The organism is Streptomyces doebereineriae, from assembly GCF_031845645.1.
GTDB classification, from domain to species: Bacteria; Actinomycetota; Actinomycetes; order Streptomycetales; family Streptomycetaceae; genus Streptomyces; species Streptomyces canus.
Map to the genome: position 1 here is coordinate 456,395 of NZ_JAVREZ010000005.1, position 88,414 is coordinate 544,808.

General features: G+C 71.3%; 87 protein-coding genes and 1 pseudogene (1 of these 88 only partly in view). 41 read left to right on the forward strand and 47 right to left on the reverse strand.

Annotated features, from left to right (window positions below):
• Together RNB18_RS18315 and glgX are read left to right on the forward strand one after the other, a co-directional pair.
• Positions 1-171: the final stretch of a pep a2 gene (locus RNB18_RS18315; RefSeq protein ID WP_306986170.1), read on the forward strand. Its footprint begins 324 nt before the window's first position; 171 of the gene's 495 nt are visible here — the last part of the coding sequence; its start codon lies off the left edge, out of view; its stop codon occupies positions 169-171.
• A 44-nt stretch (positions 172-215) separates the two neighbouring features.
• Positions 216-2,312, forward strand: a complete 2,097-nt coding sequence (gene glgX / locus RNB18_RS18320; protein WP_311715231.1) for a glycogen debranching protein GlgX — start codon at positions 216-218, stop codon at positions 2,310-2,312.
• 91 nt (positions 2,313-2,403) lie between these two features.
• On the opposite strand, the gene RNB18_RS18325 is transcribed toward glgX, so the two are convergent.
• Positions 2,404-3,207: a VOC family protein gene (locus RNB18_RS18325; protein WP_311715137.1), complete on the reverse strand. Its 804-nt coding sequence runs from the start codon at positions 3,205-3,207 to the stop codon at positions 2,404-2,406.
• Positions 3,208-3,377: 170 nt separating this feature from the next.
• Between RNB18_RS18325 and RNB18_RS18330 the strand changes: the two genes are divergently transcribed.
• Positions 3,378-3,710, forward strand: a complete 333-nt coding sequence (locus RNB18_RS18330) for an ANTAR domain-containing protein (protein WP_311715138.1) — start codon at positions 3,378-3,380, stop codon at positions 3,708-3,710.
• Positions 3,711-3,725: 15 nt separating this feature from the next.
• Here RNB18_RS18330 and RNB18_RS18335 read toward each other — a convergent pair whose 3' ends face one another.
• On the reverse strand, positions 3,726-4,517 hold the full coding sequence (locus RNB18_RS18335) for an RNA polymerase sigma factor SigF (protein ID WP_311715139.1): 792 nt from the start codon (positions 4,515-4,517) through the stop codon (positions 3,726-3,728).
• Positions 4,518-4,755: 238 nt separating this feature from the next.
• Between RNB18_RS18335 and RNB18_RS18340 the strand changes: the two genes are divergently transcribed.
• The 4 genes from RNB18_RS18340 to RNB18_RS18355 all read left to right on the forward strand — a co-directional run bounded on the left by RNB18_RS18340 (position 4,756) and on the right by RNB18_RS18355 (position 7,548).
• Positions 4,756-5,211, forward strand: a complete 456-nt coding sequence (locus RNB18_RS18340; RefSeq protein WP_057612616.1) for a MarR family winged helix-turn-helix transcriptional regulator — start codon at positions 4,756-4,758, stop codon at positions 5,209-5,211.
• On the forward strand, positions 5,208-6,029 hold the full coding sequence (locus RNB18_RS18345; protein WP_311715140.1) for an ABC transporter ATP-binding protein: 822 nt from the start codon (positions 5,208-5,210) through the stop codon (positions 6,027-6,029). The genes RNB18_RS18340 and RNB18_RS18345 overlap by 4 nt, the downstream gene beginning before the upstream one ends.
• Complete coding sequence (locus RNB18_RS18350) at positions 5,989-6,840, forward strand: ABC transporter permease (protein ID WP_311715141.1); 852 nt, start codon at positions 5,989-5,991, stop codon at positions 6,838-6,840. The genes RNB18_RS18345 and RNB18_RS18350 overlap by 41 nt, the downstream gene beginning before the upstream one ends.
• 192 nt (positions 6,841-7,032) lie before the next feature.
• Positions 7,033-7,548 (forward strand): hypothetical protein, encoded by a 516-nt coding sequence (locus tag RNB18_RS18355; RefSeq protein WP_057612613.1) that lies wholly within the window; start codon positions 7,033-7,035, stop codon positions 7,546-7,548.
• A gap of 13 nt (positions 7,549-7,561) precedes the next feature.
• Here the strand turns inward: RNB18_RS18355 and hemC are convergent, their stop codons facing one another.
• Genes hemC through RNB18_RS18370 form a run of 3 tightly spaced genes read right to left on the reverse strand, consistent with a single transcriptional unit; the run spans position 7,562 to position 9,521 of the window.
• The gene (gene hemC / locus RNB18_RS18360; RefSeq protein WP_311715142.1) at positions 7,562-8,497 is read right to left on the reverse strand and encodes a hydroxymethylbilane synthase; all 936 of its coding nucleotides are present in this window, start codon (positions 8,495-8,497) and stop codon (positions 7,562-7,564) included.
• Between the two features lie 41 nt (positions 8,498-8,538).
• On the reverse strand, positions 8,539-9,006 hold the full coding sequence (locus tag RNB18_RS18365; protein ID WP_311715143.1) for a GNAT family N-acetyltransferase: 468 nt from the start codon (positions 9,004-9,006) through the stop codon (positions 8,539-8,541).
• A complete protein-coding gene (locus RNB18_RS18370) occupies positions 9,003-9,521 on the reverse strand; it encodes a hypothetical protein (protein WP_311715144.1) in 519 nt (172 codons plus the stop codon). Before RNB18_RS18370 ends, RNB18_RS18365 begins: the two co-directional genes overlap by 4 nt.
• Before the next feature lie 14 nt (positions 9,522-9,535).
• On the opposite strand from RNB18_RS18370, the gene RNB18_RS18375 reads away from it, so the two are divergent.
• Positions 9,536-9,871 (forward strand): hypothetical protein, encoded by a 336-nt coding sequence (locus tag RNB18_RS18375; protein ID WP_311715145.1) that lies wholly within the window; start codon positions 9,536-9,538, stop codon positions 9,869-9,871.
• A gap of 26 nt (positions 9,872-9,897) precedes the next feature.
• On the opposite strand, the gene RNB18_RS18380 is transcribed toward RNB18_RS18375, so the two are convergent.
• The 5 genes from RNB18_RS18380 to RNB18_RS18400 all read right to left on the reverse strand — a co-directional run bounded on the left by RNB18_RS18380 (position 9,898) and on the right by RNB18_RS18400 (position 14,192).
• A complete protein-coding gene (locus RNB18_RS18380; protein WP_311715146.1) occupies positions 9,898-10,923 on the reverse strand; it encodes a questin oxidase family protein in 1,026 nt (341 codons plus the stop codon).
• 100 nt (positions 10,924-11,023) lie between these two features.
• Entirely contained in the window at positions 11,024-11,800 is a 777-nt protein-coding gene (locus RNB18_RS18385; RefSeq protein WP_311715147.1) for an NPP1 family protein, read from the reverse strand.
• Between the two features lie 131 nt (positions 11,801-11,931).
• Entirely contained in the window at positions 11,932-12,912 is a 981-nt protein-coding gene (locus RNB18_RS18390; RefSeq protein WP_311715148.1) for an ATP-dependent DNA ligase, read from the reverse strand.
• A gap of 82 nt (positions 12,913-12,994) precedes the next feature.
• Positions 12,995-13,366: a VOC family protein gene (locus RNB18_RS18395; protein ID WP_311715149.1), complete on the reverse strand. Its 372-nt coding sequence runs from the start codon at positions 13,364-13,366 to the stop codon at positions 12,995-12,997.
• 76 nt (positions 13,367-13,442) lie between these two features.
• Positions 13,443-14,192, reverse strand: coding sequence for an SDR family oxidoreductase (locus RNB18_RS18400; RefSeq protein WP_311715150.1), 750 nt, complete (start codon positions 14,190-14,192; stop codon positions 13,443-13,445).
• 117 nt (positions 14,193-14,309) lie between these two features.
• On the opposite strand from RNB18_RS18400, the gene RNB18_RS18405 reads away from it, so the two are divergent.
• Positions 14,310-14,999, forward strand: coding sequence for a TetR/AcrR family transcriptional regulator (locus RNB18_RS18405; protein WP_311715151.1), 690 nt, complete (start codon positions 14,310-14,312; stop codon positions 14,997-14,999).
• 4 nt (positions 15,000-15,003) lie between these two features.
• Here the strand turns inward: RNB18_RS18405 and RNB18_RS18410 are convergent, their stop codons facing one another.
• On the reverse strand, positions 15,004-15,687 hold the full coding sequence (locus RNB18_RS18410; protein ID WP_311715152.1) for a response regulator transcription factor: 684 nt from the start codon (positions 15,685-15,687) through the stop codon (positions 15,004-15,006).
• Positions 15,688-15,985: 298 nt separating this feature from the next.
• A complete protein-coding gene (locus RNB18_RS18415) occupies positions 15,986-17,470 on the reverse strand; it encodes an MFS transporter (RefSeq protein ID WP_311715153.1) in 1,485 nt (494 codons plus the stop codon).
• A gap of 83 nt (positions 17,471-17,553) precedes the next feature.
• Between RNB18_RS18415 and RNB18_RS18420 the strand changes: the two genes are divergently transcribed.
• From RNB18_RS18420 to RNB18_RS18450, 7 genes are all read left to right on the forward strand, one after another.
• Positions 17,554-17,712, forward strand: coding sequence for a hypothetical protein (locus RNB18_RS18420; RefSeq protein ID WP_311715154.1), 159 nt, complete (start codon positions 17,554-17,556; stop codon positions 17,710-17,712).
• A gap of 2 nt (positions 17,713-17,714) precedes the next feature.
• Complete coding sequence (locus tag RNB18_RS18425) at positions 17,715-18,365, forward strand: TetR/AcrR family transcriptional regulator (protein WP_311715155.1); 651 nt, start codon at positions 17,715-17,717, stop codon at positions 18,363-18,365.
• 89 nt (positions 18,366-18,454) lie between these two features.
• Entirely contained in the window at positions 18,455-19,177 is a 723-nt protein-coding gene (locus RNB18_RS18430; RefSeq protein WP_311715156.1) for a response regulator transcription factor, read from the forward strand.
• A 242-nt stretch (positions 19,178-19,419) separates the two neighbouring features.
• Positions 19,420-20,652, forward strand: coding sequence for a cytochrome P450 (locus RNB18_RS18435; protein WP_311715157.1), 1,233 nt, complete (start codon positions 19,420-19,422; stop codon positions 20,650-20,652).
• A gap of 48 nt (positions 20,653-20,700) precedes the next feature.
• Positions 20,701-20,895 carry a ferredoxin gene (locus RNB18_RS18440; RefSeq protein WP_311715158.1) on the forward strand — a complete coding sequence of 65 codons (195 nt, stop codon included), beginning with the start codon at positions 20,701-20,703 and terminating at the stop codon, positions 20,893-20,895.
• Positions 20,892-22,070: an NAD(P)/FAD-dependent oxidoreductase gene (locus RNB18_RS18445; RefSeq protein ID WP_311715159.1), complete on the forward strand. Its 1,179-nt coding sequence runs from the start codon at positions 20,892-20,894 to the stop codon at positions 22,068-22,070. Before RNB18_RS18440 ends, RNB18_RS18445 begins: the two co-directional genes overlap by 4 nt.
• Positions 22,071-22,100: 30 nt before the next feature.
• Positions 22,101-22,616 carry a MarR family winged helix-turn-helix transcriptional regulator gene (locus tag RNB18_RS18450; RefSeq protein ID WP_311715160.1) on the forward strand — a complete coding sequence of 172 codons (516 nt, stop codon included), beginning with the start codon at positions 22,101-22,103 and terminating at the stop codon, positions 22,614-22,616.
• A gap of 3 nt (positions 22,617-22,619) precedes the next feature.
• Here RNB18_RS18450 and RNB18_RS18455 read toward each other — a convergent pair whose 3' ends face one another.
• Positions 22,620-23,759: an MFS transporter gene (locus RNB18_RS18455; RefSeq protein ID WP_311715232.1), complete on the reverse strand. Its 1,140-nt coding sequence runs from the start codon at positions 23,757-23,759 to the stop codon at positions 22,620-22,622.
• Positions 23,760-23,840: 81 nt separating this feature from the next.
• Here RNB18_RS18455 and RNB18_RS18460 point away from each other — a divergent pair, with 81 nt between their 5' ends.
• The 4 genes from RNB18_RS18460 to RNB18_RS18475 all read left to right on the forward strand — a co-directional run bounded on the left by RNB18_RS18460 (position 23,841) and on the right by RNB18_RS18475 (position 27,973).
• Positions 23,841-24,635, forward strand: coding sequence for an AraC family transcriptional regulator (locus RNB18_RS18460; protein ID WP_311715161.1), 795 nt, complete (start codon positions 23,841-23,843; stop codon positions 24,633-24,635).
• Between the two features lie 71 nt (positions 24,636-24,706).
• Entirely contained in the window at positions 24,707-25,087 is a 381-nt protein-coding gene (locus RNB18_RS18465) for a DoxX family protein (RefSeq protein WP_311715162.1), read from the forward strand.
• On the forward strand, positions 25,084-25,551 hold the full coding sequence (locus tag RNB18_RS18470; protein ID WP_311715163.1) for a peroxiredoxin: 468 nt from the start codon (positions 25,084-25,086) through the stop codon (positions 25,549-25,551). Before RNB18_RS18465 ends, RNB18_RS18470 begins: the two co-directional genes overlap by 4 nt.
• A 64-nt stretch (positions 25,552-25,615) precedes the next feature.
• Positions 25,616-27,973 (forward strand): SpoIIE family protein phosphatase, encoded by a 2,358-nt coding sequence (locus RNB18_RS18475; protein WP_311715164.1) that lies wholly within the window; start codon positions 25,616-25,618, stop codon positions 27,971-27,973.
• Positions 27,974-27,982: 9 nt separating this feature from the next.
• Here the strand turns inward: RNB18_RS18475 and RNB18_RS18480 are convergent, their stop codons facing one another.
• The 4 genes from RNB18_RS18480 to RNB18_RS18495 all read right to left on the reverse strand — a co-directional run bounded on the left by RNB18_RS18480 (position 27,983) and on the right by RNB18_RS18495 (position 30,695).
• Positions 27,983-28,417, reverse strand: a complete 435-nt coding sequence (locus RNB18_RS18480) for a cupin domain-containing protein (RefSeq protein WP_311715165.1) — start codon at positions 28,415-28,417, stop codon at positions 27,983-27,985.
• 111 nt (positions 28,418-28,528) lie between these two features.
• Positions 28,529-29,110 (reverse strand): DNA polymerase ligase N-terminal domain-containing protein, encoded by a 582-nt coding sequence (locus RNB18_RS18485; RefSeq protein WP_311715166.1) that lies wholly within the window; start codon positions 29,108-29,110, stop codon positions 28,529-28,531.
• Positions 29,111-29,135: 25 nt separating this feature from the next.
• Positions 29,136-29,966 (reverse strand): aldo/keto reductase, encoded by an 831-nt coding sequence (locus RNB18_RS18490; RefSeq protein ID WP_311715167.1) that lies wholly within the window; start codon positions 29,964-29,966, stop codon positions 29,136-29,138.
• Positions 29,967-30,071: 105 nt separating this feature from the next.
• Positions 30,072-30,695, reverse strand: a complete 624-nt coding sequence (locus RNB18_RS18495) for an HIT family protein (protein WP_311715168.1) — start codon at positions 30,693-30,695, stop codon at positions 30,072-30,074.
• A 76-nt stretch (positions 30,696-30,771) separates the two neighbouring features.
• Here RNB18_RS18495 and RNB18_RS18500 point away from each other — a divergent pair, with 76 nt between their 5' ends.
• Positions 30,772-31,737, forward strand: a complete 966-nt coding sequence (locus RNB18_RS18500; RefSeq protein ID WP_311715169.1) for a TauD/TfdA dioxygenase family protein — start codon at positions 30,772-30,774, stop codon at positions 31,735-31,737.
• A 56-nt stretch (positions 31,738-31,793) separates the two neighbouring features.
• Here the strand turns inward: RNB18_RS18500 and RNB18_RS18505 are convergent, their stop codons facing one another.
• From RNB18_RS18505 to RNB18_RS18515, 3 genes are all read right to left on the reverse strand, one after another.
• Positions 31,794-32,822, reverse strand: coding sequence for an LLM class flavin-dependent oxidoreductase (locus RNB18_RS18505; protein ID WP_311715170.1), 1,029 nt, complete (start codon positions 32,820-32,822; stop codon positions 31,794-31,796).
• Positions 32,823-32,913: 91 nt separating this feature from the next.
• A complete protein-coding gene (locus RNB18_RS18510) occupies positions 32,914-34,422 on the reverse strand; it encodes a metallophosphoesterase family protein (RefSeq protein ID WP_311715171.1) in 1,509 nt (502 codons plus the stop codon).
• Between the two features lie 110 nt (positions 34,423-34,532).
• The gene (locus tag RNB18_RS18515; protein ID WP_311715172.1) at positions 34,533-35,417 is read right to left on the reverse strand and encodes an MHYT domain-containing protein; all 885 of its coding nucleotides are present in this window, start codon (positions 35,415-35,417) and stop codon (positions 34,533-34,535) included.
• Positions 35,418-35,708: 291 nt separating this feature from the next.
• On the opposite strand from RNB18_RS18515, the gene RNB18_RS18520 reads away from it, so the two are divergent.
• Positions 35,709-36,482, forward strand: a complete 774-nt coding sequence (locus RNB18_RS18520; RefSeq protein ID WP_311715173.1) for an SDR family oxidoreductase — start codon at positions 35,709-35,711, stop codon at positions 36,480-36,482.
• Positions 36,483-36,529: 47 nt separating this feature from the next.
• Here the strand turns inward: RNB18_RS18520 and RNB18_RS18525 are convergent, their stop codons facing one another.
• The 4 genes from RNB18_RS18525 to RNB18_RS18540 form a co-directional block, all read right to left on the reverse strand.
• Positions 36,530-37,300 carry an alpha/beta fold hydrolase gene (locus RNB18_RS18525; protein WP_311715174.1) on the reverse strand — a complete coding sequence of 257 codons (771 nt, stop codon included), beginning with the start codon at positions 37,298-37,300 and terminating at the stop codon, positions 36,530-36,532.
• Between the two features lie 82 nt (positions 37,301-37,382).
• A complete protein-coding gene (locus RNB18_RS18530; protein ID WP_311715175.1) occupies positions 37,383-38,177 on the reverse strand; it encodes a DUF899 domain-containing protein in 795 nt (264 codons plus the stop codon).
• 98 nt (positions 38,178-38,275) lie between these two features.
• A complete protein-coding gene (locus RNB18_RS18535) occupies positions 38,276-39,040 on the reverse strand; it encodes an ABC transporter permease (RefSeq protein ID WP_311715176.1) in 765 nt (254 codons plus the stop codon).
• A complete protein-coding gene (locus RNB18_RS18540; protein ID WP_311715177.1) occupies positions 39,024-39,902 on the reverse strand; it encodes an ABC transporter ATP-binding protein in 879 nt (292 codons plus the stop codon). Before RNB18_RS18540 ends, RNB18_RS18535 begins: the two co-directional genes overlap by 17 nt.
• Before the next feature lie 45 nt (positions 39,903-39,947).
• Here RNB18_RS18540 and RNB18_RS18545 point away from each other — a divergent pair, with 45 nt between their 5' ends.
• The gene (locus RNB18_RS18545; protein WP_311715178.1) at positions 39,948-40,643 is read left to right on the forward strand and encodes a TetR/AcrR family transcriptional regulator; all 696 of its coding nucleotides are present in this window, start codon (positions 39,948-39,950) and stop codon (positions 40,641-40,643) included.
• A gap of 4 nt (positions 40,644-40,647) precedes the next feature.
• Here RNB18_RS18545 and RNB18_RS18550 read toward each other — a convergent pair whose 3' ends face one another.
• The gene (locus RNB18_RS18550) at positions 40,648-40,863 is read right to left on the reverse strand and encodes a 4-oxalocrotonate tautomerase family protein (protein ID WP_069758390.1); all 216 of its coding nucleotides are present in this window, start codon (positions 40,861-40,863) and stop codon (positions 40,648-40,650) included.
• A 171-nt stretch (positions 40,864-41,034) separates the two neighbouring features.
• On the opposite strand from RNB18_RS18550, the gene RNB18_RS18555 reads away from it, so the two are divergent.
• Positions 41,035-41,901, forward strand: coding sequence for a helix-turn-helix transcriptional regulator (locus RNB18_RS18555; RefSeq protein ID WP_311715179.1), 867 nt, complete (start codon positions 41,035-41,037; stop codon positions 41,899-41,901).
• A gap of 35 nt (positions 41,902-41,936) precedes the next feature.
• Here RNB18_RS18555 and RNB18_RS18560 read toward each other — a convergent pair whose 3' ends face one another.
• Together RNB18_RS18560 and RNB18_RS18565 are read right to left on the reverse strand one after the other, a co-directional pair.
• On the reverse strand, positions 41,937-42,281 hold the full coding sequence (locus tag RNB18_RS18560) for a hypothetical protein (protein WP_266519951.1): 345 nt from the start codon (positions 42,279-42,281) through the stop codon (positions 41,937-41,939).
• Positions 42,282-42,366: 85 nt separating this feature from the next.
• Positions 42,367-43,728: a DEAD/DEAH box helicase gene (locus RNB18_RS18565; RefSeq protein ID WP_311715180.1), complete on the reverse strand. Its 1,362-nt coding sequence runs from the start codon at positions 43,726-43,728 to the stop codon at positions 42,367-42,369.
• A 157-nt stretch (positions 43,729-43,885) separates the two neighbouring features.
• Between RNB18_RS18565 and RNB18_RS18570 the strand changes: the two genes are divergently transcribed.
• Positions 43,886-45,961 (forward strand): S9 family peptidase, encoded by a 2,076-nt coding sequence (locus RNB18_RS18570; protein WP_311715181.1) that lies wholly within the window; start codon positions 43,886-43,888, stop codon positions 45,959-45,961.
• Here RNB18_RS18570 and RNB18_RS18575 read toward each other — a convergent pair.
• Complete coding sequence (locus RNB18_RS18575; RefSeq protein WP_311715182.1) at positions 45,958-46,713, reverse strand: dienelactone hydrolase family protein; 756 nt, start codon at positions 46,711-46,713, stop codon at positions 45,958-45,960. The genes RNB18_RS18570 and RNB18_RS18575 overlap by 4 nt on opposite strands.
• A 122-nt stretch (positions 46,714-46,835) precedes the next feature.
• Positions 46,836-47,456: an L-threonylcarbamoyladenylate synthase gene (locus RNB18_RS18580; RefSeq protein WP_062046279.1), complete on the reverse strand. Its 621-nt coding sequence runs from the start codon at positions 47,454-47,456 to the stop codon at positions 46,836-46,838.
• A 425-nt stretch (positions 47,457-47,881) separates the two neighbouring features.
• Here RNB18_RS18580 and RNB18_RS18585 point away from each other — a divergent pair, with 425 nt between their 5' ends.
• From RNB18_RS18585 to RNB18_RS18595, 3 genes are all read left to right on the forward strand, one after another.
• Positions 47,882-49,414 carry a helix-turn-helix domain-containing protein gene (locus RNB18_RS18585; RefSeq protein ID WP_311715183.1) on the forward strand — a complete coding sequence of 511 codons (1,533 nt, stop codon included), beginning with the start codon at positions 47,882-47,884 and terminating at the stop codon, positions 49,412-49,414.
• A gap of 252 nt (positions 49,415-49,666) precedes the next feature.
• Entirely contained in the window at positions 49,667-49,903 is a 237-nt protein-coding gene (locus tag RNB18_RS18590) for a hypothetical protein (RefSeq protein ID WP_059209764.1), read from the forward strand.
• Between the two features lie 162 nt (positions 49,904-50,065).
• Positions 50,066-50,512: a hypothetical protein gene (locus tag RNB18_RS18595; protein WP_394817635.1), complete on the forward strand. Its 447-nt coding sequence runs from the start codon at positions 50,066-50,068 to the stop codon at positions 50,510-50,512.
• A 36-nt stretch (positions 50,513-50,548) separates the two neighbouring features.
• Here the strand turns inward: RNB18_RS18595 and RNB18_RS18600 are convergent, their stop codons facing one another.
• Both RNB18_RS18600 and RNB18_RS18605 read right to left on the reverse strand, forming a co-directional pair.
• Entirely contained in the window at positions 50,549-51,292 is a 744-nt protein-coding gene (locus RNB18_RS18600) for a CbtA family protein (protein ID WP_311715184.1), read from the reverse strand.
• A 16-nt stretch (positions 51,293-51,308) separates the two neighbouring features.
• Positions 51,309-51,527 carry a CbtB domain-containing protein gene (locus RNB18_RS18605; protein ID WP_037712826.1) on the reverse strand — a complete coding sequence of 73 codons (219 nt, stop codon included), beginning with the start codon at positions 51,525-51,527 and terminating at the stop codon, positions 51,309-51,311.
• Between the two features lie 251 nt (positions 51,528-51,778).
• On the opposite strand from RNB18_RS18605, the gene RNB18_RS18610 reads away from it, so the two are divergent.
• A complete protein-coding gene (locus RNB18_RS18610; RefSeq protein ID WP_311715185.1) occupies positions 51,779-52,360 on the forward strand; it encodes a histidine phosphatase family protein in 582 nt (193 codons plus the stop codon).
• Positions 52,361-52,617: 257 nt separating this feature from the next.
• On the opposite strand, the gene RNB18_RS18615 is transcribed toward RNB18_RS18610, so the two are convergent.
• A complete protein-coding gene (locus tag RNB18_RS18615) occupies positions 52,618-52,923 on the reverse strand; it encodes a hypothetical protein (RefSeq protein ID WP_311715186.1) in 306 nt (101 codons plus the stop codon).
• 4 nt (positions 52,924-52,927) lie between these two features.
• On the reverse strand, positions 52,928-53,812 hold the full coding sequence (locus RNB18_RS18620) for an alpha/beta fold hydrolase (protein ID WP_311715187.1): 885 nt from the start codon (positions 53,810-53,812) through the stop codon (positions 52,928-52,930).
• 94 nt (positions 53,813-53,906) lie between these two features.
• On the opposite strand from RNB18_RS18620, the gene RNB18_RS18625 reads away from it, so the two are divergent.
• Together RNB18_RS18625 and RNB18_RS18630 are read left to right on the forward strand one after the other, a co-directional pair.
• On the forward strand, positions 53,907-55,910 hold the full coding sequence (locus RNB18_RS18625) for an AfsR/SARP family transcriptional regulator (RefSeq protein ID WP_394817636.1): 2,004 nt from the start codon (positions 53,907-53,909) through the stop codon (positions 55,908-55,910).
• A 75-nt stretch (positions 55,911-55,985) separates the two neighbouring features.
• Positions 55,986-58,979, forward strand: a complete 2,994-nt coding sequence (locus RNB18_RS18630) for a glycosyl hydrolase (protein WP_311715189.1) — start codon at positions 55,986-55,988, stop codon at positions 58,977-58,979.
• Between the two features lie 41 nt (positions 58,980-59,020).
• Here the strand turns inward: RNB18_RS18630 and RNB18_RS18635 are convergent, their stop codons facing one another.
• Positions 59,021-59,653 carry a class I SAM-dependent methyltransferase gene (locus RNB18_RS18635; protein WP_311715190.1) on the reverse strand — a complete coding sequence of 211 codons (633 nt, stop codon included), beginning with the start codon at positions 59,651-59,653 and terminating at the stop codon, positions 59,021-59,023.
• Positions 59,654-59,751: 98 nt separating this feature from the next.
• On the opposite strand from RNB18_RS18635, the gene RNB18_RS18640 reads away from it, so the two are divergent.
• Positions 59,752-60,204 carry a flavodoxin family protein gene (locus RNB18_RS18640; RefSeq protein WP_311715191.1) on the forward strand — a complete coding sequence of 151 codons (453 nt, stop codon included), beginning with the start codon at positions 59,752-59,754 and terminating at the stop codon, positions 60,202-60,204.
• Here RNB18_RS18640 and RNB18_RS18645 read toward each other — a convergent pair.
• Together RNB18_RS18645 and RNB18_RS18650 are read right to left on the reverse strand one after the other, a co-directional pair.
• On the reverse strand, positions 60,201-60,917 hold the full coding sequence (locus RNB18_RS18645; protein WP_311715192.1) for a response regulator transcription factor: 717 nt from the start codon (positions 60,915-60,917) through the stop codon (positions 60,201-60,203). The genes RNB18_RS18640 and RNB18_RS18645 overlap by 4 nt on opposite strands.
• 163 nt (positions 60,918-61,080) lie before the next feature.
• Positions 61,081-62,379, reverse strand: coding sequence for a sensor histidine kinase (locus tag RNB18_RS18650; protein ID WP_311715193.1), 1,299 nt, complete (start codon positions 62,377-62,379; stop codon positions 61,081-61,083).
• A gap of 217 nt (positions 62,380-62,596) precedes the next feature.
• Between RNB18_RS18650 and RNB18_RS18655 the strand changes: the two genes are divergently transcribed.
• Together RNB18_RS18655 and RNB18_RS18660 are read left to right on the forward strand one after the other, a co-directional pair.
• Positions 62,597-63,289 (forward strand): ABC transporter ATP-binding protein, encoded by a 693-nt coding sequence (locus RNB18_RS18655; protein ID WP_311715194.1) that lies wholly within the window; start codon positions 62,597-62,599, stop codon positions 63,287-63,289.
• The gene (locus RNB18_RS18660; RefSeq protein WP_311715195.1) at positions 63,286-65,634 is read left to right on the forward strand and encodes an ABC transporter permease; all 2,349 of its coding nucleotides are present in this window, start codon (positions 63,286-63,288) and stop codon (positions 65,632-65,634) included. The genes RNB18_RS18655 and RNB18_RS18660 overlap by 4 nt, the downstream gene beginning before the upstream one ends.
• 3 nt (positions 65,635-65,637) lie before the next feature.
• On the opposite strand, the gene RNB18_RS18665 is transcribed toward RNB18_RS18660, so the two are convergent.
• Entirely contained in the window at positions 65,638-66,807 is a 1,170-nt protein-coding gene (locus RNB18_RS18665) for an alanine--tRNA ligase-related protein (protein WP_311715196.1), read from the reverse strand.
• A gap of 209 nt (positions 66,808-67,016) precedes the next feature.
• A complete protein-coding gene (locus RNB18_RS18670; protein ID WP_311715197.1) occupies positions 67,017-67,388 on the reverse strand; it encodes an ANTAR domain-containing protein in 372 nt (123 codons plus the stop codon).
• Between the two features lie 187 nt (positions 67,389-67,575).
• On the opposite strand from RNB18_RS18670, the gene RNB18_RS18675 reads away from it, so the two are divergent.
• Together RNB18_RS18675 and RNB18_RS18680 are read left to right on the forward strand one after the other, a co-directional pair.
• Positions 67,576-68,535 (forward strand): helix-turn-helix transcriptional regulator, encoded by a 960-nt coding sequence (locus RNB18_RS18675; protein WP_311715198.1) that lies wholly within the window; start codon positions 67,576-67,578, stop codon positions 68,533-68,535.
• Positions 68,536-68,631: 96 nt separating this feature from the next.
• The gene (locus RNB18_RS18680) at positions 68,632-70,344 is read left to right on the forward strand and encodes a hypothetical protein (RefSeq protein WP_311715199.1); all 1,713 of its coding nucleotides are present in this window, start codon (positions 68,632-68,634) and stop codon (positions 70,342-70,344) included.
• A 231-nt stretch (positions 70,345-70,575) separates the two neighbouring features.
• On the opposite strand, the gene RNB18_RS18685 is transcribed toward RNB18_RS18680, so the two are convergent.
• From RNB18_RS18685 to RNB18_RS18710, 6 genes are all read right to left on the reverse strand, one after another.
• A complete protein-coding gene (locus tag RNB18_RS18685) occupies positions 70,576-71,217 on the reverse strand; it encodes a cutinase family protein (protein ID WP_311715200.1) in 642 nt (213 codons plus the stop codon).
• An 80-nt stretch (positions 71,218-71,297) separates the two neighbouring features.
• A complete protein-coding gene (locus tag RNB18_RS18690) occupies positions 71,298-72,530 on the reverse strand; it encodes a PucR family transcriptional regulator (RefSeq protein WP_311715201.1) in 1,233 nt (410 codons plus the stop codon).
• Between the two features lie 122 nt (positions 72,531-72,652).
• The gene (locus tag RNB18_RS18695; RefSeq protein ID WP_311715202.1) at positions 72,653-73,576 is read right to left on the reverse strand and encodes an alpha/beta hydrolase; all 924 of its coding nucleotides are present in this window, start codon (positions 73,574-73,576) and stop codon (positions 72,653-72,655) included.
• 22 nt (positions 73,577-73,598) lie between these two features.
• Entirely contained in the window at positions 73,599-77,564 is a 3,966-nt protein-coding gene (locus tag RNB18_RS18700; protein ID WP_311715203.1) for a type I polyketide synthase, read from the reverse strand.
• On the reverse strand, positions 77,561-79,261 hold the full coding sequence (locus RNB18_RS18705) for a fatty acyl-AMP ligase (protein ID WP_311715204.1): 1,701 nt from the start codon (positions 79,259-79,261) through the stop codon (positions 77,561-77,563). Before RNB18_RS18705 ends, RNB18_RS18700 begins: the two co-directional genes overlap by 4 nt.
• Positions 79,262-79,286: 25 nt before the next feature.
• A complete protein-coding gene (locus RNB18_RS18710; protein ID WP_311715205.1) occupies positions 79,287-80,828 on the reverse strand; it encodes an acyl-CoA carboxylase subunit beta in 1,542 nt (513 codons plus the stop codon).
• Positions 80,829-81,337: 509 nt separating this feature from the next.
• On the opposite strand from RNB18_RS18710, the gene RNB18_RS18715 reads away from it, so the two are divergent.
• The 3 genes from RNB18_RS18715 to RNB18_RS18725 all read left to right on the forward strand — a co-directional run bounded on the left by RNB18_RS18715 (position 81,338) and on the right by RNB18_RS18725 (position 84,134).
• Positions 81,338-81,772, forward strand: coding sequence for a DUF485 domain-containing protein (locus RNB18_RS18715; RefSeq protein WP_311715206.1), 435 nt, complete (start codon positions 81,338-81,340; stop codon positions 81,770-81,772).
• Complete coding sequence (locus tag RNB18_RS18720) at positions 81,766-83,358, forward strand: solute symporter family protein (RefSeq protein ID WP_311715207.1); 1,593 nt, start codon at positions 81,766-81,768, stop codon at positions 83,356-83,358. The genes RNB18_RS18715 and RNB18_RS18720 overlap by 7 nt, the downstream gene beginning before the upstream one ends.
• Positions 83,359-83,465: 107 nt before the next feature.
• Complete coding sequence (locus RNB18_RS18725) at positions 83,466-84,134, forward strand: YceI family protein (RefSeq protein ID WP_311715208.1); 669 nt, start codon at positions 83,466-83,468, stop codon at positions 84,132-84,134.
• Between the two features lie 72 nt (positions 84,135-84,206).
• On the opposite strand, the gene RNB18_RS18730 is transcribed toward RNB18_RS18725, so the two are convergent.
• Positions 84,207-85,604, reverse strand: a complete 1,398-nt coding sequence (locus tag RNB18_RS18730; protein ID WP_311715209.1) for a cytochrome P450 family protein — start codon at positions 85,602-85,604, stop codon at positions 84,207-84,209.
• 158 nt (positions 85,605-85,762) lie between these two features.
• Positions 85,763-86,881 carry a glycoside hydrolase family 53 protein gene (locus RNB18_RS18735; RefSeq protein ID WP_311715210.1) on the reverse strand — a complete coding sequence of 373 codons (1,119 nt, stop codon included), beginning with the start codon at positions 86,879-86,881 and terminating at the stop codon, positions 85,763-85,765.
• A gap of 226 nt (positions 86,882-87,107) precedes the next feature.
• On the opposite strand from RNB18_RS18735, the gene RNB18_RS18740 reads away from it, so the two are divergent.
• Positions 87,108-87,413 carry a helix-turn-helix domain-containing protein gene (locus tag RNB18_RS18740; RefSeq protein WP_311715211.1) on the forward strand — a complete coding sequence of 102 codons (306 nt, stop codon included), beginning with the start codon at positions 87,108-87,110 and terminating at the stop codon, positions 87,411-87,413.
• Between the two features lie 112 nt (positions 87,414-87,525).
• Here the strand turns inward: RNB18_RS18740 and RNB18_RS18745 are convergent, their stop codons facing one another.
• Positions 87,526-87,816, reverse strand: coding sequence for a cupin domain-containing protein (locus RNB18_RS18745; RefSeq protein WP_311715212.1), 291 nt, complete (start codon positions 87,814-87,816; stop codon positions 87,526-87,528).
• 162 nt (positions 87,817-87,978) lie between these two features.
• Between RNB18_RS18745 and RNB18_RS18750 the strand changes: the two are divergent.
• Positions 87,979-88,414 (forward strand): annotated as a pseudogene (locus RNB18_RS18750) (RNA-guided endonuclease TnpB family protein); the annotation flags it as partial.

The window sequence follows — 88,414 nt, forward strand, 5'->3', positions numbered from 1 at the left end:
GCCACCGACACCGGCAGCAAGGTCATCTGGTTCTCGCAGCGGGCCCGCGCCGGCGAGCGCGTCCCGCTCGTGCCGACGGCCCCCGAGCCCACCCTGCGGGAGGTGCTCCAGGTGCCGCGCGAGATGCCGGTCGCGGTCCTGGCCGCCACCACTGCCGACGGCGGGTGCTGAGCGTGCCGTCGTCCAGGAAGAAGCCGTACAAGAACGGGAAGCGGGTGCCGGCCTGGAGCGGGCACCCCTACCCGCTGGGCGCCCAATTCGACGGCGAGGGAACCAACTTCGCGCTGTTCAGCGAGGTGGCCGAGCGCGTCGAACTCGTCCTGGTCGACGAGCGGGGCGCCCACACCGTCGTTGAGCTGACCGAGGTCGACGGCTTCGTGTGGCACGGCTTCCTGCCGGGCGTCGGGCCGGGGCAGCGTTACGGCTATCGGGTGCACGGACCCTGGCAGCCTTCACTCGGCCACCGGTGCGATCCGGCGAAGCTGCTCCTCGACCCGTACGCCAAGGCGGTGGACGGGGAGATGGACAACCACCCCTCGCTCCACACCCCCGAGGCCGACAGCGCCGGGCACACCATGCTCGGCGTGGTCACCGACCCGGCCTTCGACTGGGGCGACGACCAGCCGCCCAGACGCTTCTACGCCGACAGCGTGATCTACGAGGCCCACGTCCGCGGACTCACCCGCACCCACCCCGACGTCCCGCCGGAACTGCGCGGCACATACGCCGGTCTCGCACACCCGGCGGTGATCGACCATCTGACCTCGCTCGGTGTGACCGCCGTCGAGCTGATGCCGGTGCACCAGTTCGTGCAGGACGGGGTGCTCCAGGACCGCGGCCTCGCCAACTACTGGGGCTACAACACGATCGGCTTCTTCGCGCCCCACAACGCCTACGCCGCCCACGGCACCCGCGGCCAGCAGGTCACCGAGTTCAAGGCGATGGTGAAGGCGCTGCACGCAGCCGGCCTCGAAGTCATCCTCGACGTCGTCTACAACCACACGGCCGAGGGCAACGAGAAGGGCCCCACGCTCTCTTTCCGCGGCATCGACAACGCCTCGTACTACCGGCTGGTCGACGGTGACTGGGGGCACTACTACGACACCACCGGCACCGGGAACAGCCTGCTGATGCGGCACCCCTACGTGCTCCAGCTGATCATGGACTCGCTGCGGTACTGGGTGACCGAGATGCACGTCGACGGCTTCCGCTTCGACCTCGCTGCCACGCTGGCCCGGCAGTTCCACGAGGTGGACCGGCTGTCGGCGTTCTTCGACCTCATCCAGCAGGACCCGGTGATCAGCCGCGTCAAGCTGATCGCCGAGCCGTGGGACGTGGGGGAGGGCGGTTACCAGGTCGGCAACTTCCCGCCGCTGTGGTCGGAGTGGAACGGCAAGTACCGGGACGCCGTACGGGACTTCTGGCGGGGCGAGCCGCACACGCTCGGCGAGTTCGCCTCCCGGCTGACCGGCTCCTCCGACCTGTACCAGCACAGCCGGCGGCGCCCGCGAGCCAGCGTCAACTTCGTGACCGCGCACGACGGTTTCACCCTGCGCGACCTCGTCTCCTACAACGACAAACACAACGAGGCCAACGGGGAGGACGGTCAGGACGGCGAGGGCGACAACCGGTCATGGAACTGCGGGGCCGAGGGCGAGACCGACGACGCCGCCGTACTGGAGCTGCGGGCCCGCCAGCAGCGGAACTTCCTTGCCACCCTCCTGCTCTCGCAGGGCATTCCGATGCTCTGTCACGGCGACGAACTCGGCCGCACCCAGCTGGGCAACAACAACGCCTACTGCCAGGACAACGAAGTCTCCTGGGTCGACTGGGAGTTGAGCGAGGAGCAGCGCGAACTCGCGGGGTTCACGCGGCGCGTGATCGGCCTGCGCGCGGCCCATCCCGTCCTGCGCAGACGCCGGTTCTTCCGGGGCGAGACCGTCACGCACGCCGGGCAGCCGCTGCCCGACCTGGTCTGGCTGCTGCCGGACGCCCGCGAGATGGCCGAGGCGGACTGGCAGCGCTCCGACGCGCACGCGGTCGGGGTCTTCCTGAACGGCGACGCCATCGCGGAACCGGATCCGCGCGGACGCCCGGTGGTCGACGACTCGTTCCTGCTGCTGCTGAACGGCCACTGGGAGCCCGTCGACTTCCGGCTGCCGGGCCCCGCGTACGGCGAACGCTGGACGACCCTGCTCGACACGGCGGAGCCCCAGGGCGCCGACGAAGCAGAGCACAAGGCCGGCTCCGAGATGACGATCGAGGCGCGCAGCCTGGTGCTGCTGTCGAGGCCGTCCCGCGCGGGCGCCTGAAAGGCGGAGCCGGGGACCTCCGAGGCGCCCGCGGCGACCAGGTGCCCGATGCCGCCGCCCTCGTTGGCGATGGCGTTCTCGGCGCCCGCCCTCAGCGCTCGCGGCGCGAGGTCACCGTGAACTGGGCGCCGTCGGGGTCGCGCAGGACGGCCTCGTCGCCGGTGTGCGAGAGCACGCTGCCGCCGTGGACCTCCGCCGCCTTGGCGCAGGCCGCCACGTCCGCGACCGCGAAGTGGACCTGCCAGTGCGGCCGGATGGCGGGATCGGGGGCCGAGCCCAGCGCCCCCGACTCGATGCGCGCCACCACGTCGCCCCTGCTGCGCAGCACCACCTCGCCGCCCTCGTAGCGGACCTCGCAGCCGCCGGGACGCTCCGTCGCCCAGTCGAGGACCTCGCCGTAGAAGATCGCGGCGTCGAACGCGTCGCGGGTGTGCAGCCGTACGAACGCCGGCTGGGCGCGGCGCCACACCTCCCAGTTGGCGATGAGATCGCCCTCCCAGACGCCGAAGGCCGCGCCGTCGCGGTCCGAGAGCAGGGCCGCCCGTCCGGGCGGGAAGGACAGCGGGCCGACGGCCAGGGTGCCACCGCGTTCCTGTACGCGGGCCACTGCCTCGTCCGCGCTGGGCACCGCGAAGTACGCGGTCCAGGCCACCGCCATCTGCCACATCGACGCCACCGCCGCGATCCCGGCGACCGGCGTGCCGTCCACCAGCGCGACCCGGAAGCGCTCGCCGAGCTTCAGGGGCTTCCACTCCCACCCGAGCACGGCCCCGTAGAACTCCTCCGTGGTCTGCTGGTCGCGGCTGGTCAGGCTGACCCAGCAGGGGGCGCCGAACACATGGTGGGTGGAGACGACATCCGCGGTCGCGGTGGGATGCCTCGGATCGTGGTTCATGGCAGTCGCGTCCTGCTCTCGTCGGCCGGCGGCCACCGGGCGGTCTTCGACCAGTGTCCGTCCGGAACCGCCTCGGGCGCCTGCCGAGTACCCCGGAGGTGGCGCCGAAACGGTGGCCCGAACGCCTGCCGCCCGGTGGCGCGGGCCTGTCCGGGTGACACGATGGATGTGTGCCAGTCGTACCGAACGAACCCGCCGACGAGTCGGACCGGATCTTCGCCCTGCAGGAGGAGATCGGCCAGCTCAAGGAAGCGATGGTCTCCCACGCGGTCGTGGACCAGGCCATCGGCATGGTCGTCGCGCTCGGCAGGGTCACCCCGGACCAGGGCTGGGAAGTGCTGAAGGACGTCTCCCAGCACACGAACATCAAGCTGCGCAACGTCGCGGACCTGATCCTCATCTGGGGACGGTCCGGAGAGATCCCGCCGGAGATCCAGGCCGAGCTGGAGGACGCCCTCGACCGTTACGGCCCGACGCAGATTCCGGGGGCGCCACCCGAGTGACGGTGTCCTTCGGGTTCAGTCGGCGTCGGCCAGGACCTCCTCGCGCAGGTGCGCGAAGCACGTGCTGAGCAGCCGGGAGACATGCATCTGCGAGATGCCGAGTTCCTCTGCGATGCCGCTCTGTGTCATGCCCTGGAAGAAGCGCAGGTACAGGATGGTCCGCTCGCGCTCCGGCAGGGCCTCCAGGCAGGGCCTGACGGCCACCCGGTCGATCACCACGTCGAAGCCGGGGTCGGGGCCGCCGAGCGCGTCGCCCAGGGCGTAGCCGTCGGTACCGGGCATCTCCGCCTCCAGCGACAGCGCCGAGAAGCACTCCAGCGCCTCCGCACCGGTGCGTACCTCGTCCTCGGTCAACTGCGCCCGCTCGGCGATCTCGGCCACAGTGGGAGCCCGCCCGGGCGCCTGTGCGAGCTCCTTCGAGGCCTGCCGGACCCGGTTGCGCAGGTCCTGCACCCGGCGCGGCACATGCAGCGTCCACATGTGGTCGCGGAAGTGCCGCTTGATCTCACCGGTCACGGTCGGCACCGCGTACGCCTCGAAGGCGCTCCCGCGTGCCGGGTCGTAATGGTCGACCGCCTTGACGAGCCCGAGGGCGGCCACCTGGTAGAGGTCCTCGAGGGACTCCCCGCGGCCCCGGAACCGGACGGCGATCCGCTCGGCCATGGGCAGCCAGAGCTCGACCAGCTCGTCCCGCAGAGCCTTGCGTTCCGGACCGTCGGGCAGTCCCGCCAGGCGCACGAACGCCTTGTCGGTGTCGGGGGCGTCGTCGTGCGGATGAGGTTGTCTTCTGGTGGCGACGGACGACATGCCGCGCACCTCCCTGTGGTGCTGGATGGACAGACACCGTGGGAGGCGCGCAAGCGGACGTGAGGAAGACATCCGGGGCCCTATGGGCGGGCTCCCACGGAGACGTGCCTCCTGTCCGAAGCACTTATGTGCGGATTCCCGTTTTCGGATGAAATGAAACAAAGGAAACGAATCACAGGATATGTGTTTGACCGGCTCTTGGGCGAGTTACCTCTGTTACAGAGGTAACCTCGGCGATGTGGACGAGGAGACCTTCCCGGAAGAGCTGGCCGACGCACTCGTCGGCGTCCAGCGGCTGCTCAGGCGCAGGCTGCGCGCCGGACTGACGGTGCCGAGGCTGCGCGGCGCCGAGGTCGAACTGCTGCGCCTGGTCGAGTCACGGCCCGGCATCGGCGTCTCCGACGCCGCCAAGGAGCTGTACCTGGCCGGGAACTCCGTCTCGACCCTGGTCAACCAGCTGGTCAAGGAGGGACACCTGGTCCGTGAGACCGACCCCGCCGACCGGCGTGCCGCCCGTCTGCTGCTCACCGAGAAGGCCGAGGCGCGCCTCGGGGACTGGAAGCAGCGGCGGGTCGCGCTCGTGAGCCGGCACATCACCCGGCTGGACGCGGCCGATCAGGAGGCCCTGCGTGCCGCGCTCCCCGCGCTGCGCGCGCTCGCCGTCACTCTGCACGAGGAGGCCGAGGAGACATGACACCCGACGCTGTTTCCTGTACGGGGCTCACCTACGCCTTCGGTGACACGAAGGCCGTGGACGGGCTGGACCTGACCGTGGCGGAGGGTGAGGTCTTCGGACTGCTCGGCCCCAACGGCGCCGGCAAGACCACCGCCATCCGCTGCATCACCACCCTGCTCCCCGTCCCGGCCGGCATGATCCACGTCTTCGGCCGCGACACCGCCACCGACGCGATGGCCGTACGCCGGCTGCTCGGCTACGTCCCGCAGCAGCTGTCCGCCGACGCGAACCTGAGCGGCCGGGAGAACGTCACCCTGTTCGCCCGGGTCTTCGACGTCGCCCGCAAGGAACGCGCCGACCGCGTCGCCCAGGCCCTGGCCGCGGTCGACCTCACCGAAGCCGCCGACCGGCTCGCCGGCACCTACTCCGGCGGCATGGTCCGCCGACTGGAGCTCGCCCAGGCCCTGGTCAGCGCGCCCCGGCTGCTGATCCTCGACGAGCCGACCATCGGCCTCGACCCGATCGCCCGCACCGGCGTGTGGGAGCACATCAACGCCGTGCGTGAGGCGACCGGCATGACGGTCCTCGTGACCACCCACTACATGGACGAGGCCGACCAGTACTGCGACCGGGTCGGTCTCATGCACCGCGGCCGCATCCGCGCCCTCGGCACCCCGGTCGAACTCCGGCGGGGCCTTGCCGAGAGCCGGGGCACCGACACCCTGCCGACTCTGGAGGACGTCTTCCGTGACGTCGCCGGCAGCGGACTCGAAGACGAAGGAGGGGATTTCCGCGATGTCCGAAGCACCCGCCGCACCGCCAACCGTGTCGGCTGACCCGAGCTCCATCAGTCTGCTGCTTCGCCCGCCGGAGCCCCGCGCGGGCTGGCGAGTGCTGCCCGCCCGGGTCGTGGCGATGTGCGCCGTGGAACTGCAGAAGCTCAGCCACGACCGCACCGAGCTCTACACCCGCGCGGTCCAGCCCGCCCTGTGGCTGCTGATCTTCGGCCAGACCTTCACCCGCATCAAGGCGATCCCCACTCAGGGCATCCCCTACATCGACTATCTGGCGCCCGGCATCATCGCCCAGTCGGCGATGTTCATCGCGATCTTCTACGGCATCCAGATCATCTGGGAGCGGGACGCGGGCATCCTCAACAAGCTCCTGGTCACGCCCACCCCGCGCTCGGCACTCACCACCGGGAAGGCCTTCGCGGCCGGCGTGAAGTCGCTGATCCAGGCCGTCGTCGTCATCGTCATCGCCGCCCTCCTCGGGGTGTCCCTGACCTGGAACCCGCTCAAGCTCCTCGGCGTCGGGGCGATCGTGGTCCTCGGCTCGGCGTTCTTCTCCTGCCTGTCGATGACCATCGCCGGCATCGTGCTCAGCAGGGACCGCCTGATGGGCATCGGGCAGGCCATCACCATGCCGCTCTTCTTCGGCTCCAACGCCCTGTACCCGCTGTCCGTCATGCCGGGCTGGCTCCAGGCCGTGAGCAAGGTGAACCCGCTCAGCTACGAAGTCGACGCCCTGCGCGGCCTCCTCCTGGGCACCCACGCCCATCTGGCGCTCGACTTCGGGGTGCTGGCCGTGGCCGCCGCGCTCGGCATCGCCGCGGCCTCCTCGCTCCTCGGCCGGCTGGCCCGTTGATCATGCGCGCGGAACGTGATGTGCGGCACGCCCGTGAAAGGGTTTTTCCGGCCGCTCGGCGGATTCTTCCTGCGCACGGCTTGATCAGCGATCAAAGGGGGTGAATTCCCTGGCCACAGCGCATTCTGCTCATTTGACAGTGCATTGAGCACACAGATAGGAAGCAGCTCTCTGAGGTCGAAGAGGTGCACTGTGTACGAGCCGAACGTGGTCGGGGACTGGCAGGAGTACGACGAGCATGCCGGTCTGCGTGTCCGCGTCCACCGTCTGGAGGCGGCCGAGCCGCCGCGTGGACGCGACGACGCCGCCGAAGGGCTCACGTACTTCAGCGTCCGGGTGACCGTCGAGAACCGCGGCGACCTGCATCCGACCGTCCATCTCGAGGACGGTCAGATCGACGTGCGGATCGGCCCCGACGGCGAGAGCGCCTTCATCGACTGGCGCAACTCGCAGTTCATCGAGGGCTTCGACGTCTACCCGCTGCGCCGCGCCACGGCCGTGCTGTTCGCGGCGGGACCGGAGACGAGCCTCGGCCAGATCGACGTGCAGATCCAGCTGCGGGTCGACGACGAGTGGGCCGACCGCCGGCTGTGGGCGGGCGGCATCGGACTCGACGAGGGAGCCACGCACGCGGGCGTGGGCCGCGAGGGCCTGGCCTGCCAGGTGAGCAACTTCCTGCGGGACCAGGCCGAAGAGGGCACCGCCTGATCCGCCCTTTGGCTCAGTGGGGAATGCCGTCGATGATCTCGCGGGCGCCCTGACGCAGCAGCGCCACGGCGACCGAGGTGCCCAGCGTGGCCGGATCCAGCCGGCCAGCCCACTCGTGGGCGTTCAGCCGTGTCTTGCCGTCCGGGGTGAACACACAGGCGCGCAGGGAAAGTTCGTCGCTGTGGTCCACCCGCGCGTACCCCGCGATCGGGCTGTTGCAGTGGCCCTGCAGGACGTGCAGGAACATCCGCTCGGCGGTGGCCTCCCGGAACGTGTCCGGATCACCCAGCGCGCTCACCGTGTCGATCAGCTTGGTGTCGCCCTCCCGGCACTGGAGCGCGAGGATGCCCGCGCCGATCGGCGGCATCATCGTCTCGGGGGAGAGGATCTCGCTGATCACGTCCTCGCGGCCGATGCGTTCCAGGCCGGAGACCGCGAGCAGCAGCGCGTCCGCCTCGCCGGCCGCCAGCTTGGCCAGCCGACGGTTGGCGTTGCCGCGGAACGGCACACACTCCAGGTGCGGGTGGGTGGCGGCCAGCTGCGCCACGCGGCGCACCGAGGAGGTGCCGATCCGGGTCCCCTCCGGAAGCTCGTCCAGAGTGAGGCCGCCCGGGTGGATCAGGGCGTCGCGGATGTCGTCCCGCTTGAGGAAGGCCGCGAACGTGGTGCCCGCCGGGAGCGGCCGGTCGGCGGGCACGTCCTTCACGCAGTGCACCGCGAGATCGGCCTCACCGGCCAGCAGTGCGGCGTCGACCTCCTTGGTGAACGCGCCCTTGCCCTCGACCTTGGACAGGTCGCCCATCCACTTGTCACCGGTCGTCTTCACCGGTACGACCTCGGTGCGCACACCGGGGTACAGGGCCGTCAACTCGCTTCTGACACGCTCCACCTGAGCCAGCGCCATCGGCGAGTCACGGGAGACGATGCGGATCAGTTCCGGGAGGGACATGCGGGACACGATAGACCCTGCGGAGGCTCGATGTTTGATGCTCAGGGAGCAACGGGTAGGGAGTAGCGCACCTTTTGCCTGGCGCGGGCGCCGATCCGGTCGTAGAAGCGGATCGCCCCGTCGTTCCAGACCGGCGTCTGCCACTGCACCTCGTCGAGCCCCAGCGCGCGGGCCTCGGCGGCCACGGCGTCCATGAGCAGGACGCCGAGTCCGAGACCGCGGTGCCCGGGCAAGAGGAACAGGCAGTCCATGTGCAGGTACTCGCGGCCCTCCCAGGTGGAGAGTTCGGGCGAGCAGGTGGCGTAACCGACGAGTTCGCCGTCCGGAAGTTCGGCCACCAGGCAGCGCAGGCGGGGCGCGGGGGTGTCGAAGAGGAGCGCGGCCAGCCGGTCGGGCAGGTCGTGCCGGAGTGGAGCCGCCTTCTCGTACTGCGCGTGCCGGGCGGCGAGTTCGGCGACCGCGGGGAGGTCGGCGCGCCCGGCGTGCCGTACGTGGGGGGCCTCGCTCATCGGACGTCGCCCGCGATCGTGTCCGCGCCCCAGGCGGTGAGACGTTCGGCGAGCGACCCTGTGCCGTCCAGGACGTGCCGGGAGTACGCGTCCCGCTCGTGCCCGAGTACGGCGGCCTCCCACACGCAGGGCGCGAGGCCCGCCCGGCCGGGCCGCAGCGCGTCGGGCTTGCCCACCGGGCCGGCGAAGATCGCCAGATCCGCCATGTCGCCCTCGATCCAGCTGTGGACCAGGACGTAGTCGCCGTCGCCGCCGGCGTGCACGATCAGAACGGCCAGCCCCAGGGAACCCCGCAGCGACCCGAGTCCGAGGTGCCGCTCGGCGATCCGCAGCCCGGCCTCGGCGTCCTGATCGGAGACGGTGCGGCCGGGTGCCTCCAGCGCGTACACCTTCACCAGGTGACCGGCGGCCTCCCTGGTGCCCAACGGCCGTGCGGGGCGGGTGTGGTGGGACTCGGCGAGGACGAGCAGGGCCTCGGTGTCGACGGCGGCGGGCAGTTCCCCGTGAAGATCCATCCGGCCATCATCGGATGCCGGGCTCGGCGGCGTCCACCGTCGCCCGCGAGATGACCGGCTCCGGCCAGGACAGCACCACCAGCGCCACCGCCGTCAGCAGCCCGCCCGTCGGGAACGTGCCCGCGGATCCCGGTCAAGGGCAGCAGCGCGCCGCCGAGCAGGGCGCCGACGGCCCTGGCTTGTGCGTGGGGGCTGAGGTCGGCGGGCCGGGCCTGGTCGGGTGGTGGCGCGGGCCCAGGGACGCGGGCGGGGGCTGCCTGCACGGGAACGCTGTCCGCGGTGATGCCAACGCCCGCCGATCGCACGGAATCACCGCGTGCCGGAGCGTGGTCGGAGACCCCCACGTGTGACGTCGGCACGATCCGCCGGGCGGGGCTCACACGAGCGGCTCGCTGAGTTCGACCGAGCGCAGGGCGGCCGCGAGGGCCTGTTCGTCGCCGATGTCCAGGGCGGTGTCGGTGAGCTTGATGACGTGCTCGTCTCCGTGGGCGAGGGCTCGTTCCACGACCTCCTCGGGCGCCAGGTGCGCGGGAGGGACGTAGGCGACCGGTGTCACGGGCGCGTACATCGCCGTCACCGCCGCAGACGCCGTCCAGGCCGCGTGCAGGCTGGGTATCCACTGGTCGCGGGGAAGGGAATCCAGGGTCCGCAGCACGGCGTTGGGGGCCGTGGCCGCGTGGACGAGCATCGTCGGCTCGCCGTGACCGTGGGTGGCGTAGCGGTGGGTCGCGGCACGGACGAGTTCGGTGAGCCGCTCCTTCGCGGTGTCCGGGTCGGTCACCTCCTGCGCCCACACGGGCAGTCGGCGTACGGCGGCCAGACGGTTCCGGAACCCCACATGCCCCGACTCGATCGCGGGTACGGCGTCCAGGGCGTCCATGGCGGTCGCCGCACCCGGCAGTGTCACGAGACCCGTCATGGGCTGGTGCCGTGCCGCCCAGTAGCCCAGCGCGTGCGCGAGTTCGGTGAGCCGCGGACCGTTCTCCTCGGCCGCCACCGCCCGGACGGCGTGGCCGACCCGGATGACCGTGTGCGTGGCACCGCCGTACAGGCCCGGCAGCAGGCGCGGCCACCACTCGGCGAGCACGTCCCCCCAGGGGCGCTCGGCGAGCGTGCGGGAGAAATGATCGGTCCAGTCCGCGATCCGGCGCGGATCACCCAACGCGGAGGGCCAGTTGGCGTCCGTGACGGGGGCGGTGCGGTCGGGGAAGTCCTCCAGCTTGTCCCGGTAGAGGTCCAGCCACCGGTGCACCGAGCCGGCCTGGCCGTGCGCGGCGAGTGCCTCGACGACCATGGGGGCGTGGTTGCTCAGCCAGCCGTCTCGCTCCGGACCGGACGCGTGGACGCGGTCCAGGGCCTCCTCGAGGTGTCCGCTCGTATCGCTCGTATCGCTCGTGTCCATGAACGGGACGCTATGCCGGGTGCGGGCCGGCGGGGATCGGGCGTGGGACGGAACCCGCGGGTGCGGGGGACCTAGGTCCCGCGCCCGATCATGTCACCGGTCAGGCGTTGGGGTCGAAGGAGATCCCCGACGGCTTCGCCAATGACAGGTGGGCCGCGAAGTTGGCGTCCTTGAGCCCGAAGTTGGCGCTGCCGAAGTCGTACGCGCTCAGCTTGTCGCGCAGCCCCGACGGGTAGCCGTTCCAGCCGACCAGCGGCGGGTACTGCCAGGTGCCCTTGGCGTTCTCCGGCGGCTCGTCACCTGAGTTGGCCAGCCGGAAGCAGTGCGTGCTGACGCCGTCCTTGTGGTAGACGATCTTCGCGTGCGTGCCGTCGAAGCGGACTGCGGAGGCCGCGCTCACCGTGAACGAACCGTGGTTGGACGTCGACACGTACTGGATCGAGCCGTTCTGCACCCAGATCACGACGTGCTCCCAGTCGTTCCGGTGCCCGCCGATGCTGCTGTTCGCTATCGCCTGGTCCTTCTCGAAGTACAGGCCGTACATGTAGGCGCACCAGCCGTTGTTGCACTTGTAGCGCGAGTACGTGTTGGTGTTGTCGAGGTCCGAGGCGTCATGGCACTCGCCGCTGAGCGAACCCGTCGGATTCAGACCGCCGTTGATCGTGCCGTCGGGGCCGATGGCGGGCGTCGAGTAGCAACCGTCCGTGTCGTAGTCGAAGGCCGGCTGGTAGGTGTACTCGGCGCTCTCGGCGTTGGCGGGCAGCGCCTTGGGCGGGGCGGCGAACGCGGCGGAGGGAAAGGCGACGACGAGCGCGGCGGCGCCGGCCAGGCCGGTGAACCATCTCGTGCGGTGCTTCTTGAACGACGGTGACGCCACTGCGTCCTCCTCGTGGTCCGGGCGCAGCCCAACGGCTCTGGGTTACTGGGGAGTTCAGCTTCCCCGCTTTTCATGTCCGCGCCAAGAGGTCGAAGGCGTCACTCCGGTTACGGCCGGCCCAATAGTTCGGATCACGCAGGTGCGTCGGGGAGGTCGGCCGAGGACTCCTCCGGCGCGAGGTCCGGCCGCAGCCGCAGCCAGGACGGCTGACGCAGCAACCCCGCCCGGGTACGGGTGCTGTAGCGGACCTCACCGACCAGCCGAGGCAGCACCCAGCGCGCACCCGGGACCCGCGGCACGGGATCGAAGGGGCACACGTCCGTCGCCGCGGTGGCCAACAGCGAGGCGAGCTCTGTCCGTTCCGCCTCGCTCCAGCCGGTGCCCACATTGCCGACGTAGCGCAGCCGCCCGCCGCCCCGCTGTCCGACCAGCACCGCGCCCGGCAGACCCGTGAGCCTGCCTTTGCCGGGCAGCCAGCCGCCCACGACGACGTCCTCGCTGCGCATGTTGCGGATCTTGATCCAGGCGCGGGAGCGCACCCCGGGTTCGTACACCGAGTCGAGCCGCTTGCAGACCAGGCCTTCCAGGCCGTGCTCACGGGTGGCGCGCAGGGCCTGTTCGCCATGACCGACGAGGGCGGCGGGTGTCGACCAGTGCGGGCCGGCGAGCTCCAGTTCGTCCAGTCGGGCGCGCCGCTGTGCGTAGGGGAGGGCGAGGAGCGGGCGCCGCCCCAGGTGCATCAGGTCGAACAGCACGAGATGCACGGGCGCTTCGGCCGCCCGGCGCGCGGCTCGGCCGGGGGAGTGGGCCAACTGCATGCGCGGTTGCAGCAGCTGGAAGTCCGCGCGGCCCTGTTCGTCCAGCGCCAGGATCTCCCCGTCGAGCACGGCGGGTGTGGCGCCGAGCGCACCGCCCAGCGGCCGCAGTTCGGGATAGGCGCCGGTGATCTCCTCTCCGGACCGGGCGCGCAGCACCATGTCGCCGTTCCCGGCGAGGTAGACCACCACTCGCTGGCCGTCCTGCTTGGTCTCGTAGGCCCAGCGCGCGTCCTGTGAGGCTGGTGGCAGGGCGCCGGGGGTGGCGAGCATGGGTGGGATCAACGGGAGGGTCACGGGTGAGTTGTCGACGCGAGCGCCGGCGGTCACGCGCTCCGCGCACCGGTTTCCCCTGAACGGGCGCCGTCCCGGAGGCTGCTCAGACCTCCTGGTACAGGTTCACGATGTTGCCGTCCGGGTCCCGCAGCCACACCGACCGGCGGCCCCACGGCTGGGTGGTCGGCGGCTTGAGGATCTCGACACCCTGGGCCGCCAGTCGTTCGTGGCGTGCGTCCACGTCGGTGACCCGGAACTCCACGGTGAAGCTCCCGCTCGCGGCGGCGGCCGTCGAACCGGGCACCATCGACTCCATGCCCCGGGTGGAGAAGAAGGACAGGACGGCGCCGGGAACCGTCACCCGGGCGAAGGGCTCCTCGCCCTCCACCTCCGCGTCGAGGACTGTCGCGTAGAAGGCGGCGAGCGCCGGGACGTCGTCGGTGATCAGGGAGGTGCCGGTGAAGTGGGGGCGCATCCGCAGATCGTAGGCGGAGGGTCGGACAACGGGCGCGTGGAGCGGACTTGGCCTCGGCGTGGTCGGACGACGCGGGTCAGATGATGCCTCCGTTGGCTCGCAGTACCTGCCCGTTGACCCAGTGGCCGGCCGCGCTGACCAGGAACGACACCACGGAAGCCATGTCCTGGGGGGCCCCCAGCCGCTCCAGCGGGGGCTGTGCCGCCAGGCGGGCGACGGTCTCCTCGTCCTTGCCGTCGAGGAAGAGGTCGGTCGCCGTCGGTCCGGGGGCCACGGCGTTGACGGTGACGTCACGGCCGCGGAGCTCACGGGCGAGGATCAGGGTCACGGCCTCGACCGCGCCTTTGCTGGCCGCGTAGGCGCCGTAGCCGGGGAAGGCCAGGCCCACGACCGAGCTGGAGAGGTTGACGAGCGCGCCGCCCGGGCGCAGCCGGCGCGCGGCCTGCTGGTCGACGACGAAGGTGCCGCGGATGTTGGTGCGGTACAGGGCGTCGAGCTCGGCGAGGTCGAGGTCCGCGATAGGGGAGAGGGGCATCCGGCCCGCGGCGTGGACCACCGCGTCGACACCGCCGTAGGTGGCCTCCGCCTGGTCGAACAGGGCGGCGACCTCGGTCTCGTCGGCGACGTCAGCGCGGGCGGCGTACGCGGTGCCGCCCGCCTCCTCGATGGCGCGCACGGCCTCGTCGGCGGCGGCCTTGTTGCCCGCGTACCCGACGACGACCGCGAACCCGTCGGCGGCGAGTTGCCGGGCGATCTGCCGTCCGATGCCACGCGATCCGCCGGTCACGATCGCGACACGCTGTTCCGTCCGGGGCTGAGTGGTCATGACTGCATCCTCCTATGTTAGCGCTGCTACGTCTGACTCGTATCGACGATAACATGGAATCGTAGCGATGGTAACTCCGATCTCGTATCGATGCTACGAATGCCGTACCGTGGGGGCATGGATGCGAGGGAAAAGATCCTGGAAGCGGCCACCGAGCTGCTGGCCGGTGCGTCGGCCGCCGATGTCTCCACGCGTGCCGTGTGCGAGAAGGCCGGGGTGGGCGCGCCGATGCTCTACCGGCTCTTCGGCGACAAGGCCGGTCTGCTGGCCGCCGTGGTCGACCGGGGATTCGAGCGGTATCTCGCGTCCAAGCGGGAGGCGCGGCCGAGCGAGGATCCGGTCGAGGACCTGAAGAGCGGTTGGGACAACCACATGCGCTTCGCGCTGGAGCAGCCCAGCCACTACCGCCTGATGTACTCGCCCGAGCTGACCGCACCCCCGGCCGCCGCCCAGGAGGCGCACGACCTGCTGCACGGCATCCTCGAGCGCTGTGCGGCCGAGGGGCGGCTGACGGTGCCGCCCGCGCTGGCCACGCAGATGATCATGTCCGCCAATGTCGGGGCGGCCCTGTCGATGCTGACCAGACCCGAGCAGTACGCGGACACGAAGTTCTCGCAGCGGCTGCGCGACGCGGTGCTGGATTCGGTGATCCGGCCCGCCGACACCGACACGCCTCGGCAAGGGAGCCCGGTGCCCGTCGCGGCCGCCACACTGGCGGCCCGGCTGCGCGCCGACCTGCCGCCGACGCTCACCGCGGCGGAGTCGGCCCTGCTCCAGCAGTGGCTGGAGAAGCTCTCCGAGCGGTGAGGGTTCAGCGCTCCTCGGGCGGCAGCGCCTGCACCAGACCGGACTGGTAGGCCATGACGACGAGCTGGGCGCGGTCCCGGGCGCCCAGCTTCGTCATCGCGCGGTGGACGTGGGTGCGCACCGTCAGGGGGCTGACGAAGAGCTTCTGCGCGATCACGTCGTTGGAGTGCCCCTCGGCGACCCACGCCATCACCTCCCGTTCCCGGGTGGTGAGGCCGCTCAGGTCGTCGGCGGCGGCGAGCCGGGTGCCCAGGCCCGGAGCGGAGAGGAAGCGGGTGATCAGGGTGCGGGTGGCGCCGGGGGAGAGCAGGGAGTCGCCGGCCGCCACGGTGCGGATACCGGCGAGCAGGGCCTCGGCGGTGACGTCCTTGCCGAGGAAGCCGCTGGCGCCGGACCGCAGCGCCTGTGCGACGTACTCGTCGATCTCGAACGTGGTCAGGATCAGCACCCGCGTGTCGGACAGCTCGGAGTCCGCGCAGATCACGGACGTGGCGGCCAGGCCGTCGGTCCCCGGCATGCGGATGTCCATCAGGATCACGTCGGGGCGATGGACGCGCGCGAGGTCGACCGCCGCGGCGCCGTCGGTGGCCTCCCCGACCACCTCCATGTCGTCGCACGAGTCGATGAGGATCCGGAAGGTGGCCCGCAACAGGGCCTGGTCGTCGGCGAGCAGTACGCGGATGGTCATGGGGTCCGATCTTGACGTGCCGAGGCGATGGGGGGACGCGCCTCGCCGCCGGACAGGGACGCGGACAGTCGTAGCGCGGCCGTCATGGCGACGGCCATACGGACCTGTCGCCGCGACCCGTCCCGGCGACGCGTCCCCACATCCACGGTCCGGATCGCCAGTCTTACCCAACCTGGTCCGCTCGTCGTCGTACCACCGCCGACAATCGCGCGTACTGAGAACGCAGTACGCGCAAGTGGCGGGTCCTCCTCGGGCAGGACCTGGTGGCCGCCGGCCGGCGGCCACCAGACGGGGGCGTTCAGCGTCCCGAGGGCGTTCCGGCCGAGGTCTCCGTGGCGGCCGGTGCCGGGGGCGTCGCCGGAACCGCGGTGCGCGGGCGCGGGATGAAGGAGGCGATGGCGAAGGCGAGGAGTGCGGCACCCGCGCCGATCGCCATGACGGTCTTGAAGCCGTTCTCGGACGGCAGCGCGTAACCACCCAGGTCGATGGTCATCTGGGCCAGCACGACACCGGCGATGGCACTCGCGCAGGACGTGCCGATGGACCGCATCAGGGTGTTCAGGCTGTTCGCGGCCGCCGTCTCGGACGCGGGCACGGCGCCCATGATGAGGGCGGGCATGGAGCCGTACGTGAACCCGATGCCGGCGCCGATCACGGAGGAGACCAGCACCAGGTGCCAGACCTCGGACATCAGCACGATGTTCAGGCCGTACCCGCAGGCCACGATCAGCGCGCCGATCATCAGCGTCACCTTCGGACCCTTGGCCTTGGAGACCGCCGCCGAGACCGGGGCCAGGGCCATCATCACCAGGCCGGACGGGGCCATGACCAGACCGGCGGTCAGCAACGACCTGCCCAGTCCATAGCCCGTCTGAGTGGGCAGCTGGAGCAGCTGCGGAAGCACGAGCGACATCGCGAACATCGAGAAGCCGATCGCGATCGACGCGAGGTTGGTGAACAGCACCTGACGGCGGGCGGTGGTGCGCAGGTCGACCAGCGGCTGGGCGGTGCGCAGTTCGAACAGGCCCCAGGCCAGCAGGACGATCACGGCCGCGGCGAACAGGCCGAGCGTGGTGCCGCTGGCCCAGCCCCAGTCGGCGCCCTTGGAGATGGCCAGCAGGAGGGAGACCAGGCCGACCGCCATGCCCACCGCGCCGACCGCGTCGAAGCGGCCGCCGGTGCGCACCCGGGACTCCGGCACGAACGCCAGGACGAGGACGAGGGCCGCAGCGCCCATCGCGGCCGAGGCCCAGAACAGGACGTGCCAGTCGAAGTTGTCCGCGATCAGCGCGGCGGTCGGCAGGCCCAGGGCGCCGCCGACGCCGAGGGAGGCACTCATCAGCGCGGTGGCCCCGGCCAGGCGCTCGGCGGGCAGTTCGTCGCGCATGATGCTGATGCCGAGCGGGATGACACCGGAGGACAGGCCCTGCAGGGCACGGCCGACGATCATCGGGACCAGGGCGTCGCTGAGGCCGCAGACCACCGATCCGACCACCAGCATCACCACGCTGACCAGCAGCATCCGGCGCTTGCCGAACATGTCGCCGAGCCGCCCGACGACCGGGGTGGCCACGGCCGCCGCGAGCAGGGTCGCGGTGACCGCCCACGCGGTGTCCGAGGCCGGGGCGTCCAGCAGTCTGGGCAGCTCCGGCACGATCGGGATGACCAGGGTCTGCATCAGTGAGACGACGATTCCGGCGAAGGCCAGCACCGCCACCACGGCGTTCGGCCGCGGCGCGGCCACGGCGTCCGTGTCGGCGGATCTGGCGGGAGCGTCGGACATGAAAGTGCCTCCAGGGCAGGAGCGGGGTCGAGAGCTTGGCCAATGTTAAGTCAGGTGCTTGACTTAGCTTACTGGTGCTGGTGATGGAGGCCCCCGAGGGGGACCGTGCGGTCCCGCGCACCGTTCTCGACGTGCTGTTGCGTAGGCTTCCGGCACTGGAACTCGCCGCACCGCCGGCGGGCCTCGGGCGGTTCGAGGGACTGGCCGTCGGAGGGCTCAGCGAAGTCCCGGTGCGGTGGTGAGCATGGCGGGCAGGACGGTACGCGAGGAACAGGTCAGCGCGACCCGGGAGCTGATCCTGACCGCGGCCGAGCGGCTGTTCGCCGAGCGCGGTGTCCTCGCGGTGTCCAACCGCCAGGTCAGCGAGGCCGCGGGACAGGGCAACAACGCCGCGGTCGGCTATCACTTCGGCACCAAGGCCGACCTGGTCCGGGCGATCGCCCGCAAGCACCACACCCGTATCGAGGAGATCCGCGCCCGGCTGCTGGCCGGGGCCCGCGGCTCCACGGACGTACGCGACTGGGTGGACTGCCTGGTCCGGCCCGTACCCGAACATCTCGCCGCGCTGGGCAGCCCCACCTGGTTCGCACGGTTCTGCGCCCAGGTCATGACCGACCCGGTGCTCCAGCAGATCATGGTCGAGGAGTCCATGTCCTCGCCGTCGCTCCAGCAGATCGTCGAGGGCCTGAACCGCTGTCTGCCCGAACTGCCCGCCGACGTCCGCGCCGAGCGCGCCGAGATGGCCCGCCACCTGATCGTGCACATGGCCGCCGACCGGGAACGGGCCCTCGCCGAGAACACCCCGACGCCCCGCGCCAACTGGCACGACGCCGCCACCGGTCTCGGTGACGTCGTGGTCGCCATGTGGACGGCTCCGGTCACTCCGGCCCGGTAGAGGATCCGGACCGGGGGAGGCGTTACTTGAGTTAGGCAAGGAAGGCGCTAGGGTGGACGGGCGACCCCCTCCGACGAACGGTCTCGTCCATGCACGGCAGTTCCAGCGAGAGACCGGCACTCGCCCGTGGTGCCGGTCAGCGCCTCCTGATCGTCGCGGGCGACTCGGATGCCGCCGAACTGCTCTCCACCACACTGGAGTTGGCGGGCTACCGGATCGTCGCCGTCGCCGCTGCCGCCGACGGTCTGGCGCTGCTTGCCCGGGAGCGGTTCGATCTCGTGGTCGTCGACGCCAACCTGCCGGACGTCACCGAACTGGGCCACAACCGGCCGACGTTGGCCCGCCGCCCGCCGGTGCTCCTGCTGATCGACTACGAGTCCCTGGACCGGATCGTGCCCGAACTGGGCTTAGGGGAGCGGGACTACGTCACCAAGCCGCTCCGCGTGGCCGACCTCCTGGCCAGGGTGCAGGTCCTGCTGCGCGGCACAGGGGCGGGGCCCGCCCGGGGTGGCGCCCTGTGCTACCGCGACCTCGTGCTGGACGACACCCTGTGCGAGGCCCGTCGCGGACCGCGCGGCCTCGATCTCACCCCCGCCGAGTACCGGCTGCTGCGTCACCTCCTGGTCAACGCCCACCGGGTGCTGTCCAAGGAGCAGATCGGCCGGTACGTCTGGGGCGACCATCGCGGGGACAACGCGATCGAACAGCTCGTCTCCCGGCTGCGGCGCAAGGTGGACCAGGACGCTCCCGAGCTCATCCACACCCGGCGTGGCTTCGGCTACTGGCTGGGACGCGCCGACGCGGAGGCGTGAGGGCTCGGCTGCAAACGGTGGGTACCGGTGTCTCCGGAGCGACCGCTCTGTGCACAACTGGCTGACGAATAAGGCAAGTTGACGGCACGATGGGTGTGTGATCCAGGTCACGTCAGCTTCCCGTCAGGTCACTGGCGGGATGACGTCAGCCCGGTCTGTTTGCATGTGTTCATCGAGGCCTCGACCACTTCGCCCCGGCGCTCCGCCCCCTCGGGCAGAGCCCCCCACCACCGAGGAGAACCATGGCCGAAACCGTGGCCGGTCCCGCGCACGACGGCGCGGACACAGCCCCTGAGTTCCCCATGCCGCGTGCCTCCCGCTGTCCCTTCGACCCGCCGCCCGGCCTCAAGGAACTCCAGGAGCAGGGACCGCTCGCGAAGGTGCGCCTGTGGGACGGCAGCGAGCCCTGGCTCGTGACCCGCTACGCCGAGCAGCGGGCCGTACTGGGCGATCCCCGGGTCAGCGCCGACACCGATCAGCCCGGCTATCCGACCAAGGCCAGCGCCGAGGCCGGCGAGGGCAAGCTCAGCTTCATCATGATGGACGACCCCGAACACGCCCGGCTGCGACGGATGGTGACGGCACCGTTCGCCATCAGGAAGGTCGAGGCCCTCAGGCCCGCCGTACAGCGGATCGTGGACGGTCTGATCGACGACATGCTGGCAGGTCCCGGTCCCGTCGACCTCGTCGAGGCGTTCGCCCTGCCGATCCCGTCCCTGGTCATCTGCGAACTGCTCGGCGTGCCCTACGACGACCACGCGATGTTCCAGGAGAACACCAAGACGATGGTCCGCACGACCGCGACCCCCGAGGAACGCGGCGCCGCGACCCGGGAGATCGCCGGATATCTGGCCGGTCAGATCGCCCAGCGCCTCACCACCCCGAAGGACGACCTCCTGTCGGGCATCGCCGGGCGCGTCGCCGCGGGGGAGCTGACGCACGGGCAGGCCACGGAGATGGCCCTGCTCCTGCTGATCGCGGGCCACGAGACCACCGCGAACATGATCACGCTGGGTACCGCCGCCCTCCTCGAACACCCGGACCAGCTCGCCCTGTTGCGCGACACGGACGACCCCAAGCTCGTCGCCTCGGCGGTCGAGGAACTGCTGCGCTACCTCCACATCACGCACCTGGGGCGCCGGCGCGCGGTCACCGAGGACATCGAGATCGCCGGGCAGGTCATCAGGGCCGGCGAGGGCGTGATCATGGTCAATGAGATCGGCAACCGCGATCCCGAGGTGTTCGAGGACCCCGACCGCCTCGACATCACCCGCGACGCCCGCCGCCACGTCGCGTTCGGCTTCGGCGTCCACCAGTGCCTGGGCCAGCCGCTGGCCCGCATGGAGCTCCAGGTCGTCTACGGCACCCTCTACCGGCGCATCCCCACCCTCAGGCAGGCCTGCGCCCTGGAGGACGTGAAGTTCAAGCACGACGCGTTCATCTACGGCATCCACGAACTGCCGGTGGCCTGGTAACGGCTCCCGCCCACCGACGACAACCGCGAGAAAGACAAGGGGAATCCCATGAAGGTGGAACTGGAAGCCGACAAGTGCGTCGCCTCCGGACAGTGCGTGGTCGCCGCCATGGACGTGTTCGACCAGGACGACGACGGCATCGCGATCCTCCTGACGGAACAGATCGGTGACGACCAGGTCGACGACGTCAAGGAAGCCGTCGCGGTCTGTCCGGCCGCGGCGATCCGGCTGGTCCGGGCGTGAGGCGGATCGCCGTCGTCGGCGCCTCCGCCGCCGGGCTCTCGGCGGCCGAGACACTGCGCCGCGAGGGGTACGACGGCACGATCACCCTCGTCGGTGAGGAGCCCGACCCTCCCTACGACCGGCCGCCGTTGTCCAAGCAGGTCCTGGCAGCGGAGTGGGAGCGGGACCGGCTCGCCCTGCGCACCTCCGCCGACCTGGCCGCGCTCGACCTCGACCTGCGGCTCGGTGTCGCGGCGACGGGCCTCGAACTCGTCTCCCGCACAGTGGAGTTGGGCGACGGCTCCGAGGTGCCGTACGACGCACTGATCATCGCCACCGGGGTACGGCCGCGCCGCCTGCCCGGTGAGGGCGCGCACGTGCTGCGCACCCTGGACGACGCGCTCACGCTGCGGGAGCGGCTGAGCACAGGGCAGCGCCTGGTCGTGGTGGGCGCCGGTTTCCTCGGTGCGGAGGCGGCCGCGGTCGCCTGGCGCCTCGGTGCCGAGGTGACCGTCCTCGAACCGGCTGCGGTGCCGCTGGCGCACGCGGTCGGCGCGGAGGTCGGGCGGATGCTGGCCAAGGTCCATGTGGACCGGGGCATCAACCTGCGCTGCGGAGTCACCGTGACCGAGGTGACCGAGGACGGCGTCCGGCTCGCCGGTGGCGAGGAGATCGAGGCGGACGAGGTGCTCGTGGCCATCGGCTCGCTGCCCAACACCGAGTGGCTGGAGGGCAGCGGGCTCACGGTGGGCGACGGGCTGGTGTGCGACCAGTACTGCGAGGCCGCGAAGAACGTGTACGCGGCCGGCGACGTCGCCCGCTGGTACAACCCGCTGTTCGGCACCTCGATGCGGATCGAGCACCGCACCAACGCGGCCGAGCAGGGCATGGCGGCAGCCCGCAACCTGCTCGCCGCCGAGGAGGCGCGCGAGCCCTTCGCGCCCGTGCCGTACTTCTGGTCCGACCAGTACGACATGAAGATCCAGGCGTACGGCTTCCTGCGCGGGCACGACGAAGTCGCCGTCGTGGAGGGTGACTTGGCGCAGCGCCGGTTCGTCGCCGGGTACCGCACCGGCGACCGCGTCAGCGGTGCCCTCGCGGTGGGCATGCCGCCCAAGGCGATCCGGCGGTGGCGGCAGGCCATCGCGACCGGAGCGGCCTGGCACGAGACCGTGCGGACCGTGGAGGTTACTTGAGTTACGCAACAAGATGGTAAACTGGCGAGTATGTCCTCACAGCCGCTCCCCGACGTCCCCGCGTCCCCGGAAGTCATCGAGATCGAGCGGGCGCTCACCCGCATCACCTACCTGAGCACCCGGGCCCGGCAGCACGACCGGCTGATGGCCCTGGCCGAGGTGCCGCTGGACCGTGCCGCCGTGGCGCTGCTGCGGCAGGTCGCCGACACCGAACCGATGCGCCCGGGGGAGCTGGCCAACCGACTGGGGGTGGAGGCCTCCCACGTCACCCGCACCGTCCAGCAGCTGCAGAAGTCGGGTTATGTCACGCGCGTCCCCGACCCCGACGACCGGCGCGCCCAGCGCATCCAGCTCACCGAGACCGGTCAGCAGGCGATCGACCGCATCCGCGACGCCGGCGCCCGCGGTATGCAGCTGGCCCTGGCGGAGTGGTCGCCCGAGGAGCTCCGGCAGCTGGCCGGGCTCTTCCATCGCATGGTGGACGACTTCCTCTCCCACGCGATCGACGACGACAGCGAAGAGCCGACGCCGGCCGGTACCGCCTGAGGCTCATCGCACCGGAAGGCGCGGAGCGGACTGGCGCACCGGTGCGGGCTCGCGCAACCCCCGCAGCAGCAGACCGCCCAGCGCGGGCAGGACGATCAGCGGCACCAGCGCGGTCCGCAACGACGTCGTGTCGGCCAGCGCTCCGAGCGCCGGGGCGGCCAGCCCGCCGACGCTCACCGTCAGGCCCAGCGTGACCCCGCTCGCGGTACCCACCCGCCCCGGCAGACAGTCCTGGCCGAGGGTGACGTGCAGGGAGAACGGCACGTACAGGCCGGCCGAGGTCAGGGCGACGAACAGATACACCGCGGGGCCGGGGACGAGCACCACCCCGGCCACGGCGAGCACGGTCAGCGCATACGCCCGGCGCACCACCGCGACGCGCCCGTACCGGTCGGCGAGCCGGCCCCCGAGGACCGTGCCCACGGCGCCGCCCGCGTAGAGCACGCACAGCGCCGCCGTACCGGCCACGTCCCCGCCGCCGACGCGCTCACTGACGTACGGCGAGACGAAGACGCTGAGCCCGACGAACACGACCGACCGGCACACGACCGCGCCCGAGAGCCGCAGGAACGACGGCCAGTCGTCGCTTCCGGAGCTCTCGGTCGGCCGTCCGGCCGGCGCGCGGACCCGGGAGGCGCGTACCGCCGCCGCGCACAGGGCAGCACCCGCCACGGCCGGCACGGCCAGCAAGGGAGAGGCGTTCAGCCCGCCCGTGGCGATCACGGCGGCGACCAGCAGCGGGGCAAGGGCGAAGCCGACATTGCCGCCGAGCGAGAACCACCCCATCCCCGTGTTGTCGCCGGACGCGACGGCTCGCGCCGCCCTGGCCGCCTCCGGATGGTAGGCCGCGACCCCCATCCCGGACACGGCGACGGCCGCCAGGGTGAGCGGATAGGAGCCGAAGACCTCGCTCAGCGCGACCCCCGACCCCGCGGTCAGCGCGCTCAGTGGCAGCAGCCACGGCATCGCCCAGCGGTCGGTGAGCGCGCCGAACAGCGGCTGCACGACCGACGACAGCAGGGACGCGGCCAGGACGATGCCCGACGCGGCCGCATAGGAATAGGCGCGCTCGGCGACGAAGTAGGGCACCAGGGCGGCGACGGCCCCCTGGTACACGTCCACACAGGCGTGACCGAGCGACATCAGCATGAGGGAACGATTCTTGGACACCGGACGAGCTTCGCCGGAGCGGTGTCTGGCCCGCTTTCGATAATCTGCCCATTGATGTCGAACATCCGCCACCCGAACATCCGCCACCCGAACATCCGCCACCCGGCCATGCGCCACACGCCTTCGGCGCCCACGCGTGCCCAGCACCTCGCCGCAGGCGAACGCATCGACGCCCACCGGCACGACGACCACCAGATCGTCTACGCGGGCTCCGGCGTCCTCGCGGTCACCACCGACGCCGGCACCTGGTTCGCGCCCGGCACCCGCGCCATCTGGGTACCCGCGGGCACCGCCCACGCCCACCGCGCCCACGGCCGGCTCCACCTGCACCTGGTCGGCCTCCCCGCCGACGACAACCCACTCGGTCTGGACGCCCCGACCGTCCTCGCCGTCGGCCCACTGCTGCGCGAGCTGATCCTCGCCTACACCCGCGACCCCGCCGACGACAGCCCCGAACGCCACCGCCTCCTCGCCGTACTGCGCGACCAGTTGCGCGCCTCGCCCCAGCAGCCCCTGCTGCTGCCCACCCCCACCGATCCCCGACTGGCCGAGGTCTGCGCGCTCGTCCACGCCGACCCCGCCGACCCGCGCACCCTGGCCGCCCTCGGCGCCGCGACCGGGGCCTCGGAACGCACCCTCAGCCGTCTGTTCCGCGGCGAGTTCGGCATGACCTTCCCGCAGTGGCGCACCCAGTCGCGGCTCTACCACGCCCTGCGCCTGCTGGCCGACGACGTTCCCGTCACGACCGTCGCCCACCGCTGCGGCTGGTCCTCCGCGAGCGCATTCATCGACGTCTTCCACCGCTCCTTCGGCTACACCCCGGGCACCCACAACCGTCGCTCCCGGTAAGGGCGGAGGCCGCTGCACAAGGTGCTTGTACCGTCCAGTAGTGTGCGCGGCAGCCCCCAGGAGGAGGAACCGTGCCACGGTCCCCACGCTCACCCCTGCTGCTCGCCGGCCTGCTGGCCACCGCGGGCGTCACCCACTTCGCCGCACCGCGGCCGTACGACGCCACCATCCCGCGGGCCCTGCCCGGCAAGCCCCGGACCTGGACCTACGCGAGCGGTGCCGTGGAGCTCGCGCTCGCCGCCGGTCTGGTACTGCCCAAGACCCGGCGGACCGCCGCGCTCGCCACGGCCGCCTTCTTCGTCGGGGTCTTTCCCGCCAACGTCAAGATGGCCGCCGACTGGCGTGACCGTCCCGCCCCGCTGAAGGCGGCGGCCCTCGGACGGCTGCCGCTGCAACTGCCGCTCGTGCTGTGGGCACGCAGCATCGCGAAGAACGGGGAGGGCCAGGCATGAGCAAGGCGTTGGAAACCGGCGACACCGTCGAGGACTTCGAGCTCCCGGACGAGACCGGCACCAGCCGCAAGCTGTCCGAACTGCTCGCCGACGGCCCGGTCGTCCTCTTCTTCTACCCCGCCGCCCTGACCGCCGGCTGCACCGCGGAGGCCTGCCACTTCCGCGACCTCGCCGCCGAGTTCGCCGCGGCCGGCGCCCGGCCGGTGGGCATCAGCGGCGACACCGTCGAACGCCAGCAGGAGTTCGCCGGACGGCACACCCTCGGCATGCCCCTGCTGTCCGACGTCGACGGCAAGATACGCGCGCTCTTCGGCGTCAAGCGAGGCTTCTCCATGGCGCCCACCAAACGCGTCACCTTCGTCATCGCCCAGGACCGTACGGTGCTGGAGGTCGTCCGCAGCGAACTGCGTATGAACACCCACGCCGACCGCGCCCTCGAAGCCCTGCGCGCACACCGGCAGTGACGGGCGGGGCCCGGTTGCACCGTTTCGGTTGATGCGGTCCGGCAAAGGGACCATCCTGGACGATATGGAGCACGTCTCCGCTACGGCGACCACCGATGCCTCAGGCATGGTGACGGGGTGGAGCGAGGGTGCCCGGCGGCTGACGGGACGCACGGCCGAGGAGGTCGTGGGGCGGGCGGCACGGGAGCTGCTCGCCGAGGACCCGCCGGGACCCGCCGTGGCGGCGCTGAAGGGGACCGTCGTACTGCGGCACCGCGACGGCTCCTCTCTCACGCGCTTCGTGGAGGCGTGTCCCGTCCTGGGCGGGAACGGCACCCCCGCCGGATACGTGATCACCGCCCGGCCGCCCGGCTCCGCCGAGCCGACCCTGGCCGGACAGGCCTTCCAGCAGGCGGTCATGTCCATGTCGATCTTCGACACGCGTCAGCACTACCTGCGTCTCAACGACGTGGCCTGCCGGGTCATGGGAGTCCCGGAGGAAGCCCTGCTCGGCCGGTTCTTCTCGGACAGCGTCGAGGACGCCGAACACAGCCGCGGGTTCCTGGCCGGCCTGCGCCAGGTCGCCGAGACCGGCAGACCCGTCCGCTACGAGAGCTTCACCGGCGCGCCCGCCCTCAACCGGGATCACGCCTGGACCATCGAGATGTGGCCCGTGCGAGAGGAAGGCTCCGAGGAACTCACCGGGGTCGCCCTGGCCGCGTTCGACAACAGCGACCAGTACTGGGCCCGCCAACGGCTGGCCCTGCTCAACGAGGCGGCGGCAGCCATCGGCACCACCCTGGACGTGGTGCGCACCGCCGAGGAACTCGTCGAACTCCTCGTGCCCCAGTACGCCGACTTCGCCAGCGTGGACCTGCTCGACTGGGTGCTCGGCGCGGACGAGCCGCCGACCGCGCTGGAGGGCGACATCGTCCTGCGCCGAGTCGCCCACGGCTCCGGCCACGAGGGCACCCCCGAGGCCGCCGTCCGCCTCGGCGAGACGGACGTCTACCCTGCCTCCTCGCCGCCCGCGCGGGCCCTGCGGGAGGGGCGGGCGGCCCTCAGCCAAGCCGGCGAGCCCGACTTCATGCGCTGGGTCGCCGAGCGCAACGCCCGCGCCCCGGCCGGCCGCACGTACCGCAAGGGCGTCCACTCGGTGCTCGCCGTGCCGCTCAAGGCCCGCGGCACCACCCTGGGCGTCGCGGTCGCCGTCCGTATAGCCCACCCCGACGACTTCGGGGGCGACGACGCCGTCCTCGGCGAGGAACTCGCCAGCCGGGCCGCCGTCTGCGTCGACAACGCCCGCCGTTTCGCCCGCGAACGCACCACCGCACTGGCCCTGCAGAGCAGCCTCCTGCCGCGCGGCCTGCCCGGACAGGCCGCGGTCGAGGTCGCCCACCGCTATCTGCCCTCCGGCTCGCTGGCCGGCATCGGCGGCGACTGGTTCGACGTCATTCCGCTCTCCGGCAGCCGCGTCGCCCTGGTCGTCGGTGATGTGGTGGGCCACGGCATCCCCTCCTCGGCGACCATGGGCCGCCTGTGCACGGCCGTGCGCACCCTCGCCGACGTAGACCTGCCGCCCGACGAACTCCTCACCCACCTCGACGACCTCGTCACCCACCTCGCATCCGACGACCGCCCCGATGAGGGGGTCGAGGTCGCCGAGCTCGGCGCCACCTGCCTCTACGCCGTCTACGACCCCGTCTCGCGCCGCCTCACCGCGGCCGCCGCCGGTCACCCGCCCCCCGCCGTCGTCCTGCCCGACGGCACGGCGCGCCTCGTCCCCCTGAGCACGGGGCCCCCGCTCGGCGTCGGCGGCCTGCCCTTCGAGGCCACGGAGATCGAACTGCCCGAAGGGGCCGTGGTCGCCCTCTACACCGACGGTCTGACCCAGGACCGGGACCGCGACGTCGACCACGCCACCGACGAACTGTGCCGCGCGCTCACCGCGAAGACGGACACCCTCGACGAACTGTGCGACACCGTCCTGAAGGCCGTACTGCCCGAGGAACCCAGCGACGACGTGGCCCTGCTGCTGGCCCGCACCCGGGTTCTCGGCGCGGACCGGGTCGCCACCTGGGACGTCGAGCCCGACCCCGCGCACGTGGCCGCCACCCGACAGGCCGCAACCGAGCAACTCGCCGTCTGGGGACTGGAGGAGGCCTCCTTCGTCACCGAACTCGTCGTCAGCGAGCTGGTCACCAACGCCATCCGATACGGCGAACCGCCCATCCAGCTCCGGCTGATCCGTGACCGCACCCTCATCTGCGAGGTCTCCGACGGCAGTTCCACATCACCGCACCTGCGGCGCGCCCACGCCTTCGACGAGGGCGGCCGCGGGCTGCTGCTGGTCGCCCAGCTCACCCAGCGCTGGGGGAGCCGGCAGACCGGCAGCGGAAAGACGATCTGGGCCGAGCAGTCGCTGGAACCGCCAGAGTTCTGATCACGTCGCTCACTCGAAGGAGCAGCCGGGGTTCGGCACGTCCTGCGAGTACGGCGAGCCGTGCGGGAGCACGTACAGCACCTCCAGGACGAGCGGGGTGGACCCTTCGTTGCGGCCGAGGTGGACATCGCTCGGGCCGCCGGGCTCGCGCACCACGGTGCCCTGCGGATAGACGCCGTCACTGGCGCAGTCGGCGTGGTAGTGGCTGAGGGTGCCCTGCTTGACGTACCCGTAGACGAGACCGGCGTGGTAGTGCCAGCCGGTCGCCTGGCCCGGCGGGACCGTGATCTCTCTGAGGACGTAGTCGGTGTCGCCCACGGTCTTCTGGGCGATCAGCGTGCCGGTCACTCCGGGGCCGGGCGGGGTCGCCTGTGCGGTGCCGCCGACGAAGACGGTGGCGGTGACGACCGCGCCGGATATGGCGGTACGGAGCGCGATGCGCATACGGAAGGCCTCCTGGCTCGTGTTCTGGGCGACGACGTGTCGCGGTGAACGTCGCTGTGAACATAGAGGCACAGAAGGCCAGTTGGGGCGAAATTCGGTGGATCTTCCGGCTCAGTTCTCCTCGGCGGCGACCTGGGCGAGGGTCCGGCCTGTCCGCACCGAGCGTGCCCGGCGCGGATCGGGCGTGCCGTGCCCCGGCGCCCGCCCCTCGGCTGCCTTCACCAGCAGCCAGGACCCCTCACGGAACCGGGTGAGGGCGTACGTGCCGTGGAGTTTCGACCCGTGCAGCCGGAACGTGGCGTGTCCGCGCTCCAGCGACTGGCCGAAGTCGACGGCACGCCCCTTCTTGTCATGGCTGAGGGGCTCGTAGGTCCCGTGGTCCCAGACGATCACGGTGCCGCCGCCGTACTCGCCGTGCGGGATCACGCCCTCGAACTCCTCGTACTCCAGCGGATGGTCCTCCGTGGGCACGGCGAGCCGCTTGTCCTGGGGGACGTCGGAGGGGCCCTTGGGGACCGACCAGGACTTCAGCACGTCGTCGACCTGGAGGCGGAAGTCGAAGTGCAGGGTGCTCGCGTCATGGATCTGCACGACGAACCGCGGCTTCGCACCGGTGTGCCCTTCCCGGCCCTCGGGCTCACCGGTGCGTGCGAAGTCCCGCTTGCCGTGGTAGTCCCGCAGTCGCTCACTCACGCGCCCCGGGTACCCCTCCCGCGGTTCAGAACTCCTCGTGCACCTCCGGGTCCCCGCCGAGGCGCCGGTGCGCACGGTCGGCGATCGCCGCCATCTGGGCCTCGCTCAGCTCGAAGCCGAACACGTCGAGGTTGGTGCGTTGCCGCTCGGGGTCGCCGGACTTCGGGATCGGCAGGGCGCCGAGCTGGATGTGCCAGCGCAGGATCACCTGGCCGGGCGTGACACCGTGCGCCTCGGCCACGCCGGCCACGGCCGGGTCGTCCAGGAGGTCCGAACCCCGGCCCAGCGGACTCCAGCTCTCCGACACGATGCCCTTGTCGGCGTGGAAGGCACGCAGCTCGTCCTGCGGGAACAAGGGGTGCAGCTCGATCTGGTTGACGGACGGCAGGATCCCGGTCTCCTTCTCCAGCCGCTCGATGTGCGCGGCCGTGAAGTTGGAGACCCCGATCGACCGTACGAGACCGTCCTCGCGGAGCTTGATCATGGCCTTCCACGAGTCGACGTACTTGTCGACACGGGGGAGCGGCCAATGGATCAGATACAGGTCCACGTACTCCAAGCCGAGACGGGCGCGGGACTCCTCGAAGGAGGCCAGGGTCTCCTCGTGGCCGTGATGCCGTCCGGGCAGCTTCGTCGTCACGAGGATCTCCTCGCGCGGGACGCCGCCGGCGGCCACGCCCCGGCCGACACCGGTCTCGTTCCGGTAGTTCGTCGCCGTGTCGAGGAGCCGGTAGCCGCTTTCCAGGGCGGTGGCGACCGCCCGCTCCGCCTCGGCGTCGTCCATCGGCCAGGTGCCCAGACCGAGGGCGGGAATCTTCGTACCGTCGTTGAGCGTGTGCGTCGGGATGCTGATCACGTCCGGACCTTCCCTTGACAGTGTCGTCCCCCCAGCCTCACGGACGGGGCGGGCAATGATCAACCGGACGGGCGCGGACGAGGACGGCGGGATCCGGATGCCTCGTCAGGGGATGGTGTGGGCCGTGCCGCCTTCAGCGGCGAGGGCTGCGGCGATCCGCCGGTGGGCTTGTCGGCGTTCCTCGTCAGGGAGGGGCGGCAGGAGTTCTTCCCATACGGGAAGGAAGGTTCCCCGCAGCTGCATGAGCCCCGCGGGCCGCGCGAGCAGCCAGAAGTGCAGGTGGGCCGCTCCGTCGCCCCACCGGTTGACGTGGACGCGGGCGACGCCGTCGAGGCTGCGCACCGCCCGCTCCGCCCGCTGGAGCAGGGGCCCTAGCTCGGCCGCGCGTTCGGCGGGCAGGTCGGTCAGGTCGTAGTGGCCGCGCGGTTGCAGCATCACCACCGCCGGGAGGCGGGACTCGGTGCCGACCGCGTCGAGTCGCCAGTGGTCGTCGGACCAGAGTGCTTCCGTCACGGGCTTGCGGCAGGTGGGGCACTCCTCGGGGTCGTCCTCGCCGGAGCGGGCGGGCTCGGGGAGGACGGGGGGCTGCAAGGGCTTGACCCGGAGGTCGCCCTCGAAGGGGAAGGTCTCCCAGGCGGCCACCGAGTCTGCGGGCAGGGGCAGCTGTTCACCCGCCCGCAGGCGCCGTACGAAGGCGCTGGGCTCCTGGGGAGTTGAGGGGACGGTCACGCTGGGCAGTCAACCATGGGTGACGTGCCCGTGGGGCGCGGACTTCGGACGGATGACGGCGATCAACGGAGCACGTATGACGACGGACACGGGCACGGCGGAGTGGGACGCGGGCATCGAGGTGAACCCGGTGGCCGGGCACATCGGAGCCGAGATCACCGGGGTCGATCTTTCCGGCGATCTCGACGACTCCGTGGTCGCCGCGATCCAGGCGGCGCTGCTGCGCTGGAAGGTGGTGTTCTTCCGCGGACAGAAACTCGACCACGCCGGCCATGTGGCCTTCGTCCGAAGGTTCGGTGAGCCCGTGGTCCTGGGCAGGCGCGGCAGCGCCTCGCCCGCGGAGTTCGCCGAGATCGAGACGACCGCCGACCGCCTGGAGCTGGGCGGGAAGTTCGGCATGGAGCACGAGGAGTGGCTGCAGCGTCGGCGGCACACGCTGCTGCGCGGCTGGCACTGCGACCACGGCGCTCGTATCGACCCGCCCGCGGCGACCATCCTGCGCGCCGAGACCGTTCCGCCGTACGGCGGCGACACCACCTGGTCCAACCTCGCGGCCGCCTACGCCGGACTGTCGGCTCCGGTGCGGGAGTTCGTGGACGGCCTGCGCGTGGAGCACCGGCTCGGGGTCGGCTATCAGCCCCGCCCGGGCGATGACGCCTACGTCCGCCACCTCCTGGACCACCAGGTCGCCTCGCTGCACCCGCTGGTGCGGGTGCACCCCGAGTCGGGGGAGCGGATCCTCTACGTCAATGGCTACTACGTCGAGCAGATCGCCGGCCTCTCCCGTGCCGAGAGCCGGGCGGTTCTCGACATGCTCCTCGAACAGGCGGTCCGGCCCGAGTACACGGTCCGCTTCCGCTGGGAGCCGGGCAGCGTGGCCTTCTGGGACAACCGCGCCACCATCCACCTGGCCCCCGGCGACAACGCCCACCTCGGCTCCCCCCGGACCATGCACCGGGTGATGCTGGCGGGGGAGGTGCCGGTGGGACCGGACGGGAAGCCGTCGGAGGCGATCACCGGGACCGAGGTGGGGCGCTGGTGAGGTGAGGTGGTCCGGAGGGGCGCTACTGGGCGGCGCCGGGCCAGTGGCCGGCAGGCCTACGCGCCCGGCCGCCACCCCAGCGTCGGCCCCAGTTTCGTGGCCATGTCGGTGAGGATCTGGACATAGTCCTCGTGCTCGAAGGTGAACGGCAGCGCGAACGCGACCTCGTCGACCTCACGGAACGCGGCGTGCGCGTGCAGCCGTTCGGCGATCTCCTCCGACGTGCCGACGATGTCCGGCGCGAACATCAGCCGCGCGGGGCCCTGCGGTGACGTGGTCCGAGGGGTGCGCTTGGCCGCGTACTCCTCGTATTTCGCGCGCTGCTCCGGCGAGGCCGAGTCGGTGGGGATGACGACGAGCCCCTGGGACACCCGGGCGTCCGCGCCGTCCGGGTGGGCGGCGCGGAAGGCGCGGATGTGCGAGAGCTGGATCTGAGCGAAGTCGTACGGGCCCTCGCCACTCTCCGCCTTGACGACGCTGCTGGTCAGGAAGTTCATGCCGTGCTCACCGGCCCAGCGTGCGGAGCTCAGGCTGCCGCCGCCGTACCAGAGCCGTCGGCCGAGGCCGGGGGAGTGCGGCTGCACCCGGTCGGAGAACACTTCGAAGCCCTGCACCCCGCTGAAGTCGCTGGCCGGCTTGCCGCGCACGAAGTCCAGCAGCCGCCGCACCCGCTCGTAGGAGAAGTCCTCGGCGTCGGCCGTGGCCGGGTACAGCGCCCCCTTGACCTCGTCGAAGTGCATCGGCGGGCCCACGCTCACGCCCGGGTTGATCCGGCCGCCGGACAGGATGTCCACCGTCGCCAGATCCTCGGCCAGCCGCAGCGGGTTCTCCCAGCCGAGCGGGATCACGGCCGTGCCGAGCTCGATGCGGCTGGTGCGCTGAGAGGCCGCCGCCATGACGGCCACGGGGGACGAGATGCCGTACTGGAGATGCCGGTGGCGCAGCCACGCGCTGTCGAAGCCGAGCCGCTCGCCCAGTTCGATGATCTCCAGCGTGGACTCGTGGCCGCGCCGCGGATCCGCCTCGTCGAACAGGCCGATGGTCAGGAAGCCCAGCTTGCGCAGAGGGCGGGGGGACGACGGCACGGGCTCCTCCGGGTTGTTTGATGTATCAAGTAGTACGGCAGTGCCAACCCGCCCGTCCCGCATGATGTTCCCGATCGCCGGGCCCTTCGAGTCAAGATCGGGGCAAGGGAATGGTCACCTCGTCCTCGACCGGCGGGTCGATCTCCTGGGCGAGATTGCCGGTGGCCGCGAAGCAGCGCAGACGCACCGCCGCCGGAGTGACGTCCAGGCGCAGGAAGCACTTGAAGAACGGCGGGCTGTACGTCGCCGAGCTGGGCGAGAACAGCTGCGTGTAGATCTTGCGCACCGGGAGGCGGAACCGCGAGGTGCGGTCCGGGCGGCCGCCCGCGCCCAGGAGACTGGCGACCAGGCGAGTGCGGAAGGTGACGCGCGCCGGCTCGCCCGGGAGGCGCGTGGGCGGGATGCCGAGCCGCTCGGCGATCACCGCGGTGGCCTCGGCCTCGGTGAGGGTGAAGAAGCGGCGCAGGTGCAGCCGGCGGCCGTAGAGCCTGCTGTAGAAGGCCAGGGAGTCGCCGCGCAGTGGATAGCAGCGGAAGTCCTTCTCGGTGACGTTCGCGATCGAGATGTGCGGGATGGTGTGGGTGGCGTGCATGAACGCGCCGCCGCCGCCAGAGACGACGTACTGGATGGTGCGGCCGGCCACGTCGACCGGGTAGCGCTGGTAGTTGTGGATGTCGCCGCCTATCGCCGCGACGTAGTGATGCTCCGGGGCGCGCACGATGTCGTCGACCGTGCCGCCGCCCTCGATGGCGCAGGGGTGGTGCTCGCCGTCCACGTACAGCGGCGAGCCCGTGATGAGGATCTTCGGGCGCGGGCCCTGCGAGACCTCGCGCAGCCAGGCGCCCTGTTCGGCGTCGATGGTGCCGAGCAGCCCGGTGTCTATGCCGATGATGCGAAGCGGGCCGGCGTCGACGGCCCAGTACGGACCCGGCTGTGCGGTCTGCTGGGCCGGTGCCGCACGCAACCGGCGTGCCTCGTCGAGGTGTTGGCCGTCCTCGGCGCGCGGTCGGTGCCACAGCAGGGAGCGCAGCCAGGCGCGGGTCAGGGGGCGGGGCGCGGGTTCGGGATCGAGGGGTGGGGCGTCGTCGCAGAAGACGCGCATGAAGGCGCCGAGGTCCTCGTACCAGTCGTGGTTGCCGGGTATCGCGTAGATCGGCGCCGGATAGTCCTGGTACGGACGGAAGAACTTGGTGCCGTAGTCGTCCGCGCTGCCCACCGGGTAGATCACGTCACTGGCGACGACTGCGAAGCGGGTGTCCTGACTGATCTTCAGAAAGCCTGGCACGACGGCGTATTGAGGGTCGTCGCCCTCGCCGGTGTCGCCGATGACCATGAACGAGAACCGTTCGGGGTCCTCGCGCCGGATCACCTTGTCGGCGGGTGCGCCGGCCGCCGCGCGCTGCGCCACCCAGCGGCTTCGGGTACGGCCCGTCGGGTCCCCGAACCAGGAGGCGACCACGCCGTTGCGGGCGGCCCACAGCGTCTTCGGGTTCAGCCACGAGATCTTCTCGACCTTGGAGGGCATCAGACGCCGGTACTCGCCGAGTTGGGCAGAGCCCCAGCCGGCGCCTTCGGCGGTATCGCGTGAGGAGTCAGACACCGGTGCACCGTAACAACGATCTAGATCCGGCCCGGAAGGGGGGAGTGCCGAACAGTGCTCCCCCCTTCCGGGACATCACCGGATCCGTGGGGGCTCCAGGGGGATGACTCTCACCTGTGCGGACCGTGCGGTGCGGCCCACTGCGGATCCTGCGGTGCGCGGGCGTGGACCACCCTGTCCTCCTCGTTCTCGAAGAGCGAGTCGGGCTGCCGCGTGTTGCTCTCCGTCGAGGCGGAGGCGGACGAGCGGTTCCAGTCGCCGTCGCCGAGTACCAGGAGAGGGTCGAACATGACCACCACTCCGGCCAGCAGCAGAAAGATCACCGGTCCCAGGAGCATGGGCAGCAGCAGCGAGGTGGGCGAATCACCCGCCCACGAGCCGCCGGTCCTGCTGTGCACATGGACACTGACCGCGGACATGCCCGTGTAGTGCATCCCCGTCACGGCGACGCCCATGATCAGGCTGGCCCCGAGGCTCGTCATGAAACCCCGGATCGTGACGGCCGCCCACAGTGCCGCGGTCGCCGCGACGATCGCGATGCCCACGGAGAGCGCGACAGCGATGGCGTCGTACCGGATCGTCCCGTTGAGGTGCAGCGCCGCCATACCGAGGTAGTGCATGGCGGCCACGCCGAGCCCGGTGATCACACCCGCGAAGGACAGGTTCAGGGTGCTGGCGCCGCGATAGCCGACGATGAACACGCCGATGCCCACGACGAGAATGGCCACGGCGAGACTGAGGACCGTGAGGCCGGCGTTGTAGCGGATCCGGGTCTCCACGACCTGGAAACCGATCATCGCGATGAAGTGCATCGTCCAGATGCCGCAGCCGATCGAGGCTGCACCGAGTGCCAGCCAGCCGGCCTTCCACGACTGATTACTGAGCAGGGTGCGCACGATGCAGCGCAGTCCCAGAGCCCCTCCCAAGCACGCCATTAAGTAGGCGGCCACCGGGGTCACCGCACCATAGCGGAACCCGTCAACCGTGCCTTCCATAAGCCAACTCCCCCCATAAGCCAACTCCCCCCAGAGTCTTGGCTGGTTGTCGTCGAAGGCTTACGGCAGGCGATACGGTAAAGCAAGGCATTACCGTTGGTAAGCGGAGAACTCTCGAATAGCGCGGTTGAACTCAAGTCACAATGAGGCGGGTTTCAGCCAAGCGGCCTCCGGGGGGCTGCCCCTGTGCCAGAGTTGAGCGAATGTCAGGTCCTCGGCCGACGGCTGGGACGCGTCTGCGGTCGGAAAAGCAGTTGCCGCTCCTGGGCCGCTCGTGAACGATCCCGTCCCGTGACAACAGGATCTCTCTCTGCCGCCCGCCCCCTCGCCCTGATCACCGGCGTGGGCCGCACCGTCGGTATCGGCGCCGGTATCGCGCAGCGGCTGGCGGGCTCGGGCTGGGACATCGCCTTCACCTACTGGAACCCGTACGACGCCCGTATGGCCTGGGGCACCGAGCCCGACGCGACCGAGGCGATCGAGGCGATCCTGTCCGAGCGGGGCGCGGCCACCGCCGCCATCGAGGCGGACCTCGCCGACCCCGACACACCGGCCCGGGTCTTCGACGAGGTGGAGCGGCGGCTGGGCCCCGTCACCGCGCTGGTCATGAGCCACTGCGAGTCGGTCGACTCCGGCCTGCTCGACACCACCGTCGAGAGCTTCGACCGGCACTTCGCCGTCAACACGCGCGCGACCTGGCTGCTCATCCGAGAGTACGGCCGCCGCTTCAGCGCGGATAAGGGCACCGGCCGGATCGTCAGCCTCACCAGCGACCACACCGTCGGCAACCTGCCCTACGGGGCGAGCAAGGGCGCCATGGACCGCATCACGCTGGCCGCCGCCCACGAACTCGCCCCTCTCGGCGTGACCGCCAACGCCATCAACCCCGGCCCCGTCGACACCGGTTGGATGACCGAGGAGGTCCGCGCGCACTGCATCGGCGCCACCCCGCTCGGCCGCCTCGGGACCCCGCAGGACACCGCTCACCTGGTGGACTTCCTGTGCTCACGGGAGGGCCAGTGGATCAACGGGCAGCTGCTGAAGAGCAACGGGGGCTTCGAGTAAGCCCGTTCTGCCACATCCCACCGCCCCGGGCCCCTGTGCCGGTCCGGTCACGCGAAGAACTCGCTCAGCAGCGGCAGCAGCAGAGATGTCCGCCGCATGAGGGACATGTGCGTCGTGGCCGGCAGGACGGCCAACTGCGCCTCGGGGATCAGTTGTTGCATCTCCGCCGCGTGCTCCACCCGTACGAAGTCGCTGTCACCGACGAGCAGCAGCGTGGGCGCCCGGAGTCCCCGCAGGTCGTCGGCGGTCCAGGGCAGCGGGGCGTGCGCCCCCGCCGAGACCTTGGCGAGGAAGTCCTGGAAGTGCTCGGGGTCGGGTGCGACGGCCGCGTACGTGTCGGCCATCTCCTGGAAGTCGGCCTGGCTTGGCAGCCGGGGCGAGCTGTAGTCCGGGACGCGGACCTCCTCGTGGACCCCGTCCTGGGTGTACATGGTGGCGGCGAGCGCGAGCCGTCCGACCCGATCCGGGTGCCTGACGGCGATCTCCAGCGCGGTCAGCCCTCCCAGGCTGAACCCGAGGAAGTCGGCCTGCTGGATACCCAGTTCGTCGAGCAGCGTCACCACGTCCGACGCCAGATCCGGCACCGTCAGCTCACGGTCGATGTCGGCGGTGTGGCCGTGCCCCTGGAGCTCGGGAGCCACGACATGCCGGTCGGCGGCCAGGGCGGGCAGTACGGCCGAGAAGGCCAGGCCGACCGTCTGGGCGCCGCCGTGCAGCAGCACCAGCGGACGGCTCCCGTCAGACGCGTCGCCGTGGGTCTCGTAGTACATCTCCAGGCCGTTGACCTTGGCGTGGGCGGAACTGTTCGGCACGGTCATCACATCCGTTCTGCGGGAGCCGTATATGAGCAAGACCTTGCGCGGACGCGGAAGTCATCGGTGCTCAGCCGTACTCGTCAGCTCAGTCGTACTCGTCGGGAAGCCGCATCGCCGGACCGCCGACCTGGAGCCCGAGCGGGGTCGCGCGGCCCTTCGGCTCCTCCCATGCCTCCTGACGGCCGAGGGCGGTGAGGTCGAGGTGGGGATAGCCGTTGTGGAACTCCTCGATGCCCCGGCCGAAGGTGGAGTAGGTGTGGAAGACCTCGTCGCCGACCCGCAGGAAGGCGCTGATCCCCGGCCAGTCGCCGCGCATGCTCGGCGACCAGGGCGTACCGGCGTCGGCGAGCTCGGCCTCGGAACGGTGGAAGATCTGTACCGGTGCGACGCGCTCGTCGACGGTCGCGTGGAAGTCGTAGTTGAACTCGCCGCCCGCCGAGGAGTACCAGGGGAACGACCAGCCCATCCGCGCGCGGTACGCGGCGAGTTTCGCGTACGGCGCCCTTGTCACCGCGGCCAACGAGGTGTTGCGGACATGGAGTTGCCGCAGGTTGCCGATCTGGTCGGCCGCTGAGGAACAGCTGGGGCAGCCGGTGTCGCGGGGGTGCTCGGTGCCGTCGGCGTCGAGATCGAAGGTCCACATGAAGTGATGGACGACCAACTGGGCCCGTCCCTCGAAGAGTTCGAGCAGGCTCACCTCGCCGTGCGGACCTTCGAAGACGTACGGCTTCTCGACGTGGACCATCGGCAGCCGCCGCCGGGCGGCGTTGACCCGGTCGCGCGCCCGGGTGACCTCCTTCTCCTCGGCGAGCAGCTCCTTGCGGGCGCGGAGCCACTTCTCGCGTGAGACCACCTCGGGCAGATGCGCCATCGCCGTCATCTCGATCCTCCCAACCGCTCCTGCCACCTGCCGGGCAAGGGGACACGGGCCACCTCTCCAGCTTGCGCCCGACGCGGATGCGCGGCGAACGTGCCTGCCTAGAGCGCCACCACCCGCCCGCTGCGGCCCTGAAGCCGGACCGAGGCCAGGGTGGCGCAGACCACGGCCAGGCCGAAGAGCGTGCCGCAGGCCATCGCCGCGGTGCGGGCGTCGCCCGCGAGAGCGGCGCGCAGGCCGTGGGCGGCCCAGTAGCCGGGGGAGACCGGAGCCACGTCTGCCACCCACGCCGGCAGGACGCTGAGCGGGACGAGTGCGCCGCCGACGCTGCTGAGGAGCATGCCGCCGATGTCGTAGGCCGCCGAGAGCTCGCCCATGGTGCGCACCAGCACGCCGAGCAGCGCCCCGAGTGCGAGCAGCGTGCAGCTCCAGCTGAGCAGGACCCCCAGCAGCAGGAACGGATGCGGGACCCGCAGCCCGAACACGCACACCCCGAAGCCGATGATCAGGAGCTGCTGGGCGAGCAGGGCGGTGAGGACCGGGGCGGCCTTGCCGAGGAGCAGCTCCGCCGGATGCAGCGGCGTGCCGCGCAGCCGGTCCCAGGTGCGGCCGAGCCGCTCGGTGAGGATCGCGTTGCCGGAGATGCTGAGCGCGAGCAGCGAGAAGGTGACCAGCGTGCCGACGACAGCTTGTTCCGTACCTGCCGTGCTGCCCTGTGCGGACAGGTAGAGCGGACGCAGCAGGGTCATGAAGACCAGCGGCAGGATCATCCGGCTCAGCAGCGGGCCGGGTTCCCGCAGCATCAGCAGAGCGTTGTGGCGTACGAGGACGCCGAGGCGGGTGGCGGACTCACGCGGCGGCGTCATGGGCCTGCGTCCCCTCGAGCTCTGCGGTCTCCAGGGAGTGGTAGAGGTCGTCCAGGCTTGGGCGGTGTACGTCGACGGAGGCGGGCGTACGGCCGGAGGCGAGCAGGGCGGCCAGGTCGGCGCCGGGGTCCGCGGTCGGCATCCGCAGCTCGGGTTGCGCCGGATCGGCGAAGGTGACCCTGAGCTCGCCGGGCAGGTGGCGGGTGAGCTCCTCCTGGGTGCCGCGCGCGATGACCCGGCCCGCCCTCGCGAGGGCCAACGTGGCGTCCAGGTCGACGAGTTCGGGGAGGTAGTGGGTTGTGTAGACCACGGCGACACCTGTCTCGGCGCGCGCCCTGACGGCGGCCAGCAGTGCCGAGCGGGTCTCCGGATCGGCCCCGGCGGTCGGCTCGTCCAGCAGCAGAAGAGGCGGAGAGCCGACCATCGCGGTGGCCGCCTGGACCCGGCGGCGCTGCCCGCCGGACAGCACGCCCACCGGCCGGTCCGCGAGCGCCGACAGCTGAAGCTCCTCCAGGACCCGCCCGATCCCCGCCTCGCGGCGCCGCCCGCGCAGTCCCGTGAGGCCGGCGAACAGGCGCAGGTTCTCCGACACCGTGACGCTGCCGTACAGGGCCAGCTCCTGGGGAGCCATCCCGATGAGCCGTCGCGCGGCCCGCCCTTCCGTCAGCGCGTCGTAGGGCCCGATGCGGATCCGGCCCGCGTCGGGACGCAGGAGACCGGCGACGATCTCCACGAAGGTGGTCTTGCCTGCGCCGTTGTGGCCGATCAGGCCGACGATCTCGCCGGGCCCGACCGTCAGATCGAATCCGTTGAGCGCGCGATGACGGCCATGACACTTCACCAACCCGCCAGCTGTGAGCATCCTTCCCCCTCATGTCTACGGCGTATACGTCTACACTGTAGACCCATGGGTGGCAGGCGGGAAGAGATCCTGGACGCGGCACTGGACATCGCCGACGAGCGCGGCCTGGAGGCACTGTCGATGCGTGCGCTGGCCGACCGGGTCGGTGTCACGCCTATGGCGTTGTACCGGCACGTCAAGGACAAGGCGGCGCTGCTGGACGGCATGGTCGGGCGCCTGCTGTCCGCGCTGTTGCCGTCGGACACGGTGGCGGAACAGCCCTGGGACGAACGGCTGAACACCCTCGCGCACGCCTGCCGAAAGGTGACCCAGCGTCATCCCTGGGCCGCGCACCTGCTCTTCTCGCGCCCCGCCGTCACACCGGACGCCGTGCGCGCGGTGGACATCATCTACCTGGCCCTGATCGAGGCCGGGGTCCCGGACCCGGAGGTGCCCCGCCTGGAGCGGCTGATCAGCACCTTCGTGATCGGCTTCGCCACGTCCGAAGCCTCGGGCCGCTTCGCCCCCGGTGCCCTCGACCCACGCAGCCGCCGCGGCCAGCTCCCGGACAGCGAACTCCCCGGCCACACCAGGCTCGGGCCCTGGCTGGACCTTCCCGTCGACCTCACCGCGGAGTTCGAGGCCGATCTGTCGGACATCCGGCGACTGGTGGAGGGGGCGGGGCGGGGAAGGGGTGAGGTGGGTGCGGCCGGTGGTGGGAGCACCACCGAGGCCGTCGACCACTCCGCCCCTCACGGCTGAGGGGTCAACTCCCCGCCGTTCGCCGGAGTTCGGCGAGAGTCAGTACGTTGCCGCCGATGCCCCAGCCGCCGTCGGTGACCTCCTCGACGAGGACGAGGGTGGTGGCGCGGGCGCGTTCGCCGTAGATGTCCACGTAAAGCTCGGTGGTGCGGGTGATGATCTGTTCCTTCTGCTCCTCGGTGAGGGTGCCGGCGGGGACCTTGAAGTTCGCGAACGGCATGCGTTGCTCCATCTGTGTCTGCGGGTGGCGAATATGCGGACCGAAGCCGTCGGGGCCGGCCCGCCGCTGCACACCACCCTCACCCGCTGCCGCACTCACAGCCAGGGGTGCGTGCACCCTGGGGTCGGCATCCCCTGGCTTCGCCTCCGCGTCCCGCGTGATGATGGCCGGATGAACCTTGCCGAACTCGCCGCGTTTCTGAGGTCCCGGCGCGACCGCGTGCGGCCCTCCGACGTAGGACTGCCCACCGGACCCCGGCGCCGCGTCCCCGGCCTGCGGCGTGAGGAGGTCGCGCAGCTGGCCGGTCTGTCGGCGGACTACTACACCGAACTCGAGCGCGGAGGTGACGTGCAGCCCTCCGCGCAGGTGCTGGCCGCGCTCGCACGGGCGCTTCGGCTCGGTGGCGACGAACGCGACCACCTCTTCCACCTCGCGGACCGGCCCGTCCCCACGGTGGCCCGCGGCTCGAACGCTCATGCCCAGCCGGCCCTGCTCGGCCTGCTCGACCGGCTCACCACGACGCCCGCGCAGATCATCACCGACCTGCACGAGACCCTCGTCCAGAACGAACTCGCCGCCGCGCTGGTCGGCCGTGCTCCCACGCGCCGGGGGGCGGCCGGAAGCTTCGTCCACCGCTGGTTCACCGACCCCGGCTCCCGCACCGTCTATCCCACCGAGGACCACCAGCAGCACTCCCGGGCCTTCGTCGCCGACCTCCGAGCCGTCGCCGCCCGGCGCGGCCGCGACACGGAAGTCGCCGGGATGGTGGCCGACCTGCGGCGGCGCAGCGAGGAGTTCGCCGCCCTGTGGGACATCCACGACGTCGCTCTGCGGCGGACCGATCACAAACGCATCGTCCACCCCACGCTGGGAGTCGTCGAAGTCGACTGCCACACCCTGTTCAGCGAGGACGGACGCCAGCGCCTGCTGTGGTTCAGTGCCCCGCCCGGCACCGAGGGTGCCGCCCAGCTGGAACTGCTCTCCGTCATCGGCACCCAGGACATGACCGCCGACGACGAGACCACGCCCGCCTGCTGATGATCGGGGTTGCGTTGGCGCACGTCAGCTGCGGGCTAGACGTCCTCCGCGGGGCCGATATGGCGAAGGACCGTCTCGAGTTCGCCTGTGGCGACGAGGCCGTCGATGACCTTGACGATCGACGACACCCCCGCGTCGCGGACGATGAGACCGTCCCAGCACCACCAGTAGTCGCCTTCCGGTTCGCCTGTCTGCCGGTGATGGTCCATGAGCCGGTGCACCTCGTCGAGGGTGAACACGGTTCCGGACCAGCGCTCGCCGTCGTCCCGCGTGACCCACATGTCCACGTTGCAGACCTCGTCGAGCTCCTCGTCCGCACCGGGCACGAAGCAGATTTCGTAGCCGTCGCGCCTGACTCGGTAGAAGGGACCGTCCCACATGTTCGCTCCGTAGCGCTCCGCCGCATGCCGCCTTCATGAACCGAGCCGGACGGCCGATCAATACGCCACCGCCGGGCCACGGCGCTCAGCCGCCGCGACGCACCTGGGCCGCCCTCCGGGCCTCGGCGAGCTTGCGGGCCTCGCCGGCCTTGCGGGACTTGCCGCCGGTGCCGCGGGAAGCGTCCTTGCTGGTGCCCAGCCCGCGGAAGGGGGCGTTGGTGTTCTTGGGCCGCGGCACGGCGGGTCCCCGGTCGAGCGGGGTGCCCGAGGGAGCCTTGGCCCCGGTGATCCGGCTCAGCTCCGCCTCGCCCGAGCGCACCTTGGTGACGGTCGGCTCGATGCCGGCCTCGGCCAACACCTGACTCGTCTCGCGGCGCTGGGCCGACAGCACCAGGGTGACGACCTTTCCGGACTCACCCGCCCGGGCGGTACGCCCCGCGCGGTGCAGATAGTCCTTGGGGTCGGTGGGCGGATCGACGTTGACGACGAGGTCGAGGTCGTCGATGTGCAGGCCCCGGGCCGCGACATTGGTGGCGACCAGGACGGTGACCTGGCCGTCCTTGAACTGCGCGAGGGTACGGGTGCGCTGCGGCTGGGACTTGCCGCTGTGCAGGGCCGCGGCGTGCACTCCGCCGGCCCGCAGATGCCGGGTGAGCTGGTCGACGGCGTGCTTGGTGTCGAGGAACAGCAGCACGCGTCCGTCACGGGCGGCGATCTCCGTGGTGACGGCGTACCTGTCGGGGCCGTGGACGACCAGGACATGGTGATCGCTCGTCGAGACGGCGCCTGCGGACGGGTCGACCGAGTGCACCACGGGGTCGTTCAGATAGCGGCTGACCAACTGGTCGACGTCACGGTCGAGGGTGGCCGAGAAGAGCATCCGCTGGCCGTCGGGACGTACCTGGTCGAGCACCTCGGTGACCTGCGGCAGGAAGCCCATGTCGCACATCTGGTCGGCCTCGTCGAGGACGGTGATCCGGACCCGGCCCAGGCGGCAGGCCTTGCGCTCGATCAGGTCGTGCAGCCGTCCCGGGGTGGCGACGACGACTTCGGCCCCTTCCCGCAGCGCGGCGGTCTGCCGGCCGATCGACATGCCGCCGACGACCGCGGCCATCCGCAGCCGGAGTGCGTCGGCGTACGGCGCGAGCGCCTCGGTGACCTGCTGGGCCAGCTCCCGGGTGGGCACCAGGATCAGCGCGAGGGGCTGCTTCGCCTCCGCGCGCTGCCCGGCCGTCCGGACGAGCAGCGGCAGGCCGAAGGCGAGCGTCTTGCCCGATCCGGTGCGCCCGCGCCCCAGGACGTCACGTCCCGCGAGGGCGTCGGGCAGGGTGGCCGCCTGGATCGGGAAGGGCTCGCGCACACCGTGTTCGGTGAGGGTGCGCAGCACCTGGGGCGGTAGTGCCATCTCGGAGAAGGAGGCGGTGCCGTGAGGGTCCGGGTGGTTCATGCAGAGCCTTCCGCAGAGGAGACGTACCGAGGAAGGCCCGGCAGGAAGTCATGAGTGCGCAAACGATAGACGGTAACACAAAGTGATGGTTGGGGCAGGTGTCGCGATCCTATCGAACACACGTTTCAATCTTGCGGGTGGTGGAAGGAACCCCCGCATGGCGCTCACCAGCCTCCCCGAACAACTCGTCCGCACCTGCCGCTTCACCCGAGGTGTCCCCGAGCGGTTCACCGTCTCCTCCGACGGAGGAACCGTCCTGTTCCTTCGTGGGCGCACGGGCGACGATCCGGCCGCCTGTCTCTGGGCGCTGGACGTCGCCTCGGGGAGGGAAAGGATGCTGGCCGACCCCGTCCGGCTGCTCGCGAACGGGCGCTCGCCGCGAACCGCCGGCATCGAGGCGTACGGCACCGACGCGGCGACAGGAGTCGTCGCCTTCGCCCTGGCCGGCGGACTCTGGAAGCTGGACGTGGGCAAGGGGGAGCCTCGCCGACTGCCCGTGGTCGGCCCGGTCGCGGACCCCCGGCCCGATCCGACCGGCTGTCGCATCGCCTACGTGTCGCACGGCGCCCTGCGCGTGGCGGAGGCGAACGGCTCCGGGGATCGCCCGGTGGCCGAACCGGACACTCCGCGCGTGGAGTTCGGAACCGCCGTACACACGGGCGCCACATCCCTCGACGGCAACCGCGGGCACTGGTGGTCCCCGAGCGGCGGACAACTGCTGTTCGCCCGAACCGACTTCACGAATGTCCGGCCCTGGCCGACCGCCGAGCCGGCCGGACCACCGGCGACCCGCACCGCCCTGGCCGGGACCCCCAACCCGGACGTCACCCTGTGGCTCTCCGCGCTCGACGGCCCACCGGTACCGGTGAGTTGGAACCGGACGGCCTTCGAGTACGTCGTGGGCGCCGGCTGGGACGCACTCGGACCCTGGGCCGTCGTGCAGTCCCGTGACCAGCACACCGTCCGGTTCCTCGGTATCGGCCCGGACGACGGGCGGACGACTGTCCTGGACGAGCAGCGCGACGCGTGCTGGGTGCAGCTCGTGCCCGGGCTGCCCGCGCGCACTATCTCCGGAGCTCTCCTCGCCCACCGGGACCTGCGGGGTACGAGACACCTCACACTGGACGGAACTCCCGTGACACCCACGGGACTTCAGCTGCGGGCCGTGCTCGGCACCGACGGCGACGAGGTCCTGTTCACGGCCTCCGACGACCCCACGGAGACCCACCTGTGGAGCTACGGCCCCAAGTTCGGCCTCCGGCAGCTGAGTTCCGGGCCCGGCGTCCGCTCCGGCGCCTCACGCGGCGGCACGCTGGTCCGGGTCACCCGTGACGCCGAGCGGCCCGGCGGGCGGGCCGAGGTGCTGCGCGCGGGCGGACCGGCGGTCGCTGTCCTGTCGTACGCCGAACGCCCGGTCCTCGACCTCCACGCACAGCGTCTCGTCCTCGGGCCCCGAGGGTTGGCCGCCCGGCTCCACTTCCCCTCCTGGTACCGCCGGGGCGGCGGCCCACTGCCGGTGCTCGTCGACTCGTACGGCGGAGCGGCCCTCCAGCGCGTCACCACGGAGCTGGACTGGCGGGTCCTGCTGTCGCAGTGGTTCGCCGAGCAGGGATTCGCGGTGCTCACGACCGACGGCCGCGGCACACCGGGCCGGGGACCCGACTGGGAGCGCGAGGTGTACGGCGACCTGTTCGGGCCCGTCCTCGACGACCAGGTCACCGCCCTGCACGAGGCCGCGCGCCTGCATCCCGACCTCGATCTCGGCCGGGTCGCCGTCCGTGGCTGGTCCTTCGGCGGGGCACTCGCCGCCCTGGCAGTGCTGCGCCGCCCCGATGTCTTCCACGCCGCCGTGGCCGGTGCGGGCGTCGCCGACCAGCGGCTCTACAACGCCCATTGGCGCGAGCGGTTCCTCGGTCACCCCGACGCGTTCCCGCAGCGGTACGACGCCTGCAACCTGCTGCTCGACGCGCCGCGCCTGACGCGCCCGCTGCTGCTGATCCACGGCCTGACCGACATCAATGTCCCGGCGGTCAACACACTCCGCCTCTCCGAGGCGTTGCGGGCCGCGAGACTCCCGCACGAACTCCTGCTTCTGCCGGGCACCGGCCACCAGCCGATCGGCTCGACGCTCACGGGGCAGCTGCTGGACCGGCAAGTGCGCTTCCTGCGGCACCACTTGGACGTCGGGCCGACGCACAAGCCGACCGATCACCCCGTACGGCGTTCGTCCTAGAACGTGCGCTTGAGCAGGTCGAGCAGTGCCGCCCAGTGCCGCTCGTCGCCCTCGCGGTGGTACGAGGCGGTGTCGGCCTGGGTGAAACCGTGCGGGGCGCCGTCGTAGACCTCGCACCGGTGGCGGACTCCGGCCCGGGTCAGCGCGGCGGCGAGGCGCTCGATCTGCTCGGGCGGCAGCGAGGGGTCCTCGTCGGCGTGGCCGAAGTACAGCTCGGCGGTGATGTGTTCGGCCACCAGGTGCGGGCTGTCCGGAGCTTCGGTCGCCAGGCGCCCGCCGTGGAAGCCGGCTGCCGCGGCCACCCGGTCCGGGTAGGTACCGGCGGTGAGCAGGGACAGTCGTGCGCCCATGCAGTAGCCGGTGAGGGCGACCGGGCCGGCGGCGACCTCGGGGCGGTCGGCCAGCCAGCGCAGATACGCTCCGGCGTCCCGCATCGCGAGCTCGGGCGTGAGCGCCTGCACCACCGGCATGATCTTCTTGAAGAGTTCCGGCCGCGCGCCGGGGTCGATGAACTCGGGCAGTTCGAAGACCGGCGCGCGCCCGTGACGGTAGAACAGGTTCGGCACGAGGACCGTGTAGCCGGCCTCGGCGAGCCGGTCGGCCATCGACGTCAGCTGAGGGCGCAGCCCGAAGGCGTCCTGGAAGAGCAGGACGGCCGGCCTGGGCACGCCATCACCCGGGTGGGCCAGATAGGCGTCGGCGACGCCGTCCTCGGTGGGGATCTCGACGGCGGTTCCCTGTACGGAGGTCATGGGGGGTGCCTCTCTACGTTGCGACGGTGAGCAGGTCGCCGGCCCGACGGAACCGGGCCGGGCACATGGTTGCACGCACCATCCAACTTGCCGTCGCGGCCCCCTCACACTTGAGGACCGCTTTACTCGAACCGGCTGGTGTCACCCGCACCGTGCCGCACGATCTCGGCCTCGCCGCCGGAGAAGTCGATCACCGTCGTCGGTTCGGTGCCGCAGTCCCCGGAGTCGACGACCGCGTCCAGTACATGGTCGAGGCGGTCCTTGATCTCCCAGCCCTGGGTCATCGGCTCCTCCTCGTCGGGCAGGAGCAGGGTGCTCGACAGCAGCGGTTCTCCGAGCTCGGTGAGCAGCGCCTGGGTGACGACGTGGTCCGGGATGCGTACGCCGACCGTCTTCTTCTTCGGGTGCTGGAGCATGCGCGGCACCTCCTTCGTCGCCGGGAGGATGAAGGTGTAGCTGCCGGGCGTGGACGCCTTGATCGCACGGAACACGTCCTTGTCGACCCGTACGAACTGGCCGAGCTGCGCGAAGTCCTGGCAGACCAGGGTGAAGTGGTGCCGGTCGTCCAGCTGCCGGATGGTCCGGATCCGGTCGATGCCGTCACGGCTGCCCAGCCGGCACCCGAGCGCGTAGCAGGAGTCCGTCGGATACGCGATCAGCGCGTCCGACCGGATGCTCTCCGCGATCTGGGAGATGGTGCGGGGCTGCGGGTTGTCGGGGTGCACGTCGAAGTACTTCGCCATCCGTCGAGCTTATGCCGTCGCCGGACGGCGGCGACGCAGGCACATGGGTGCCGTACCGGGCCGCCGCCATGGCGCGCCTGACGGCCCGGTGACACCGTGTCGCCTTGCGCATTCGGGACCGCTCGGTGACACGGCCGCGTCTCCGGCCCCCGGCGTAGCCGATCGTGTCGATCGCCTACGCTCCTACCACGGACTGGACCGCCGTACGACTGCACGCGCGCCCGGCACCCCCTCGGCCAGTGCCCTGACACTGCGCCCGTGGTGGTCCGCGGACACCCTGGAACCGGCCGTCCTTCGCCGGTCCAGCCACCCTCCCGCCACCCCAGCTGCGCCCGCACCCCCGCGCACGTCTCCCGTCCGCCGCACGTGAGGTAGCGTCCCGAGCGGTGTGCCATGCAGGACGCGAGGGCGAGGAGAAGGGTGACGTGGCAGGTCAGGAGGGCGGGCTCGGTCGGAGCCGGGCGGCGGACGCCCGAACCCCGACATGGGCGCAGGAACTCCTCGACCATCTGCGGCCGACGGGACGTGACGTCCGCCGGATCGTCGCCTGGCTCGCGGAGACGCTGCACGGCACGGCCTCGCTCCAGGACCACACCGGAACCCTCGTCGCCGGAACACGCCTCCCGCTGGACGAGGGCCTGGTCGCCGACATCCTCGCCGGACGCATCGCCTCCGCGGCCTCTGCCGACGAGGACGGCCACCTGCGCCTGGTCAGGATCGAGCAGCCGAACCAGGCGTCCGCCGGAGTCCTCGCCGTGGCCCGCCCGGCACCCTTCGACCGGCGCGCCTCCGACATCCTCACCCACACCGTCCAGGTCCTCGAACTTCTGCTGCGCGCCCGTGAGGCGACCGCGGCCGTGCGGCGCCTGAAGCGGGCCACGTCCGACCTGCGTCTGGCCATACTCCAGCTGCTCATGGTGGAGGACACCGTGTCCGCCCGTCGTGTCGCCGCGGGGCTCTGGCCCGGCCTGCTCGACACCGAGACGGCATGCGTCTACGTCCTCGAGGGGGACGCCGCGGAACGGGACCGGCTCGTGGAGGAGTGCCTCGGCGTGACCGGCGACCACGCACTCGTGGTGCGCTGTCCGGCCTTGGACGAGCATGTGATCATCGTGGCCACCGCAGACGCGGCGGGCGAGGCCCTGCGCTCACTCGTCGACCGCAACCCCGGCACCCTGCTCGGCGGCAGCTCCCCGCAGAGCCTCGCCCGGACGGCCACCGCCTACGGGCAGGCGGTCAGCGCCCTCGCCGTGGCGCGGGTACGGCCGGACAAGGCGGCCGTGTACGCCGAACGCCATCACCCCGAACGCCTCATGGACCCGGCCGCGCTGCGCGAGTGGACCGCCCGGCTGCTGCGCCCGCTCGACACCCTGCCGCACCACACCCGCGCCGAACTGCTCGCCACCACCCGGCTCGGACTGGAGTTCACGGCCGTGAGCGCGGCCAAGGTCCTCGGCGTCAGCCGCAACACCGTCCGCGCCCGTATGGAACGCGTCGAGTCCCTGCTGCGGACCGATTTCACCGACCTCACCGTCCGCGCGACCGTCCACCTGGCACTGAGCACCCAGGTCAGCCTCGCGGACGGACAGGGCGAACACGGCGGCACCCCGCAGGCCCGGACCCGGCTGGGCGACCTGCTGGCCGGACCCGCGCTGGGGACCTGGGCGCAGGAGCTGCTGGGACGTCTGGACGGCGACGCCCGCGACCTGCGCCGCACCCTGCGCAGCTGGATCGCCGCGGGCGGCAACGCGGAGCGGGCCGCGCAGACACTGGCCGTCCACGCGCAGACCGTGCGCGAACACGTCCGCAGCGCCGAGCCGGTTCTCGAGCGCCGACTGATCGCCTCCGGCAGCGACCTCTACGAGGTCGTCCTGGCCCATCTGGCGACCGGCGAACTCGAACACCCCGTCCTGCTCCGGGACAATCCGGGCCATCCGGACGCGCCTGTGCACGGGTGAGCCCTGTGCCGCGCACAGGGGGCATCGACGCGATTCACAAGGGTGCGCAGGTCACGTAAGTTCGACGCACCGCAGGGGGAACGACCGGAACGGGGGACCGGTCGCGCCCCCTGTGACGTGTTTCCGCGCGGCTCCCGCCGGTCCTTGCCGATGCCGTCGACGCCGGTTCGGTTTTCCGGCACCGATGGGGACTGACCTGCGCACGACGGGTACTCGTCCCCTCCGGAACGACTACCGCTGGAGGAGGCCCGAATGACCAGCAGCACGGAGACCGGCGGCGCGACCGGCACGCCGGACAAGGACTACAACCTCATCTGGTATGTCGAGGCGTGTCTGAGCAACGCGCTGCGACTGGAGAGCTACATCCAGGACGCGGAACGCGACAAGGACACCGAGGTCGCCGACCTGTTCCGCAAGGCCCAGGCGGACAGCCGCAAGGGCGCCGAGATCGGCAAGGGGCTCCTGCGCGCCCGGCTGAACGGCGGCTGACCCGGTAGATGCGGAAGGGCCGGACAGACGGGTGTCCGGCCCTTCCATCCTGCGCGGACGTCGCGTTGCCGTCCGGGAGCAGGCACACAGGGACTGAACAGGCGTAACCGATCTTCCGTACCCCAGGGTGTAGTCGTACACCGACCGGATACGGAGAGGCTCGTGCCGCGACGAGGACGCAACCATCGGATCACCGTGCTACGGCTGGGCACCCTCGTCGGGAGCCTCGCGCTGGTCACGGCCTGCGGCGGAGGCGAGGACGACACCGCCAAGACCCCGCGGCCGTCGGGGAGTTCCGCCGCACCGGCGGCCGGCATCGTGGCCCCGGCCAAGATCGAGGTGATCGCCGGACTGGCCGGCTGCAAGGCCGAGATCCGTATCGAGGCCGACGAACTGCGCGAGGGACTCTGCCACTCGGGGCAGGCCGACTACCGCATCACCACCTTCCCCGCGGAGAAGTACAAGGAGGCGTGGCTCGACGCGGCCAGTGTCTACGGGGGCAAGTACCTCGTGGGCCCGCGCTGGGTGGTGAGCGCCAAGGCGGAACACCTGGAACAGGCCAGGAACAAGCTCGGCGGGACGATACGTCAGCTGCAGGGCACGTCGTAGGTTCCGCCGGGCGCGCCCCCGGCAGAACCCACACCGTCAGGCGACCAGCGCCGAGACCTTGCCGCGAGCCCGTTCCGGCTCGAGGACCCGCTCCGCCAGATAGCCGAAGAGCAGCCCGAATCCCGCCCAGAGCACGGCCTGGACGCCGAGGGAGGCCAGGCGGAACTCCCACAGGTCGGTGGCCGGGAAACCCTTCGGGGTGTTGTCCCCGGCGGGCAGGACGGCCATCGCCACCGCCACCGCGGCGACGAAGGCCACGGCGGCCGCGGTCGAGGCGTTCCAGTTGCCCCGGGCCGGCGCCAGTCTGCGGCCCAGCAGGACCGCGCCGATCCCGAGGAGCACGCTCAGCGCGATCATCAGGACGAACAGGGCGGTGCGCTTGTCGATGGTGTCCGGGTCGCCCACCGCGGGCGGGTTCGCCGGATACTTGAGGATCGGTACGAGATAGACGGTGAGGAAGCCGCCGAGCGCGGTCAGGCCCGCTGTCGCCCGGGCTCCGAACCGGCCGATCCGGCCCAGTGCGAAGCAGAACGCTAGCGCAAGGATGCCGCCGATGGCGACCCCGAAGACGAGGACCCCGGTGGCGAGTCCGGCCGTCGACTGCACGGAACGGCTGACGAGTTCCTCGCCGTGCTCGTGGGAGCCTGCCTCCTCGAAGGCGATGGCCGCGTCCACCGGGCCCTCACCGACCAGGTAGGCGAAGACGAAGGCCAGGACGCCGGCGCCGAGCCCTGCGAGCATGCCGCGCACCAACAGGGTGCGTACGACTGTGGAGTTCATGGTGGTCCGCCCCGCCTCAGTGGCAGGGGAAGCCGAGCAGGTGGCGTGCGTCGTGCACCCACTCGTGGACGCCCTCGCCGGAGACGAGTGCGGTGGCGCCCTGTTCGGCGCCGACGAAGTACAGCAGGACGAGCATCAGGACGCCGAAGAAGACGGCCCAGGGGACGAGCGCCCGCACCGGCAGCGGGGTGATCGCAGGGGTGGTGGGCGTGGGGGCGGCAGTGGACTGCGCCATGGCGAGACCTCCTCGGGAACAACGCGTCCCGCATCGTGGTGGAGCACTCGACGACGGCGTTGGGTCTGACTCACCACCACCTCGTCGGCCGAGGGGTGGCACACAGTGGCGCGACCGTGCCGGGCTTGCACCGGACTTCCGTGGCGCCGTCGTCCTTGTCGCCCCAGATGGTAGGGGCAATGCGGGCTTCGGCCAACATGGCGTACGCCACCTACGATGAACCGCCCCCGGCGACTCGACGAAAGGCCCCTATGACCGTCCGGCTCACCCTCCTGTGCGCGGCGGCCCGAACGGAACGCGCCGTACGTTTCGCCGACGACGCTCTCGACGAGCGGGCACTGCGCCGGGCGGAGGCAGCCGCGGGGACCCTCCCACAGGCCGGCATCGTCTTCACGGCACCTTCTCGTCGCTGCACCGGGACGGCCGAGGCTCTTGGATGGGACGCCGTCACGGCGCAACCGGCGCTGCGGGACCTCGACATGGGTTCCTGGTCCGGCCGCACACTCGACGAGATCGCGGCAACCGACGCCTCAGGACTGGCCAGTTGGCTCACCGATCCGCAGGCGGCGCCGCACGGCGGAGAGAGCGTGGAGCAGATCTGCGACCGCGTCGCCGCCTGGCTGGACGCGCTGCCGTCCGACGCGGGACGAGTGCTGGCAGTGGTCGAACAGGCCGTGGCACGGGCCACGGTGGTGAACGCGCTGGGGGCACCGCACCAGGCGTTCTGGAGAATCGACGTCCCCCCGCTGTCCACCGTCGAACTCACCGCGCGCAACGGCCGCTGGAATCTGCGGATGGCCGAGCTGCCGCTCAGTCCCCGTCCACCAGCCTGAGGTCGTTCCCGGGCGTGGCGGCAGTCGGTGTTCGGGGCCACCAACCTCCTGGGCCCCTCGCCGCCCAAGTCACCGGCTTCGACGAGGACTTCGGCGCCCGGCTCACCTGGACGCTGGGCTTGTTCGTCCGCGCCTGTCCAGAACGCCGTCGGGTATCTCCAACTACCGCCTGGCATACGGCTGTTCTGGCCCCTCGGGCCGCGTACTCGAGGCCGGCGATCCGCTCCAGCGAGTCGTCCGGCACGCCGCGCCGTAGGTCAGCGCATGCTCGCCGAGGGCCGCGCCGGGGACAGATCGAGACCGGCCGCCTCGGGGCGGGGAAGCGGGGCCGGCCATCCAGCGCGCGGCGATCGGCTCGTCCAGCCGCCAGGGAGCGGCATGACGAGGGTGCCGTAGCGCCACGGGTGGCTGCGCCCGGCGTCGGCCCAACCCACGTTCAGCCGCACCACTTCACGGCCGTCACGCCAGACGGAGACAGCCGCCCCGGACTCCAGACCCTCGTCCACCAACTCCTGTAGGACTCGGCGCACTTGGCCGTATCCGTCCTCGGCGAACCCTTCCAACGGGTCACACTCCCCGAAGGGTGAGCTCCCGCAGGGCCTTCGCCACGTCCGCCGGCGCTTCCTCCGCCATGAAGTGGCCGCAGGAGACGGTGCTATGACGAAGGTCGTCGGCCCAGGCCGCCCACAGGGCGGTCGCGTCGTAGCCGAGCGCGGCTCCCCAGTCCTGCTGCAGCACGGTCACCGGCATGCCCAGCCGGTTCTCCGCGGCCCGGTCGGCCTCGTCGTGCTCGACGTCGATGCCCGCGGAGGCGCGGTAGTCGGCGACGATAGACGGCACCGCCTCGCGGCAGGCTCGCAGGTACTCCGCACGGACCGGAGCCGGGATCGCGTCGGGGCGGTTCGCCCACACGTCGAGGAAGCGGCCGAAGAACGCGTCCGCGCTCGCGGAGATCATCCGCTCGGCGAGACCGGGCGGCTGGGCCATGAAGTAGAGATGGAAGGCGACCGCCGCCGACGTGCCGCGCAGGGCGTCCCACATGTCGAGTGTCGGCAGGACGTCCAGACAGGCCAGGTGGGAGACCGCGTCCGGATGGTCGAGGCCCGCCCGGAAGGCGACCAGTGCGCCCCGGTCGTGCCCGGCCAGCGCGAACCGGGGGTGCCCCAGCCGGCGTGCCAGGGTGACGACGTCGTTCGCCATGGTCCGCTTGGAATAGGTGTCGGGGCCGTCCTCGTGCGGCTTGTCGCTGTCGCCGTAGCCGCGCAGGTCGGGGCAGATCACGGTGTGGTCGACCGCCAGGTCCGCCGCGACATGGCGCCACATCAGGTGGGTCTGCGGGAAGCCGTGCAGCAGGACCACGGGTGTGCCGGTCCCTCCCACGGCCACGTGGAGGGACACGTCCTGGGCGACGGACACGCGCTGGTACTCGAATCCGGCGATGGTGGGTCTCACGGCGGGGCTCTCTTCGGTCGTACGGCGAATGGGAGGCATCGGTGTCCGGGCCCGGGCCGATGAACCCAGGGTCCGGGGAGCGAATGAGCAACGAATGAACGCGTGTACGTTGAGGCATGTGCGTGTGGTCGAGTTCGGAGTCCTGGGGTCGGTGGCGGCCTGGGACGAGACCGGGGAGCCGATCGCCCTGAAGGGTCCGAGGCATCGCGCGGTGCTGGCCCGCCTCCTCATCGCCCGGCGCAGGGTCGTGCCCGTTCCCCGCCTGGTGGAGGACCTGTGGGAGGGGGACCCGCCCACGGATGCCGTGGGCACCGTCCGGACCTTCGTCGCCGGGCTGCGGCGCGCTCTGGAACCCGAGCGGCCCCGCCGGACCCCGTCCCGCCTCCTCGTTACCGAAGGCCCCGGCTACGCGCTGCGCGCCGAGCCCGCCCACGTCGATGCCCGGCGGTTCGAGCACGCCGTCGCCGCCGCGGCGGACCTTCCTCCCGCGCAGGTGGTGTCCCGGCTGACCGAGGCTCTGGAGCTGTGGCGCGGACCCGCCTACGCCGACTTCGCCGAGGAGCGCTGGGCGCGCGCGGAACGCTCCCGGCTCGCCGAGCTCCGGCTGACCGCCGTCGAACGCCGGGCCGAGGGCCGGCTCGCCCTCGGCGCCGCGGCCGACGCGGCAGCGGACCTCGACGCCCATGTGGCCGAGCACCCCTGGCGGGAGGACGCCTGGCAGCTGCTCGCCCTCGCCCTGTACCGCTGCGGACGCCAGGCCGACGCCCTGTCCGTCCTGCGGCGCGCCCGGCAGCTGCTGCGCGAGCACCTCGGTGTGGAGCCGGGCCCCCGGCTGAGCCGCACCGAGCAGGACATCCTGCGGCACGCCGACCACCTGGACCCGGGCCCCTCGGACCCGGCCGCGCAGGTCTGGGCGCAGGCCTCCGCGTCGTACGCGAGCATGGTCCCTGCGCGGGCACGCACCCGCCTGGAGTCGACCGCGGGGTTGATGCGCGACCTCGCCGTCACCGGGGGCGGCGGACTGGAAGCGGCCCGGAGGCACCGCGCGGCGGCCGTGGCGGCGGCGGAGCAGCTGGGCGAACCGGAGCTGACGGCACGTGTCATCGGCGTCTACGACGTCCCCGCCGTCTGGACCCGTTCCGACGACCCCGCCCAGGCCGACCGGCTGGTGGGTGCGGCGGAACGCACCCTGCTCCTCCTGCCGCCGGGCGCGCCCGAGGCAGCAAGGGCACGGCTCCTGGCCACCGTGGCGGTGGAGTCCCGCGGCACGCTCCCCGAAGCGACGCGCCCCCTACAGGCCGCCCACCAGGCCGTGGAGAGCGCACGCCGACTCGAAGACGCCAACCTGCTCGTCTTCGCCCTCAACGGCCTGTTCATGCAGACCTTCGAACGAGCCGGACTCGCCGCCCGGCGGGACAGGATCGGCGCGGAGATCACCGAAGTGGCCGCTCGGCACGGCCTGTTCACCTACGAGGTCCTCGGCCACCTGATCCGGCTCCAAGCACACTGCGCCACCGCCGACTTCACGGCGGCCGACCGGCACGCGACCGCCGCCGACGCACTCGCCGAGCGGCACGACCTTCCTCTCGTCGCCGTCTTCACCACGTGGTACCGCGCCCTGCGCACCGCGACGACAGGGCCCCCGCAGCTCGGCGAGTCCGCGTACCGGGCCGCCGCCAAGTCCCTCGAGGGCGCCGGAATGCCCGGCCTGGAGCAGGGGTTGCTGCCCCTTGCCCTGCTGTGTCTCCGGCTGCACCACGGCCTCCCCGTCACCGCCGACCCGCATACCGACTGGGGCCCCTACGAGCCGTGGGTGCGCCCCCTGTTGCTGCTCGCCGAAGGGCGCGACCAGGACGCCGTACGCCTGTTGGCTTCCGTGCCTTCCCCGCCCGGTGACCTTCTGCATGAGGCCTTGTGGAGCCTTCTCGCCCGTGCGGCGATCCAGGTGGACGACCGTGCGCTGATGCTGCGTACCCAGCGTGCGCTCGAACCCGTCAGGGGTGAACTCGCGGGCGCCGCAAGCGGCTTGCTCACCGCCGGCCCTGTCGCGGACCGCCTGGACGCGCTCGCCGCGGCGCTCGCACCGCACACCTCTTGACCTCGGCCGGAGCAGCGGCTTAACGTTCCGGCGTTTGCCACTGATTGAAACGATTCAATACTTGGGGGCGCCCCTATGCATGAAGCCAACCCGCAGCGCGACGGCCTATCCCGACGCGTGGTCCTGGCCGCCGGACTGACCGCAGGCGCCGCCCTGGCGCTCGGGGTGGGGGCCTCGTCAGCGGTGGCGGGGACGGGAGCGGCCGCCGACTGGTTCGCGGCCCCTGCCCGCGCGGTACGGCCCCGGTTCCGCTGGTGGTGGCCGGACGGTCTCGTGGACCCGGACGAGATCGCCGGCGAGATCGACCAGATCGCGGACGCGGGCTTCGGGGGTGTGGAGATCGCCGCCGTCCACCACAGCATCAAGGACAAGTCGGTCCTGGACACCGCACACCACGGCTGGGGGAGCAGACCCTGGCGGGACGGCGTCGAGGCCGCGCTGCGCCGCGCGGTGAGACGGGGCCTCACCGTCGACCTCACCCTCGGCCCCAGCTGGCCCGTGGCCGTCCCCGGTCTCACGCCCGACGACGATGCCGCCGCCAAGGAACTCGCCCACGGCCGCGCCGTGTTGACCGGTGGGAGCACCTACCAGGGGCCCGTGCCGCCACCCGTACACGCCGCGGCCGCGGGGGTGACCCGTCAGCAGCTCCTCGCCGTACAGGCCGCCCGGGTCGAGCCCGCCCACTCGACCCGCAAGGAGACCGGACTCGACCCGGACAGCGTCCAGGACCTCACCGCGACCGTCACCGACTCCACGCTGACCTGGACCGCGCCCGAGGGCGGGGACTGGGTGCTCATCTCCTACTGGGTGCGTGGTTCGGGCCAGCAGCCCGAGTCCGGCCCCCACTCCGCCCCGGCCGCCTACGCCGTCGACCACTTCAGCCCGGCCGGCACCACCGCGGTCACCTCCTACTGGCAGGACCACCTGCTGACCCCCTCTTTGCGGCGCCTGTTGCGCGCCGCGGGCGGCTCCTTCTTCGAGGACTCCGTGGAGCTGGAGACCGACGGCCTGACCTGGACACCCCTGCTGCCCGAGGCCTTCGAGAAGCACACCGGACGGCCGCTGCTGCCGTACCTGCCCGCCCTCGTCCTGGACAACAGCAACCAGGTCTTCGCCTTCGAGGCCCAGTTCACCCGCCAGCTCCGGCATGACTTCTGGGAGACCGTCTCCGGCCTCTTCAACCGCAACCACCTGACGGCCCTGCGGGACTGGGCGCACACCCTCGGCATGACCCTGCGCTCACAGCCCTACGGCCTCCAGACCGACGCCATCGCCTCGGCCGCGATCCTCGACATCCCCGAGGGCGAGTCCCTCGGCTTCAAGAACCTGGACGACTACCGCTGCCTGGCCGGCGGCCGGGACATGGCCGGGCGGAAAGTCCTGTCCTGCGAGGCGGGCGCCTACAACGGATCCGCGTACAGCACGACCTGGGACCGCTTCCTGCGCACCATGGGCGGCGCCTACGCGGCCGGCGTCAACCAGACCGTCGTGCACGGCTTCTCCTACGCCACCGCCCCCGGGGTGAACTGGCCGGGATTCGCCGCCTTCAGCCCGTACAACGGCACCGCCGGGTACGGCGAGTCGTGGGGCCCGCGCCAGCCCACCTGGCGGCACGTCCAGGACATCTCCGGATACCTGGGCCGCGTCCACCAGGTGCTCCAGACCGGTACCGCCAGAGCGGACGTCGCCGTGTTCCGGCAGACCGGCTACACCGCCACCGGAATCGGCGCCTCCTGGTTCACGGCGACCGGCGTCCCGCTCGGCTGGACCCACCAGTTCCTCAGCGGACCCCTCCTCGACCTGCCCTCCGCCACCGTCTCGGACCGCCGGCTCGCCCCCGACGGCCCCGCCTACAAGGCCCTGTTCGTCGAGGGCGACTTCTTCTACGGCTCCACCCCCACCCTTGCAGTCGAGGACGCCCGCAAGATCCTCGCCCTGGCCGAGGCGGGACTTCCCGTGGTCCTGTTCGGAGCCTTCGACCAGGCGCTGACTCCCGGCGTCCCGGACCAGGGGGAGACGGACCGGCTGCGCGACATCCTCGCCCGGCTGCTCACGCTGCCCCACGTCGTCCGGGTCACCGACAAGGCCGCGGTCGGCGACGCCCTCGCCGGGCTCGGGGTGAGCGCCGACGTACGGCACGCCACCGCGTCCACGCTCCTCAACGCCCACCGGGTCACCGGCGACGCGGACTTCTACTACCTCTGCAACGGCAAGCACGCCGAGACGGTCAAGCCGCCCGTGGCCGCGATCGACCACGACGTCACCCTGCGCCGCACCCACGGCGGCAGGACCGTGCCGTATCTGCTCGATCCCTGGACTGGCGAGGCGGTCCGGCTCGCGCACTACACCGAGGACGGGCCCGACATCACCCTGCGGGTCACGCTCCAGCCGGGGCAGACGACGATCGTCGCCCTGGGCCGGCCCGGGCTGTTCGGCGACCGCCCTGGCACCAGTGCGCACGCCGAGGCGACCGACGCCGACGCGGTGCTGTTCACCGACCGAGGGCTGACCCTGCGCGCCCGCACCGCCGGTACCTGGACCACCCGCCTGCCCCAGGGCCGTACCGTCACCACCAGGACCCCCGCCGTGCCCGCGCCGATCACACCGGCCCGCTGGGAACTGGACGTCGAGGACTGGTACCCGGGCCCGGACGCCACCCGGACCGAACACGTCCGGCGCAGCGTCACCCTCGAGACGCTGCGGCCCTGGTCGCAGATCCCCGAGCTGGCCGACTCCGCGGGCATCGGCCGGTACCGCACCACGGTCACCCTGCCGGCCGGCTGGACGTCGTCCCACGGCGCCGAGTTGGAGCTGGGGCAGGTCAGCGACACCTTCCGGGTGAGCGTCAACGGCAGGCGCCTGCCCCCAGCAGACCGGCTCCACCCCGTCGTCGACCTCGGCCCCTTCCTGCGGCGCGGTGAGAACACGCTCGAGATCGAGGTGGCGACCCCGCTCATCAACCGGCTCAGGGTCGCGCAGCCCACGGTGTTCGGCGGGGTCGCCCGCCAGGACCACGGTCTGGTGGGGCCGGTGAGACTCGTGCCGTATGTGCAGGCGGTCGTGCGCTGACCGACGAAGGGCGCGCCCGTCCCGGGCCGGGCGCGCTCTTGTTACGCGGGAAGCCCGCAGTACAGGAACAGATGCGGTTCGGTGGCGCCTTCGGGATGGTCCGGCGTGAACTCCACGGCCTGCTCGTGCTCCACGACCAGACCCGCTTCGCGCACTACGGCCACCACGTCCTCCGGGGCGAAACTCGTGGCCCGGACGGGCTGGCCCATGAACTCGACGGCCAGGTCCTCCACGTCCACGGGCACGGTGGCGAGCACCAGGCTCCCGCCCGGCCGCAGGGCCAGCGCCAGCCGCCCCAGCACCTCCGACTGCTCCGCCCGGGACATCTGGAGCAGCGAGAAGTACACGCACACAGCGTCGAACGACGCCTTCTCCAACGGCAGTTCACGGATGTCCGCGTGGCGGAACTCGGCCTGCGGCACCTGCCGGCCGGCCAGCTCGACCATGACGGGCGAGACGTCCACTCCGAGCACCTCGTGGCCCGCGGCCACCAGCGTGGACGCCGTGGGACGGCCGGTTCCGCTGCCGACGTCCAGGACCCGGCTGCCGGGGCCGAGCCTCCCGAGCAGCCACTCCAGGGAGGCCAGGTGCGCCTCCGAACGCGCGAACGCCTTCTCGTACGTCAGCCCCAGCGCGTCGAAGACCGCTGCTGCCCGCTGCCCTTTGTCTGCCACGACCTGCTCCCCCCTCGCGGTGTCCGGGCATCGTAGCCCGGCAGTGCCCGACCCCGGCACGGCTTGCGGACGAAAGCCGAGGCGGGCAGGGTTCCACCGTGGCCACCCTGCTGATCGTGCATCACACGCCCTCGCCCAACTGCCAGGCGATGTTCGAAGCCGTCGTCTCCGGTGCGACGGCGCCGGAGATCGAGGGCGTCCGTGTCGTACGCCGCGCGGCCCTGTCCGCCACGGCCTCTGACGTGCTGGAGGCGGACGGCTACCTGCTGGGCACCCCGGCCAACCTCGGTTACATGTCAGGAGCCCTCAAGCACTTCTTCGACCAGGTCTACTACCCCTGCCTCGACGAGACGCGCGGCCGCCCGTTCGGCGTCTACGTGCACGGCGGCAACGACGTCACCGGAGCCCTGCGCGGCATCGAGTCGATCACGACGGGCCTCGGCTGGCGCGGTGCGGCCGAACCGGTGACCGTCACCGGCCAACCGGCCAAGGCAGACATCGAGGCGTGCTGGGAGCTGGGGGCGACGGTCGCGGCGGGACTGATGTCCTAGCTGTCGCGGAGGGCGCCGTCCGCGGTGCCGCCCGGCGTGATCAGCCCGCTCTCGTAGGCGAGGACCACCGCCTGGACACGGTCGCGAAGGTCCAGCTTCGACAGGATCCGGCCGATGTGTGTCTTCACCGTCGTCGGACTGAGGAACAGCCGCTCCGCGAGCTCGGCGTTGCTGAGCCCCGTCGCCAGGAGCCGCAACACCTCCAGCTCACGCGGCGTCAGCCCGGACAGGTCCCGGTGCGGATCGGCCGAGGGAGCGGCCTCCTCACGCCGGGCGAAGCGCTCGATCAGACGGCGTGTGATGGTGGGCGCCAGCAGGGCGTCGCCGGACCGCACCAGCCGTATGGCGGCCACCAGATGCTCGGGCGTGACGTCCTTGAGGAGGAAGCCACTGGCCCCGGCGGTGAGCGCGGCGTAGACGTAGTGGTCGAGGTCGTACGTGGTCAGGATGATCACCCGGATCTCGCCCGCGGTGTCGTCGGCGAGGATCCGCCGGGTGGCCTCGATGCCGTCCATGCCCGGCATCCGGATGTCCATGAGGACGACGTCGGGGCGGGTCCGCCGGACCGCGGCAACCGCCTCCGCCCCGTCCGCCGCCTCCGCCGTCACCTCGATGCCGTCCGCGGTCAGGATCATCCCGAACCCGGTCCGCACGAGGGCTTGGTCGTCGGCGATGACGGCCCGCAGCCTGTCGCCGTTCACACCGTCAGCCAACGCAGCCACTCCTTGCCCGTGCAGTTCGCCGACGCAGCGGCTCCACCAGTTCGTCGGCCCCGCCGGGGTAGCCACTCTCCGCCCGACCGCTGCCGGGGCCGTCCCGCCGGGGTAGCCATTGCGCCACACCACTGCCGGACCCGCCCCGCCGAACCGTCGCCGCTCACACCGTCCGCCACGGCACCTCCGCCCTGATCCGGAAGCCTCCGGCGAGGGTCGGGCCGGCTGTCAGTTCGCCGCCGTAGACCGCGAGGCGCTCCCGCAGACCGATCAGCCCGCGGCCGTTCCCGTCGGCGGGCACCCCGTCGCGGACTCCGCCGGTGTCCATGACCTCTATCTCCAACCGGTCACCCGACCAGCCGACGGTGACGACGGCCTCGGCGCCGGGCGCGTGCTTGATGGTGTTGGTCAGCGCCTCCTGGACCACTCGGTACGCCGTGAGGTCCACGCCGGGCGGCAGCGGTTCCGGGGGTAGCGAGAGCGCGACGCCGACCGGTGTCCCGGCGGCCCGCACCCGGTCGATCAGCGCGTCCAACTGCCCGAGCCCCGGCTGCGGTTCGAGACCGTCGGCGGGGGAGTCCGGGCGGCCGGTGTCCGGCGCGGCCAACAGGCCCATCACATGCCGGAGTTCGGCCATCGCGGCCCGGCCCCCGGCCTCGACCGCGAGCAGCGCCTCCTTGGACCGCTCCGGGGCCGCGTCCATGACCTTGCGCGCGGCGCCCGCCTGGATGACCATCACGCTCACATTGTGGGTCACGACGTCGTGCAACTCTGCGGCGATACGCGCCCGTTCCTCCTCCACGGCCCTGCGCGTCGTCTCCTCGTGCGCCCGCTCCAGTGCCGTGAACCGGTCGCGGCTGGCCGCAAGCCGCCGACGCCCGGACCGGACCACGGTGGCCAGCACCCCGGCCACCAGCAGCACCACCCCGGGGCTCGACCAGCCGGGCAGCACCGGCTGCGTCGACCGGAAGGCCACGCCGGCAAGGACGGCGGCGACGACGAGGCCGGCCATGGCTCCCGCCCGGTGCCGGCTGTGCATCACCGCGCTGTACGTGCCGATGACGCAGGTCAGAACGTTGATCCAGGAGGCGTCGTCGCCGATGGCCAGCCCCGCGCAGAGCACCACGGCGAACACGGTCAGCGGAAACCGCCGCCGTGCCGCCAGCGGCAGTGCCGACAGCACGATCAGTCCCCAGGGCGGTGCGGAGACCGGCGGCTCGATCCGCCCGCCCGGAAGAACGGGAGGCCGGGGCGGAACCGGCGCCCCGTACTCCATCCTCGACACCTGTACCGGCCCGTCACCGGGATAACGCGACGCCACCACCAGCGCGACCGCCGTCAGCAGCACGGCCAGCAGCACGTCGAAGCACAGCGACCGCCGTGACAGCGCGGCACCCTTCGCCTCCGGCCGCAGCGCGACACACACCTGTCGTAGCCATCGGCGCAGGTCTTCCGTCCCCATGAGCACATTGTGTGGTCCCCTGCCCGGCCGCGCGTCCGTCTCGACGACCAACCCGCCCTCCCGCGGGCGTACTTCGCAGGGACGACCCCGCCCGCGCGTCCTCCGCACGGAGGGCCGCATCTCGGTGCTCCGGGCGACGCGCCCGCGACCCGTCCTTCCATACCTTCGCCACGCCGACAAGGACACGACCCGACGACCGACAGGACGGGCACCTCCCATGACCGCAGTGATCGAACTGAAGGGCGTGGCCAAGCGCTACGACAACTCCGGCGCACCCGCGCTCGGACCGCTCGACCTCTCCGTCGCCCAGGGCGAGGCCCTCGCCGTAACGGGCCCCTCCGGCAGCGGCAAGTCCACGCTGCTGAACCTCGTCGCGGGCCTCGACAAGCCGACCGAGGGGACCGTGACCGTCGCCGGGCAGCAGGTCGACCGGCTCGGCGAGCACGCCTTGGCCCGGTTCCGCCGTGAACGGATCGGCATGGTCTTCCAGTTCTTCAACCTCCTCGACGACCTCACCGTCCTCGACAACATCCAGCTTCCCGCCCAGCTCACCGGAGGCTCACGGCGCAAGACGGAGGCCCGGGCGAACGAGCTCATGGACGTCCTGGGCATCCAGAAACTCGCCCGCGCCTACCCGGGCCGCCTCTCCGGCGGCGAACGCCAACGCGTCGCCGTCGCCCGGGCGTTGGTGAACCGGCCCGCACTGCTGCTCGCCGACGAACCGACCGGCGCACTCGACAGCGCCTCGGGCCAGGACGTCCGGGACCTCCTGGTCGACCTGCACCGCGGCGGACAGACCATCGTGCTCGTCACCCATGACCCGGCCCTGGCCGAGGCCTGCGCGAGCCGCACCGTCCACCTCGTCGACGGCCATGTCGCCCTCGACTCCCGCGCGGAGGCCGTGCGATGACCGGACCGCTCCTGCGTGTCGTCCGCTCCGGAGTGGGCCGGCGCCGCGTGCAGACCGTCGTCATCGCGATCGCCACGATGATGGCCGTGGCGGCCGCCGTGGTCGCGGGTTCCCTCATGGTCGTCTCGAACGCGCCCTTCGACCACGCCTTCGCCGCGCAGAAGGGCGCCCACCTCACCGCCGAGTTCGACCCGGCGAAGGTCACCGCCGAACAGCTCGGGGCCACCGGGCAGCTGGACGAAGTCACCGCGAGCGCCGGGCCGTACCCCACCACGGTCATCGAGGCGACGGACTCCTCCGGCCATCGGCCCCCGGCCATGACCCTGGTCGGACGCACCGGTCCGCACGCAGACGTCGACGACCTGGACCTCACGTCCGGCCGGTGGGCGAGGAAACCGGGCGAGATCGTGCTGACCTCCTCCTACGAGGGGCCCGCCTTCAAGCTGGGCGACACCCTGACAGCCTCCGACACGACGCTCACGGTCGTCGGTTTCGCCACCTCGGCCAGCAAGACCGCCGACCTGTGGGCAACCCCCTCACAGGTCAGGGCCCTTGCCTCCGAGGAACACCCGGTCACCAGCCAGATGCTCTACCGCTTCGACTCGGCGGGCTCGAAGGGCGACATCGCCGCCGACCGCAAGAAGCTCCTCGCCGCCGTCCCGTCCGGTGCGCTCCTCGGCACCCAGTCCTACCTCGACACCAAGCGCGCCGCCGACCGGGGCGCCGCCCCGACGATCCCGTTCCTGGTCGCCTTCGGGGTCCTCGGCATCGTCATGTCGGTGATCATCGTCGGCAGTGTCATCAGCGGCGCGGTCGGCACCAGCCTGCGCAGGATCGGCATCCTCAAGGCCATCGGCTTCACCCCGCGCGAAGTCGTCCGCGCTTACGTGGCCCAGGCGCTCATCCCGGCAACCGTGGGCATCGCGCTGGGAGTCGTCCTCGGCAACCTGCTGGCCGTGCCGCTCCTCGACGACACGGAGCAGGCGTACGGCACCGCCACTTTGTCCGTCGCCTGGTGGGTGGACGTCGTGGTCCCCGCCGGCGCGCTGCTGGTCGTCGGGATCGCCGCCTTCGTGCCCGCGCTGCGGGCCGGGCGGCTGCGCACGGTCGAGGCCATCGCGGTGGGCCGGGCCCCGCGCACCGGACGCGGCCAGTGGGCGCACCGCGCGGCGGGACGGCTGCCGCTGCCCAGGGCGGTGACCTACGGTCTCGCCAGCCCGTTCGCGCATCCGGTCCGCACGCTCGCGATGCTGCTCGCCGTGGCGTTCGGCACGATCGCGGCGACCTTCGCCGTCGGCCTCACCTCCTCGCTGAACGAGGTCAACGCGGTACAGGACCCCGAGAGCCGTTCCGCGGTCACCGTCTTCACCGGCGGTCCGGCCGTCGCGGGCGGCGAGCACGTCCCCGCACCGGGTACCCCGGAGCCCGAACCGGCCGACCCGGCACAGGTGAGTGCCGCCATCAAGGCGCAGTCGGGCACCGCCTCGTACTACGGCGTGGGCCAGCAGGACGCCACCGTGGCCGGGGTCTCCGGAACCGTCCGGGCGACCCTCTACCAGGGCGACTCCAGTCGGGGCGGCTACGCCATGATCTCCGGGCACTGGCTCACCGGCGCGGGCCAGGTCGTCGTGCCCGGTCAGTTCCTGGAGACCACCGGCACCGAGGTCGGCGACACCGTACGCGTGACCGTCGGGAAGGAGACGGCCGTCCTGCGGATCGTCGGGGAGGCCTTCGGTACCTCGGACGACGTGCTGGAGATCCAGGCGAACTCCGCGGACTTCCCCGCGACCAGGCCCCAGGTGTTCCTCGTCGACGTGAAACCGGGCGTCTCCGCGGTCGCGTACGCCGAGAAGCTCGCCGCGCGGATCGAGCCCCTCGGCGCCGACGCCCGGGCCAACTCGCCTTCCGAGCAGGACAACTTCGTGCTCATTCTGAACACGATGGCCGCGCTTCTCACCCTGATGCTCGTGTCCGTCGCAGGCCTCGGCGTTCTCAACTCCGTCGTTCTGGACACCCGGGAGCGCGTCCACGACCTGGGTGTGTGCAAGGCGCTCGGCATGTCACCCCGGCAGACCGTGAGCCTCGTCCTCGCGTCGGTGGCCGGCATCGGCGTGCTCGGCGGTCTCGTCGGCGTCCCAGCCGGATACGCCCTGCACGGATTCGTGCTCCCGGTGATGGGACACGCGGCCGGCACCGACCTGCCCAGGTCCGTCCTCGATGTCTACGACACCCCGCAGCTGCTCCTGCTGGGCCTGGCCGGTCTCGTCATCGCCCTCCTGGGCGCGATGCTCCCGGCGGGCTGGGCGGCGAAAGCCCGCACGGCGACGGCCCTGCGCACCGAGTAGCCCTCACCCCTCTCGGCGCAGGCCGAGAACCAGGTCGCGGGGCAGACCGTGGGTGTCGTGGAGGTAGTCGTAGTCCTCCTCGCTCAGCGGCCCCCGGTACCGCGGCCCGGACAGCAGGCGCCGCCCCCGCTCCAGCAGCCTGTCGAACCGGCGTTCCTCCTCCAGCAGCACGTCACGGACGACCCCTGTCCCGCAGCTCGTACGGAAGTGGTCCAGCGTGTGCTGGAGGAGCTCCACCGGCAGGTCGGAGAGGGTGCGGGACGGGTTGTCGCGCCGCAGGGTGGTGAGCAGGCGGCGGACGACGCGGCGCAGGACGTAGCCGCGGCCGGTGTTGGACGGCCGTACCCCGTCGCCGATCACGACGACACCGGAGCGCAGATGGTCGCAGACCAGACGCAGCGACGGTTCGTCGAGCTCCCACAGGGGAGGCAGCAGTCGCATCCACGGCTCGAACAGGTCGGTGTCGTAGACCGAGTCATGGCCCTGCAGGATGGTGACCAGGCGCTCCAGGCCCATGCCGGTGTCGATGCCCGGACGCTCGAGGGGCTGGAGGGAGCCGTCCTCGAGACGGCGGTACCGCATGAAGACGTGGTTCCAGATCTCCACCCACCGCGGGTCCGTGGTGGGGGTGCCCTGAGGCGGGGTGCCGCCGGTCCACACGAAGATCTCCGAGTCGGGGCCGCACGGGCCGACGGGCCCGTTGGACCACCAGTTGTCCTCCCGGGTGAGTTCCACGGGCACTCCCGACTCCTGCCAGGTGCGCAGCGATTCGAGGTCGGGGCCCACCTGTTCGTCACCGCCGAAGACCGTGACGTGGAGTCTCTCCCGGGGGATGCCGAAACCGTCACGGAGCAGCTCGTAGCCCCAGCGCAGGCTCTGCGAGGGGCCGTAGTCGCCGAGCGACCACGAGCCGAGCATCTCGAACACCGTCAGATGGGTGGAGTCGCCGATCTCGTCGAGATCGGTCGTGCGCAGACAGCGCTGCACATTGACGAGGCGGCTGCCCCGGGGGTGGGGGCGGCCCTCCAGATAGGGGGTGAGGGGGTGCATGCCGGAGGTGGTGAACAGCACCGGGTCGCCGGGCGGTGGCAGCAGTGTGCTGCCCGTGATCAGGTGGTGTCCGCGCTCGCGGTAGAAGTCGGTGAAGACGCGTACGGTCCGGTCCGTGTCCATGGCAGTGGTCCTTCGGTCTCGTGGGACCGGAAACGACCGCGGGAACAGACGGCGACCAGAGGTCCTGCACCGGCGGTCCGTTTCCGGCCGCCGGGGGAGTGGGGAGGTCAGGCGTCGGCAGCCGGCGAGCTGGTCGCTCGCGCGGCTGCGATGTGGGTCCGGCTGCTGATCTCCATACGGTCAACGGTACGCACAGGCGTCCCGGCTCGTCACTCGGTTTTCCCGGAGGGGGCCCTGCTGTGGCCCTTGCACCGCTGTTCCTGCCGTATCAGCGACCGGCCTCCGTGCGCCGTGTGCGCCTCGGTCAGCGCGATGCGCAGTGCCGGGCGGATCTCCGCCGGCAGGCTGCCGAGGTCGGGCCAGCGCACGACGTGCTGGGCGACGTCCCGCAGTTTGGTGTTGGTGCGCTGGGACACGGCCTTGAGGACTTCCCACCCCTGGTCGGGACGGAGACCGCTGACGGCGAGGACGACACCGATCGCCTGGTCGACGACGGCGTGCGAGACGAGGGCCTGCCGGAGCTGGGCGATTTCCTCCTGGAGTTCTTCGATCTTCTCAACCAGCTCTTCGTGTTGCGTCATGCAGTCCTGTCGCCCTCTCCTCTGATGCCCGGCGACTTCCTCGGTCGCCATCCGCCCAGCCTGGACGGACGGGACCGTGAGCGACGAGCCACCGGACGCACACCTTGTGACCTGGCAGGACAGAAAACGAAATTCGCGGGTATGTGCGAAAGAGGAGCCGAGCCGAGATCGGGAGGACCTGGCTGCGATGGAGACGCTGACGTTCGACAGCGATGACCTGGACCGTACTGAGGACTTCCTCAGTCACGCCTACGCGAAGATGCGGATCGGCAGCGGTACGTCGGACAGCAGTCGTGCCCGGATCCACCGCAGTGCCATCGACTCGGTCAGCGTCGACGAACTCGACCTGGACTTCGACATGAGCTACGCCGTCACCCCGCTGGGCCGGATCTGCCTGTGCGTCGTCCACCAGGGCACCATCGAGGACCACGTCTACCAGGGTGTCTCGGACTCCTTCGGCCCCGGCGACGTGGTGTCCTTCGCCCCTCCGGAACTGTCCTACGCGGGCCGCATCCAAGCGGCCCGCTACAACATCACCATGCTGGACCCGGAGCTGCTCACCCAGGTCGCGGGGACCACGGGCGGACGGCACCAGGAACCGGTCCGGCTGACCGGACACCGGCCGCACACCCCCGCCGCGGGCGACCGGCTGCGGTCGACCATCCGCTATGTGCAGGACCACGTGCTGTCGGATCCCGCGGTCGCCGACCAGCCGCTCGTCGCCTCCACCGCCGCCCAGCACCTGGCCGCGACCGTCCTGGCCACGTTCCCCCACACGGCCGCCACCGATCCCACCGGCTCCGAGCGCCAGGACGCCCACCCCGCCGCCCTGCGCCGCGCCCTCGCCTACATCGACGACCACGCCGACCGGCCCCTCACCGTCGCCCAGATCGCGGAGGCGGCCCACATCAGCGTCCGCGCGCTGCAGTACGCCTTCCGCCGGCACCTGGACAGCACCCCGCTCGCGTACGTCCGGCAGGCCCGTCTGTCCCACGCGCATGACGAGCTGGCGGCCGCCGACCCCGAGACCGGGGCCACGGTCACCGACATCGCCGCCCGGTGGGGCTTCTACCACCCCGGCCGCTTCGCCACCCTCTACCGGCACTCCTACGACCGCTCGCCGCGCCGTACCCTGCACGACGGCTGACGTCCTCTCTGCGGCTGGTGACAAAGCGCCCACCGGGCCCTGCGTTCTTGTGAGCAACCGCCGAGAGCCGTGCCCGCGCAGCCCTACGGTCCCAGCATGAACACGAGTCGCAGCAGAGGAAGAACCCCTAGGACGCTACGTGTCGCGGCGCTGGCGGTGCTGCTGACCACCGGGGCGTTCACCCCGTCGGCGTCCGCGGACAGCGCGAGAACCGAGACACCCGTCGGGACGAGCGGGGGTGTGACCGAGACCGTCGTACGCGTGAAGGCACCCCTGCCGGCGTCCTTCGGGGCCCGTCCGGCGGCGTGCGACTGGCTGTCGTATCTGCGCTACCGGTCCTCTTCGGGCCCCGCGTCATCGGCCGACGCCGACCGGGTCCTGGTCGCTCAACCGGGCATCCTGGAGGGGGCCGGAGCCTTCGACAGCGTCGCCCGCAACACCGTGACGCGCGCCGCCGAGCAGGGCCGGCACATCGAGTTCTGGGCCCTGGACCGGCGCTCCAACTGCCTCGAGGACCGCACCGGAATCGCCTCCGGCGACCAGCACACCGCCGTCGACTACTACTACCGCGGCAAACAGGTCGCGGGCCGCACCTTCGCCGGGTTCGTCGGCAACGACAAGCTCGGATGGATGGCGAATCTCGGCATCGAGCAGACCGTACGCGACGAATACACCCTGCTCGCCGCCGAGTTGCCCGACCAGGGCGTCCGCAAGGACAAGGTGCTGTGCGGCGGCCACTCGCTCGGCGGTGTCATCACCGGTTACTTCGCCGCCGCCGACTTCGACGGCAACCCCGCCACCACCGCCGACGCCGGACACAACCAGTGCGCCGGCTACTTCGCCCTCGACACCACCGTCTCCACCTCGCTCGGCGACCTGAGCGGCAGCATCCCGGACGACACCAACCTGCCGGACGTGGGCCTCGGTTACGGCGTCGTCCAGGCCGGACTCGACAGCGGACTGCTCCCGCGCTCGCTGTCGGCGCCCGTCCTGCTCAACCCCGAGACCATGACCCTGCTCGCCATCGCGGGCGTGGGTGCCCTGCAGAATCCGGGCGGCGAGGCCGACCTGCCGAGTTATCTGCCCGCCAACACCAACATCGAGGCCACCAACCGCTTCCTGTTCTCCAAGGACACCGCCACCTTCCTCACCGGCTCACCCGCGGTGAAGGACTTCCGGCTCACCAACGAGGCGATCCTCGGGTCGCTGATGGACGACCAGTCGGTCCCGCTCGCGTTCCTCCAGAGCAGCGTGGGCTTCTTCGACGGGGGGCCCATCACCGACAAGAACTTCCCCGTGGCCAACGGGAGTTCGTCGCAGCCGGGACTCTTCGGCACCGAGTACAAGGCCATTCCCGCCGAGCCGCACGGTCCGCTCTACACCTGGCGCAACTACGACCGTGTCGGCGACCCGGACGACCCCGGGTACCGGTCGTCGGACGGGACGCCGTTCACGGCGGCGGGCAAGGAGGTCACCGACATCCAGGAGCTGGCGCGCAGCATGGCCGGGCAGCCGCTGGACTTCACCGAGCAGTACTTCCCGACCAAGCTGGTCACCGACCTCGAACTGGCCACCTCCCCGCAGGTGAAGCGGCTCGTCGTGCACCCGGACGGGCTCACCGCCAACCCGACGCTCACGGTCCTCGCGGGCGACGGACTGCTCGCCGGCCGGGTCCCCGCCGACCTGCACCCCGTGGTCGCGGACGGCTACCAGCACCTCGACGTGCTGACCGCGGCGCCGGTACAGAACAACGGCCGGCCCGAGCCGGTGTCCACCGCCCTCACCGAGTTCGCCCGCACACCTCGATAGCCCGGCGGCGTGCGAGGGGCCCGGGAGGAGAACTCCTCCCGGGCTCTTCCGTGCGCTGTCGCTCAGACCTTGCAGGCGCCGGACTGCTCGTCGGCGGTGTCCACACAACGGCCGGCCCGAGCCGGTGTCCACCGCCCTCGCGGTGTTCGCCCGCACGTCTCGATAGCCCGGCGGCGTGCGAGGGGCCCGGGAGGAAAACTTCTCCTCCCGGGCCCTTCCGCGTGCCGTCGCTCAGACCTTGCCCGCGGCGAAGGTTGCCGCCGCGTCGGCGTTCGCCGTGTAGCCGAGGTGCGCCAGTGTGTCGTTGCCGCCCGCTTCGCAGACGGGGTCACCCTTGGCGCAGAAGTCGATGGTGCGGCTCTGGTACGTGCCGGTGACGCTCTTGCCGATCGCCCGGATCGGGTTGCCGAACAGCAGCACCGCGGCCACCCGTGACTCCAGCGCGGCGGGAATGGTGGCCACGATCGGACTGCCGACCACCGCGCCGGCGCTGCTGATACCGATGGAGTTGTCGACGACATTCGCGCCCTGCGAATAGCCGACCAGAATGAAACGCTGATTCGGACAGGAAGCCGCCTGCCTGTTCACGTGGTTCACCAGATCCGCGTTGCCCTGCGCGGCCGAGGTGAGGGAGAGGTCCGCGGGGTAGTTCACCTTGTAGCTGCTCACGTTCTTGCCCGTGAGTTTCCTCTGGAGGGCGGAGTACACCGGGTCGCCGACGATCAGACCGAGCGTGCCCGGCTCGAACGTGCCGCGAGCGGCGACGACGTCGATGTCCGAGCAGGCCGCGGCGGTTGCCGGTGGTGCCGAGACGGTGGCCACACCGGCGCCGCCGACCAGCGAGAGCGCGGCGAGGTACAAGCGAATACGCATGGGGATCCTTTGAGGGTGGGGCGTGTGATACGCCTGTGGAAAGGACGTCCCGAAACTTATTCGCTTGACCGTGACCGGTGTTATGGACGGGAATTCAGAAATTCCTCGCTCTTTTGTGCCGTGGTGAGTGCCAGAATGAGATCCAGACGGGCGCCTGGATCGTGCAGGGCATCACCGAAGACTTTCTCCAGCTGACGCAGCCGATAACGCACCGTCTGCGGATGGACATGGAGACGGGCGGCGACGTCGGGCACATTGCTGCCGCTGAGCAGCCACGCCAGCAGCGTCTCGGCAAGCCGCTCGCGCTGCCCCTCCGACACCGTGTCGAGCGGTGCGAGGGCCCGCCCCCGCAGCTGGTCGAGCATCGGCTCGTCGCTGTGCAGCAGCAGGGTCGACAAGTGGTCCGCGCAGCGCACCACCCCCTGCCGGGGGAGGATCCCGCGTCCCATCAACCCCAGCGCCCTGGTGGCCCAGCGCAGCGACTGGGCGGCCTCGGTGAGCGGCACCGTCGGCCCGATCGCGGCCGGCCGCCCGCGCAGCGCGAGGCTGAACGCCCGGCCCCCGAAGCGCCCGGAGCCGTCCGGGTCGGGGATCAGCATCCGCGGCGGCCGCGACTCCATGTCCACCAGTGCCCCCGCGGCGGCCAGCGGCCACTCCTCCTCCCGCTGGTCCGGCGTGGCCGCGAGGGTGACGACCGCGACCTGCCTGGGCACCGACCACCGGGCACCGTGTGCCATGTCCTGCACCGCCGCGGGTGCGACCGGCCCCTCGCCGAGCAGCAGGTCCAGCAGGCGTCTGCGGCGCCGCTCCAGTTCGTCCGTGTTGTGCGCGCGTGCCTCGGAGTACCCGGCCGCAGCCGCCTCCGCAACCTCGTGCACGGTGCGGAAGGCGAGCTCGCCCAGCGCCGTGACCACCGCGGAGTCGAGGCCGAGTTGCTCGGCAGTACGGCCCATCAGGCGCCAGGCGTGCAGACCGCCGACCCGCAGTGCGGACTGCAACGCGTCCAGGCTGCGCCCCTCCAGGGCCTCACCGCGCCCGAGTTCGTAGTACGTCGCTGCGATCGCGTCCCCGCGGCCGCGCGGGTCGGCGATGTGGTCGACGAACAAGGTCAGCGCCTGCACCACGCCCGCTCTGAGGTTCTCGCGGTAGGTCCCGTCGGCCGGGCGCGCGTACTCGGGTACCTGCCGGCGGACCTCCTCCTCGACCTCGTCGGCGACCTCCTCCAGCTGGGCGCGCAGCAGTTCGGCCAGGTCGGGCGGGACCGCGGCGGCGCCGTGGCCCTCCGGGACGCCGTGCGGGGCGGGGGTGGCCAAGGGGGGCCCTCCTTTCACCCGGAAGCGGCTCACCCGCGGGCCGTTGCCCGTGGGGCGAGGGGTAAGTCCTGTGTTGGACGGACGACCCCTGCGTTGCGTTCCGTGTCCCGACGGTACCGACATCACTGCGGCACCCCCAGACCTCGGGCGAGCATCGGCCACGACGCGGTGAACTCCTGCTTCCAGTAGGCCCAGCTGTGCCCTCCTCCTGCGTAGAAGTGTGTGGTGACCGGGATGCGCTGCAGCGCCAGCGTGTCGGTGAAGCTGTGGGCGGAGGGCCACAGGGCGCTCTCCAGGGCCTCGGGCAGCCAGTCACCCGTGCCTCCCGCGAGCCCGCTGCCGCTGGAGACGTACAGGGCGGTGCCGCGCAGTCCCGCGGCCCGGCTCCGCGGGTTGAAGTCGCGCCAGGTGAGCAGGTTCAGGAACGGATTGCCCCAGAGCGAGGTGGGCACCAGGTTCTCGCGGGCCACGATGGCGTCCATCAGGGTGGGGACACCGGGCGCCATGGTGTCGAGGATCCCGCTGTAGGAGGCCGCCGCGGTGAACATGCCCGGGTGCCGCGCCGCGTGCGCCATGGCGCCGTAGCCGCCGGTGGACACCCCCGCGACGACCCGCACACCGGAGGCCCGGTAGTCGCGGGCGAGCAGCGCCGGGACCTCCTTCAGCTGGAAGGTCTCGTAGTCGGGCCCGCCGCGCCAGGCGGTGGGAATCCCGGTGGGCCCCGCGTCGGGCATCGCCACGATCAGGTCCCGGCCCTCGGTGAAGGCCTCGATGTCCGTCTCCCGAGTCCAGGACGTGTAGTCGTCGTGGGCGCCGTGCAGCAGATACAGCACGGGGTAGGTGCGGGTGGGCTGCGAGCCGAATCCCGACGGCAGGATCAGCCGCACCGGCGCACTGCGGCCCAGGGCGGCGGAGGACACGGACACGTCGACGGTGCGTGACCCCAGTGCGGCGGCGGTCCGGGCGCCGAGCAGGACGGCCAGACCGGCACCGGCCGCGGCCTTGGTGACGGTACGTCGGGACACTCCGGTGGTGCGACGGTGCATGGCGGCTCTCCTCGGATCACGTTCAGCGGGTCCCTTCGGCGAGCTCGCGTCCCAGACGGGCGGCGATCTCGTCGACGTGCGGCGGGTCGAGCAGCGACAGGTGGTGTCCCGCGATCGGCACGACGGTCAGGCGCGGGCACACCTCGTCCCAGCCCAGTGTCTGGTCGTCGCGTTCGTAGGCGGGGTCACGCACGGTGTGCGGAGCGGGCTCCGTGGCCCGGTACAGGACCACCCGCCCGTCGTGACGGCCCGGCCGGTGGGCCTCGCCGATCCTCAGGTCGAGGTAGGAGGACCGCTGGTGCTCCAGGGCGGCGGGCGGCACATCGGCGGACGCGCGCAGGATCTCCAGCACGGTGTCGATGCGTTCTCCGTCGTCGTCCATCGCGACGAGGTCGTCGTACGGCAGCTCGAGCCGGACCCCGTAGGCGTCGCGGACGTGTCCGGCGAACCCCTCGAAGTGGGCGCGCATCCGTTCGGCCGGTGTTCGGTCCGGCTGGGGGAGGGGGCGTACGGAGTCGATGAGGACCGCGAGCTCCACGTCCCGCCCCGCTGCGGTCAGTTGCCGCGCGATCTCCTGGGCGACGAAGCCGCCGAAAGACCAACCGCCCAGCAGACAGGGCCCGTCGGGGTGGACGGCTGTGATGGCCTCGGCGTAGCGGCGCGCCTTCTCGGTCACCGTGGGGGCGTCTTCGAGGCGTTCGAGACCGTACACCGACAGCTCGTCGCCCAGCCGTTCGGCCAGTGCCCGGTAGACGTCGGTCGTTCCGCCGGCGGCGTGCACGAGGAAGAGCGGGGGACGGCCGCGGGTGACGCGCAGCGGGCGTACCGGCCCCGGCCGGACACGGTCGGCCACGTCTTGGACGGTGGTGGCGCCGAGCAGGCCGCGCAGCGGCAGCTCGATGCCGAAATCGCGCTCGACGGCGGTGCGGATACGGACCGCCATCAGCGAGTCGAGCCCGAGGTCGGCCAGCGCGGTGGCGGGAGCGACCCGGCCCGCGGGGTGGCCGGTGACCGTGGCGATGTGGTGGCACAGGCGGGCGGCGACGGTGGTGTCCTCGGGCACCTCGGCCCGAACCGTCGCAGATGGCGCTCCCGGAACGTCGGCAGGCACCTCGGTCCGCACCTTCGTGGGTGCCGACCCGCGCCCGTCCGTCCACCAGTGCCGCGCGTGCTTCCAGCGCGGCGCGGGCAGGTCGACGACCCGCCCCGGCGGCAGCGGCAGCCGTCCGCCCGCGCAGTACAAGGTCCCCACCTGCGTGAGGAAGTCGGAGCATCCGTCGGCCTCCCGCCGGAGCGAGCCGATGGTGAGGGCACCGGGCACGTTGTCGGTGATGGCCCGGGCCAGGACCGGGTGCGGCGAGATCTCGACGAAGGCGGTGTGACCGTCGGCGGCGGCCGCGGCGACGGCCCGATCCAGCCGCACGGGCCGCCGCAGGTTCGCGGCCCAATGAGCGGCGTCGAAGACACCGTCGCCGCGCGGGTCGTCCAGGACGGTGGAGTACACCGGCACGAGGGGCGCTCTGCCTCCCACGTCGGCCAGGGACTCGGCCAACTCCGCGAGCAGCGGCTCGACGTGGGGCGAGTGCCCGGCACCGACGACCCGCATGGACCGAGCCGCCCGCCCTTCCCGCTCCAGCCACCGCACGAGCCGCGCCACCGCCGGTTCCTCACCGGTGACGACCTTTTGCCCGGGCGAGGAGTGAACCGCGACATGCACACCGGGGAAGTCCCGGGCCAGCGCGTCGAGTTCACCGTCGTCCAGGTCGACGACCGCCATGGCCCCGCCCTGCAGCCTGCTGAGCAGTCCGGCCCGTACGGCGACGATCCGGGCCCCTTCCGACACATCCAGCGCACCCGCGCACACTGCGGCGGCCACTTCGCCCAGGGAGTGGCCGATGACGGCGGCGGGCTCGACGCCGTAGGAACGCCACAACTCGGCCAGCGCCACCTGGAGTCCGAACAGAACGGGCTGGGCCACCTCCAGCCGGTCGAGTTCGCTCCCGGACGCGAGACGGTCGTACAGGGAGAGCCCGCACTCCGCGTCGAGCTTCTCCACGGCGGCGGCGAAGGCGGGCTCCTCGGTCAGCAATCGGCGCCCCATCCCCACCCATTGGCTGCCGTACCCGGAGAAGACCCAGACCGGGCCCGGACCCACGAGATCACGTTCACCGGTCACGACGTGCCCGTGCGGTCGCCCCTGCGCCAACGCGTCGAGGCCGTCCGCGAGTTCGTCACGGTCCCGTGCGACCACCCCGGCCCGCACCCCTCCGCGGCCGGTCCGTCCGGCCAGCGTGCGCGCCACGTCGGCGGGATGCGCGGCCGCCGTCCGGAGCCAGTCGGCGAGCCGTGCCGCGGTGTCCCGCAGCCGCTCCTCGTCCACGTCGGACAGGAGATGGAGCCGGGCCCCGGGCTCCTCGCTCCGTCGCGCGGGCAGCACGCCGGGTCGCCATTCCTCCAGCACCGCATGGGCGTTGGTGCCGCCGAACCCGAACCCGGAGACCCCGGCCGTGGCGGTGCCGCCGTAGCGCGGCCACGGTTCGTCCTCGGACACCACCCGCAGCCGTACGTCGTCCAGCGCGCTGCCCTCGGAGCAGTGCAGGGAGGGTGGGATGACGTCGTGGTGCAGTGCGAGGACGGTCTTGACCAGCCCGGCGATGCCCGCGGCGGACTCCAGGTGCCCGAGGTTCGACTTCACGGAGCCGAGGAGCAGTGGCTGGTCGGGGTCGCGGCCCGCCCCGAGGACGGCGCCGAGCGCGCCCGCCTCGATCGGGTCGCCGAGCGGGGTGCCGGTGCCGTGCGCCTCGACGTAGTCGACGTGGGCGGGGGTGAGCCCGGCCCGGGCGTACGCGGTGGTCAGGAGGGCTTGCTGGGCGGCCGGGTTGGGGGCGAGGAGACCGTTGGAGCGGCCATCGGAGTTGACGGCCGTGGCGCGGATGACGGCGAGCACCCGGTCGCCGTCCCGCTCGGCGTCGGACAGCCGCTTCAGGAGCACAGCCGCGCAGCCCTCACCGCGGCCGATGCCGTCGGCGTCCGGTGAGAACGGCTTGCACCGGCCGTCCGGCGCGAGGGCGCCCGCCCGCCGGAACGCCACGGTGACGGTGGGAGAGAGCAGCAGGTTGACGCCCGCGGCGATCGCCGTGTCGCTCTCGCCCGTGCGCAGGCTCACGCAGGCGTGGTGCACCGCGACGAGCGAGGAGGAGCAGGCGGTGTCCACGGCCATGCTCGGTCCACGGGTGTCCAGCACATACGCCAGCCGGCCCGCGGTCACGCTCAGCGCACCGCCCGCCGGCGCCCAGGGATCGACGGCCGCCGGGTCGGCGCCGGTCAGCGAGCCGTACTCCGGGGCGGAGACCCCGACGAAGACACCGGTGGCCGTGCCCGCGAGGGACGCGGCCGGGACGGCGGCATGGGCGAGGGCCTCGTGGACGACCTCCAGGAGGATCCGCTGCTGCGGGTCCATCACGGCGGCCTCGCGCGGGGTGATCCGGAAGAAGTCCGCGTCGAACCCGGCGATGTCGTCGAGGTAGCCGCCGTAGGGGAGCGCGTCCTCGGGCGGGAAGGGGGTGAAGTCGCGCCAACGGTCCTCCGGGACCCGTCCGATCGCGTCGACGCCGTCGGTCAGCAGCCGCCAGTAGTCGGCCGGGCCGTGCACGCCGCCGGGGAGACGGCAGCCGAGCCCGATGACGGCGATGGGCTCCGAGGTGGGTGGAGCCACCGTGGCGGGCGCCGGCGGCGTGGTCGGCGACGGCGTGCGGCACAGGTGCGCCACCAGAGCCTCCCCGGTGGGCGCCTCCCACAGCAATGTCGCCGGCAGCTGCCGTCCCGTCAGCCGGGAGAGTTCCCCGGCCAGCACGACCGCGTCCCGTGAGGACATGCCGAGATCCGCCAGCGGCCGGTCCATCGCAACCTCCGCGACGGGCGTACCGGTCCACGCGGCGACCCGCTCGGCGACCAGGCGGCGCACCGCACCCGCGTCCACGGCCCTCACGCGGCGCCGTCCGCCGCGTAGGCACCCGCCAGATACCGCTCGCGTGTCAGCGCCCGCGACACCTTGCCGCTCGACGTCCGCGGTACCGTGCCCGGCGGGACGAGCAGGACGTCGGCGAGGCGTACCCCGTGCCGTCCGGACACGGCCGCACGCACGGCCCGTACCAGAGCCGGTACGTCGATCTCGGCGAGGCTCGTGGTCCGCGTGTGTTCGGCCACCACGACCACCCGCTCACCGGAGCCGCCAGCGACACCGAACGCGGCGAGCCGGTCGCGCCGGACCGCCGGATGGGTGTCCTGGACGGTGGCCTCCAGGTCCTGCGGATAGTGGTTGCGTCCGTCGACGACGATCAGGTCCTTCAGCCGACCGGTGACGATCAACTGCCCCTCCAGGACCGTTCCGAGGTCACCGGTGCGCAGCCGGCCGTCGGTTCCGAAGACGCGCCGGGTCTGCTCTTCCTGGTTCCAGTAGCCGCGGCCCACGTTGGGACCGCGCACCTGGATCTCACCGACCTCGCCCTCGGACAGAAGGGCCCCGGAGACGGGATCGACGATATGGACCTGCTGCCCCGCCGGAGTGCCGCAGCCCGCCAGCAGCACGGCCCTGGGGTCGTCCGGTCGTGCGGGCAGCGCCTTGCCCTCGGCGAGCGCGTCCCGGTCGAGGGCGAAGCGCCGCAACGGTTGCCCGGGCCGGGCGGCGCTGACGAAGACGGTCGCCTCGGCGAGCCCGTACGAGGGACAGTGGGTCTCCGCGACCAGCCCCTGACCGGCGAAGGCCGCCTGGAACCTGTCGGCCGTGCCGGGGCGGACCGGCTCGCTGCCGTTGATCAGCGCGACGACCCGGTCCAGCCGCAGATCCGTCTTCTGCGCGTCGGTCACCGCCGAGGCGCAGTAGTCGTAGGCGAAGTTCGGTGCCGCGCTCAGCGCGCGCGGATGCGCGGCCAACAGCCGCAGCCAGCGCGCGGGTTCGTGCAGGAAGGCGACCGGATCCATGAGCACCGACAGCAGCCCCCGCACGACCGGGGCGGCGATACTCAGGACGAGCCCCATGTCGTGGTACAGCGGCAGCCAGCCCACGCACGTCACCGGATGGGCATCGGCGCCGTAGGCGCTCAGCGCCTGACGGGCGTTGGCGACGACATTGGCGTGACTGATCTCCACGCCCGCCGGAGTACGGGTCGAACCGGACGTGTACTGGAGATAGGCGACCTCCGCGTCGGCCGGCTCCAGGTCTCTCGCGGCGGCGTCCGGGACCTGGTCCACCGCGACGACCCGGTCGCACAACTCCTGCACCTCACCCAGGTGCCGGCTCGTCGTCACGACGACCGAGGGACGCGCGTCGGCCAGGACAGCCGTCAGCCGGTCCCCCTGACCCGGCAGACCGGGCGGATACAGCGGTACGGCGATGAGGCCGGCGGCGAGCGTCGCCAGGAACCCGGTGACGTACTCCAGCCCCTGGGGGCACAGCAGCGCGACCCGCGCCCCGGGCTCGGCCTCCTCGGCGAGCCGGGCGGCCACCGCCCGCACGCGCACGTCGAGCCGGCGCCAGGTCAGCGTGCGGTGGACGCCACGCGAATCCGGGGCGGGATGGTCGACGAAGGTGAACGCCCTTCGGTCGGGGGTGGTTCGGGCCCAGTGGTGTACGTACTCCGGCAGGCTCCGGAACGCGGGGGCGAGCGGGGGACGGCGGTTGTCCATCGGGCAGGTCTCCTCGCGAGGCAGGTCAGAGCGGGATGTTGCCGTGCCGGCGCTCCGGCATCGGGGAGCGCTTCCCGCGCAGCGCGCGCAGGGCACGGCAGATGTGGTCACGGGTGTCGCGCGGGGCGATCACGGCATCGACGTACCCGCGCTCGGCGGCGAGATAGGGCGTGCCGTGCGTGCTCTCGTACGCGTCCACGAGCTGGGCCCGCAGCGCCTCGGGATCCTCGGCGGCGGCGAGTTCACGCCGGTGCAGGACGCCCACCGCGCCCTCGGCGCCCATCACCGCGATCCGTGCGGTGGGCCAGGCGAGGTTGATGTCGGCGCCCAGGTGCTTGGAGCCCATCACCGCGTACCCGCCGCCGTATGCCTTGCGCACCACCACCGTCACCTTCGGCACGGTCGCCTCGGCGTAGGCGTACAGCAGCTTGGCGCCGCGCCGGATGATCCCGGCCTGCTCCTGCCGCACCCCGGAGAGGTAGCCCGGCACATCGGCGAAGGTCAGCAGCGGAATGCCGAACGCGTCACAGAACCGTACGAAACGCGCCGCCTTCTCGGATGCGTCGATGTCCAGCACGCCGGCCGCATGCGACGGCTGGTTGGCGACGACGCCGACGGGCGCCCCCTCGACGAGCGCCAGCGCACAGATGATGTTCGGCGCGAACAGCTCCTGGACCTCCAGGAGTTCACCGTCGTCGACGACCGCCCGCAGGATGTCCCGCATGTCGTACGCCTGCCCGAGCCGGTCCGGCACGATTTCGTCGAGCGGCACGTCGGCGGGCGGTGGCAGGGGGGCGTACTGCGGCGGCCGCTCCAGGTTGTTGGCGGGCAGGTACGACAGCAGCTCCCGTACGGTGTCCAGGGCCTCCGTCTCGTCGGCGGCGAGGAAGTGGGCGTTGCCGTTGAGGGAGTTGCTGGTGCGGGCGCCGCCCAGCTCCTCGGCGCTGGTGCGCTCCCCGGTGACCGCCTCGATGACGTCGGGACCGGTGACGAACATGTGCGAGGCGCCGTCCACCATCACGGTGAAGTCGGTGATGGCGGGGGAGTACGCGGCCCCGCCGGCACACGGGCCCAGGACGACGGAGATCTGCGGGATCACCCCGGACGCCTGGACGTTGCGGCGCACCAGCTCGGCGTAGAGGGCGAGCGAGACGACGCCCTCCTGGATGCGGGCGCCGCCACCGTCGTTGAGCCCGATGACCGGGCATCCCGTCCGGAGGGCGAGGTCCATGAGGGCCACGGTCTTCTGGCCGAAGGCCTCCCCCATGCTGCCGCCGAAGACCGCGGAGTCCTGGGCGAACACGCAGACGGCACGGCCGTCGATCGTGCCGCACCCGGTGATCACCCCGTCCCCGTAGGGACGACGGGCACCGTCCCCGGTGGGCCGGGCCCGTACGAACAGACCGGTCTCGGTGAACGAGCCGGGGTCCAGCAGCAGGTCGATCCGCTCCCGGGCACTGAACTTGCCACGTCTTCTCGGCCCGTTCCCCGCCACGGCCTGCGCCCGGCGGGCCTCGAGCGCGAGGACGCGGTCGGCGGTGCGGTCCGGCAGACGTGTCGTCGTCACCTCTAGTGTCACAGCCACCTCCGAAGTGGCCTTCGAATATGGCAGCGCCCCCGCGGCGGGCCGAGCCCAACGCCGTTCTGTTTGCGCGAGGTGAGTCCTGAGGGGCCGGCCTTAGTCCGTGCGTGACAAGGGCCTGTGCGTGACGTGGAACGCCCCCTGTGCACTGCATTTGAGACAACCTGGCCGGAGGGAAGGTGCAGACCTATTCGGGAGGTCGGCCTTTTCGCAGGCTGCCGGACGGCGGGTACGAGTATCGAAGCACGTGAATGAGTCAGCTCCCCGATTCGGTTCGACCGGCCGGTTGATAGTTCAACGGGGGCGCTGCAACAATCCCGGTCCTGGCCTCGTCGCCACCCCCGACTCCCCGGCCGACCGCCTCACCAGGCTTGTCGTCAAGCGCGAATTCGAATCACGTGAATTCCAGATTCACGACCCCCCACAAGTCCGTACGAGCACGACTCCGGCGTGCCTTTGATGCCACGACCGGCGCGGCAGTAAAGAAGGTGCATGTGTCACGGCACTCCACGGGGCTCGGCGGGCCGCCGCCCCCCTACGAAACGGGCCCCGAACCGGCGGACCGGCAACCGGTGTCCCGCGAGCCCGCGTATCAGTCCCTGCGCCGCAGCCACCGCCGCTTCGGTGTCCGGGCCACGGCCGTCGCCGTCGGCGGGTTCCTGCTGTACGTCCTGCTGTCCAGCTTCGTGCCCGGCCTGATGAACACCTCCGTGAGCGGCCATCTCACGGTCGGACTGGCGCTGGGCCTTGGGCAGTTCGTGCTGATGGGCGTGATCGTGTGGCGCTACCTCGTGCACATGCGCACCCGGGTCACCCCGGTGGTCCGCGGTCTGCGCGGGCTGGTCCGCCACCACGAGACCGCGGAACGCGAACGCACCGCCTTCGAGGCACGCACGGCCCCCCGCGGTGAGGAGTACCGCCCATGGTGACGCTCGGCGCCCCCGTCGTGGACCGCCTCAGCCTGCAGCTGACGCTCGTGCTCTTCCTGTCCGTGGTCGTGGTGACCCTCTTCACCGCGTTGCTCACCGCACCCCAACGCGACGAGATCGGCGAGTTCTACCTCGGCAACCGCGCCATGTCCCCGCTGCGCAACGGACTGGCCATGTGCGGCGACTACCTGTCGGCCGCGACCCTCCTGGGCAGCACCGGCCTGGTCGCCCTGACCGGCTACGACGGACTGCTCTACCTGTGCGGCACCGCGGTCGCCTGGATGATGGTCCTGCTGCTGATCGCCGAACCCCTGCGCAACACCGGCAAGTTCACCCTCGGCGACACCCTGGCCGTACGGCTGACGCGTATGCAGCGGCCGGTCCGCCTCGCCCTGGCCCTGTGCACGCTGGCCGTCACCACCCTCTACCTGGTCGCCCAACTCGTCGGCAGCGTCGCCCTGTTGACCCAGTTCACCGGTGAACCCAGCGCCGCCACCCGCACCCTGTGCGTCATCGTCATCGGCACCGTCGTCATCGTCTACGCCGCCATCGGAGGCATGCCCGGCGCCACCTTCATCCAGGTCGTCAAGGCGGTCATGCTCATCTGCGGCGTCACGGTGGCCGGCGTGATGGTGCTCCACCGCTTCGACTGGAACTTCGAGAACCTGCTCGCCGCCGCCGCGGACAACAGCGGACACGGCGCGCGGTTCCTGGAGCCCGGACTGCGTTACGGCGCCAGTGCCACCAGCAAACTCGACTTCTTCAGCCTGCAGTTGGCCATCGTGCTCGGCCTCGCCGCTCTCCCGCACGTGATGATGCGCCTGCTTGCCCCGAAGTCGGTCGATGTCCTGCGCACCTCGGTCGTGTGGGCCATGGGCCTGGTCAGCCTCGTCTGCCTGGCAGCAGGCATCCTCGGCCTCGGCGCCGCCGCGGTCCTGGGCAGCGACACCATCGCGGAGAACGACCGCACGGGCAACGCGGCCGTGCTGCTGCTGGCGCACGAACTGGGCGGCGCCATCCTGACCGCCCTGCTGTCCTGTCTCGCCTTCGTCACCCTCCTCGCGGTCGCCGCGGGCCTCACCCTGGCCGCCGCCTCCTCGCTCGCCCACGACCTCTATGGCGAGGTGATCCGCAAGGGCAGGGCGACGGAGACGGAAGAGCTGGCCGTGGCCCGGCTCGCGGCGGCCGTCATCGGCATCCTCGGCATGTTGCTCGCCCTGATCTCCTGGGGTGCCAACTCCGCGACCCTCGCCTTCCTCGCTTTCGCGATCGCCGCCTCCGCCATCCTCCCGACCCTCGTCTACAGCCTCTTCTGGCGGCGGTTCACCGCGCAGGGCGCCCTCCTCAGCCTCTGCGGCGGCCTGCTCACCTCGGTCCTCCTCGTCGTCTTCTCCCCGGTCGTCAGCTCCGTCCCCGCCTCGCTCTACCCGGACGCCGATTTCGCCTGGTTTCCCTTGCAGAATCCCGGAATCGTCTCCATTCCGGCCGGTTTCCTCCTCGGCTGGCTGGGCTCGATACTCAGCCCGCCGGAAACGAAGGAGACATACGAGGACTTCGAAGTGCGCACCCTCGTCGGGGTCGACTAGCTGATTTCCCCCCACCTTCAGGGAATCGTGTGACGAATGCGTGGATATTTCGTCGACGGCAGATCATGGCTTGCGGCAACAACTCCCGTGCAGTAATTAGGTGATGTATGAACTTGTTCAACCGTGGCACCCCGTTCCGTCGCGCGGACCGCACGGAACCCGCCGCCGTCGCCCAGCCCCCCACCGGGTCGTCGGCCACTGCCACAGCCGTCCTTCCTGATCCTGGACTGGCGGCCCTGACCGGGGAATGGGCCATCGACCCCGCACACAGCAGGATCGGCTTCTCGGTACGCCACGCCATGGTGACCACCGTGCGCGGGGCGTTCCTGGAGTACCAGAGCCGCCTCTACTTCGACGGCCGCGACCCGTCCCGCTCGAAGGCGGAGATCGTCATCTCCACCGGGAGCGTCGACACCGGCGTGGAACAGCGCGACGGCCACCTCGTGGGCCGTGACTTCCTGGACGCCGCGACCTATCCGCGCATGCGGTTCGTCAGCACCGCCGTGGAAGCGGTCGGCCCCGACGTGTACCGCATGAGCGGCGACCTCACCATCAAGACGACCACCCGCCCCGTGGTCCTGGAACTCACCTACATAGGTCATGTCACCGACCCGTTCGGCTACCAACGGGCCGGCTTCGACGGCACCACCACCATCAACCGCTCCGAATGGGGCCTGACCTACAGCACCAGGCTCGCCGAGGGCGGCGCCATGGTCAGCGAGAAGGTACGCCTTCAGTTCGACATCGCCGCGATCCGCACACCTCCGGCCGGCTGACCGGGCCCTACCGCGAAGAGCGGGCCACGAACTCCTATGAGTTCGTGGCCCGCTCCGGTGTTCCAGGGGCCGTCAGTGCCCGCGCACCAGCCCCGCCAGGTAGCGCCACAGCGACGAACGCGGTCGTACGGCGGTCTCGTCGGCCGGAGCCGAGCCGACCGGCGCGGGGAGGACCGGGGGAGGGGGCACCGGCAGGGCCGCCGCGTCGGAGAGGGTGTAGCGCACCGGGAGTGACCGCAGACCCCGCATGAACGGTGAGGAGCGCCAGGGCAGTTGGTCGACGGGCAGTGACAACTCCAGCCCGGACAGCCGCTCGAAGAGCCTGCTCACACCGATCGCCGCCGCGCCACCGGCCAGTTCCCGGGCCGGACACTGCCGTGGGCCCGCGCCCCAGGACAGATGTGCCCGCGTGCTGATGGTCGACTCGGGGCAGACCTTGCCCGCGAAGGCCGGGTCCGCGTGCGCGGCGCCGACCGAGACCCACACCGGATCGCCCGCCGCGATGGTGTACTCGCCGAGCCGCATGTCGGTCAGCGGGAACCGCGGCACGAAGTTGATCAGCGGGGGCTTCTGCATCACCACCCGGTTCATGGTCTCCCTGATGAGCCCCGCCGACAGACTGGCGCTCGCGGGGAGGTTCCCGGTGATGACCTCGACGACCGTGTTGGAGATCAGGATGCCGACATGGTCCGACGTCATCCCGAGCAGCATCATCAGCTCGCGCGACAACTCCTCGACGCTCAGCCCGGGATGGGAGGCGAGCAGGTAGGAGGGGAAGTCGTCGCCGGGTTCCTTCATCTTCGACGCGCCCAGCTCCGACAAGGTCGCCAGCAGCCGCTCCAGCGCGGGCCCCGCGTCCGGCCCCGCGTCCAGCACCCGCCACATGTCCATCAGCGCGTCGTCGTGCTGCGAACCGGGGAAGCCGAGCAGGTGACTCGCCACCATCAACGGCAACGGCCGCGCGAACTGCGCCGACAGATCGGCCCACCCCGTGCGCCCGCCCTGCGAGAACAGCGTGATCAGCTCGTCGGCGTCACGGGTGATCTTCGCCTTGAGCCGCTTGGCCACCGGATGCCGGGGATCCTGGAACGGCCGGAGCGCGGTGTCCCAGGCCACCCGAAGGCCCCGGTAGCCCTCACCGCCCTGGATCAGCACGTGGTTGACGTCCAGCGAGGGCGCGAGGGGCCAGTCCTCGGGGAGCCGCCCTTCCCGCCGCGCCCGCCAGTTCTCGAGCCCCTTCGGCCAGGCGTGGTCGTCACGGAGAACCTGGAACGCCTCCTCGTAGCCCAGCACGAGCCAGACGGGCACCCCCAGCAGGTCGACCGGCGCGACCGGGCCGTGCGCCCGGCGCAGGCGCTCGTACACGATCGCCGGATCCCGTTCGTAGTCGCGGGTCATGAGCGGTTCGAGACTCATCGACTCCAGCGACCCGTGACCGGCTGCCGATCCGCTGTTCAGTTGGACCCCCATGGCTTCCTTCCCTCGGTCAGGCGCTACGCCAGAGTAATGTGACCCGCTGCGCTGCCCTCATGGCGGGGGGTGATTATCGCCCCGGCGCTCCGTGAAGCCGGAGGAACGACGAACGGCACCGCCCGGCGGCGGTGCCGTTCCTGGGTCCAAGTCGTCCCTTACGGGGTCCACTTGATGTTCGGGTTCACATTTCCGGTCCAGTTGAAGACGGCCATGTTGTCCCAGCCGTTGCCGCTGTTGTTGATGTTGGTCGGGTCCCATCCGTTGCCGGTCACCGCGTACCAGGTGGGCTCCCAGTAGAAGACCCCGATCGCGCCGTTGCTGCGGGCGGCGTTCTGCACGGCGGTGAAGTTGTCCGCCTGTCCCTGCCAGCTGAGCGGATAGCCCGAGCAGCCGCTTGTTATGGAGTTGGCGGTGCTGTCGGCGTTGGCCGAGGTGAACGGGTACGCCGTCTCGGCGATGATGACGTTCTTGCCGTAGCGCGACTTCATGTCGGCCACGACACTGCCCATGTTGGCGATCGTGCCGTGCCACGGGCAGTAGTAGGACAGCCCGGTGATGTCCCAGTTGACGCCCTTGGCCTTGATGCCGTCGTAGAACCAGCGGGCGTTCGAGTCACTGTCGGCGTCGGCGGTGTGGATGATCACCTGGGTGCCGCTGTTGCACGCCTTGGTCGCGTTGTAGCCCGACTTGAGCAGCAGACTGAGGTTGGTGAAGTCGTTGTTGACGACCTTGCCCTCGTTCCACAGCATGCCGACGTTGATCTCGTTGCCGATCTGCACGCTGTCCGGGGTGGTGCCCTGCGACTTGAGGCTGTTGCAGACGTCGTACGTGTAGTTGTAGACGTCGGTCTGCAGCTGGCTGATGTTGTGGCCGGCCCACGCCGCGGGCTTGTTCTGGTTGCCCGGGTCCGCCCAGGTGTCCGAGTAGTGGAAGTCGACCAGCAGCTTGAGCCCCTTGGCCTTCACCTGCTTCGCGTACGACAGCACCTTGGCCTTGTTGTTGTAGCCGCTCGCGGGGTTGTTCCAGACCCGCAGGCGGACGTAGTTGACGCCGAGGCCCTTGAGGATGTCCAGCGGGTCCTTGGCGGTGCCGCTCGCGTCGTAGTACTTGGCACCGAGGTCGAGGGCGCGCTGGGCGGTCGACACATCGGCACCGAGCATGGTGAGCGAACCGGCGGCAGAGGCGCTGGGCGTGGTGAGCAGGGATGCGGGCAGGGCGAGGGCCACCAGGAGCATGGCGGCTCTCACGAGGCGGCGCGGACCTTTGACGGTCATCCCGACCTCCTTGTCTGACATGACCATGTGGATGATTTCCGTGAACGTTCACAGTAGGAGGTGCTGCAGGCGCTGTAAATACATGTGTCGGCAGCATTTCTTCGAGGTTAGAGCGGTGCCAGTCGGGAGGTCGGATTGTGTACGTACACAGATATCGCGTGAGGGCGCTTCATTCTCTATGCGTTTACCGCATAACCGGTGCGGCTGGAGTGGTAGGTTCCGCACCATGCGGATGACGCTTGACGAGCGGGTGCGGTCGGCGGTGGCCGCGCTGCTGTACGCGACCGGTGAGTCGCAGACGGAACTGGCCGCCGCTCTGGGCGTGAGCCAGGCGCAGGTGAGCCGCCGTCAGTCCGGAACCGCCGCCTGGAGCCTGGCCGACTGCGACGCGGTGGCCGCGCACTACGGCATCGACCCGCTGGACCTCCTGGCCGGCCCCACCCGGGCCACGGAGACCCTGCCCGCGCAGCGCCGCCGCGTCGCCGGACGTGGTCCGCGCCCTGCGGCCACTCGGGACGGCAGAGCCCGATAGCCGTGCGTGCCGGATCGGTGGTGGGAGCGGTTGGACGGGCGGTGCCGTCCGTTCCGGGCCAACTCCCACCACCCGCGCCCTGCAGGTCAGCCGAGGGTCTCGGCCGCCTTGGTCATCGGCCCGCCTGCCTCACCGGTATTGATCGTTCCCGCCGGTTCGAACAACAGGATCGCGGTCTCCTCGTCCGCCAGGGGACATGTTCGACTCCACGGGGAACCACGAACAACTCGCCAGGTTCCAGCACCACGTCGCCGTCCCTGAGCTGGATGGTGAGCCGCCCGCTGATGACCAGGAACGGTTCATCGGTGTCCTCGTGGGTGTGCCAGACGAACTCCCCCTTCAATTTGTTTCTTGCGAGGAACCCCGGGCATTCATGCCCGGGAGGAATCGCATCCTGAGTCATGCGGCGCGGAGCGCCGCAGCGCCATGATGTCTGCCCGGCCGCGGAGCGGCTGGGCCTCTCGTTCGCTCAGGGCGCTGACACACGACCGCGTGTGTCACTCGTTCAGGTGATCCACTTCGAACGTGCAGTGGTCTGTCGTGCGGGTGTATACGTTCGGTGCTTGTGAAGCTGGTGGTGCAGGTCAGGCTGCTGCCGACGCCCGAGCAGGCGGCGGCACTGGAGGCAACCCTGCACGCCTGCAACGAGGCCGCCTCCTGGGTGAGCGAGGTGGCCTTCGCGCGCGGTGAGTTCAAGAACTTCCCCTTGCGCAAGCACACTTACGACTCCGTCAAGTCCCGTTGGGGGCTGGGCGCGCAGGCAGCCCAGCACGTCATCAAGAAGACGTGTGATGCGTACACCACGTTGAAGGCGAACCTGAGGGCCGGAAACCTCGGCAGGCCCGGCTCCACGCGCTACCGCCGGGCCGCCGACAAGCCAATCTCCTTCCGCCCGCAGGGTGCGCAGCCTTACGACGACCGGATGCTGTCCTGGCAGATCCCCGGCCGCACGGTGTCGATCTGGACCACCGGCGGGCGGGTCAAGAGTGTGGCGTTCACCG

Bases quoted from the DNA above. Each gene is read 5' to 3' on its own strand.
- RNB18_RS18325 (WP_311715137.1), bottom strand. From the start codon at position 3,207: ATGAACCACGATCCGAGGCATCCCACCGCGACCGCGGATGTCGTCTCC.
- RNB18_RS18335 (WP_311715139.1), bottom strand. From the start codon at position 4,517: ATGTCGTCCGTCGCCACCAGAAGACAACCTCATCCGCACGACGACGCC.
- RNB18_RS18345 (WP_311715140.1), top strand. From the start codon at position 5,208: ATGACACCCGACGCTGTTTCCTGTACGGGGCTCACCTACGCCTTCGGT.
- RNB18_RS18350 (WP_311715141.1), top strand. From the start codon at position 5,989: ATGTCCGAAGCACCCGCCGCACCGCCAACCGTGTCGGCTGACCCGAGC.
- hemC (WP_311715142.1), bottom strand. From the start codon at position 8,497: ATGTCCCTCCCGGAACTGATCCGCATCGTCTCCCGTGACTCGCCGATG.
- RNB18_RS18365 (WP_311715143.1), bottom strand. From the start codon at position 9,006: ATGAGCGAGGCCCCCCACGTACGGCACGCCGGGCGCGCCGACCTCCCC.
- RNB18_RS18370 (WP_311715144.1), bottom strand. From the start codon at position 9,521: ATGGATCTTCACGGGGAACTGCCCGCCGCCGTCGACACCGAGGCCCTG.
- RNB18_RS18375 (WP_311715145.1), top strand. From the start codon at position 9,536: ATGCCGGGCTCGGCGGCGTCCACCGTCGCCCGCGAGATGACCGGCTCC.
- RNB18_RS18380 (WP_311715146.1), bottom strand. From the start codon at position 10,923: ATGGACACGAGCGATACGAGCGATACGAGCGGACACCTCGAGGAGGCC.
- RNB18_RS18395 (WP_311715149.1), bottom strand. From the start codon at position 13,366: ATGCGCCCCCACTTCACCGGCACCTCCCTGATCACCGACGACGTCCCG.
- RNB18_RS18400 (WP_311715150.1), bottom strand. From the start codon at position 14,192: ATGACCACTCAGCCCCGGACGGAACAGCGTGTCGCGATCGTGACCGGC.
- RNB18_RS18405 (WP_311715151.1), top strand. From the start codon at position 14,310: ATGGATGCGAGGGAAAAGATCCTGGAAGCGGCCACCGAGCTGCTGGCC.
- RNB18_RS18410 (WP_311715152.1), bottom strand. From the start codon at position 15,687: ATGACCATCCGCGTACTGCTCGCCGACGACCAGGCCCTGTTGCGGGCC.
- RNB18_RS18415 (WP_311715153.1), bottom strand. From the start codon at position 17,470: ATGTCCGACGCTCCCGCCAGATCCGCCGACACGGACGCCGTGGCCGCG.
- RNB18_RS18420 (WP_311715154.1), top strand. From the start codon at position 17,554: ATGGAGGCCCCCGAGGGGGACCGTGCGGTCCCGCGCACCGTTCTCGAC.
- RNB18_RS18425 (WP_311715155.1), top strand. From the start codon at position 17,715: ATGGCGGGCAGGACGGTACGCGAGGAACAGGTCAGCGCGACCCGGGAG.
- RNB18_RS18430 (WP_311715156.1), top strand. From the start codon at position 18,455: ATGCACGGCAGTTCCAGCGAGAGACCGGCACTCGCCCGTGGTGCCGGT.
- RNB18_RS18435 (WP_311715157.1), top strand. From the start codon at position 19,420: ATGGCCGAAACCGTGGCCGGTCCCGCGCACGACGGCGCGGACACAGCC.
- RNB18_RS18440 (WP_311715158.1), top strand. From the start codon at position 20,701: ATGAAGGTGGAACTGGAAGCCGACAAGTGCGTCGCCTCCGGACAGTGC.
- RNB18_RS18450 (WP_311715160.1), top strand. From the start codon at position 22,101: ATGTCCTCACAGCCGCTCCCCGACGTCCCCGCGTCCCCGGAAGTCATC.
- RNB18_RS18455 (WP_311715232.1), bottom strand. From the start codon at position 23,759: ATGTCGCTCGGTCACGCCTGTGTGGACGTGTACCAGGGGGCCGTCGCC.
- RNB18_RS18460 (WP_311715161.1), top strand. From the start codon at position 23,841: ATGTCGAACATCCGCCACCCGAACATCCGCCACCCGAACATCCGCCAC.
- RNB18_RS18470 (WP_311715163.1), top strand. From the start codon at position 25,084: ATGAGCAAGGCGTTGGAAACCGGCGACACCGTCGAGGACTTCGAGCTC.
- RNB18_RS18475 (WP_311715164.1), top strand. From the start codon at position 25,616: ATGGAGCACGTCTCCGCTACGGCGACCACCGATGCCTCAGGCATGGTG.
- RNB18_RS18480 (WP_311715165.1), bottom strand. From the start codon at position 28,417: ATGCGCATCGCGCTCCGTACCGCCATATCCGGCGCGGTCGTCACCGCC.
- RNB18_RS18500 (WP_311715169.1), top strand. From the start codon at position 30,772: ATGACGACGGACACGGGCACGGCGGAGTGGGACGCGGGCATCGAGGTG.
- RNB18_RS18515 (WP_311715172.1), bottom strand. From the start codon at position 35,417: ATGGAAGGCACGGTTGACGGGTTCCGCTATGGTGCGGTGACCCCGGTG.
- RNB18_RS18525 (WP_311715174.1), bottom strand. From the start codon at position 37,300: ATGACCGTGCCGAACAGTTCCGCCCACGCCAAGGTCAACGGCCTGGAG.
- RNB18_RS18530 (WP_311715175.1), bottom strand. From the start codon at position 38,177: ATGACGGCGATGGCGCATCTGCCCGAGGTGGTCTCACGCGAGAAGTGG.
- RNB18_RS18535 (WP_311715176.1), bottom strand. From the start codon at position 39,040: ATGACGCCGCCGCGTGAGTCCGCCACCCGCCTCGGCGTCCTCGTACGC.
- RNB18_RS18540 (WP_311715177.1), bottom strand. From the start codon at position 39,902: ATGCTCACAGCTGGCGGGTTGGTGAAGTGTCATGGCCGTCATCGCGCG.
- RNB18_RS18545 (WP_311715178.1), top strand. From the start codon at position 39,948: ATGGGTGGCAGGCGGGAAGAGATCCTGGACGCGGCACTGGACATCGCC.
- RNB18_RS18550 (WP_069758390.1), bottom strand. From the start codon at position 40,863: ATGCCGTTCGCGAACTTCAAGGTCCCCGCCGGCACCCTCACCGAGGAG.
- RNB18_RS18555 (WP_311715179.1), top strand. From the start codon at position 41,035: ATGAACCTTGCCGAACTCGCCGCGTTTCTGAGGTCCCGGCGCGACCGC.
- RNB18_RS18560 (WP_266519951.1), bottom strand. From the start codon at position 42,281: ATGTGGGACGGTCCCTTCTACCGAGTCAGGCGCGACGGCTACGAAATC.
- RNB18_RS18565 (WP_311715180.1), bottom strand. From the start codon at position 43,728: ATGAACCACCCGGACCCTCACGGCACCGCCTCCTTCTCCGAGATGGCA.
- RNB18_RS18570 (WP_311715181.1), top strand. From the start codon at position 43,886: ATGGCGCTCACCAGCCTCCCCGAACAACTCGTCCGCACCTGCCGCTTC.
- RNB18_RS18575 (WP_311715182.1), bottom strand. From the start codon at position 46,713: ATGACCTCCGTACAGGGAACCGCCGTCGAGATCCCCACCGAGGACGGC.
- RNB18_RS18580 (WP_062046279.1), bottom strand. From the start codon at position 47,456: ATGGCGAAGTACTTCGACGTGCACCCCGACAACCCGCAGCCCCGCACC.
- RNB18_RS18590 (WP_059209764.1), top strand. From the start codon at position 49,667: ATGACCAGCAGCACGGAGACCGGCGGCGCGACCGGCACGCCGGACAAG.
- RNB18_RS18600 (WP_311715184.1), bottom strand. From the start codon at position 51,292: ATGAACTCCACAGTCGTACGCACCCTGTTGGTGCGCGGCATGCTCGCA.
- RNB18_RS18605 (WP_037712826.1), bottom strand. From the start codon at position 51,527: ATGGCGCAGTCCACTGCCGCCCCCACGCCCACCACCCCTGCGATCACC.
- RNB18_RS18610 (WP_311715185.1), top strand. From the start codon at position 51,779: ATGACCGTCCGGCTCACCCTCCTGTGCGCGGCGGCCCGAACGGAACGC.
- RNB18_RS18625 (WP_394817636.1), top strand. From the start codon at position 53,907: ATGAACGCGTGTACGTTGAGGCATGTGCGTGTGGTCGAGTTCGGAGTC.
- RNB18_RS18630 (WP_311715189.1), top strand. From the start codon at position 55,986: ATGCATGAAGCCAACCCGCAGCGCGACGGCCTATCCCGACGCGTGGTC.
- RNB18_RS18650 (WP_311715193.1), bottom strand. From the start codon at position 62,379: ATGGGGACGGAAGACCTGCGCCGATGGCTACGACAGGTGTGTGTCGCG.
- RNB18_RS18655 (WP_311715194.1), top strand. From the start codon at position 62,597: ATGACCGCAGTGATCGAACTGAAGGGCGTGGCCAAGCGCTACGACAAC.
- RNB18_RS18660 (WP_311715195.1), top strand. From the start codon at position 63,286: ATGACCGGACCGCTCCTGCGTGTCGTCCGCTCCGGAGTGGGCCGGCGC.
- RNB18_RS18665 (WP_311715196.1), bottom strand. From the start codon at position 66,807: ATGGACACGGACCGGACCGTACGCGTCTTCACCGACTTCTACCGCGAG.
- RNB18_RS18670 (WP_311715197.1), bottom strand. From the start codon at position 67,388: ATGACGCAACACGAAGAGCTGGTTGAGAAGATCGAAGAACTCCAGGAG.
- RNB18_RS18675 (WP_311715198.1), top strand. From the start codon at position 67,576: ATGGAGACGCTGACGTTCGACAGCGATGACCTGGACCGTACTGAGGAC.
- RNB18_RS18680 (WP_311715199.1), top strand. From the start codon at position 68,632: ATGAACACGAGTCGCAGCAGAGGAAGAACCCCTAGGACGCTACGTGTC.
- RNB18_RS18685 (WP_311715200.1), bottom strand. From the start codon at position 71,217: ATGCGTATTCGCTTGTACCTCGCCGCGCTCTCGCTGGTCGGCGGCGCC.
- RNB18_RS18695 (WP_311715202.1), bottom strand. From the start codon at position 73,576: ATGCACCGTCGCACCACCGGAGTGTCCCGACGTACCGTCACCAAGGCC.
- RNB18_RS18705 (WP_311715204.1), bottom strand. From the start codon at position 79,261: ATGGACAACCGCCGTCCCCCGCTCGCCCCCGCGTTCCGGAGCCTGCCG.
- RNB18_RS18720 (WP_311715207.1), top strand. From the start codon at position 81,766: ATGGTGACGCTCGGCGCCCCCGTCGTGGACCGCCTCAGCCTGCAGCTG.
- RNB18_RS18725 (WP_311715208.1), top strand. From the start codon at position 83,466: ATGAACTTGTTCAACCGTGGCACCCCGTTCCGTCGCGCGGACCGCACG.
- RNB18_RS18730 (WP_311715209.1), bottom strand. From the start codon at position 85,604: ATGGGGGTCCAACTGAACAGCGGATCGGCAGCCGGTCACGGGTCGCTG.
- RNB18_RS18735 (WP_311715210.1), bottom strand. From the start codon at position 86,881: ATGACCGTCAAAGGTCCGCGCCGCCTCGTGAGAGCCGCCATGCTCCTG.
- RNB18_RS18740 (WP_311715211.1), top strand. From the start codon at position 87,108: ATGCGGATGACGCTTGACGAGCGGGTGCGGTCGGCGGTGGCCGCGCTG.
- RNB18_RS18745 (WP_311715212.1), bottom strand. From the start codon at position 87,816: ATGACTCAGGATGCGATTCCTCCCGGGCATGAATGCCCGGGGTTCCTC.